The 114008-nt window shown below is 68.2% G+C and carries 100 protein-coding genes, 2 tRNA genes and 1 pseudogene (1 of these 103 running past the window's edge); 31 read left to right on the forward strand and 72 right to left on the reverse strand.

Features of this window, described 5'->3' with window-relative positions; all coding sequences use genetic code 11:
* The 5 genes from ACE3N6_RS00815 to ACE3N6_RS00835 form a co-directional block, all read left to right on the forward strand.
* Nucleotides 1–498 (forward strand): alpha/beta fold hydrolase (locus ACE3N6_RS00815; protein ID WP_374243261.1); only part of this gene is annotated, 498 nt, incomplete at its 5' end.
* A 52-nt stretch (nt 499–550) separates the two neighbouring features.
* A complete protein-coding gene (locus tag ACE3N6_RS00820; protein WP_374243262.1) occupies nt 551–1342 on the forward strand; it encodes a DUF2189 domain-containing protein in 792 nt (263 codons plus the stop codon).
* Between the two features lie 146 nt (nt 1343–1488).
* A complete protein-coding gene (locus ACE3N6_RS00825; protein WP_374243263.1) occupies nt 1489–2196 on the forward strand; it encodes an SIMPL domain-containing protein in 708 nt (235 codons plus the stop codon).
* Nucleotides 2193–2630 (forward strand): D-aminoacyl-tRNA deacylase, encoded by a 438-nt coding sequence (gene dtd / locus ACE3N6_RS00830; RefSeq protein WP_374243264.1) that lies wholly within the window; start codon nt 2193–2195, stop codon nt 2628–2630. Before ACE3N6_RS00825 ends, dtd begins: the two co-directional genes overlap by 4 nt.
* Nucleotides 2599–3147 (forward strand): C40 family peptidase, encoded by a 549-nt coding sequence (locus ACE3N6_RS00835; RefSeq protein ID WP_374243265.1) that lies wholly within the window; start codon nt 2599–2601, stop codon nt 3145–3147. Before dtd ends, ACE3N6_RS00835 begins: the two co-directional genes overlap by 32 nt.
* 21 nt (nt 3148–3168) lie before the next feature.
* Here ACE3N6_RS00835 and hemB read toward each other — a convergent pair whose 3' ends face one another.
* The 23 genes from hemB to ACE3N6_RS00950 all read right to left on the reverse strand — a co-directional run bounded on the left by hemB (nt 3169) and on the right by ACE3N6_RS00950 (nt 32005).
* Nucleotides 3169–4179 (reverse strand): porphobilinogen synthase, encoded by a 1011-nt coding sequence (gene hemB / locus ACE3N6_RS00840; protein ID WP_374243266.1) that lies wholly within the window; start codon nt 4177–4179, stop codon nt 3169–3171.
* 180 nt (nt 4180–4359) lie between these two features.
* Nucleotides 4360–5793 (reverse strand): lipopolysaccharide biosynthesis protein, encoded by a 1434-nt coding sequence (locus ACE3N6_RS00845; RefSeq protein ID WP_374243267.1) that lies wholly within the window; start codon nt 5791–5793, stop codon nt 4360–4362.
* A 226-nt stretch (nt 5794–6019) separates the two neighbouring features.
* Nucleotides 6020–7195, reverse strand: a complete 1176-nt coding sequence (locus ACE3N6_RS00850) for a beta-L-arabinofuranosidase domain-containing protein (RefSeq protein ID WP_374243268.1) — start codon at nt 7193–7195, stop codon at nt 6020–6022.
* Nucleotides 7196–7230: 35 nt separating this feature from the next.
* On the reverse strand, nt 7231–8088 hold the full coding sequence (locus ACE3N6_RS00855; protein WP_374243269.1) for an AAC(3) family N-acetyltransferase: 858 nt from the start codon (nt 8086–8088) through the stop codon (nt 7231–7233).
* Complete coding sequence (locus tag ACE3N6_RS00860) at nt 8085–9506, reverse strand: glycosyltransferase (RefSeq protein ID WP_374243270.1); 1422 nt, start codon at nt 9504–9506, stop codon at nt 8085–8087. Before ACE3N6_RS00860 ends, ACE3N6_RS00855 begins: the two co-directional genes overlap by 4 nt.
* On the reverse strand, nt 9499–10749 hold the full coding sequence (locus tag ACE3N6_RS00865; RefSeq protein WP_374243271.1) for a glycosyltransferase family 4 protein: 1251 nt from the start codon (nt 10747–10749) through the stop codon (nt 9499–9501). The genes ACE3N6_RS00860 and ACE3N6_RS00865 overlap by 8 nt, the downstream gene beginning before the upstream one ends.
* A gap of 6 nt (nt 10750–10755) precedes the next feature.
* Nucleotides 10756–12294, reverse strand: a complete 1539-nt coding sequence (gene xrtA / locus ACE3N6_RS00870) for an exosortase A (RefSeq protein ID WP_374243272.1) — start codon at nt 12292–12294, stop codon at nt 10756–10758.
* Nucleotides 12295–12335: 41 nt separating this feature from the next.
* The gene (locus ACE3N6_RS00875; RefSeq protein WP_374243273.1) at nt 12336–13697 is read right to left on the reverse strand and encodes a putative O-glycosylation ligase, exosortase A system-associated; all 1362 of its coding nucleotides are present in this window, start codon (nt 13695–13697) and stop codon (nt 12336–12338) included.
* A gap of 49 nt (nt 13698–13746) precedes the next feature.
* Nucleotides 13747–15099 carry a phenylacetate--CoA ligase family protein gene (locus ACE3N6_RS00880; protein WP_374243274.1) on the reverse strand — a complete coding sequence of 451 codons (1353 nt, stop codon included), beginning with the start codon at nt 15097–15099 and terminating at the stop codon, nt 13747–13749.
* 8 nt (nt 15100–15107) lie between these two features.
* The gene (locus ACE3N6_RS00885; protein ID WP_374243275.1) at nt 15108–16208 is read right to left on the reverse strand and encodes a glycosyltransferase family 4 protein; all 1101 of its coding nucleotides are present in this window, start codon (nt 16206–16208) and stop codon (nt 15108–15110) included.
* Nucleotides 16205–17410, reverse strand: a complete 1206-nt coding sequence (locus tag ACE3N6_RS00890; protein ID WP_374243276.1) for a TIGR04063 family PEP-CTERM/XrtA system glycosyltransferase — start codon at nt 17408–17410, stop codon at nt 16205–16207. The genes ACE3N6_RS00885 and ACE3N6_RS00890 overlap by 4 nt, the downstream gene beginning before the upstream one ends.
* Nucleotides 17411–19339 carry an XrtA/PEP-CTERM system amidotransferase gene (locus tag ACE3N6_RS00895; RefSeq protein WP_374243277.1) on the reverse strand — a complete coding sequence of 643 codons (1929 nt, stop codon included), beginning with the start codon at nt 19337–19339 and terminating at the stop codon, nt 17411–17413.
* Between the two features lie 15 nt (nt 19340–19354).
* Complete coding sequence (locus tag ACE3N6_RS00900) at nt 19355–20545, reverse strand: TIGR03088 family PEP-CTERM/XrtA system glycosyltransferase (RefSeq protein ID WP_374243278.1); 1191 nt, start codon at nt 20543–20545, stop codon at nt 19355–19357.
* A 13-nt stretch (nt 20546–20558) separates the two neighbouring features.
* Nucleotides 20559–21800 carry a TIGR03087 family PEP-CTERM/XrtA system glycosyltransferase gene (locus ACE3N6_RS00905; protein ID WP_374243279.1) on the reverse strand — a complete coding sequence of 414 codons (1242 nt, stop codon included), beginning with the start codon at nt 21798–21800 and terminating at the stop codon, nt 20559–20561.
* A 6-nt stretch (nt 21801–21806) separates the two neighbouring features.
* Nucleotides 21807–22844, reverse strand: coding sequence for a FemAB family XrtA/PEP-CTERM system-associated protein (locus tag ACE3N6_RS00910; RefSeq protein ID WP_374243280.1), 1038 nt, complete (start codon nt 22842–22844; stop codon nt 21807–21809).
* A gap of 10 nt (nt 22845–22854) precedes the next feature.
* Nucleotides 22855–23727: an XrtA system polysaccharide deacetylase gene (locus tag ACE3N6_RS00915; RefSeq protein ID WP_374243281.1), complete on the reverse strand. Its 873-nt coding sequence runs from the start codon at nt 23725–23727 to the stop codon at nt 22855–22857.
* Entirely contained in the window at nt 23724–24809 is a 1086-nt protein-coding gene (locus tag ACE3N6_RS00920) for an XrtA/PEP-CTERM system-associated ATPase (protein WP_374243282.1), read from the reverse strand. Before ACE3N6_RS00920 ends, ACE3N6_RS00915 begins: the two co-directional genes overlap by 4 nt.
* Nucleotides 24810–24816: 7 nt before the next feature.
* On the reverse strand, nt 24817–26367 hold the full coding sequence (locus tag ACE3N6_RS00925; protein ID WP_374243283.1) for a TIGR03016 family PEP-CTERM system-associated outer membrane protein: 1551 nt from the start codon (nt 26365–26367) through the stop codon (nt 24817–24819).
* Entirely contained in the window at nt 26364–27398 is a 1035-nt protein-coding gene (locus ACE3N6_RS00930; RefSeq protein ID WP_374243284.1) for an XrtA-associated tyrosine autokinase, read from the reverse strand. Before ACE3N6_RS00930 ends, ACE3N6_RS00925 begins: the two co-directional genes overlap by 4 nt.
* A 9-nt stretch (nt 27399–27407) precedes the next feature.
* The gene (locus ACE3N6_RS00935; RefSeq protein WP_374243285.1) at nt 27408–28988 is read right to left on the reverse strand and encodes an XrtA system polysaccharide chain length determinant; all 1581 of its coding nucleotides are present in this window, start codon (nt 28986–28988) and stop codon (nt 27408–27410) included.
* A gap of 57 nt (nt 28989–29045) precedes the next feature.
* Nucleotides 29046–29651 carry an XrtA/PEP-CTERM system exopolysaccharide export protein gene (locus ACE3N6_RS00940; protein ID WP_374243286.1) on the reverse strand — a complete coding sequence of 202 codons (606 nt, stop codon included), beginning with the start codon at nt 29649–29651 and terminating at the stop codon, nt 29046–29048.
* A 201-nt stretch (nt 29652–29852) separates the two neighbouring features.
* The gene (locus ACE3N6_RS00945) at nt 29853–31154 is read right to left on the reverse strand and encodes a DUF1302 family protein (RefSeq protein ID WP_374243287.1); all 1302 of its coding nucleotides are present in this window, start codon (nt 31152–31154) and stop codon (nt 29853–29855) included.
* Nucleotides 31155–31231: 77 nt separating this feature from the next.
* A complete protein-coding gene (locus tag ACE3N6_RS00950) occupies nt 31232–32005 on the reverse strand; it encodes an ABC transporter ATP-binding protein (protein ID WP_374243288.1) in 774 nt (257 codons plus the stop codon).
* Between the two features lie 42 nt (nt 32006–32047).
* On the opposite strand from ACE3N6_RS00950, the gene ACE3N6_RS00955 reads away from it, so the two are divergent.
* Nucleotides 32048–32836, forward strand: coding sequence for an outer membrane lipoprotein-sorting protein (locus tag ACE3N6_RS00955; RefSeq protein WP_374243289.1), 789 nt, complete (start codon nt 32048–32050; stop codon nt 32834–32836).
* 2 nt (nt 32837–32838) lie between these two features.
* On the opposite strand, the gene ACE3N6_RS00960 is transcribed toward ACE3N6_RS00955, so the two are convergent.
* Genes ACE3N6_RS00960 through rnr form a run of 3 tightly spaced genes read right to left on the reverse strand, consistent with a single transcriptional unit; the run spans nt 32839 to nt 36807 of the window.
* Nucleotides 32839–33507, reverse strand: coding sequence for a HugZ family protein (locus ACE3N6_RS00960; protein WP_374243290.1), 669 nt, complete (start codon nt 33505–33507; stop codon nt 32839–32841).
* Complete coding sequence (gene rlmB / locus ACE3N6_RS00965) at nt 33504–34250, reverse strand: 23S rRNA (guanosine(2251)-2'-O)-methyltransferase RlmB (protein ID WP_374243291.1); 747 nt, start codon at nt 34248–34250, stop codon at nt 33504–33506. The genes ACE3N6_RS00960 and rlmB overlap by 4 nt, the downstream gene beginning before the upstream one ends.
* Complete coding sequence (gene rnr / locus ACE3N6_RS00970; RefSeq protein ID WP_374243292.1) at nt 34243–36807, reverse strand: ribonuclease R; 2565 nt, start codon at nt 36805–36807, stop codon at nt 34243–34245. The genes rlmB and rnr overlap by 8 nt, the downstream gene beginning before the upstream one ends.
* Before the next feature lie 33 nt (nt 36808–36840).
* Here rnr and ACE3N6_RS00975 point away from each other — a divergent pair.
* Together ACE3N6_RS00975 and ACE3N6_RS00980 are read left to right on the forward strand one after the other, a co-directional pair.
* Nucleotides 36841–36925 (forward strand) — tRNA-Leu (locus ACE3N6_RS00975).
* Between the two features lie 169 nt (nt 36926–37094).
* A tRNA-Leu gene (locus ACE3N6_RS00980) sits at nt 37095–37179 on the forward strand.
* A gap of 163 nt (nt 37180–37342) precedes the next feature.
* Here ACE3N6_RS00980 and ACE3N6_RS00985 read toward each other — a convergent pair.
* The 21 genes from ACE3N6_RS00985 to ACE3N6_RS01085 all read right to left on the reverse strand — a co-directional run bounded on the left by ACE3N6_RS00985 (nt 37343) and on the right by ACE3N6_RS01085 (nt 58995).
* Entirely contained in the window at nt 37343–38653 is a 1311-nt protein-coding gene (locus tag ACE3N6_RS00985) for an adenylosuccinate synthase (protein ID WP_374243293.1), read from the reverse strand.
* A gap of 3 nt (nt 38654–38656) precedes the next feature.
* Nucleotides 38657–39814: an ATP phosphoribosyltransferase regulatory subunit gene (locus ACE3N6_RS00990; RefSeq protein WP_374243294.1), complete on the reverse strand. Its 1158-nt coding sequence runs from the start codon at nt 39812–39814 to the stop codon at nt 38657–38659.
* Nucleotides 39815–39826: 12 nt separating this feature from the next.
* Nucleotides 39827–40012, reverse strand: coding sequence for a DUF2065 domain-containing protein (locus tag ACE3N6_RS00995; RefSeq protein ID WP_374243295.1), 186 nt, complete (start codon nt 40010–40012; stop codon nt 39827–39829).
* Nucleotides 40012–40929 (reverse strand): protease modulator HflC, encoded by a 918-nt coding sequence (gene hflC, locus ACE3N6_RS01000; protein ID WP_374243296.1) that lies wholly within the window; start codon nt 40927–40929, stop codon nt 40012–40014. Before hflC ends, ACE3N6_RS00995 begins: the two co-directional genes overlap by 1 nt.
* Nucleotides 40929–42200 (reverse strand): FtsH protease activity modulator HflK, encoded by a 1272-nt coding sequence (hflK, locus tag ACE3N6_RS01005; RefSeq protein ID WP_374243297.1) that lies wholly within the window; start codon nt 42198–42200, stop codon nt 40929–40931. The genes hflC and hflK overlap by 1 nt, the downstream gene beginning before the upstream one ends.
* A gap of 58 nt (nt 42201–42258) precedes the next feature.
* Entirely contained in the window at nt 42259–43392 is a 1134-nt protein-coding gene (gene hflX / locus ACE3N6_RS01010) for a GTPase HflX (protein WP_374243298.1), read from the reverse strand.
* Nucleotides 43393–43443: 51 nt separating this feature from the next.
* Nucleotides 43444–43686: an RNA chaperone Hfq gene (hfq, locus tag ACE3N6_RS01015; protein ID WP_079434940.1), complete on the reverse strand. Its 243-nt coding sequence runs from the start codon at nt 43684–43686 to the stop codon at nt 43444–43446.
* A 100-nt stretch (nt 43687–43786) separates the two neighbouring features.
* A complete protein-coding gene (gene der, locus ACE3N6_RS01020) occupies nt 43787–45115 on the reverse strand; it encodes a ribosome biogenesis GTPase Der (protein ID WP_374243299.1) in 1329 nt (442 codons plus the stop codon).
* 15 nt (nt 45116–45130) lie between these two features.
* Nucleotides 45131–46261: an outer membrane protein assembly factor BamB gene (gene bamB / locus ACE3N6_RS01025; RefSeq protein WP_374243300.1), complete on the reverse strand. Its 1131-nt coding sequence runs from the start codon at nt 46259–46261 to the stop codon at nt 45131–45133.
* Nucleotides 46258–46911 carry a YfgM family protein gene (locus tag ACE3N6_RS01030; RefSeq protein WP_374243301.1) on the reverse strand — a complete coding sequence of 218 codons (654 nt, stop codon included), beginning with the start codon at nt 46909–46911 and terminating at the stop codon, nt 46258–46260. The genes bamB and ACE3N6_RS01030 overlap by 4 nt, the downstream gene beginning before the upstream one ends.
* A complete protein-coding gene (gene hisS, locus ACE3N6_RS01035; protein ID WP_374243302.1) occupies nt 46898–48193 on the reverse strand; it encodes a histidine--tRNA ligase in 1296 nt (431 codons plus the stop codon). Before hisS ends, ACE3N6_RS01030 begins: the two co-directional genes overlap by 14 nt.
* Before the next feature lie 33 nt (nt 48194–48226).
* Nucleotides 48227–49477 carry a flavodoxin-dependent (E)-4-hydroxy-3-methylbut-2-enyl-diphosphate synthase gene (gene ispG / locus ACE3N6_RS01040; protein ID WP_374243303.1) on the reverse strand — a complete coding sequence of 417 codons (1251 nt, stop codon included), beginning with the start codon at nt 49475–49477 and terminating at the stop codon, nt 48227–48229.
* An 11-nt stretch (nt 49478–49488) separates the two neighbouring features.
* Complete coding sequence (locus tag ACE3N6_RS01045; RefSeq protein ID WP_374243304.1) at nt 49489–50364, reverse strand: helix-turn-helix domain-containing protein; 876 nt, start codon at nt 50362–50364, stop codon at nt 49489–49491.
* Complete coding sequence (pilW, locus tag ACE3N6_RS01050; protein WP_374243305.1) at nt 50361–51161, reverse strand: type IV pilus biogenesis/stability protein PilW; 801 nt, start codon at nt 51159–51161, stop codon at nt 50361–50363. Before pilW ends, ACE3N6_RS01045 begins: the two co-directional genes overlap by 4 nt.
* A gap of 5 nt (nt 51162–51166) precedes the next feature.
* Nucleotides 51167–52249, reverse strand: coding sequence for a 23S rRNA (adenine(2503)-C(2))-methyltransferase RlmN (gene rlmN / locus ACE3N6_RS01055; RefSeq protein ID WP_374243306.1), 1083 nt, complete (start codon nt 52247–52249; stop codon nt 51167–51169).
* Between the two features lie 57 nt (nt 52250–52306).
* On the reverse strand, nt 52307–52732 hold the full coding sequence (ndk, locus tag ACE3N6_RS01060; RefSeq protein WP_153160961.1) for a nucleoside-diphosphate kinase: 426 nt from the start codon (nt 52730–52732) through the stop codon (nt 52307–52309).
* A gap of 364 nt (nt 52733–53096) precedes the next feature.
* Nucleotides 53097–53285, reverse strand: coding sequence for a cbb3-type cytochrome oxidase assembly protein CcoS (gene ccoS, locus ACE3N6_RS01065; protein WP_374243307.1), 189 nt, complete (start codon nt 53283–53285; stop codon nt 53097–53099).
* Between the two features lie 9 nt (nt 53286–53294).
* Nucleotides 53295–55772, reverse strand: a complete 2478-nt coding sequence (locus ACE3N6_RS01070; RefSeq protein ID WP_374243308.1) for a heavy metal translocating P-type ATPase — start codon at nt 55770–55772, stop codon at nt 53295–53297.
* A 164-nt stretch (nt 55773–55936) separates the two neighbouring features.
* The gene (locus tag ACE3N6_RS01075; protein WP_374243309.1) at nt 55937–57220 is read right to left on the reverse strand and encodes a TRAP transporter large permease; all 1284 of its coding nucleotides are present in this window, start codon (nt 57218–57220) and stop codon (nt 55937–55939) included.
* A complete protein-coding gene (locus ACE3N6_RS01080) occupies nt 57217–57906 on the reverse strand; it encodes a TRAP transporter small permease (protein WP_374243366.1) in 690 nt (229 codons plus the stop codon). Before ACE3N6_RS01080 ends, ACE3N6_RS01075 begins: the two co-directional genes overlap by 4 nt.
* Before the next feature lie 75 nt (nt 57907–57981).
* Nucleotides 57982–58995, reverse strand: coding sequence for a TRAP transporter substrate-binding protein (locus tag ACE3N6_RS01085; protein ID WP_374243310.1), 1014 nt, complete (start codon nt 58993–58995; stop codon nt 57982–57984).
* Nucleotides 58996–59263: 268 nt separating this feature from the next.
* Between ACE3N6_RS01085 and ACE3N6_RS01090 the strand changes: the two genes are divergently transcribed.
* Together ACE3N6_RS01090 and ACE3N6_RS01095 are read left to right on the forward strand one after the other, a co-directional pair.
* A complete protein-coding gene (locus ACE3N6_RS01090) occupies nt 59264–61144 on the forward strand; it encodes a sensor histidine kinase (protein WP_374243367.1) in 1881 nt (626 codons plus the stop codon).
* Entirely contained in the window at nt 61141–61755 is a 615-nt protein-coding gene (locus ACE3N6_RS01095) for a response regulator transcription factor (RefSeq protein WP_374243311.1), read from the forward strand. Before ACE3N6_RS01090 ends, ACE3N6_RS01095 begins: the two co-directional genes overlap by 4 nt.
* Before the next feature lie 279 nt (nt 61756–62034).
* On the opposite strand, the gene tilS is transcribed toward ACE3N6_RS01095, so the two are convergent.
* The gene (tilS, locus tag ACE3N6_RS01100) at nt 62035–63393 is read right to left on the reverse strand and encodes a tRNA lysidine(34) synthetase TilS (protein ID WP_374243312.1); all 1359 of its coding nucleotides are present in this window, start codon (nt 63391–63393) and stop codon (nt 62035–62037) included.
* Complete coding sequence (locus ACE3N6_RS01105; RefSeq protein ID WP_374243313.1) at nt 63380–64348, reverse strand: acetyl-CoA carboxylase carboxyltransferase subunit alpha; 969 nt, start codon at nt 64346–64348, stop codon at nt 63380–63382. Before ACE3N6_RS01105 ends, tilS begins: the two co-directional genes overlap by 14 nt.
* Nucleotides 64349–64521: 173 nt before the next feature.
* Here ACE3N6_RS01105 and murJ point away from each other — a divergent pair, with 173 nt between their 5' ends.
* Both murJ and ACE3N6_RS01115 read left to right on the forward strand, forming a co-directional pair.
* Nucleotides 64522–66060, forward strand: coding sequence for a murein biosynthesis integral membrane protein MurJ (gene murJ, locus ACE3N6_RS01110; RefSeq protein WP_374243368.1), 1539 nt, complete (start codon nt 64522–64524; stop codon nt 66058–66060).
* A 44-nt stretch (nt 66061–66104) separates the two neighbouring features.
* On the forward strand, nt 66105–66734 hold the full coding sequence (locus ACE3N6_RS01115; RefSeq protein WP_374243314.1) for a YbhB/YbcL family Raf kinase inhibitor-like protein: 630 nt from the start codon (nt 66105–66107) through the stop codon (nt 66732–66734).
* A 9-nt stretch (nt 66735–66743) separates the two neighbouring features.
* Here ACE3N6_RS01115 and ACE3N6_RS01120 read toward each other — a convergent pair whose 3' ends face one another.
* From ACE3N6_RS01120 to ACE3N6_RS01155, 8 genes are all read right to left on the reverse strand, one after another.
* The gene (locus ACE3N6_RS01120; protein ID WP_374243315.1) at nt 66744–68447 is read right to left on the reverse strand and encodes a gamma-glutamyltransferase family protein; all 1704 of its coding nucleotides are present in this window, start codon (nt 68445–68447) and stop codon (nt 66744–66746) included.
* Nucleotides 68437–69702 (reverse strand): 6-phosphofructokinase, encoded by a 1266-nt coding sequence (locus tag ACE3N6_RS01125; RefSeq protein ID WP_374243316.1) that lies wholly within the window; start codon nt 69700–69702, stop codon nt 68437–68439. The genes ACE3N6_RS01120 and ACE3N6_RS01125 overlap by 11 nt, the downstream gene beginning before the upstream one ends.
* A gap of 90 nt (nt 69703–69792) precedes the next feature.
* Entirely contained in the window at nt 69793–70446 is a 654-nt protein-coding gene (adk, locus tag ACE3N6_RS01130; RefSeq protein ID WP_374243317.1) for an adenylate kinase, read from the reverse strand.
* A 58-nt stretch (nt 70447–70504) separates the two neighbouring features.
* Nucleotides 70505–71272, reverse strand: coding sequence for a 3-deoxy-manno-octulosonate cytidylyltransferase (kdsB, locus tag ACE3N6_RS01135; protein WP_374243318.1), 768 nt, complete (start codon nt 71270–71272; stop codon nt 70505–70507).
* Nucleotides 71269–71457 (reverse strand): Trm112 family protein, encoded by a 189-nt coding sequence (locus ACE3N6_RS01140; RefSeq protein WP_141348759.1) that lies wholly within the window; start codon nt 71455–71457, stop codon nt 71269–71271. Before ACE3N6_RS01140 ends, kdsB begins: the two co-directional genes overlap by 4 nt.
* Nucleotides 71438–72448 carry a tetraacyldisaccharide 4'-kinase gene (gene lpxK / locus ACE3N6_RS01145; protein WP_374243319.1) on the reverse strand — a complete coding sequence of 337 codons (1011 nt, stop codon included), beginning with the start codon at nt 72446–72448 and terminating at the stop codon, nt 71438–71440. The genes ACE3N6_RS01140 and lpxK overlap by 20 nt, the downstream gene beginning before the upstream one ends.
* A gap of 25 nt (nt 72449–72473) precedes the next feature.
* Nucleotides 72474–72896: an ExbD/TolR family protein gene (locus ACE3N6_RS01150; protein ID WP_374243320.1), complete on the reverse strand. Its 423-nt coding sequence runs from the start codon at nt 72894–72896 to the stop codon at nt 72474–72476.
* 10 nt (nt 72897–72906) lie between these two features.
* A complete protein-coding gene (locus ACE3N6_RS01155; protein WP_374243321.1) occupies nt 72907–73512 on the reverse strand; it encodes a MotA/TolQ/ExbB proton channel family protein in 606 nt (201 codons plus the stop codon).
* Between the two features lie 298 nt (nt 73513–73810).
* On the opposite strand from ACE3N6_RS01155, the gene xseA reads away from it, so the two are divergent.
* Together xseA and ACE3N6_RS01165 are read left to right on the forward strand one after the other, a co-directional pair.
* On the forward strand, nt 73811–75184 hold the full coding sequence (gene xseA, locus ACE3N6_RS01160; RefSeq protein WP_374243322.1) for an exodeoxyribonuclease VII large subunit: 1374 nt from the start codon (nt 73811–73813) through the stop codon (nt 75182–75184).
* A 115-nt stretch (nt 75185–75299) separates the two neighbouring features.
* The gene (locus ACE3N6_RS01165; protein WP_374243323.1) at nt 75300–75887 is read left to right on the forward strand and encodes a superoxide dismutase; all 588 of its coding nucleotides are present in this window, start codon (nt 75300–75302) and stop codon (nt 75885–75887) included.
* 172 nt (nt 75888–76059) lie between these two features.
* Here ACE3N6_RS01165 and ACE3N6_RS01170 read toward each other — a convergent pair whose 3' ends face one another.
* Nucleotides 76060–76458: a GNAT family N-acetyltransferase gene (locus ACE3N6_RS01170; protein ID WP_374243369.1), complete on the reverse strand. Its 399-nt coding sequence runs from the start codon at nt 76456–76458 to the stop codon at nt 76060–76062.
* Between the two features lie 653 nt (nt 76459–77111).
* On the opposite strand from ACE3N6_RS01170, the gene ACE3N6_RS01175 reads away from it, so the two are divergent.
* Nucleotides 77112–77486 (forward strand): hypothetical protein, encoded by a 375-nt coding sequence (locus ACE3N6_RS01175; RefSeq protein ID WP_374243324.1) that lies wholly within the window; start codon nt 77112–77114, stop codon nt 77484–77486.
* 110 nt (nt 77487–77596) lie between these two features.
* On the opposite strand, the gene arsB is transcribed toward ACE3N6_RS01175, so the two are convergent.
* The 9 genes from arsB to purM form a co-directional block, all read right to left on the reverse strand.
* Nucleotides 77597–78649 carry an ACR3 family arsenite efflux transporter gene (gene arsB, locus ACE3N6_RS01180; RefSeq protein WP_374243325.1) on the reverse strand — a complete coding sequence of 351 codons (1053 nt, stop codon included), beginning with the start codon at nt 78647–78649 and terminating at the stop codon, nt 77597–77599.
* Nucleotides 78646–79155: an arsenate reductase ArsC gene (locus ACE3N6_RS01185; protein ID WP_374243326.1), complete on the reverse strand. Its 510-nt coding sequence runs from the start codon at nt 79153–79155 to the stop codon at nt 78646–78648. Before ACE3N6_RS01185 ends, arsB begins: the two co-directional genes overlap by 4 nt.
* 1 nt (nt 79156) lies before the next feature.
* On the reverse strand, nt 79157–80932 hold the full coding sequence (gene arsA, locus ACE3N6_RS01190; RefSeq protein ID WP_374243327.1) for an arsenical pump-driving ATPase: 1776 nt from the start codon (nt 80930–80932) through the stop codon (nt 79157–79159).
* Nucleotides 80933–80946: 14 nt separating this feature from the next.
* Nucleotides 80947–81309: an arsenite efflux transporter metallochaperone ArsD gene (gene arsD, locus ACE3N6_RS01195; protein ID WP_374243328.1), complete on the reverse strand. Its 363-nt coding sequence runs from the start codon at nt 81307–81309 to the stop codon at nt 80947–80949.
* A gap of 31 nt (nt 81310–81340) precedes the next feature.
* Nucleotides 81341–81820 (reverse strand): arsenate reductase ArsC, encoded by a 480-nt coding sequence (locus ACE3N6_RS01200; protein WP_374243329.1) that lies wholly within the window; start codon nt 81818–81820, stop codon nt 81341–81343.
* A complete protein-coding gene (locus ACE3N6_RS01205) occupies nt 81817–82194 on the reverse strand; it encodes an ArsR/SmtB family transcription factor (RefSeq protein WP_374243330.1) in 378 nt (125 codons plus the stop codon). Before ACE3N6_RS01205 ends, ACE3N6_RS01200 begins: the two co-directional genes overlap by 4 nt.
* A gap of 63 nt (nt 82195–82257) precedes the next feature.
* Entirely contained in the window at nt 82258–82956 is a 699-nt protein-coding gene (locus ACE3N6_RS01210) for an RES family NAD+ phosphorylase (protein ID WP_374243331.1), read from the reverse strand.
* Nucleotides 82953–83345: an MbcA/ParS/Xre antitoxin family protein gene (locus ACE3N6_RS01215; RefSeq protein ID WP_374243332.1), complete on the reverse strand. Its 393-nt coding sequence runs from the start codon at nt 83343–83345 to the stop codon at nt 82953–82955. Before ACE3N6_RS01215 ends, ACE3N6_RS01210 begins: the two co-directional genes overlap by 4 nt.
* A 163-nt stretch (nt 83346–83508) precedes the next feature.
* On the reverse strand, nt 83509–84543 hold the full coding sequence (gene purM / locus ACE3N6_RS01220; RefSeq protein ID WP_374243333.1) for a phosphoribosylformylglycinamidine cyclo-ligase: 1035 nt from the start codon (nt 84541–84543) through the stop codon (nt 83509–83511).
* 187 nt (nt 84544–84730) lie between these two features.
* Here purM and hda point away from each other — a divergent pair, with 187 nt between their 5' ends.
* The 6 genes from hda (at nt 84731) to ACE3N6_RS01250 (ending at nt 93695) form a co-directional block, all read left to right on the forward strand.
* On the forward strand, nt 84731–85411 hold the full coding sequence (hda, locus tag ACE3N6_RS01225; RefSeq protein WP_374243334.1) for a DnaA regulatory inactivator Hda: 681 nt from the start codon (nt 84731–84733) through the stop codon (nt 85409–85411).
* 8 nt (nt 85412–85419) lie between these two features.
* Nucleotides 85420–86085, forward strand: a complete 666-nt coding sequence (locus ACE3N6_RS01230; RefSeq protein ID WP_374243335.1) for an HAD family hydrolase — start codon at nt 85420–85422, stop codon at nt 86083–86085.
* A gap of 135 nt (nt 86086–86220) precedes the next feature.
* Nucleotides 86221–88209 carry a TonB-dependent receptor plug domain-containing protein gene (locus tag ACE3N6_RS01235; RefSeq protein WP_374243336.1) on the forward strand — a complete coding sequence of 663 codons (1989 nt, stop codon included), beginning with the start codon at nt 86221–86223 and terminating at the stop codon, nt 88207–88209.
* The gene (locus ACE3N6_RS01240) at nt 88209–88787 is read left to right on the forward strand and encodes a YfiR family protein (protein WP_374243337.1); all 579 of its coding nucleotides are present in this window, start codon (nt 88209–88211) and stop codon (nt 88785–88787) included. The genes ACE3N6_RS01235 and ACE3N6_RS01240 overlap by 1 nt, the downstream gene beginning before the upstream one ends.
* Nucleotides 88787–91588 (forward strand): response regulator, encoded by a 2802-nt coding sequence (locus tag ACE3N6_RS01245; RefSeq protein ID WP_374243338.1) that lies wholly within the window; start codon nt 88787–88789, stop codon nt 91586–91588. Before ACE3N6_RS01240 ends, ACE3N6_RS01245 begins: the two co-directional genes overlap by 1 nt.
* Nucleotides 91575–93695, forward strand: a complete 2121-nt coding sequence (locus ACE3N6_RS01250) for a putative bifunctional diguanylate cyclase/phosphodiesterase (protein WP_374243339.1) — start codon at nt 91575–91577, stop codon at nt 93693–93695. The genes ACE3N6_RS01245 and ACE3N6_RS01250 overlap by 14 nt, the downstream gene beginning before the upstream one ends.
* A 6-nt stretch (nt 93696–93701) precedes the next feature.
* On the opposite strand, the gene ACE3N6_RS01255 is transcribed toward ACE3N6_RS01250, so the two are convergent.
* Nucleotides 93702–94577, reverse strand: a complete 876-nt coding sequence (locus ACE3N6_RS01255) for a dienelactone hydrolase family protein (protein WP_374243340.1) — start codon at nt 94575–94577, stop codon at nt 93702–93704.
* Between the two features lie 60 nt (nt 94578–94637).
* A complete protein-coding gene (locus tag ACE3N6_RS01260; RefSeq protein WP_374243341.1) occupies nt 94638–95429 on the reverse strand; it encodes a Crp/Fnr family transcriptional regulator in 792 nt (263 codons plus the stop codon).
* Nucleotides 95430–95784: 355 nt separating this feature from the next.
* On the opposite strand from ACE3N6_RS01260, the gene ACE3N6_RS01265 reads away from it, so the two are divergent.
* Together ACE3N6_RS01265 and narL are read left to right on the forward strand one after the other, a co-directional pair.
* The gene (locus ACE3N6_RS01265) at nt 95785–97719 is read left to right on the forward strand and encodes a histidine kinase (protein ID WP_374243342.1); all 1935 of its coding nucleotides are present in this window, start codon (nt 95785–95787) and stop codon (nt 97717–97719) included.
* A complete protein-coding gene (gene narL / locus ACE3N6_RS01270; protein ID WP_374243344.1) occupies nt 97716–98387 on the forward strand; it encodes a two-component system response regulator NarL in 672 nt (223 codons plus the stop codon). Before ACE3N6_RS01265 ends, narL begins: the two co-directional genes overlap by 4 nt.
* Nucleotides 98388–98396: 9 nt before the next feature.
* Here the strand turns inward: narL and ACE3N6_RS01275 are convergent, their stop codons facing one another.
* Genes ACE3N6_RS01275 through ACE3N6_RS01285 form a run of 3 tightly spaced genes read right to left on the reverse strand, consistent with a single transcriptional unit; the run spans nt 98397 to nt 103097 of the window.
* Nucleotides 98397–99344: a sensor histidine kinase gene (locus ACE3N6_RS01275; RefSeq protein WP_374243370.1), complete on the reverse strand. Its 948-nt coding sequence runs from the start codon at nt 99342–99344 to the stop codon at nt 98397–98399.
* A gap of 12 nt (nt 99345–99356) precedes the next feature.
* The gene (locus ACE3N6_RS01280) at nt 99357–100592 is read right to left on the reverse strand and encodes an ABC transporter substrate-binding protein (protein WP_374243346.1); all 1236 of its coding nucleotides are present in this window, start codon (nt 100590–100592) and stop codon (nt 99357–99359) included.
* A 24-nt stretch (nt 100593–100616) separates the two neighbouring features.
* Nucleotides 100617–103097 carry an EAL domain-containing protein gene (locus tag ACE3N6_RS01285; RefSeq protein ID WP_374243347.1) on the reverse strand — a complete coding sequence of 827 codons (2481 nt, stop codon included), beginning with the start codon at nt 103095–103097 and terminating at the stop codon, nt 100617–100619.
* A 206-nt stretch (nt 103098–103303) separates the two neighbouring features.
* Here ACE3N6_RS01285 and ACE3N6_RS01290 point away from each other — a divergent pair, with 206 nt between their 5' ends.
* The 8 genes and pseudogenes from ACE3N6_RS01290 to ACE3N6_RS01325 form a co-directional block, all read left to right on the forward strand.
* Entirely contained in the window at nt 103304–105436 is a 2133-nt protein-coding gene (locus tag ACE3N6_RS01290; RefSeq protein ID WP_374243348.1) for a carboxy terminal-processing peptidase, read from the forward strand.
* A gap of 1106 nt (nt 105437–106542) precedes the next feature.
* A complete protein-coding gene (locus ACE3N6_RS01295) occupies nt 106543–107223 on the forward strand; it encodes a hypothetical protein (protein ID WP_374243350.1) in 681 nt (226 codons plus the stop codon).
* 87 nt (nt 107224–107310) lie between these two features.
* A complete protein-coding gene (locus tag ACE3N6_RS01300) occupies nt 107311–107805 on the forward strand; it encodes a 3'-5' exoribonuclease domain-containing protein (protein WP_374243351.1) in 495 nt (164 codons plus the stop codon).
* Nucleotides 107796–108662, forward strand: coding sequence for a CRISPR system precrRNA processing endoribonuclease RAMP protein Cas6 (gene cas6 / locus ACE3N6_RS01305; RefSeq protein ID WP_374243352.1), 867 nt, complete (start codon nt 107796–107798; stop codon nt 108660–108662). Before ACE3N6_RS01300 ends, cas6 begins: the two co-directional genes overlap by 10 nt.
* The gene (locus ACE3N6_RS01310) at nt 108659–110329 is read left to right on the forward strand and encodes a hypothetical protein (RefSeq protein ID WP_374243353.1); all 1671 of its coding nucleotides are present in this window, start codon (nt 108659–108661) and stop codon (nt 110327–110329) included. The genes cas6 and ACE3N6_RS01310 overlap by 4 nt, the downstream gene beginning before the upstream one ends.
* A complete protein-coding gene (locus tag ACE3N6_RS01315) occupies nt 110326–111834 on the forward strand; it encodes a hypothetical protein (protein ID WP_374243354.1) in 1509 nt (502 codons plus the stop codon). Before ACE3N6_RS01310 ends, ACE3N6_RS01315 begins: the two co-directional genes overlap by 4 nt.
* A complete protein-coding gene (locus ACE3N6_RS01320; protein ID WP_374243355.1) occupies nt 111827–113635 on the forward strand; it encodes an RAMP superfamily CRISPR-associated protein in 1809 nt (602 codons plus the stop codon). The genes ACE3N6_RS01315 and ACE3N6_RS01320 overlap by 8 nt, the downstream gene beginning before the upstream one ends.
* 10 nt (nt 113636–113645) lie before the next feature.
* Nucleotides 113646–114008, forward strand: a pseudogene (locus tag ACE3N6_RS01325) (RAMP superfamily CRISPR-associated protein); its annotated part runs 210 nt beyond the window's last position; the annotation flags it as partial.

The raw sequence follows: 114008 nt of genomic DNA on the forward strand, positions 1-114008 counted from the left end.
CCCAACCGGATCGCCGGCCTCGCCCTGGTCGGCTCGGTCGCCCCCATGCCGGTCGCCCCGCCCCTCCTCGACGCCACCCTCTCCGCCCGCGACAAGGCCCACCGGATGATCAACCAGTGGTCCTACGCCCCGGCGTCGCAGCTGGGCGCCAGCAGCGTCCCCGGGCTCAACCTCACCGCCATCAACGAGCGCCTGATGCAGCGCGCGGCGCCCGGCGTGCTGCACGCCGACATGTCCGCCTGCAACGCCTACACCGGCGGCTTCGACACCGCCGCCCGGGTCGACTGCCCGGTACTCCTCCTCAGCGCCGCCCAGGACCGCATGACCCCGCCCAAGGCCGTCGGCCCGCTGGCCAGCGCCTTCACCGCGGCTCAAAAGGTCAACAAGCTTGTCCTTCCTGGCGCAGGTCACGCCATGATGGCCGAAGCCCCCGGCGCCGTCCTCGACGCCCTTTGGCAATTCGCCGACACCCACTGCCGCACGAAGGCCGCCCCATGACCTGAACCAAATCCGCAGGCCATTCATCAAACAACCAAAAACGGAGACAAAAATGGCTCAGCAAACACCCCCGACAGAAGAGCAGGCCGCGTCCCTGCCCTTCCCCACGATCCGCAGCATCGGCGTTGGCGCGCCCTTCCGCTGGATCGCCCGCGGCTTCTCAGACCTCAAGGCCTGCGCCATCGCCAGCCTGTTCTACGGCTTCTGTTTCACCGGCATGGGCCTGCTGGTCACCATCGTCTTCTCCCGCGCCTACCAGTACACCTCGGCCGTCACCACCGGCTTCCTGCTCGTCGCCCCCTTCTTCGCGATGGGGCTGTACGAGCTGTCGCGCCAACGTCAGCTGGGCGAACCCTGCGCCCTGCTCCCCACCCTCACCGTGTGGCGTCGCAACCTCAGCAACATCGCGGTATTCGCCGCCGTGCTCACGGTCATCTTCCTGATCTGGGCACGCGCCTCGCTGGTCGTCTTCGCCATGTTCTACACCCAGGATCTGCCCACCCTCAGCGGCTTCCTGAGTCAGGTGCTATCCCTCGAGAACCTCGAGTTCCTGCTGGTTTACTTCGGCGTCGGCGCCATCTTCGCCCTGCTGGTGTTCGCCGTGAGTGTGGTCTCCATCCCCCTGATGCTCGACCGCAACCAGGACGCCGTCACCTCGATGATCGCCAGCATCCGTGCCCTGCTCGAGAACCCGCTGCCGCTGCTGGTGTGGGCCTTCCTGATCGTGAGCCTCACCCTCGTCGGCTTCCTCAGCTTCCACCTCGGCCTGGCGGTGCTGATGCCGGTAATCGGCCACGCCACCTGGCACGCCTACCAGGATCTGGTCGCCCCGCTGCCCGACTGAAGCGCCCACGGCGCGGGCAGCCAATTGCATTTCGGCCACACCCGGGCGGTGCCCGGAGCCGTTATTTTCATCCGCCCTTTGCAATCTGCCCCGGGCTGTGGCGAAAATGCGGCGTGCAACCCGGCTCCACTCACCGAAAGGCTGTCATGAAACTCCGCCCGCTTCGCCCGCTGGCCCTTGCGCTGCCGCTCGCCTTCGTGGCCGCAGCCGCCAACGCGGCCGACGCACCGCCGCTGCCCACCGCCGACATCGCCGTCGAGAGCAGCCGCTCCGCCCCCAACGACCAGTTCCGCGCCCAGGTTTTTGCCGAAGCCACCGACAGCAGCCCGGCCGAACTCGCCCGCAAGGTGAACGCCACCGTCGCCCACGCCCTCCAGCTCGCCCGCGCCTACCCCGCCGTCAAGGTGCAGACCGCCGGCAACAGCACCTACCCCATCTACGCCAAGACCGGCCGCAGCATCGAGGCCTGGCGGATGCGCTCGACCCTCGCCCTCGAAAGCAAGGACGCCAGCCAGCTCTCCGAGCTGGTCGGCAAACTCCAGCAAAGCATGGCCATCGGCGGCCTCTCGGCTGCCCCGTCGCCCGAAACCTGGAAGAAGATCGAGGACGAGGCCATCGCCGACGCCCTCGCCGCCTTCGAAGCCCGCGCCCGGCTGGTGGCCGGCAGCCTCCACAAAAAATGGCGGATCAAGCACGTCTCGGTGAACACCGGCGGCTACCAACCCCGCCAGCCGGCGGCACCCATGGTCCGCAGCGCCATGGCGATGGCCGAAGCCGCCCCCCCTGCCCCCATCGAGGGCGGCGACAGCCCGGTGGCCGTGTCGGTGAACGGTCAGATCGAACTGCTCGAATGATTGCCCTGATCCAGCGCGTCCTCGAAGCCCGCGTCACCGTGGGTGGCCGCACCGTCGGCGAGATCGGGCCCGGCCTGCTCGCCCTGGTGGCGGTCGAGCGCGGCGACCAGCCCGCCAACGCCACCCGGATGGTCGAGCGCCTGCTCGGCTACCGGGTGTTCGCGGACGACGCCGGGCGGATGAACCGCGCCCTCGCCGACACCGGCGGCGGGCTGCTGCTGGTGTCCCAATTCACCCTCGCCGCCGATACCAGCAAAGGCACGCGGGCCAGCTTCACCCCGGCCGCCTCGCCCGACGAAGCCGAAATCCTGTTCAACCGGCTGGTCGCCATCGCCCGCAGCCGTCACCCGGTGGTGGAAACCGGCGTGTTCGGCGCCGAGATGTCGATCTCGCTCATCAACCATGGCCCGGTCACCTTCCGTCTCACCGCTTGAACGCCGGCTGGCCGCCGTGGCCCTGGCGACGATCCTGGCGGGCTGCAGCCAGAGCCCGCCGCGCCCGCCCGCCACGGCCCCGGCGCCCCAGGTCAGCGCGCCGGCGAGGAGCTGGTTTGCCCTGCCCCGGAACGACCACGCCCAGGAGATGGTGATCTTTGCCCTCGGGCTGCTCGACACCGGCTATCGCTTCGGCGGCAAGAACCCCGAAGCCGGGCTCGACTGCAGCGGCATGGTGAGCTACGTGGTCGAACAGGTGAGCGGCAAGCGCCTGCCCTACAACGCCGCGGGTATCGCCGAACGCACCCGGCCGATTCCGACGCGCGCCGTTCGCCCGGGCGATCTGGTGTTCTTCAACACCCTGGGCCGCTCGTATTCGCACATGGGGATCTACGTGGGCGACGGCAAGTTTGTGCACGCCCCCAACAGCCGCGGCAAGGTGCGGGTCGATCGCCTCGACAACCGCTACTACGCCGAACGGTTCGAGGGTGCCCGCACCCTGCTGCCGGACGGTTGATCCGGCAGCCTTCGCGGCCGCTCAGGCGTCTTCTTTAAGCCAGCGGGCGGCGTCCAGCGCGTAATAGGTGAGGATGCCGTCGGCGCCGGCGCGCTTGAACGCCACCAGCGCCTCCAGCGCGCAGGCCTTTTCGTTCAGCCAGCCGTTGGCTGCAGCGGCCTTCAGCATCGCGTACTCGCCGCTCACCTGATAGACGTAGGTGGGCACCTGCAGCTCGGTTTTCACCCGACGGACGATGTCGAGGTAGGGCATGCCGGGCTTGACCATGAACATGTCGGCACCTTCCGAGATGTCCAGCGCCACTTCACGCAGGGCTTCGTCCGAATTGGCCGGGTCCATCTGGTAGGTGTACTTGTTGCCCTTGCCCAGGTTGCCGGCCGACCCCACCGCGTCGCGGAAGGGGCCGTAGAAGCTCGACGCGTACTTGGCCGAGTAGGCCAGGATGCGGGTGTAGATCTGGCGGGCTGCGTCGAGTTCGGCGCGGATGCGGGCAACCCGGCCGTCCATCATGTCGGACGGCGCCACCACGTCGGCACCGGCCTGGGCGTGGCACAGCGCCTGCTTGGCCAGCACCTCGAGGGTCTCGTCGTTGAGCACGTAGCCGGTATCGTCGATCAGCCCATCCTGGCCGTGGCTGGTGTAGGGGTCGAGGGCCACGTCGGTGATGACCCCCAGTTCGGGGAAGCGTGCCTTCAGGGCCTGCACCACGCGGGGAACCAGGCCATCGGGATTGAACGCCTCTTCTGCCCCCAGTGACTTCTTGCCGTCCTCCACCACCGGGAACAGGGCCAGGGCCGGCACGCCCAGGGCTACCGCCTCTTCGGCCATGTGCAGCAGCCTGTCCAACGAGACGCGGCTCACCCCGGGCATCGAGGCCACGGGCTGGTTGATGCCCTCGCCTTCGAGCACGAAGACGGGGTAGATCAGATCGTCGGCAGACAGCCGATGCTCGCGCATCAGGCGGCGGGAGAAATCGTCGCGGCGCATGCGACGCATGCGGGTGTTCGGAAAGGCGGAATGAACTGGCTTCATGGCGGTCTCGCGGTACTTACATCTGGATACGAAATGTCGCAGGAACTAAGTTCCAGGGTGACAAGACTAACACGCAGATGGTGACGAACCGTCTCCCGCTATACCTCCCTGAGCGGGTGCCTTGAGCAAGCAAGGCAACTTTGGCCCCCGGCACCCCCTCGCCGGGGGTTTTTTATTTGCTCACCGCCCCGAGAGGCGACGCACCACGGCACCCACCTCGACGCCCACCGGGTGACGCGTGACCATCACCCCGACAACCCAGCCCACCGACGAGGCGAGGATGCAGCCCACCACACCGAAGAACGGGGACGCCTGGGCAAAGGCCAGCTTGAAAGCCAGACACGAGGCGGACGCGCTCAGGGCCACCAGCACCGACGGCCCGATCGCCGCCCCCACCTGGGTCAGCTCGATGCCGAACAGCCGGCGGAGCACCAGCAGGGTATAGACGGTCATCACCAGATCGCCGATGGCGATGCCCGCCGTCACGTGGTCGAGGGAATAGGCGCTGGCCAGCAGGATCAGCACCACCTTGATCGGCTGCCCTACCAGCTGGAAGCGCAGGGTGTACTTGGACTTGCCGGTTCCGCTCACCATGGCGGCGCCGGTCACCGCGATCGTGAGCGCCGCCGAGCCTACGCACAGGATGCGCGCCGGCTCGATGATCCGGGCCCACTGGTCACCATACAGCAGCAGCACGATGGAATCCATGGCCAGGGCCATGCAGGCAAACAGCGGGAAGGCCAGCGCGCTCAGGTAGCAGATGCTCTTCAGGAACTGATCGCCCACGCTCTCGCCATCCCGATGGGTGCGGGCGAAGGCGGGCATCAGCACCGGGGTTAGCCCCTCCATGATGGACCGGAAGGCCAGACCGACCACCCCCAGGGAGCGCGCCAGATAGCCCGCGGTCTCGATGCTCATCGCCTTGCCGACGATCATCTCGGGGGCCGACAGACCGAACTCCCACAGCAGCGACGAACCGCAGAAGCGGCCACCGGTGCGCAGGATGTGCCGCCACTCGGAGAACTCGATACGGATCGGCACGTCGTACTTGGTGAGCATCACGGTCATGATGACCGTGAGCGTGGTGCTGGCCACCGCGCCCCAGGCCAGGCCGATGAAGCCGACGCCGATCGAACACAGGCCGATCGACACCGCCGCCTGCAGCGCGCTGGACGCCAGGTTGATGCGCAGGATCTTGTCGAAGTTGAGGTTGCGCTTGAGGATCGCCATCGACACGGAGCCGAAGGGCAGCAGGAAAAAGTTGATCGACAGGACATGCATGACCTGCCCGATCCCCTCTTCCCGGTAGAACGCTGCGATCGGTGCCGCCACGACCCAGGTGACCACCGCCGCGGTCCAGCTGACGATCACCGCGATGGTGGCCGCCGTCTGGAGCCGCTTGGGGGTGAGATCGCGCTCCTGGATGAGGTAGCTGGTGATGCCCAGATCCCGGACCGCGTGGGACAAGGCGAGGATGAGGCTCCCGATGGAGAAGATGCCGATTTCTTCCGGGGAGAGCAGTCGCGCCAGCACCACCGACGAGACGAACTGAATGACGAACACGATGGCTTTCTCACCAACCGAGAGAAAGACCGCTTTTTTTACATTAGCCATGAAGTGTGGACACGTGTCGCCCCGGATACATCGACTCAGGCATCAGCGGCATCGGCGCAAGTGAGAATGAATGAGCGACACCCGCAGCAGCCGGACCGCGCGTTGAGTCGAGCCCGCAAGTGTACCTTACGAGCCCACAGCATCACACAGTTACCCTACATGCAACGACGATTCGTGGCGTGTCTGTGCAAACAATTGTTCCCTGTCGCGCCTGCTCCGTGCGATTTCAGACAGCCGGACCCTTCAGGCCGTACAGCCCGCCGGCCCGGTTGGCGGAGTCCATCATCAGGGCGTCGGCATAGAACTTGGTTGCCCAGTTGGGGAGCTGCCACGGATGATAGCCCCCGTTTATCGGGTGGGAGCCCTTGATGCCGCCGATCAATTCACGCTCGTCGCCGGCGAGGCGCTGGGTGCGCTTGACGAAGCCCAGCACACGGGTGGTGGCGTCCCGGTAGCGCGCGTCTCCGGTGATCTGGAACAGCCGGCCCCAGTTGATGCCCAGCTGACAATCGCCGGTCAGGCACGACCACTTCACCGTGGGACGCCAGTCGTGATCGAAGCGCCCCGGCAGGAAGCCGTCGGCGGGCAAGGCCGCCACCATCGCATCGCCGATCTGGCGGGCGGCCTGGATGAAGTCGTCCCGGCCGGCGTAGTCGCCGATCTCGAGCAGCCCGCGCATGGCGTAGGCGATGGTGTGGGTGAAGGGCTGGGCGTTGTCCTGCAGGCAGTTGGTGTCCAGCCAGCCGTTGGCGCGGGCCTGGGTGAGCGCCCACTCGCAGTTGCGCACCGCGGCGTCGAGAAAGCGGCGCTCGCCGGTAATCTCGTGGGCGCGGGCAAGGCTCCAGGCAGAGCGGGTGTTGTAGGTGTTCACCGACTTGCCGGTCATCGGCGAGCCGAACTTCCGCCAGCAGCCGTCCTCGTCCATGATGTCGCACAGCCAGTTGGAGGCGCGCACCGCGGCGTTCCGGTAGGCTTCGTTGCGCTCCTCCTCGAAGGCCCGCACCCAGCCGAAGATCACCTGCCCGGTGTTGAACACCGTCGGCTGGTCGGAGTCGCCCAGGGCCCCGGCCAGCACGCCGCCGTCGGGCAGCTGGATGTCGATCTCCCAGTCCGCCATCCGGCGGGCCCGGACGCGGCAGTCGTCGTCGCCGCTCAGGGCGGCGTAGCGATACAGCGTGGGGATGATGTAGCCGGTGGTCTCCGGGTAAGACGGCGCCCAGCGGCGCGAACGGACCAGATAGGTCTGGGCGACACCGCCGTTGCCGGTCACGTCATGGGCAAGCTTGAGCCAGGCGATGGCGGCGTCGAGGTGAATGCGGTTGTCGACCGGCGTCGTCATGCCGATGCCGAAGGTATCGCGTAGCACGAAGCCCTTCTGGCGGAGAGTTTCACTGAGGCTCATCGTTGAATTCCAGGGTTGAGGGGGCGCCGCGCCGGCTAGGGCCGGGCGGGCGCCTTTTCAGGCATGTCGAAGAAGTGGGCGCCGCCCGCCACGAAGCGGGCAGATTCGCGGCTGTGCTCGGCCGCCCGGATCCAGGTGAGGCGGGTGTTGCCGACGCGACCGTGGTGCAGTACCCCGACCTTGTCGAGGTGGGCCGCCAGCCGCGGCTCCCGACGCAGCTTGTTAGCCTGGGCGGCCAGCACCCGCACCGCGCAGGTGCGCCGCTCGCCGGCCCGGTCGATCACCACGCCGCTGTGCAGGGCCGGCTCGTAGAGGGGGAAGGGCAGCGTCGAGGCGAGTTGATCCTCGACGAAATGGGTATAGGTGAAGCTTGAGAACGGCGCGTCGAAGCCCAGGATCAGGGCATCGCGCGCGAGCAGGCGGGCAAAGGGGGATTCGCCACCGAAGGGCTTCTCGGCGGCCTCGTGCCCGGCGACGAAGGCCTCGGCGTCGCGCCCCCAGGCGAGCAGCGGGTGAGTCACGCTGAGGCTGCGCACCACGCCTTCGCTGCGCCGGAAAACCTCGGAGACGATGCCCATCATCGACGGACTGCGGGCCACGTTCATGGGCTTGCCGGTGGCGAGCCACTGGGCCGAACTCATGTTGTGGTAGGGCATCGACATCATGACCAGCAGGCCCTCCGGGCCCACGGCCTCCTTGAGGGTGCGCACCACGTCTGCCGGCTTGCCCTTGAAGCCGTTGAGGGGCAGCCAGGAGGAATGGACGACGAGCGTCGAGCCGGGCACCACGCCGATCCCGCGCAGGCGGGCGGCGAGTTCCTGCGGGCCGTAGGCCCAGATCGTGCGGGCGGCAGTTTCCTTGAGCTTTTGCTTGAGCGACGCGAGCACGCTCATTGCCCCGCCCTCCCCGGCCGCCCCTCGACCACCTCGTCCAGCAGGCGGGCGAAGCGCTCGGTGATGGCCTTGCGGTCGAACTGGGCGAGGTAGGCGTCGTCGGCCTGGACGGTCTCGGGCACCGGCCGGGCGAGCCAGTCGCGCAGCATGGCCTCGCAGGCATCGACGGACTCGGCCGGGACCGCCTTGCCCAGGCCCGCCCGCTCGATGATCTGCTGGGTGGCACCCGGGTCGCACAGGGCAAAGATGGGCCGGCGAACCGACACGTACTCGAAGAGCTTGCCCGGGATCACGCCGTCGGAGGTCTCGCCGGTATCCACGATGAGCAGCAGGTAGTCGCAGTTGACCTGGGCGTTCATCGCCTCGCCGTAGCTCACGTCGCCGACGAAATCGTAGAGGTGGCCGATGCCGTACTCGGCGATGATCTGGTCGTAGCGCCGCTGGATCGCCGGCTCGACCCCGCCGACGATGCGCACCCGCGCCCGGTTGGCGAGCGCCGGATCGGCGCGGTGAATGCGCCCGAGCGCTTCGGCGAAGGCGTAGCCCTTGCGGTTCTTGAACAGCCGGCCGGTGTAGACGAACTCGACGGTGTCGCCGGTGAACGGCCGGGTGCGCTGACGGCTACCGTACAGCTCGGTGTCGTAGCCGTTGGTGAGGGTTTCCCAGCGGGCCTTGAGGCCCGGGTGCAGCCGCTGCATGTAGGCGGTCTTGGGCTCCGACACGGTGACGATAACGTCCGCGCGGCGGAGCAGCCGGCGCTCCATCCGGAACTCCATCTTCTTGCGCCAGGCCGGCATCCACTCCCGCAGCACGTCGCCGTACCACAGGTCGCGGTAGTCGGCGATCCACGGCAGCCCGGTTTCCTTGCGCAGGGCGTAGCCGACGAACATGCTGGAGAACGGAGGCAGCGTGGTGTAGATGGCGTCGATGCGGCGCTCGGCGCACAGCGCGCGGCACACCCTGAGCGCATCCTTCGCCCACGGGCGGAAGTCGTCCGGGACGTTGACCAGGGTGCGCAGGACCCAGCGGATCGCGCCGTGGGCCCGATCCATCAGCCCGCCGCCACCCTGGGCAGCGGGCGCGCGCGCGGCAGCCGACGCGGGCCGGACAGCCGGGGCACCGGCAGAGACAGGCGCCGGCGACGCCGGCTTGCGACCGAGCAGCCGCTTCACGGTGTCGGCGATCTCTTCTTCGAGGTTGCGCAGCGGCAGGCGGACAATCTCGTCGCCGTCGATGATCTCGGCCATCAGCGCCTCGTCGTAGATGCCCTCCCGCCCCGAGGGCTGCAGGGTGACGACGATGCAGCGCCAGCCGAACCGGCGCAGGTGCTCGACGAACTTGACGGTGCGAATCCGGCCGATGGTCTTGAGGGGTGGAAACTCGCCGGCAATGACCAGCAGGGTGCGCTGTTCAGCCACGCTTGCCTCCTTCGCGCTGCAGCCGTTCGCACAAATCCTGGAAAAGCCGGGCGCTGCGCTCCCAGCTGTGGGCCTGGGCGTGGGCCAGGGCGCCGGCTTCGAGGCGGGCACGGAAGGCGTCGTCCCCCAGGATGGACAGGATCGCCGCGGCGATCTCGTCAACCCGCTCGCCATTCACCAGCAGGCCGCTCACGCCCTCCCGGACGGCCTCGACGGCACCGCCCGCCCGACCGCCCACCACCGCCCGGCCGCAGGCGTTGGCCTCAAGAAAGGTCAGCCCGAAGCCCTCGGTGTCGCCGTCGGGCATGGTGCGGTTGGGCATGGCGAACAGGGTGGCGCTACGGTAGGCGGCGAGCAGGTCGAAGTCGTCCAGGGCGCCGGCCAGAGTGATGCTGTGGGCAACCCCCGATGCCTTGATGAGCGCCTCCAGCTCGGCCCGCTGGGGGCCATCGCCGATGATGAGAAGGTGGCTGTCGGGGTGGGCGGCGAAGATCTGCGGCCATGCGCGGATGGTCTGGTCGAACCCCTTGCGGGCCACGAGCCGGCCTACAGTGACCACGATGCGCTTGCCGACGAGGCCGAAGCGACGCCGGAAGCGGATGTCGTCCGGCCCCGGGGTGAAGCGCTGGGTGTCGACCCCGTTCTCGATCAGGCTGACCCGCTCCGGGGGAAGTCCGATGTCGTCCACCAGCACGCGGCGGGTGAAGCGGCTCACCGCCACCACCGCATCGGCAGCCCGCAGGTGGAAGGCCCGCCGGTTGCCGAAGGAGCCGGCGTCGAACCGGGTGGTGACCTCTTCGCCGTGCACGTAGAGCACCATCCGCTTGCCGAAGAAGCGCTGGAAGAACTCACCCAGCCAGGCGGTGGACGCGAGCTCGCCGATGCAGATCACCTCCACCCCGTAGCGCCGCATGAGCTGCCAGACTTTCCAGACAACCCGCACCCGCAGGGGGATGTCGATGGTCAGGAAGCGCCAGGCGGAGATCAGCTTGTGGGCCGGCGGGGCGATCTGCGGTCGAAGCAGATCGAGCCGATACACCGGAAACCCGCAGCGCTCGTCGTGGGCCTGCCATCCGGCGATCTCGGAACCGTCGCTGTAGTCCCGCCGGGTCGCCAGGGCAACCATCCGCCCTTTCGGGGCGTAGCGGCACAGGTTTGCATAGACGGTCGCAGACCCGCCCTGAATCGGCGTGAAGATGCTGGCGACGATGAGACATGCGCCAACCGGCGCGTTACGGGTCATCGATCCTTATTTCCTGTCGGTGGTTGCAGTTTGCTCGAGGTCGGCCAGGATCCCCGCCAGGTGTTCGCTGGCAAAGGCGGCGGTCGTCACCCGCGCGGCCTCGACGCTCTCGCGACTATAGGCGGTGATTGCGACAGCTGCTGCATCGTCGCCCCGGCCGCGGAGCCGCGACGCGGCTTCGAGGATCTTGCTGGTGAAATCGCTGGTGGTGGTCATGCCATTCACCCAGTAGAAGTGATAGACGGCCGCGTGCAAGCCGCTCTTCACGAAGCCCTCCAGCCGCAGCGTGGGCAGGTTCGGCTTGTCCCCGGGCGGCTGGGTGGAGATCGACCAGCCCCAGTTCTTGGTGGGCTCCAGCTGGTTCTGGACGTTGACCAGCTCGGCGCCCTGAGTCTGGTTGCGGTAGTAGGCGATGAACACATCGACCGGCTGACCGTTGTAAAGATAAGTGACCTGATGCACCGCCCGAGCCCCCGGGAAGCGCGGACGGATCGCCTCGTCGGCCGGCGCAGCCTGGGGCAGCGCCGCGAGGGATTCAAGACGCAGCACCGGCGCATCGGCAGAGACCGGCGCATTGAGCATCTGGGCCACGGCGTGCCAGGAATAAGGAACCGCCGCGGCAAGGAGGGTTGCCCCCAGCACCGCCGGCGTGGCCACCCGCCCCGCTGCGCGAAACGGCTCGACTTCCGGCGTTTTGTCGCGCCAGCGGGCGCCGACCGCGAAGCTCAGGAAGATCGAAACGCCGAAGATCACCCAGCCGAGCGCGATGTGGCTCAGGCCCAGGCCCCACTCGTTGGCGGTCTTGTGGGCCACCATCACGATGACGTAGGCGCGGATCCAGTTGGCCACCAGCGGCATCAGGATGGCCCAGAGCATGAACAGCAGGCGCTTGTGCCACTTGGTGTAGGTGAGGTAGGCGAACACCGCACCGATGAAGACCGAGGTCAGCAGGTAGCGGATACCGCCGCAGGCTTCCACCACCGACCACTGGCCGCTGGGGATCACGAAGTTGCGACCTTCCTGGTACACCGGCACGCCGCTGTGGCGCAGCGCCACCACCGTCGCATCGGCCGTCCAGTTCATCAGGACCGGCAGGATCTCCTGGCCGAAAGGCACCGCGAAGAGCAGGAAGAACAGCGGCCCGAGCACGCGCCGGAACACGGCGTCGCCCGTCACCGCCCACACCGCGCCGATCATCATCAGCACGATCGCGAACTGGACCACCGCCGCCACCGCCACCAGCTCGCCGAGCATGGCGAGGAAGCCGGTGAAGACGAGCGCGGCAAAGCCCTTCAACGAGGGGCTGCAGAACGCGCCTTTCAAGGCCGGCAGCTTGGTCCAGAGCAGGTAGGCGACCACCACGAGCACCACATGGCCGTGCTCATGGCTGGGCAGCGTCTCCCAGGCTTCCAGCATCATCGCGACCTGGGCGCGGAAGCTGAAGAGGATCGCCGCCCAGGCGACCAGTACCATCGCCAGCGCGAGCACACCGCTGCTCCGGGGGGCGCTGGCGCGCAGTTCCCTGTCGATCGGATGGTCAGTCATGGCAGTCGATTCACGAACGGAAGAAGTCATCGATGTGTCAGTCAGTGCATGCTGGCGCGCAGCCGGTCGATCTCATCCGGCACCGCCGGCCCGCCTTGCGGCGCCGGCGTCGGCCTGGCGGCAGCCGGCTCCTCGCTCAGTTTTTTCCTGACGAGCTTCTCGGTCATCACCACAATGCCCATGAAGTAGAAAGGCATATCCCAGTTGGCCAGACTCAGGAAGGCGCCCCCAACCGCGAACCCGATCAGGCTGACCTTCACCATCGACCCCAGCAGCCCGGCCCATTCCAGGTCGGGGCGGCCGGCGGAGAGTTTCATCAGCCGGCCCGCGGTGCGGTAGGTAAGGCCCCAGAACAGCAGGTATAGGAACAGCCCGATGTAGCCATGCTGGCCCAGCACCTGGAAGTAGATGCTGTGCGCCACCAGGACGTTGTTCGGCTCCGGGGCGTACATCTGGAAGACCAGCGGCGTGGCCGTCAGGAAGCCCGCGCCGAGAATCCGGCTGTTGGCGATGTTGGTCGCCATCATCCAGGCGTTGATCCGGCCGAGCGCCGACTCATCCTGGTCGTAGGTCTTGATGGTTCCCATCCGCGAGGTCCACTCGTCGGGCATGAAGAAGAACAGCGCCGGGGCCAGCAGGATCAGCACCAGCCCGATGGTCACCTTCGACTTGCTGCGCCACCAGAACACCGAAGACATCGCCCCGATGGACAGCAGCGCCCCGCGAGAGTGGCTGCCGATGGCGGCCACCGCGCACAGGGCCATGACGACATAGATCGCGCGCCGGACCCAGGTCCTGCCGAAGGGCCGCAGCACGGGCAGCTCGACCACCTTGTCCACCTGCTGGGCCAGGAAGTACAGGAGCGGGATGGTGATGACGAGCGCCACCGCAAGCTCGTTGTTGCCTTCGACCACGCTGGCCGGCGGCCCCCACACCCGGAACGACCCACCGGTCATCAAGGTGAACAGCCCGCCCTTGGCACCGAAATAGGCAATCGACATTGCCGTCACGCCAACGAAACCGGTAATCTGTTCCCGCGTCTGCAGCGTGGAGGCGACCACCAGTACCATGATGAACACCTTCAACACGTCGTAGTAGACGGCCAGGCTGTCTGCCTGATGAATGGCGGTGACTGCCGTGATGCCCATCCAGATCATGTAAATGATGAGCACCGTCACCGGCGGCGCCATGGGTGAGCTGATGCGCTTGGAGTTGGTCGCAGCGCCAACCACGATGAGCACGGCGGAGATCATCGCCAGCGGCATCGAGTAGGCGATCCCCCAGCCCAGGCGGTGCGGGTTCATCAGACCGATCCACACCCACAGCAGCGCGCCGTTGTACGGCGCCCTCAAAGCCTTGAGGGCGCCGTACGAGAAGACCATCAGGATCAGTATGTCACGCACTGCCGTTGCCCCATTCGGTCGCTAAGACCGTCAAACCACTTCGGTACCTTCAAGCCGCAATGCGGCTGATTACGTAACGGAACTTGCCGGACGCCTCGGCCGGGATCGTATCCACCAGCCGGACATCGATGCTCACCGCGTCGCCGAGACGACGCTTCAGCCCGCTCTCGATGCGCCCCACGTCGGCCGGCTCGAAGGCCGCACCGGGGATGACGAAGACCGTCGTCAGCGCCTTGGTCTCCTGGACGATCTTGAACGATGCGACCCCGGGAATATCCCGCAGCACATAGATCAGCGACAGGCCGTGCATCACGGTTCCGTCGGCTGCAATCACGAAGTCGGTGCTGCGCCCCTGGATCTCGCTCAGAATGGGCAAACCCCGACCACACGGACACGCATGATCGCTCAGGACACCGACATCGCCCGTGCGGTAGCGCACGAATGGGTAATCTCTTGTTGCGAGGTGGGTGACCACGATCTCGCCCGATTGCCCCGGCGGCAGCACCTTGCCGTCGCTGTCGACGATCTCGACGACGATGTCCTCGGCGGTGATGTGCATCGAGCCCGACGGGCAGGCGTGGGCGATGAAACCCGCGTCGCGGCCGCCGTAGCCGTTGGCGACGGGCGCCTTGAACAGCCGGGCGATGAGGTCGCGCTGGTGGTCGTAGAGGCGCTCGGAGGTGACGAACACCACCTTGATGCCCAGGTCGTCCAGGCGGATGCCTTTCTTTTCGGCGTGGGCGGCGATGTGGCTGATCGCCGACGGGTAGCCGAAAAGCATCTTCGGACGCATCTCGCGGATGCGCGCGATGAAACCTTCCACCTTGGCGTCGGACATCTCGAAGGCGGGCAGCAGTTCGGTGCGCATCAGCTTGTCGCGGATCAGGCGCACACGGTCCTGGGTGCCCAGCTCGATGGGCGAGCCCCAGATGACGATCTCCGGATCGCCGATGTCCACGTCCCACCAGCGGGTGGCGCGCCACTTGGCGGCCACGTCGTGGGTGACCCGCTCGGTGCCGATGAAGAAGATCAGCGGCTCGCCGCTGGAGCCCCCGGTGTTGAAGCGCGCCAGCCCCTTCGCGTCGTCGGCGCGCAGGCCATCGCTCTTCTGCTTGATCGTCGCCTTGGTGAGAAAGGGCAGCTTCTGCAGGTCGGCCGGGCCGGTCACCGCCTTCGGGTCGAAGCCGGTACGGGCGAAGAGTTCGCGGTAGTACGGCGTGTGGGTGCCGATGTCGGCGAGGAAGGCCCTCAGCCGCTGGGCCTGCTTTTCGAGGATGCGCTCCCGGGGCCACCACTGGACGTCTTCCATCTCCTGGCGGATCGCGACGGTGTCGTGATGCTTCAGGCGCTCCTGGACGGGGAAGAGGACGTTGGCGACGAAGCGGGTGTAAAGGTCAGACATGTGGGCTCCTACGTCCGGCGGGCCGCGCCCGAGGCACGGCAGGCGTCGGAATAAGCGGCAAGCAATTCGTTCTTGACGGCCGACCAGGCGTAGCGCCGGACATCGTCCTGACCCGCAGCGCGGATTCGCGCCGCCAGGGCCGCATCGTTGAGAAAGCGCAGCACGGCATCGGCCATCGCCTGCGGGTCGTCGGCGGGCACCAGCAGCGCGGTGACTTCGTCTTCGACGATGAAGGGCACGCCGCCGACGTTGGTGCTCACCACCGGCACGCCGCTCGCCAGCGCCTCGAGCACCGAGTTGGGCATGTTATCCACCCGGCTCGGGTTGATGGTGAGGTCGGCGTCGCGGTACAGCGCGGCCATCTGGTCGCGGTCGAGGCGGCCGGTGAAGACCACCTTGTCGGCCACCCCGAGGCTCGCCGCGAGGGCCTGCAGCTCACCCCCCTGAGGGCCGCTGCCGGCCACCGACAGGCGGGCGTCGGGCCGGGCCGCGGCCACCCGCGCGAAGGCCTTCAGCGCGGTGTCGATGCCGTAGATGGGCTCCAGGTTGCGGGCCACCACGATGTGGGCGGCGGGCTCGCGGCCCGCATCGGCCGGGCGGAAGCGCGCCAGGTCGATGATGTTGGAGACGATCCGCCCCTCCATCCCGAAGCGGTCGAAGACCTCTTTCAGGAAACCGGACGGCAGCACCAGCAGCGCCGCGCGGCGCATGCTCGCGCGCACGGAATCGGCGGACCGGTTGAGGAAAGGCTCGGCCTCGCCGCCCCGGTAATTGACCACTACCGGCTTGCCGCGCAGGCTGCCGATCCAGATCGCCGGCGCCGCAAACAGATGCCACGACCAGCCCGAGTTGGCCATCACGTGGAGCAGATCCGCCTTGCCGGCGGCGCGCCACAGGTGCAGCAGATAGGGCACCAGCCGGAACAGCGCGCGGACGCCCTTGAGCTTTTCGGCCCAGGCCGGGCGATACGGCGCGTTCACCTGCACCACCTCGACCTCGGCGCCCTCCCCGCGCAGCAGCTCGCCCAGTTGCCGGGTCTGGTTGGCCATGCCGCCGGCGGGCGGCGGCAAGGGGCCGACCAGCGCAATCTTCAGATCAGCGAATTTCATGCCGCCAATCTCGGCGCCAGCCGACCGTACACCGCCTTGTAGTTGGCGACGCTGTTCTTCCAGTTGCGCACATCTTCCACAAAATGGCGGCCGGCGGTGCGCATGGCGGGCCAGCGATCGCGGTGGGCCAGCATGTCGTTGAGGGTGGCCACCAGCGCGGGTACCTGGCCGGCGGCGAACAGGCGGCCGGTCTCCCCGTCGCGGATGAGTTCCTTGTGGCCGCCCACATCCGAGGCCACGAAGATGCGGCCCTGGGCCATCGCTTCCAGCGGCTTGAGCGGCGTGACCAGTTCGGTCAGGCGCATCGAGTGGCGCGGGTAGGCCAGCAGGTCGATGAGGTCGTAGTAGCGGCTGACTTCGGAATGAGGCACGCGGCCGGTGAACACCACCTTGTCGGCGATGCCGAGGCGCTGGGCCTGGGCCTTGAGGTTGGCGTCCTGGGGGCCACCGCCCACCAGCAGCACGCGCAGGTCGGGCTGACCGGCGTGCATCGCGGCGAAGGCGTCGAGGAGCAGGTCGAGGCCTTCGTAGGCGTAGAACGAGCCGACGAAGCCCAGCACCGTCTTGCCCTGCAGGCCCAGCCTGGCCTTGAGGGCCTCGTCCGGCGCGCCGGAGAGCTGGAAGCCTTCCACATCCACCGCGTTGGGGATGACCGTGACCTTGGTTTCCGGAATGCCCCGGGCGACGATGTCGCGGCGCAGGCCTTCGCAGATGGTGAAGACGTGATCGACGCGCTTGATGGCCCAGGTTTCGAGGGCGCGGGTGGCGCGGTAACGCAGGCTGCCTTCGGAGGTGGTGCCGTGGTCCACCGCGGCGTCTTCCCAGAAGGCGCGGATCTCATAGACGACCGGAATGCCAAGCCGGCGGCCGACGCGGATCGCCGGGATGGCGTTGAGCACCGGCGAGTGGGCGTGGATGACGTCCGGCCGCAGCTCGCGGGCGAGTTGTTCGAGGCGCGCTTCGGTGGCGCGGATCAGGCGCCATTCGTTGATCCCGGCCGGGCCGGCGGGCGGCACTTCGGAGCGGTAGAAGCGCAGGCCATCCACGTCTTCCATCGCGGCGGCGGTCTTGCCCTGCTTGGGCGAGGTGAGGTGGAAGGTCTCCCAGCCCAGGGCGCGCTGTTCGCGCAGGATGGCCGCGGTGCGGAAGGTGTAGCCGCTGTGCAGCGGGATCGAGTGATCGAGAACGTGAAGAATGCGCATTTACTGACTCGTGACGACTGCGGCGGGCGCCTGGGCCGGGGCCTGGCTGTTGCGCAGGAAGGCTTCGAACATCATGGTGGTCCACAAGGGCGCGCTGTAGTCGCGGGCGCCGGACTGGTGGGCATCGACCAGATGCTGGAGGTAATCGCGGTTGAAGATGCCGGTCTCGGCGAGGGTGGGGCCCAGGATCGCCTCGCGCACGCGCGCCTTGAGCGGGCCGCGGAACCAGCGGGCCAGCGGCACGGCAAAACCCATCTTGGGGCGATACAGCACATCGCGGGGCAGCATCGGCTCCATCGCCTTCTTGAAGACGAACTTGCCTTCCTGGCCCTTGATCTTGAGGCCGGAGGGCAGCGTGGCCAGCCATTCGACCAGCTTGTGATCCATCAGCGGCTCGCGCACTTCGAGGGAGTGGGCCATGCTGGCGCGGTCGACCTTGGTGTTGATGTCGCCCACAAGATAGGTCTTGGTGTCGAGGTACTGGATGAGGGCCAGCGGGTCGTCGGTCTGGGCGGCGTTGCCGTGGCGACGGAAGACTTCGAGCGCGTTGTAGCCGGCAAGCTCGGCGCGGAACTTGCTGGAGAACAGGCTACGCCGCATGTCGTCGCGCAGGATGGACACGGAGTGGAAGTAGGCCTGGACGGAATCCCGGGCGAGCGACTGGAAGGTGGTCTTGGCGCGGAACATCCGCGGCGCCCAGTCGGCCTTGGGGTACATCCGGCCCAGCAGGCCGAACACCGGGCGACGGATGCTGGCGGGCATCGAGTCGCGCATCTTCTCTTCCATCAGGTGCATGCGGTAGCGCCGATAGCCGCCCATGGCCTCGTCGCCGCCGTCGCCCGAGAGGGCCACGGTGACGTGCTTGCGGGCGAGCTGGCAGACCCGGTAGGTGGGGATGGCGGAGCTGTCGGCGTAGGGTTCGTCGTAGAGCGCGGCCAGGGTGTCGATGAGGTCGAAGTCGTCGGACTTGACGGTCTCGACGAAGTGCCGGGTCTGGTAGCGGTCGGCCACCATCTTGGCGAACTCGGACTCGTTGAAGGCCGGGTCGTCGAAGGCGATCGAGCAGGTGTTGACCGGGTCGGCCGACAGGCCGGCCATGGTGGCCACCACGGCGCTGGAATCCACCCCGCCCGACAGGAAGGCGCCCAGCGGCACGTCGGCGATCATGCGCAGGCGCACGGATTCGCGCAGGCGCTCGGTGAGTTCGGCAGTGGCGTCGGCCAGCGACAGGGGGTTGTCGAGGGTGAAGCGCACGTCCCAGTAGGTCTTGGGCGCGGGGATCGGCTGGCCGCGGCGGATGCACAGGGTCTCGGCGGGCTGGAGCTTCTTCGCGCCCATGAAGATGGTGCGCGGCTCGGCCACGTAGCCAAGGGCGAAGTACTCTTCGACGGCGTGGGGGTCGATGCGGCGGTCGAGGCCCGGGTGCTGCATCAGCACCTTGAGTTCGGAGCCGAAGACCAGCGTGCCGTCGTCGAGGATGGCGTAGTAGAACGGCTTCACGCCCAGGCGGTCGCGGGCGATGAAGAAAGTCTGCTTGTTGCGGTCCCACAGGGCGAAGGCGAACATGCCGCGGAAGCGCTGCACGCAGTCCTCGCCCCAGGATTCCCAGGCGTGGACGATGACTTCGGTGTCGCTGCGGGTGTGGAAGCGGTGGCCCAGGGCTTCGAGCTCCGGCACCAGCTCCTGGAAGTTGTAGATCTCGCCGTTGAACACCACGGCCACGCTGCCGTCTTCGTTGAAGAGCGGCTGCTGCCCGGTGGACAGGTCGATGATCGACAGGCGACGATGGCCCAGGGCCACGCCGGGTTCAAAGTGGAGATCGCCCTCATCCGGCCCGCGGTGGAACTGGATGTCGTTCATCCGCTTCATCAGGTCGCGGTCGAAGTCGCGGTTTCCGCGGGTATCAAAAAGGCCAGCAATGCCGCACATGGAATCTGTCTTCTTTCAGTGAAGGGCGTTTCTGGATTGGATGGCAGCGCCGGCGCCGGGCTGGGTTGCCCGCAGGCGCGTTTCGTAGACCGAGAGGTAGCTGCCGACCATTGCATCGAGACTGAACTGGGCGCACACGCGCGCGCGCCCCGCCTGCCCGAAGGCCGCCGCCCGGGCGGGATCGGCGAGCAGCGCGGCCATGGCGTCGGCGAGCGCGGCGGGATTGGCCGACGGCACCAGCAGGCCGGTTTCGCCCTCGACGACCAGCTCGGGGTTGCCGCCGACCCGGGTGGCGATCACCGGCAGGCCCGAAGCCATCGCCTCGAGCAGGGTGTTGGAGATGCCCTCGGCCAGGGACGGCAGCACGAACACATCCAGGCCGCTGTTCATCAGCGGCACATCGGAGCGCTCGCCGGCCATCCAGACGTGGCCGGTCAGGCCCTCGGCCTGGATCAGCTCGGCCAGCCGGGCCTGCAGCGGCCCGCCGCCGACGAGGGTGAGCCGGGCGCGACGGGCGGCGTCCGGGTTGCCGCGCACCAGCAGGCCAAAGGCGCGGATGAGGTTGGCGTGATCCTTGACGTCCTGGAGGCGCCCCACCGCCCCGAAGACCACCAGCGCCGGGTCGTTGAACGGCGAGCCGGGAATCTCGGCGCGCTTGCCGGCGGGGGTGAAGCGGTCGGTATCGACGCCGTTGCAGATGCGCCGCACGCGATCGGCCCGCACCCCCACCTTGTCGGTGAGGTAGGACTCGATCCGCCGGGAGAGCGCCACGTAGGCCGACACGAAGGGCGAATACGCCTTGCGCAGCAGCTGGAACTTGCGGCTGACGCCTTCGAGATCGGACGCATCCCAGCCGTGTTCGCCGTGGATGCGCACCGGCACGCCGGCCGCCCAGGCCGGCACCACCATCTCGAGGGCGGCCAGGTTGCGGGTGTGGACGATGGCCGGGCGATGCTCGCGGAACAGCCGGTATAGCTGCGGGTACATGCGGATGCCGTGCCCTGCGCCCTTCTCGAGGGACACGAAGGTGACGTCGCTGCGCTGGATGCGCTCGCAGAAGCCCGGCACGCAGCGGGTGAGCGCGACGATCATGTGGCGGAAGCGCTCGGGCGGCATCCGGTTGATGAGGTTAACGATCCCGTTCTCCAGCCCGCCAACGTCGAAGCTGTAGACCACGTGAATCACCAGGGGACGGGGATCGTTCATGATACAAAAATAGTCACCGCGAGCCGCTCGCGGTATCGGAACAATGATTGGATGCACCCAGCAGCTTTTCGAGGGCGGCCAGATGCGCCGACCAGCTATAGGCGCGCAGCACCGCATCCCGCGCCGCCAGGCCCATGTTGCGGCGCAATGTTACATCACCAAGTAATGCGACAGTACGCGAAACGAATTCTTCGCTGCTGTGGGCAATCTCACAGTCATGCCCAGCGCGGGCCGCCAGACCGGTGGCGGGTGCCGAGGAAATCACGACCGGACGCGCCATGGCCATCGCTTCGAGCACCTTGTTCTGGATGCCGCGGGCGATGCGCAGCGGGGCGACGATCACGTCGGCGTGGGCGAGATAGGGGCGCACGTCGGGCACCGTGCCGGTGACGACCACCCCCTCCCCCGCCAGCGCCTGCACCGCCGGGGTCGGGTTCATCCCGACGATCCAGAAGCGGGCGTCGGGCACCTGCTCGCGCACCTTGGGCAGCAGCTCGGTGGCGAACCACACCACCGCGTCCACGTTGGGCCAGTAATCCATGGCGCCGGTGAAGACGATCACCGGGCCGCCCGCCGGGTAAGGGCTGACGCCGCCGTTGGCCGGCGAGAAGTAGTCGGCGTCGACGCCGTTCTGCATGGCGCTGACCCGCCCGGCCAGCTCGGGCGCGGCCTTGCGGAACAGGTCGGCCTCGGCCTCGGTGACGAAGATGCTGGCGTCGGCCCCGGCCGCCGCCGCGCGCTCGAAGGCCAGCAGGCAGCGCCCTTCGCGGCGGTACAGCCAGGACATGGGCCAGCGGTGATCGCCGGCGTATTGGGTCCACTTGGCGGAGTCGAGGTCGCAGAAATCGATGACTCGGTGCGACAAGCCCGGCGCGTCGAGGTATTGCGCCATCGGCCCGGAGAAGGCGACCGCTTCGTGGATGCCCTCCCGCGCCACCACCTGCTTCACCCAGTCGGCAAGCGCTGCGCTGCGGTAGTAGGGCACGCTGAGCGCCTCGCCGGTAAGCAGCCCCCGCAGGCTGGCGATCTTCGCGCGGCGCGGGTCGAGGCGGATCACCCGGCTCTCCTCGCACCACTCGGACAGCTTGTCGATGTGCTGGACGTCGTCCGGGTGGTCGACGAAGGTGCCCAGGAAGACCCGGTGGCGCGTGGCGAGCTGACGCAGGATGTTGAAGGAGCGGACCTTGTCGCCCTTGTTGGGCGGATAAGGAATGCGATGAACCAGATAGAGCAGCGGAGTGCGGACGTCGACCACCTGCAGTTACCCCAGGTTGCGGACGATGTGCGGCCCGATGGCATTCGCCACCCCCAGCGGCAGGCGTCGCCACATGGCGATGAAGGCACGGTACTTGGGGTTCATCGGGTTGTTCTGGGGGACGGCGTCGCGTTTGTAGAGGCGGTATTCGTAGGAAAGCGGGATGGGCTCGAAGCCCCAGTTCTTCTTGAAGCTGAAGGGGCCGGTGCCGGCCTTGCTGCGGCCGTAGTCGAAGAGCCGGTAACCCCGGGCGCAGGCGCGACGCATCAGCTCCCAGTATTTGAAATCGTTCGCGGCCAGATCGCGGGCAGCCAGATCGTCGCCGGCGTAGTACGGCAGGACCTCTTCCCGGAAGTAGAAGGTGAGGACGGTGGAGAGGGGCTTGCCTTCGGCCGATGAAACAGTCATGACCTCGCAATCCTGCCCGAAAACCTTCAGCAGCGTTTCAAAGAAATGTTTCGGCAGCGCCGGCGTGCCGTGGCGCAGCACGTTATCGGAATACAGCGCGAAGAAACGGTCGGCGTTGGGGTCGATCTCGGCCACCAGCCCGTTCTTGATGCCCTTGCGCACCATGGCCCGCTGCTTGCGGGGGATGGCCAGCATGTTGGCTTCTTCGTCCGGCAGGATCTCCTTGCGGAACGTGAAGTAGAGATCCTGGTGCGGCCAGTCGGCATGGCGCTGGCGCAGGTTGCGGTATTCCAGGTGCTGGACGCCGCACTGGCGGGCGAGCGCGTCGGCGGCGGCCTCGAGGGCGGCGACCGCCTCGTCGTCCGATCCGGCCACGCCGCCATACACGGCAAACGGCAGCGAGGTCATCGCGTGACCGAACAGGCGGCTCTTGACCTCCACCAGCGGCAGGACGGCGACGATCTGACCATCACGCTCGGCGAGGAGGTAATGGGTGCGGTGACGGAACACCGACTCCATGATGCCGCGCCATTCGATGCGGTGAAAAAACGTGGCGTCGGGACAGGCGAAGACGAATTCGTTCCAGCGCGCAGAATCCCCCGCCGCAAACGGGCGTGCTTTGACAACAGATACCATTCCCGGAACCTTAGACTGAGGTTTGAAGTGCGGGGAGGAAGACTTCGTCCATGCGTCCCCAGGAGAAATCCTGGAGCAGGCGGGCGAGACGTTCTTCGGTCCGTTCCAGATTGACGTAGTGCCGGAAACGGGTCTTGGCGCTCGCTTCCGCCACGACGGGCTGCTCCGGGTCGATCTCCCAGGGGTGGAAATAGAAGATCGCCGGGCGGCGGTCTTCCTGGTTCACCTTGCGGATGCCCCAGGCGGAGACCGGATACGGCAGCAGCCGGAAGTAACCGCCGCCACCCACCGGCCAGTTGCGGCCAAGGCGGCGTACGGTGGTGATGGGAATCTCGACCAGCGCCTTGCCCACCGGATACGGGAAGCGCGGCGCGTCCGGCACGCCGTAGTGGTCGTGCTTGACCGGATAGACGCTGGAGCTGTAGGTGTAGCCGGCCGCCTCGATGCAGCCGTGGGCCCACGGGTTGGACAGCCCCACCGAGAAACTCGGCGCCCGGTAACCCTTCACCTCGCAGTCGGCGATGTCTTCCAGCACCGCCTTGGCGAGCTGGATGTCGGCCAGAAAGGCTTCAGGCGTCTGCTCGCTGGCGCGCTGGTGACCGTAGCCGTGGCTGGCGATCTCGTGCCCCTCGACGGCGATCAGCCGGACCAGCTTGGGGTAGCGCTCGGCGATCCAGCCCAGGGTGAAGAAGGTGCCCTTGGCCTCGTGCCGGTGCATCAGCTCGAGGATGCGGTGGACGTTGCGCTCGACCCGACAGGGCGTGCTGTCCCAGCTCTCCTTCGGAAAATGCGGCGCCAGCGCGGAGACCTGGAAATAATCTTCCACGTCGATGGTGAGGGCGTTGACGATGGCCTTGCCGTCGCGGGTTACGGCGGCCGTCATTTGGCTGGCGCTCCGCCGTCGGCCCGGGGCTCGTCCTGCGCCGGCGCAGCCTTCAGCAGCTGGCTGAGGGTGTTCAGGGTGGTGGAGAGGGTCCGCTCCAGCAGGGAGAGGCGCTCGTCGAAGCGCGTCATGTCGAAGGCGGGGCCGGCGCCGGCGAGGAGCCGGGCTGCCTCGGGGTCGGCCAGCAGGCGCTGCAGGTCGAGCGCCACGCCGGCCGGCGACGCACCGGCAGCCGGCATGGCGGGCGATGGCGTGGCGGCGGTGGGCGTGACCTGCTCTTCACGCATCTCGGAGACGATCTGGTTGACCAGCTCGACCCCCACCCGACGCTGTTCGCCCAGGAAGGCGGCCAGCATGATGCGGTCGCACAGGGCGTTGATGCGGCGCGGGATGCCCTGGCTGACGTTGTAGATCTCGCGCATCGCCTCGGCGTCGAAGCTGGGGTTGCCCTTCCAGCCCACGCAGGCGAGGCGGTGCTCGACGTAGGCCTGGGTTTCCTGCAGATCGAGCGGCCCAAGGTGGTAAGAGGCGATGACCCGCTGACGCAGCTGGACCATCTCCGGGCTCTGCATGATGGCCCGGAACTCCGGCTGGCCGACCAGGAAGCTTTGCAGCAGGGCGTGGTCTTCGAGCTGGAAGTTGGAGAGCATCCGCAGCTCTTCGACGGCCTTCTGGGTGAGGTTCTGGGCTTCGTCGACGATCAGCAGCGCGCGCTTGCCGGCGGCGGTGGTGCTGACCAGGAAAGCCTCGATGGCCAGCAGCAGGTCGCTCTTGGAGAGATGCTTGCTGGGGATGCCGAAGGAGGCCGCCACCAGCCGCAGGATGTCGTCGGCGTCGATCTGGGTGCTCACCAGATTGGCGGCCACGATCTTCTTGGAGTCGAGCTTTTCGAGCAGGCTGCGTACCAGCAGGGTCTTGCCGGCCCCCACCTCACCGGTGATGACGATGAAGCCCTCGTTCTGGTGCAGGCCGTATTCGAGGTAGGCCATGGCGCGCCGGTGGCCGCGGCTGCCGTAGAAGAAGGATGGGTCCGGGTTGAGCTGGAAGGGCTTGCCCCGTAAACCGAAATAGGCTTCGTACATGGGAGGATCAGAACTGGAAAAGGAGCGAGCCGTACACGGCGTTCTCGGAGTATGACGCGAGGCCCCCACCCTGGCTGTTACGCAGATTCACCGCACCCGTGGTGTTGGGCGAGAGTCGCGTGGAGACGCCGGCGGTGACCATCCGGTTGCGGGCATCGGATGCGCTGCCGCCCAGGCTGGTGTTGTCGGTGTGGCTGCGCATCACGGTGTAGGTGGCGTTCGCCGTGGTGATCGGCGTCATCTTGTGCTGGAGCGAGACGGTGCCGCCGCTGGTGCGCAAGCTGGAGGTGGTGGTGATGTCTTCGGTGACCGCGAAATCGCGCTCGGTGATCGTGGTGCGGTTCGAGCGGAAAGCGATCACCGACACGCTGTTGCGCACACCGATGAAGGTGACGCCCAGTTGCAGCCGGCGATCCAGATAGAAGCCGTTGGCCAGACCGGACTGCAGCCCCACCAGCGCGCTGCCCACGTCGGTGCCGGTGCTCGTGGCGGTGAGCTTGCGGATGCAGGCGTCCCGCGTGGCGGCCGGCTCGGACGCACAGAACAGCTTGGCCAGATCGAGCAGCGTGACCGCACTGGTCATGTTCTGGCTGGTGGTGGTGATGTCCTTGGAGTAGGTGCCCTGGAACGCGATCTGCGGCCCCCGGTGCTCGCCGGTGAAGTGGTAGCCGGTGCCGAAGAAGCGGTCCTCGATGGTGCCGGACAGCTTGGTGAGCGGCGTCGGCGTCCAGTCTCCACCCAGACCGTAGATCGTGGTGGTCTTGTTATCCACCGACGAGTAGTTGTTGGTCTCGGTGCCGCCGATGAAGCGCAGCGAAACCTGGGGGTCGGCCAACCACAGCGCGGACGCGCGCAGCGAGCGGTGGTCCACGTCCCGGTTGTTGGTGCGCGAGGTGTGGCTGTCGCTCAGGCCGACCGACCAGCCGAGGTTGCCGAAGGCCCGCGGATCGGACGCGCTCACCGACCAGACGTTGCTCTGGAGCCGGTTGAGCACCGTGGTGCTGGAGTCGGACTGGTTGGCGGTGAGCCGGGCCTCGACGGTGCCGGTGTTCGAGAAGCGCCCCTTGAGGTAGGGGCTCGCGGAGAAGGTGCGCACCTCGGACCAGTTGCTCGCGCCGGTCACGGTGTCGCCGCCGATGGGACGGAAGGCGTAGGTGGGCTGGCGGGTGACGGTGGCCATCAGATCGAGGAAGCCGTGATTGTCCCACCAGGTGACCTTGCCGTTGCCGTTGAGCATCAGCTGGTTGCTGTCGTGCTGCGAGCCGTTGCCATAGAAGGACGAGTTGACGCCCACGTCCATGGTGCCCTTGACGCGGTAGCCCCGCGCGTCGAAGCGCAGCATCGGCCGGATCTGGGTGATCCAGTCGCGCTCGGCTTCGGACGACTTGGTGAGGCGAGCGTTGTCGGTGAGGGTCTCGGTGAGCAGCACCGACGGGATGACGGCGAATTCACGCTGCTGGGCATGGGCCGACGAGGCGCCCAGCCCCAGGGCGGCGCACAGCAGCGCCAGCCGGCGCAGCGGCACCGCCGGCATCGCACGGAAGGCGGGCGTCGTCACGCGTTCTCCTTCGGCGCATGGCCATAGCCGTAGCCATAGCCGTAACCGTAGCCATAGCCGTAAGAACCGGCGCCGGACTGGAGGGCCTTGTTGAGCAGCATCAGCTTGACCGGGCAGTTTTCGATGGTCGACAGCGCCTGCCGCACCGCCGCCTGGGTGGTCTTGTTCGACTCGACCACCATCACGATCTGCCCCATGTGGGTGGCCAGCACGCGGGATTCGGTGGTGACCAGCAGCGGGGGCGAATCGAACACGATGATCCGGTCGGAGTAGCGCTCGGCCAGCTCTTCGAGCAGGTTGTTCATCACGTCGCTGGCGAGCAGTTCGGTGGCCCGCGGGTGGGGCGTGCCAGCCGGCAGCAGGCTGAGCTTCTCGATGTTGGTCTTGAGCAGCACGTCGCTGAGCTGGGTGCCCGGGGTGGTGAGCACATCCATCAGGCCCTTCTTGGGGGGCAGACCGAGGATGTTGAGCACCGACGGCCGGGACACGTCGGCGTCGATCAGCAGCACCGTGTGGTCCAGCTCCATGGCCATGCTGATGGCCAGGTTGATGGAGCTGAAGCTCTTGCCCTCGCCGGGCAGGGAGCTGGTGATCATGATGAGGTTGGCGTTGTTGATCGCCGCGGCGCCCTTCCCCTGCACGTTACGCAGCAGCGGGCGCTTGATGATCCGGAACTCGTCGCCGATCAGCGAACGGGGTGCGTTGGGGGTGACGATCCCGATGGACTGCAGCCGCTCCAGGTCGATCTCGATGAACTTGGACGGGTTGCCGGCCGGGGCCGGCCTGGCCTTGGCCTGCACCGCCGGCGCGGGCTCGGGCTGAACGGGCGCGACGGGCTCCGGCGCGGCGATGACCGGCTCGACGCGGCCCGGTTGATCGGCAAAGGCCGAGGCGACCGGCGCCGGGGTGGCCGGCGCGGCCTGCGCGACCGGCTCGGCCTCGACCGCGGCCGGACGCTCGTTGTCGACCGGCACGGAGGTCGCCTTCTGCAGTTGCTCGAGCCGCTCGACGGCTTTTTCAATAATGCTCATGTTCGCCTCTCAACCAATCCGCGCCAGCAGCAGCCAGACGGTCATTGCGCCAAACAAACCAACCAGGGCACCAACGCCACCGAGGAAGAAGACCTTGCTCCGCCGCTGATTCTTCAGACGGTCGGCGTCACCGATCATGCTGACCGTACCCAGCACGGCGAGGCCGGTGACCTCGCGCAGCACCTGGATGTCGGAGAACACCGGACGGATCTGGCTCATCAGGAAGGACACCAGACCGCCGATCAGCAGCGCAGCGAGCCCCGCGGCCGGCATCAGCAGCAGGCGGTTGGGCGCGGACGGCTTGCTCGGCACGGTCGGCGGGTCGATCAGGCGGAAGTCGGCCACGCCGGACGTGGCGCCCATCTCCACCGCCATGGTGGCGGATTCGCGGCGGGACACGAGGGCGTCGTAGTTCTTCTTGTTGATGTCGTAGTCGCGGTTGAGCTGGGTGAATTCGGTTTCCAGCTGCGGCAGGGTGCGCGAGGCGGCGCTGAGGGACTGCAGCCGCGATTCGTATTCGGAGACCCGGGCGCGCAGGGAAGCCACGTTCGCCTCGGCTTCGGCCAGGGACAGACGCATCTGCTGGAACACCGGGTTCACGTTGCTCGCCGACCCCACCGACGAACCGGCCCCGGCGGTCGCCGCGGCGGCGGCCTTGCGACGGGCCTGGAGTTCGGCCGCCTTCTGGGATTCCAGCTCCTCGATCACCTTGCGGGCACCCACCACGTCGGGGTGCTTGTCGGTGTACTTGAGCAGCAGGCCGTCGAGGGACTTCTTCATCGACTCGATCCGGTCGTCCAGCTCGGGCACCGGCATCGAGGCCAGCGAGGCGCTGGACATCTTCTCGGGCAGGGCCACCGATTCTTCGCCGGAGAGCTGGCGCTTGAGCGCATCGCGGGAGTTTTCCGCCTCGCGCAGGGCCAGCTTGGCCTGATTGAGCTGCTCGTTCACCTCGCTCATCTTGCGGAAGTAATCCTGACCGCCGGCACCCATCGTGCCCATGTTGCGGACCTTGTACTCCTTCAGGCGGTTCTCGGCCTCGATCAGCTTCTGCTCGTAGGCCTTGATCTGCTCTTCGATGAAGCGGCGGGCGGTATCGGAATCCTTGCGCTTGTCGCCCAGGCCCGACTCGACGAAGATCGACACCATCGACTGCACGACGCGCTTGGCGCGCTCGGGGTCGGTGTCGGTGTAGGCGAGGGTGTACAGGTTGTCGCGACCGGCCTCGCGGATCTGCAGCGACTTGGTCACATTGGCGACCAGGGTCTCACGGTCTTCCTTGGTCTTCGCCGCCAGATCGAGATCGGCCATGCGGATCAGCTTCTCGACGTTGGGACGGCTGATGAGCGTGCGGCTGAGGATGCCGATCTGCTGGTCCACGTTGGGCTGGACGGCGAGACCGGACATCAGCGGCTTGAGAATCGACTGGGTATCCACATAGACGCGGGCGGACGATTCGTAGCGATCCGGCAGCAGATAGACAATCGCGGCGATGATGGGCCCCAAGATCCATGCGGCCGCCAAGCCCCACCAGCGATAAAGCCACATGCCGCGGAGAGTCACCGACAACTGTCTGAGTATGTCTTCCATTGGGAGATTCCGAATGCAACCCCCCGGGACATCCCGGGGGGCAAGTCACGAGAGGGGTCAGAACCAGCTCTGGGGAATGATGAGCACGTCGCCCGGGCGCATCTCGATGTTGGCCGAAACGTCGCCGCGCTTGACGAGATCCTTCAGGCGCACGGAGTACTGCTTGTTGCCTTCGCCGGTGCGCAGGAGGGTCGCACGGTTGCCGTCGGCAAAATCGGTCAGGCCATTGACCGCAATCATGACGTCCAGCAGGGACATCTTCTGGCGGTACGGCAGGGTCTGGGGCTTGGCCGCTTCACCCACCACGCGCACCTGCTGGGAGTAAGGGCCCACGAAAGTGGTCACGATCACGGTCACGACCGGATCGCGGATGTACTTGCCAAGGGCCTGCTCGATCTCGCGGGCAAGCGTGCTGGCGTCGCGGCCGGCGGCGGGCAGATCCTCAACCAGGGGCGTGGTGATCTTGCCATCGGGACGCACGGGAACCGTCATCGACAGCTCGGGGTTACGCCAGACGACGATGTTCACGTTGTCGCCGGGCCCGATCTGGTAGGCATAGTCGGAGGCCTCCGCAGAGACCGGCGCCGGCGGATAGCTGGTCGCGCACCCTGCCAGACCGACCACGGCGCAAGCCAGCAGGCCGTTCATCAAATAGCGTTTCATAAGGTACTTCCCCTGGATACGGCCTAAGTTCAGCCTTTGAATGATAACGAGCGGATATTACGGCAGCGCGCAATCCAGCCCGGAGAAAAACGTCACGACGCCCCAAAAAGGGGATTCCATGACTGTGCCATCAAGCTGGCTGAATAATTCCCCGAAGATTCGCCCGGCGCGGATGATACCGATTCCGGCCCGAAATTTCTGTCAGAAAGACCACCGCGCCTCGGTGTAAACCCTGTCACGGTCGGCGTAGCGGCCAAAGAGCCCGGTCGAGCTGCCCCCGAAGGCGTCAACCCCGAAGACGACCCGCAGGTTCTTGTCGGCCGACCAGATCAGCTTGGGGCGGAACATGTAGTCGTTCCGGTTCAGCATCGACACGTAGAGCGCCTCCGCCTGCCAGTTTCTGGCCAGCCGCGTTGCCAGCAGCACGCTGGCGCCGCCCTCGGTCCGCTCGAAGCCCGTCCGGGCATCGTAATCGAGCATCCGGCGGGCGAAGTATTGTAAGTTCACTCGACCGTCATTGAATGCGGGGATATCCACCCCGGCGACGTAATCAATTGTGTCCTGATCGACGAGGCCGTTCGGCGCATCCACCAGGTTCCGGGTATTGAACTTGCGACCGCGGGAATGCACGGCCTCTCCCTTGAGCACGAAATCGCCAAAATCCTTGGTCACGGTGCCACCCAGCTGGCTGATGCGCTCGTGGCGGGGCTGGAACTCGGGTTGGCCACCCGAGAGGCCCGTGAAGTAGAAGGTCTGGCTCACGTCCAGGCTGCGGTAGTAGAACCCGGACAGATCCCACCCCCCCACCATCCGGGACAGCCGCCCACCCCAGTTGGTGTTGCCGAGGGAGTTGTCGGGCTTCACCTCACCCAGGATCCGGGCCTCGCGGGGCATGGGGTAGAACTCGGCGCCGGGCTTGCCGATGCGGTCGTAGCTCGGCACCGGAATCCAGATCAGCTCCGCGTGGGTCTCGCCGAAGTAGTACTCGGCGCGGGTGGCCCACTGGGGAATCCGGAGTTGCTCGAAATCGGGCAGGTAGAAGGTGCGCAGGTCGCGCGCCGACACCACGTCGGCAAAGAACAGCCCGACCATCTCGCCCCACACGATGTGCTGGCGGCCGAAGCGGAAGTCCACCTCGCCCACCGAGAAATCGGCGTAGGTCTCGCGCAGGTCGAACTGATACTGCTGATCGCGCCGGACGGCGTCCGGGTAGAAGCCGGAGTCGATGCCGAACACCGCGTCGGCATCGGCCCGGCCCGACACCTTCCACTTCACACTGTCGCCGCCGGTGGCGGAAACCTCGGCGCGGGCGCGCGCCATCGACCAGTGATCCTTGCCGCCGTAGGTGCGCGCCAGATCGAACTGGACTACGCCGCCGGTCTTCACGCCGCCCTCGGCTGCCGCCTCGTCCAGCCCCGGCAGATCGTCGTCGGCCGCAGCGACGCCGCCGCAGCAGGCCATCATCGCAAGCGCGGCCACGCCGCAGCGGAGCTTTGGTTTCAAGCTGTCCATTTCCTACTATTCCCCTCGTGTAACGTGAATGGCCGGGGCGCCAGCGCGGCGCGCCCGCCGGCGGTATCTCATGCCCGGTACGGGACGAAGCGCCAGGTCCCGTTGAGTTTGAGCCCAAGCTTGGTGGGCTGACCGTCTTCCATCCGAACCTGCTGGACGGCGCGGCTCATCACCTGCTTGTCGTGGGTCGAGAATACAAAGGTTGTCTTGCAGTCTTCGTTGATGCGCTGCATCAGATCGAGGATGCTCTTGCCGGTGTTCTTGTCCAGGTTGGCCGTGGGCTCGTCGGCGAGCACCACCTTGGAGTGCGTCACCAACGCCCGGGCGATCGCCACCCGCTGCCGCTGGCCGCCGGAGAGCTGGTTGGGGCGATGATGGGCGTAGCGCCCGAGGCCCACCAGCTTCAGGTAATCATTGACCCGCGCACGCCGCTCCTCCTTGCTCACCTCAGGCATCTGAAGCAAGGGGTATTCCACATTCTCCTCGGCGGAGAGCACCGGCAGCAGGTTAAAGGTCTGAAAGATGAAGCCGATGGTTCTGGCACGGATGCTCGCAAGCTCGTCGGGGCTTTGACCGGAAACATCCTTTCCCTCGATGAAGACCCTGCCCTCGCTTGGCGTATCGATGCACCCCATGATATTAAGGAGCGTGGATTTGCCACTTCCCGACGTACCTGCAATCGCCATGAAGTAACCCTCCTTCACATCCAGGGTCACGTTCCTCAGCGCATTGACATCCTGATCGCCTAGACGATAAATCTTGCTTACGTTCTCGATCCTGATGATCGTCTTCGGGTCCGTCTTCGACGGTTCTCCCGCGCTGTCGTCGCGGATTGTTTGCATCGGCGCACCGGTCTATGTTGTTTGCTTTTAAAGGATAACACTATGAGCTTAAAATTTTGCCCTTCGCGCTGCCTGCCCCGGCTCCTTGGGGCGGCGCTGACGGCCGTAGCCCTCCTGGCAGGCACCCCGGCCATCGCCGACGACCCGACCGAGCTGGCCAAGGCCATCGTGGCGAAGGCCGACGAGATCCGCTTTCCGCGCGACGGCTTCCAGGTCATGATCGACATCTCGTCGGTGACGTCGGGCGAGCAGCCGGAAGATCGCAAGTACCGCATCCTCTCCAAGGGCAACGAGAACACCATCGTCCAGACCCTCGAACCAGCTGCCGACAAGGGCCAGGCGATGCTGATGCGCGGCCGTGACCTGTGGGTCTTCATGCCCAACGTGTCGCAGCCTGTCCGCCTCTCCCTGTCCCAGCGGCTCACCGGCCAGGTGGCCAACGGCGACCTCGCCCGCGCCAACTTCTCGGGTGACTACGAACCGAAGATCCTCCGCACCGACACCATCGACGGCGAGAAGATGCACGTACTCGAACTCACCGCCGTCGACCGCGGGGTGACTTACGCCAAGGTGCTCTACTGGGTGCGCCAGTCCAACAACTGGCCGTACAAGGCGGAGTTCTACTCCCTCTCCGATCGCCTGCTGAAGGTGTGCCGCTACGAGAAGTTCAAGGATCTCGGCGGCCGCGTGCGCCCCACCCAGCTGGTGATGGAGGACTCCCTGAAAAAAGGCGAGGTCTCGACCCTGCGCTACTCCCAGATGACCGCGAAGGATCTGCCCGACCGCGTGTTCACCAAGCAATACATGGACAAGCTCAACCGGGTCGATTGAGTTCAGGCAAGGCCATCGGCCGCGGGCGGCGCCTCGAGCCCCTGCAGCAGGATTCCGGCGGCGTCTTCCAGCGCCGGGGCTTCCCCGTCGCCGGGCAACGCGAGGCGACGCAGCACCCCGGCGATCCGCACGTCCAGCCCCTCGCGATCTACCCCCACCACGGCCACCCCGGCCGGCGCGAGGCGTGCCAGACGTTCGACGATCAGCGCCTCGGCGGCCGGGTCGAGCACCGCGGCAGGCGGCTCCGCATCGACCCACCCCATCCGCCCGAAGCCACCGATGAAGCGCGCCCTGACCGGCTCCATCCTGAAGAACCGGAAGTCGCCCAGCTCCAGATAGAGCGCCGACTCCGGGCTATAACGCACGAAGCGCTGCCGGGCCGCTTCGTCCAGGTCCACGGGGGATACTCGCCCGATCAGGGTGAGACGGGCCTGGGCCAGATCGACCCCCTCCCCGTCGGTGACCAGCAGGCTCGCCCGCGGGTCCGCCAGCAGGTTGCGCGTGTGCTCGGCAAGCCCGCTGAGCAGGAACGCCGGCCGGCCCAGCGCATCGGCAACAAACGGCACCGCGCTCACGAAGGGGAAGCCCGCCATCGCCACCGAATGGGTGCCGAGCGCCCCGCTGCGGCTCTGACGCAGCAAGGCGCGGACTTCCGCGTAGTCGATCCTCACTGCCGCTGACGGCGTGCCTCGAAGAGGCACAGGCCGCTCGCCACCGACACGTTGAGGCTCTCCACCGTGCCGTACATCGGAATGCTCACCAGCTCGTCGCAGGTGTCGCGGGTCAGGCGGCGCAGCCCGTCGCCTTCGGCGCCCAGCACCCAGGCAATCGGGCCTTTCTGGTCGACGGTGTAGATCGACTTGTCGGCCTCCCCCGCCGCGCCCAGCACCCACACGCCGGCGTCCTGCATCTCGCGCAGGGCGCGGGCCAGGTTGGTCACGGTGATGTACGGCACCGTATCGGCTGCGCCGCTAGCCACCTTCACGGCGGTGGCGTTGAGCCCGACCGCCTTGTCCTTGGGGGCGATCACCGCATGGGCACCGGCCGCGTCGGCCACCCGCAGGCAGGCGCCCAGGTTGTGGGGGTCCTGGATGCCGTCGAGCACCAGCAGCAACGCCGGTTCGGTCAGGCCGTCGAGCACATCGGCGAGCTTCAGCTCCTTGCGGCGCCCATCGATGCGGGCCACGACGCCCTGATGGCGACGCGTTCCGACCATCTTGTCGAGGCGTTCGCCCTCGGTGGGGATCAGGCGCGTGCCAAGCTGCTCCGCGTGGCGGACGAGGTCCCGCGCGCGCGGGTCGTTCCGCTTGGCGTCGGTGTAGATCTCGAAGATCGCTTCCGGATCATGGCGGAGCTTGGCGAGGATGGCGTGGAAGCCGTAGATGAGACGGGAACTTGCGGTGTTATCAGACACGTTTTGCTTTCTTCTTGGCGGCGCCCGTCGCAGATTTGCGGGGCTTGGCGGTCTTTGAGGCCGCCTTGGCAGGCTTGGCGCTCGGGCTTGCCTTCGGCTTGGCAGCCTTGGGTTTGACGGCAGGTTTCGTGGCCGGACGCTCAACGGGCTGCTCGACCGGCTGGGCTGGCGCCTTGCGGGCAGCAGGCTTGGCCTTGGCAGCCGGCACTTCGGTCGGCTCAAGGGCAGGCACGTCCGCGCGTTCGGCCTCGGTCTTGCCCCGGCGACGCCGCGCAGGGGTCTCGACAGCGGCCGGCGCCGATGCCCTTGCGGCCTGATCCTTGGCGGTCTTGCCGACCCGCTCGGTGGCGCGGGCCGGGCCGGTGACGATCCGGAAGTCGATCTTGCTGGCTTCCATGTTCACCCGCACCAGCTGCACCCGCACCCGATCCGACAGGCGATAGCGCTCGCCGGTCCGCTCGCCCACCAGGCTGTGGTGGGCGTCGTCGTAGTGGAAGTAATCGTTGCCCAGATCGGAGATGTGCACCAGGCCTTCGACAAAAACATCGTCCAGCGCCACGAAAAGCCCGAAAGGTACCACCGCCGAAACGCTGCCGTCGAATTCCTCGCCGATCCGGTCCTGCATGTAATAGCACTTGAGCCAGTTCTCCACATCCCGGTCGGCCTCGTCGGCGCGCCGCTCGGTCATCGAGCAGTGCATCCCGATGGCCTCCCAGTCGCCCGCGTCCTGCGCCGGCACGTAGCGCTCGCCGCTGAGCACCGCCTTGATCGCCCGGTGGACGAGCAGGTCGGGATAGCGGCGGATCGGCGAGGTGAAGTGGGTGTAGGCGTCGTACGCCAGACCGAAGTGGCCCACGTTCTCGGGGCTGTACACCGCCTGACGCAGGGAGCGCAGCATCACGGTCTGGAGCAGCTGCAGATCGGGGCGGCCCTGGATCTGTTCGAGCAGGCGCGCGTAATCGCCCGCCTTGGGCTCTTCGCCCCCCCCCAACTGGATGCCGAACTCGGCCAGGAAATCCCGCAGCTTGGCCAGCTTCTCGGGCGTCGGGCCTTCGTGCACGCGGTAGAGCGCCGGATGCTCGTTGGCTTGGAGGAAATCCGACGCGCAGACGTTGGCGGCCAGCATGCACTCTTCGATCAGGCGATGGGCGTCGTTGCGGGTCTCCGGCACGATCTGGGCGATCTTGCCGTTGTCGTCGAAGATCATCTTCGTTTCCTGCGTCTCGAAATCGATCGCGCCCCGCTTGGCACGGGCCTTCAGCAGCACGCGGAAGAGCTTGTCGAGGTTCTGCAGGTGCGGCAGCAGCTCGCCGATCACCTCGAGCGCAGCCGGATCGTTGTCGTACAACGCAGCGGCCACCTGGTTATAGGTGAGGCGCGCCTTGGAGAACATCACCGCCGGATAGAAGCGATACTGTTTGACCGCGCCGGTCTGGGAGATCGCCATGTCGCACACCATGCACAGGCGCTCCACCTGCGGGTTGAGCGAGCACAGGCCGTTGGAGAGCTTCTCGGGCAGCATCGGAATCACCCGCCGCGGGAAGTACACCGAGTTGCCCCGGTCGTACGCCTCGCCATCCAGCGCAGACCCGACGGTGACGTAGTGCGACACGTCGGCAATCGCCACCACCAGCCGGAACCCCCGGCCCTGGCGTTCGCAGAACACCGCGTCGTCAAAATCGCGGGCCGTCTCGCCATCGATGGTGACCAGCGGTAGCTGGGTGAGATCCTCCCTGCCCTTCCAGTCCATCTTGCGGACTTTCTCGGGCAGCTTGCGCGCCTGGGCCTTGGCCTCGCTGGAGAACTCGTAGGGCAGCTCATGCTTGCGCAGCGCAATCTCGATCTCCATCCCGGGGTCGGCATAGTTGCCCAGGGTTTCAACGATGCGCCCGACCGGCTGGGCGTAGCGAGTCGGCTGCTCCACCAGCTCGACCACCACCACCTGCCCAGCCACCGGTTTGGCCTTGCTCTTGCCCGGCGCCAGCAGAATCTCCTGGGAGATGCGACGATTCTCGGGCACCACCAGGGTCACCCCGTTCTCCACCAGCACGCGACCGACGATCCGGGTGTTGGCCCGCTCCAGCACCTCCACCAGCTTGCCCTCGGGGCGCCCACGGCGGTCCTGCCCGGCAATGCGGACCATCACCCGGTCGCCGTGGAGCACCTCGCGCATCTCATTGGGCCCGAGGAAGATGTCTGGATGCTCGTCGTCGGTCACGACGAAACCGTAGCCATCCGGGTGGCCCTGCACGGTTCCCCGAAGCAGGTCGGCCTTGGCCGGCAGCAGGTAGGCGCCGCGCCGGTTACGCATCACCTGCCCGTCGCGCTCCATGGCACGCATGCGGCGTTCGAAGAACTCAAGCTCTTCGGGCAGGATGTCGAGGGCCGCGGCGACGTCCGGAAACGGCATCGGCACGCCCTGCTCGGCGAGGATCTGGACGATGAACTCGCGGCTCGGGAGCGGGAAGTCGTACTTCTGGATCTCACGCTCGAAGAAGGGGTCGCTGCGACGCAGCTTGCTCAGTTTTTTGATGTTTTTGGACTTATAAGTTGACACGTGTTCTTTCTGATCTATAATGGCGCCTTCGTTGCCCAGATGGCGAAATTGGTAGACGCGCTAGTTTCAGGTACTAGTGCCGCGAGGCGTGGAGGTTCGAGTCCTCTTCTGGGCACCAGATTTCAGGAAAGCCGGTCGATTCTTCGATCGGCTTTTTGTTTTGTGCGCTAGCCTCGCGCGGCAAAGTCTCAGACGCACCCTCCCCTTTCCCGAACATCGGGGCCAGCAGGCAGTACGTGGGGAGGATTTGCATTCGCATTGGACTTGTCTATAATAGCGGCTTCGCTGCCCAGATGGCGAAATTGGTAGACGCGCTAGTTTCAGGTACTAGTGCCGCGAGGCGTGGAGGTTCGAGTCCTCTTCTGGGCACCAGATTTCAGGAAAGCCGGTCGATTCTTCGATCGGCTTTTTGTTTTTCCGGGATGGCGATTAGACATCCCGGACGCCACAAGCGTTCCCCGCGGATTGGCGCAAAACCCCACCGCCCTGCCCCGCAGCCCGGAGGGGCCGCAGGGCAAGGCGATGGCTGAAGCGATCAGGCGCCGAAAGGATGGCGCTTGAGGATGGTCTCATCCCGCTCAGGGCCGGTCGAGATCACATCGATCGACACCTCGCAGATCTCCTCGATGCGGTGCAGGTAGGCACGCGCCTCCGGCGGCAGCGCATCCCAGGTCTGGGCGCCGAACGTGGTCCCGCTCCAGCCCGGCATGGTTTCAAGGATGGGTTCGCAGCGGACGACTTCCTCCGAGCCCATCGGCAGCAGGTCGATGCGCTTGCCGTCGAGCATGTAGCCCACACAGAGCTTGAGCTCCTTCAGGCCATCGAGCACGTCCAGTTTGGTGATGCACAGGCCGGACACGCCGTTGATGATGATCGAGCGCTTGAGCGCAGCCAGATCGAGCCAGCCGCAGCGGCGCTTGCGCCCGGTCACGGTGCCGAACTCGCGGCCGACGGTGGACATCTGATAGCCCGGCGTGCCTTCGGTCTCGAAATCCAGCTCGGTCGGGAACGGGCCGCCGCCCACACGGGTGCAGTAGGCCTTGGTGATGCCCAGCACGTAGTGCAGACGCCCCGGACCGACGCCGGAACCCGCCGCCGCCTGCCCCGCCACACAGTTGCTGGAGGTGACGAAGGGATAGGTGCCGTGATCGATATCCAGCAGCGTGCCCTGGGCACCTTCGAACAGCAGGTTGCCGCCATTCTTGTTGATGGCGTAAAGATCGGCCGACACGTCGGTGACCATCGGCAGGATCTCCTGCGCGTCAGCCATCGCCTGATCGAACTCGGTCTGGAAATCGACCGGGTCGGCACCCAGATACTGAGTCAGCACGAAGTTGTGGTATTCCAGGTTCTCGGCCAGCTTTTCGGCAAAGCGCTTCGGGTCGAGCAGATCGTAGACGCGCAGCGCGCGGCGGGCCACCTTGTCTTCGTAGGTTGGGCCGATGCCCTTGCCGGTGGTGCCGATCTTGGCGCCGGCGCTCTTCTTGGCTTCACGGGCGCGATCGACGGCCGAGTGGTAACCGAGGATCAGCGGGCAGCCCGGGCTGATCTTGAGACGCTCGCGCACCTTGATGCCGCCCGCTTCCAGGCCGCGCACCTCGGCCAGCAGGTGGTGCACATCCAGCACCACGCCGTTACCGATGAAGCACTCGACGCCCTCGCGCACGATGCCCGACGGCACCAGGTTGAGCTTGTATTCCGTGGTCCCGACCACCAGCGTATGACCGGCATTGTGGCCACCCTGGAAGCGCACGACCCCCTGAGCCTGATCGGTGAGCCAGTCCACGATCTTGCCCTTGCCTTCGTCGCCCCACTGGGTGCCGACAACCACTACATTCTTTGCCATTTATTACTCTCCCTGAAGCGGTTCAACCTGCCAGGCACCGCCCCGCAGAACCAGACGCCGGTCACAGCCGGCCTCACGCCACGTGCCTTCATGGCCGGGCAATTCAATCGTCACACTTTCGCCGGCGGCGCGCAGACCTGCGACCGCATCGGCAAACCCCTGCTCAGCGCTGTCCCGGGCGAGGATCGAGCCCGGCAGCGCCGGGTCTGCCACCTGCAGCGCCAGCTCGCGCAGATCGAGGCTGAACCCCGTCGCTGGCCGACCACGACCGAAGGCCCGGCCAACGCTGTCGTAGCGCCCACCGAGCGCCAGCGCCACCGGCGAGTTGCCGCCGTAAGCCGCGAAGACCACGCCGCTGTGGTAGTGATAACCGCGCAGGTCGGCCAGATCGAAACTGATCGGCAAGCCGGCCAGACGGGTCGCCAGCGCCTCGAGATCGGCCAGCGCCGTCTGGATCTCCGGATCGGCCGGCATGATTTCGCGCGCCCTGGCCAACACCTCGACACCACCGTAAAGCGTGGGCAGCGCGAACAGCGCCGCACGGGACGCACCGGTCACGTCGCGGAGCAGATCCTGCAGGCCCGGCAGATCCTTCGCCTGCAGGCAATCGAACAGCGCCTCCTCCTGCTCGGGCAGCAGACCGGCCTTGGCGGCCAGCGCCTTGAACAGCCCGACGTGCCCCAGATCGATGCGGGAGGTGCCGACCCCCGCGATCTGCAGGGTCTCGGCGAGCAGGCGGATCACCTCCGCGTCGGCCTCGATGCCGGCATGGCCGTAGATCTCTGCGCCCAGTTGCAGCGGCTCGCGAGTGGCGGTCAGGCAGGACGGCACCGCGTGGGCGACGCTACCGCAGTAGCACAGCCGCGCCACGCCCTTCCGGTTGAGAAGGTGGGCGTCAATGCGCGCCACCTGCGGCGTGATGTCGGCCCGCACGCCCATCGTCCGGCCGGAGAGCTGATCGACCAGCTTGAGGGTCTTGAGATTCAGATCCTGGCCGGCCCCGGTGAGCAGCGACTCGAGGTATTCGAGCAGCGGCGGCGCCACCAGCTGGTAGCCGTTCAGGCGAAACGCATCGAGGAGACGACGGCGCAGATCTTCCAGCTTTGCTGCCTCTGCGGGCAGGGCATCCTGGATGTATTCGGGTAGAACCCAACGCAACATGGGTAAAGCGCCTCAGGTAAAGACAAACAAAATGACGAGGCCGAGAAGCATCGAACCAAGGCCGACGAAGCGGATCTGCCCGTCGGCCAGCCGGATCAGGCGGGCGAAGGTATCGCGCCAGGCGGCCGGAGCCACGAACGGGATGATACCTTCGAGCACCAACATCAGCGCGAAGGCGAGGATCAGGGTGCGCCCCATCACTTCCCGTTCTTGTTGCTCTTCGCGGCCTCGGGCGCAGCCGGCGCACGGCCGCCAGACGACTTGAGATACTTGAAGAAGTCGGAATTCGGCTCGATCACCAGCACGTCGGACTTGCTCTTGAAGGTGCTGCGGTAGGCCTCGAGGCTACGGTAGAAGGCGTAGAACTCGGGGCTCTGGCCGAAGGCCTGGGCGTAGATCGCCGACGCCTTCGCGTCGCCCTCGCCCTTGATCTTCTGGGCCTCACGGTAGGCTTCGGCGAGGATCACCTCCCGCTGCTTGTCGGCGTCGGCCTTGATCTTCTCGGCTTCGGCGCCGCCCTGGGAACGCAGCTCGTTGGCCACGCGCTTGCGCTCGGCCTCCATCCGGCGATAGACGGATTCGGAAACCTCGGCCGGCAGATCCACCCGCTTCAGGCGCACATCGACGATCTGCACGCCGATCTTCCGGGCATCCAGATCGGCCTTGCTGCGCATCTCGTCCATGATCTTGTCCCGCTCGCCGGACACCACTTCATGCACCGTGCGCTTGCCGAACTCCTCACGCAGGCCGGCATTGACGGTCTGCTCGAGACGGGTCTTGGCCCGGGTCTCGTCGCCGCCCACCGAGATGTAGTAGAGCTTGGGATCGACGATCCGCCACTTCACGAAGAGGTCGACCAGCACGTTCTTCTTCTCGGACGTGATGAAGCGCTCCGGCTCGGAGGTGTCCAGGGTGAGGATGCGCTTGTCGAAGTAGCGGACGTTCTGGATCAGCGGGATCTTGAAATGCAGACCGGGCTCGCTGATCTGACCCTTCACCTCACCCAGCTGGAAGACCAGCGCGTGCTGCCGCTGATCGACGGTGAACAGGCTCATCGACAGGATCGCGAAGACGAACAGGCCGATGCCTGCAAAGAATGGAAGTCGGTCACGCATCAGCGATCTCCCCGCTCACGGTTGCGGGTGGCTTCCCGGGTACGCGCCTCACCCGAGAGCGCATCGGGACGAGGCGGAGCGGCGCCTTCGACCCCGGTCGGCATCTGGGCCGGCCGTGCGACGGCCGCCACCGGGTCGCCTGCAGGCGAAGCCGGTGTCTGGGCTGCCGTCGCCTGGATGAGCTTGTCCAGCGGCAGACTGAGCAGGTTGTTACTGCCCTTGGTATCCACCAGCACCTTGGAGGAGTTGGTGAGCACCTGCTGCATGGTTTCGAGGTACATCCGCTGGCGAGTGACCTCGGGCGCCTTGGCGTACTCGGCGTAGATCTGGCGGAAGCGCGACGCATCGCCTTCGGCCTGAGCCACCACACGGTTCTTGTGGGCATCGGCCTCTTCGAGCAGCCGCGAGGCTGCACCGCGCGCCCGCGGGATGACGTCGTTGGCGTAGGCCTGGCCTTCGTTCTTCTGGCGCTCCCGATCCTGGCCCGCCTTCACGGCATCGTCGAAAGCCGACTGCACCTGCTCGGGCGGCTGGGCGTTCTGCATCGTCACCTTGCTGACCTGGATACCCGTCGCGTAGCGATCAAGGATGTCCTGGGTGAGCTTCTGGGCATTGGCGGCCACCTGCTCCCGCCCTTCGTAGAGCACGAAGTCCATCTTGCTCTTGCCGACGATCTCCCGCACGGCGGTCTCGGCCGCCTGGATCACCGAGTCGTCGGCGTTGCGGTTGTTGAACAGATATTGCTGCGGATCCTTGAGGATGTACTGGACGGCGAACTGGATGTTCACGATGTTCTCGTCGTCCGTCAGCATCAGGGCTTCCTTGAGCACCTTGTTGCGCTCAGAGCCACGGTAGCCGATCTCGACGGTGCGGACCCCGGTGAGGTTGACAAGCTCGTGAGTCTGGATGGGGTACGGCAGACGCCAGCGCAGACCGGGCTCGGTAGCCTCGATGAACCGCCCGAACTGCAGCACGATCCCGCGCTGGCTCGCATCGACGATGTAAAAGCCGCTGGCCAGCCAGATCACCCCCGCGAAGGCCGCGATCAGCCCGATGCCACCGCCGAATTGGCGGAAGTTCATCTCGGGCAGGCGATTTCCACCGTCGTCGCCCGACCCGCCGCCGCCCCGCCCGCCGCTACGCCCGAACATGCCGGACAGGCGGCGATTGAAGTCGCGCCACAGTTCTTCAAGGTCGGGCGGCCCCTGATTGTCGCCGCCGCGGTTGTCGCCGCCGCCGCGATTGCCCCATTTGGGATCGTTGAGAGACATGAGGATGCCTGAGATCACAGTGATTATCCGCTCCGGGAATGGTTGAAGCCCGGACGCTTCAGAAGGTATCCGGACTTTCCGATGCGGCGGCCAGGGCCGCCTTGTGTTCCAGCGCCACGTCGGTGAGAACCTGACGCAGCAACTCGAGCCCTTCGCCGGTGCGGGCGCTGAGCAAAACGCGCGTGATCTTACCACAAGCGTCCCGCTGGACCTCCGGACTCGCCAGCGTGGCATCGATCTTGTTCCAGACCTGGATCTGCGGCAGCGTGCCGGCCCCGATCTCCTCCAGCACCGCATTGACCGCGGCGATTTGCCCCTCCCGATCCTCGCTGGCCGAATCCACCACATGCAGCAGGAGGTCGGCGCAAACCGTCTCCTCGAGCGTGGCATGAAAGGCTGCGACCAGCGAATGCGGCAGGTCTCGGATGAATCCGACCGTGTCGGACAGCACGATGTTCCCGGCTTCGCCAAGGAAAAGCCGCCGGGAGGTGGTGTCCAGCGTGGCGAACAGCTGATCGGCCGCGTAGGCGCCGGCCTTGGTCAGCGCATTGAAGAGCGTGGACTTGCCGGCATTGGTGTAGCCGACCAGAGAAACCGAGAGCACATCCCGGCGCTCCCGGGCGCGTCGGCGCACCGAGCGCTGGCGCTCAAGCTTGGCGAGGCGATCCTTGAGCAGCTTGACCCGCTCGCCGAGCAGACGGCGGTCGGTCTCGAGCTGCTTTTCGCCCGGACCGCGCAGACCGATACCGCCCTTCTGGCGCTCAAGGTGGGTCCAGCCCCGCACGAGTCGGGTGGAAAGGTGCTGCAGCTGGGCAAGCTCGACCTGCAGCTTGCCTTCGTGACTCTTGGCGCGCAGTGCGAAGATGTCGAGGATCAACGCCGAGCGGTCGATCACCCGGCAGTTGAGCTTGCGCTCCAGATTGCGCTGCTGCGCGGCGGTGATGTCGTGGTTGAAGATGACGATGTCGGCCGCATTCATCTGGGCGACCAGGCCGATTTCCTCGGCCTTGCCCTTTCCGACGTAGTGCGCCGGGTCGGGCGCCTGACGCCGACCTTGAACGACGCCGACGATGGTCGCCCCGGCGCTCTGCGCCAGCAGCGACACTTCCGAGAGGCGCTCTTCGATACCGCCCAGGCCAAAATCGACCTGGACGACGATCGCCCGTGTCCCCGAGGCCGGCCGTTCAAACATGCCAGCCCCCGGGGCCAGATTGGCCGCTCGCCGGCCGCATCATCGGCCGGTTCAGCTTGCTGCCTCGTTCTGTTCCTGCTGAATGTTGACGGGGCGGGCCGGCACCACGGTGGAGATGGCGTGCTTGTAAACCATCTGGGTGACGGTGTTCTTCAGGAGGACGACGTACTGGTCGAAAGACTCGACCTGCCCCTGCAGCTTGATGCCGTTGACGAGGTAGATCGAAACCGGCACGTGCTCGCGTCGCAGGGCGTTGAGGAATGGGTCTTGAAGGAGTTGCCCCTTGTTGCTCATGGTAGAACCTCTATGGTTGTAGTTTTGAATAATTATAGAGCGATTTGCTGCGGCGCCGCATTTGCGCCGAGGGTCGCCCGGTGGTGTGGAAATCGGTTCGTCAATCCCTGGTGGCGTAGGGGTTGTGGGAAGACCTGAATTGTATCCTCAGCGGCGTTCCCTGCAATTTGAACGCCTCCTGGAAGGTGCGTTCAAGATAGCGCGTATATGAAGCCGGCACATGATCGAGGGCGCTGCCGTGCACCACGATCACCGGCGGATTCATCCCGCCCTGGTGAGCGTAGCGCATCTTGGGCCGGAAGCCGCCGTGGCGCGGAGGCTGCTGCTTGACCACGGCGTCGAGCAACAGGCGGGTGAGCTTGGGGGTGGCGAGCTTGGTCATGGCCGCCGCGTAGGCGCCATCGACGGCCTTCAGCATCGGCACGATGCCCTGCCCCTTGAGCGCTGAGACATACAGGAAGCGCGCGAACCCCAGGAAGGGCAGCTTGCGGTCGATGTCTTCCTTGATGCGCTGGCGGCGGTAATCGTCCACCGAATCCCATTTATTCACCGCCACCACCAGCGCCCGGCCCGCCTCGACGACGAAACCGCCGATGTGGGCGTCCTGATCGGAGATCTCCTGACTGGCGTCGAGCACCAGCACCACCACGTTGGCCTGCTCGACCGCCTGGAGGGTCTTGATGACCGAGAACTTCTCGACCGCCTCGAAGACCTTGCCGCGCTTGCGCAGGCCGGCGGTGTCGATCAGGGTGTAGTGCTGGCCGTTGCGCTCGAAGGGCACCTCGATGGCGTCGCGGGTGGTGCCGGGCATGTCGAAGGCGATCACCCGCTCTTCGCCGATCAGCGTGTTGACCAGCGTGGACTTACCCACATTGGGGCGCCCGACGATGGCGACGCGCGGGCCCTTGCCTGCAGGCTCGTCGTCTTCGGGGTCCTGGGGGAAGCTCTCGAGGATCAGCTCCATCAGCGCATTGACGTTATCGCCATGGGCCGACGAGATGCACAGGGGCTCGCCCAGCCCGAGTTGGTGGAACTCGGCGGAGATCATCGACCGGTTCATGCCTTCGGCCTTGTTCACGACCAGAAAGGTCGGGCGGCCGGCGCGGCGCAGACGGCTAGCGATCTGCTCGTCGTGGGGCGTCAGGCCGTTGCGGGCATCCACCATGAACAGCAGCGCATCGGCTTCGGCGATGGCCTGCTCGGCCTGCTTGGCCATCTCATGGACGATGCCTTCCTTGGCCACCGGGTCGAAACCAGCGGTATCGACGACGAGGAATTCCCGCTCTGCTGCGCGACCCAGGCCGTAGCGCCGATCGCGGGTGAGCCCGGGGAAATCGGCCACGAGGGCGTCCCGGGTCTTGGTGAGTCGGTTGAAGAGGGTGGACTTGCCCACATTGGGGCGTCCGACGAGGACGAGGGTTGGTTTCACGCGCAGGCGACTCCGTTATTGAACGCCGACCGCCGCGACGTTGCCGTCGCGCGTCTGGACGACGATGCTGCTGCCTGCTCGTTGCGGGTCGGCGACGATGGGGCTGGACGCGGGTCGCTGACGCCCGACCAGTCTGCCGTCGTCCTTGCGCAGCAGATGGACGTAGCCTTCGGCGTCGCCGACGACCACGTAATCGTTGATGACCCGGGGGCGACCGGTGCCGCGCCCGGCAAGCTGATCCTGCTTCCAGACACTGGCGCCGCTACCGAGGTCGAGGGCCAGCACGGCCCCCTTCTCATCGGTCACGAACACCTGGCTGTCGTCCATGTCCAGCCCCTTCGAGCTGGACAGATCGCGGGTCCACAGGGTTGAGCCGTTGCTCATGTCGAAGCACGCGATGCGCCCCTGATAGGCCACCGCACAGGTGGCGCGGCTGCCAAGCACGGGCAGGCTGGTGATGTCGGACATGCGCTCAAGTTCGGTGGCGCCGCGGGGGATCGCCACGGTACCTTCCCACATCAGGCTGCCGTTCTGGGGGCTGACCGCGGCCAGCTTGCCGCCGGGGAAGCCTGCCAGGATGGCGTTGCTTTCGAGCACCACGCCGGCCGAATTGCGCAGCGACAGCGGCGGGGTTGCGCGCTGATACACCCAGCGCTGCCGCCCGTCCGCCGGGTCGAGGCCGAACAGACGGCTGTCGGCGCTGCGCACAACGATCACGCCGCTGCTCACCGCCGGCGCGGCGAGCACTTCGGCATTCACCTGGACGCGCCATTTGATCTGACCGCTGTCGGCGTCGAGGGCGATCACCTCACCCTTCGGCGTGCCGACCGCGACGAGGCTCCCGTCGCTACCGACGCCACCGGAGACCGTCGCCTTGACGGGCGTCTTCCAGCGCACCCGGCCGCCGTCGATGCGCACCACGTTGCCGTCGCCGGCCGCGAACACGGCATCGCCGACGATGGCCGGCTGGAGCACGAACACGCCGGCCTCGCCGACGCGCACCCGCCACGCTTCGCTCGTTGCCACCGGACTGGCGATGGGCGCGAGGGCTGCCTGCTTGCCGCTGCCCGAGAACGGGTTGAGCGAGCTGCAGGCGGCCAGCGCCAGCGTCCCGGCAACGATCAAAGCCCGATCGCGGGTTTTCATTGGGCACCCCCGACCGCGTCGAGCTTGGCCTGGGCGATCTCGCGCAGGGTCACCGCCTCGGCCTTGGTGGCCTTCTCGAGGCTCGTCACGACCGTCTTGTAGGCGGCGCGCGCGTCTTCCTTCTTGCCCTGGGCGACCAGGATGTCGCCTTTCAGGTCGGCAAAACGGGCGGTAAGGCTTTCATCCGGAGCCGCCTGCAGCTGGGCCAGCGCCTCGTCGTAAGCCTTGTCGTCCAGCATCACGCTGGCCAGACGCAGGCGGGCGAGATCCCGCAGCGCAGGATCGCTCGCGTTGCCGGCGGCCCACGCCAGCGGCACCCGGGCGTTCTTCAGATCGCCGGCCTCGGCCTGGATCTTGGCCGACAGCAGGGCCGCCAGATCGGCGTAGGCCGTGCCGCTGTACTTTTCGAGCAAGGAGCCGGCGATCTCGCGGACTTTGGGCGCGTTGCGCTCGGCGGCCGCGCTCTGGAGCTGATCGTAGAGCACCGAGGCCTCGGCGGCCTGCTTGCCCTTGTGCCAGTTCCAGCCCTGCCAGCCGACGGAGGCCAGCGCAGCCACCACCGCCAGCGTGGTCACCAGCTTGCCGTACTGTTCCCACCAGCCCTTGATCTGGGAAATCTGTTCCTGCTCTTCGAGGTCAAATGCTGCCATCGTCTTCTTCCGAATCTAGTAGGCGGTCGGCCAGGGTTTCGGGGAGCGTGTCCATGGGCACGCGGATCTGTTCGCCCCCGTCGCGCAGGGGCTTGAGGCTCACTTCGCCCGCCGCCGCCTCGTCGTCGCCAATCACCACGGCAAACGGCGCACCGGAGGCATCGGCGCGTTTCATCTGGGACTTGAAGCTGCCCCCCCCGCAGTGCTGGGTGACCGCGAAACCGCAGCCCCGAAGCGCCTCGGAGACGCGGAAGGCGGCACGCTGCGCGGCCTCGCCGGCGTGAACGAGATAGACGTCCGGCACCGCCCGTGGGGCTTCGCCGCCGGATTCCTGCCACAAGGCGAGGAGGCGCTCGACGCCCATCGCGAACCCCGCCGCAGGCGCCGGCTTGCCACCCAGCTGCGCAACCAGCCCGTCGTAACGGCCGCCGGCGCAGATGGTGCCCTGGGCACCGAGGCGCGTGGTGACCCACTCGAACACGGTGCGGTTGTAGTAATCCAGCCCACGCACCAGGCGGTGGTTGATGCGATAAGGCAGCCCGGCGTCCTTCAGCACGGTCTGCACGCCGTCAAAGTGCTTGAGCGATTCCTCGCCCAGGAACTCGGCGAGCTTGGGCGCGGCTTCGACAATGGCCTGGAGATCGGGGTTCTTGGTGTCGAGGATGCGCAGCGGGTTGGTGTAGAGGCGGCGCTTGCCGTCCTCGTCGAGGCGGTCCTGGTGCTGCTCGAGGTAGGCGATCAGGGCCGCCCGGTGCGCCGCGCGCTCCTCGCTGCTGCCAAGGGAATTGATCTCGAGCTTCACATCCTCGAGGCCCAGGTCGTCCCACAGCCGGGCGCACATCAGGATGTGCTCGGCGTCGATGTCCGGGCCGTCGAAGCCCAGGGCCTCGACACCCACCTGATGGAACTGGCGGTAGCGGCCCTTCTGGGGGCGCTCGTGGCGGAACATCGGGCCGTGGTAGTAGAGCCGGCGCGGCTGGCCGAACAGCAGGTTGTGCTGGATCGCCGCGCGCACGCACGAGGCGGTGCCTTCCGGGCGCAGGGTGAGGTGTTCGCCGTTGAGGGCGTCTTCGAAGGAGTACATCTCCTTCTCGACGATGTCGGTCACCTCGCCGATGGCGCGCTTGAACAGCGGCGTCGGCTCGACGATGGGCATGCGGATGGGACGGTAACCGTAGCTGTGCAGCCAGTCGCGGACGATGTCCTCGAAGTGCTCCCAGGTTTCGGCCTCGTCGGGCAGGATGTCGTTCATCCCGCGGACGGCCTGGAGGGTCTTGCTCATGATTCCTTTTGTTCTTCTGTTGACTGCGGCCTGTCAGACAGCCGCGCCCTTGCGGGGATAGGTGCGGGCCACGTAACGCTCGATGATGGCCTTGAATTCGTTGGTGATGTTGTCGCCGCGCAGGGTCTGGGTCTTGACGCCGTCCTCGAACACCGGCGCCGCGGGCGATTCTCCGGTGCCCGGCAGCGAGATGCCGATGTTGGCGTGCTTGCTCTCGCCCGGACCATTGACGATGCAGCCCATCACCGCGAGGGTCATGTTCTCGACGCCGTCGAACCGGTCGCGCCACACGGGCATGTTGTCGCGCACGAAGTTCTGGACGTCGGACGCCATCTCCTGGAACAGGGTGCTGGTGGTGCGGCCGCAGCCGGGGCAGGCGGTGACCATCGGCGTGAAGGCCCGCAGGCCCATGGTCTGGAGGATTTCCTGGGCAACGATGACTTCCTGGGTGCGGCTGCCGTTGGGCTCCGGCGTCAGCGATACGCGGATGGTGTCGCCGATCCCTTCCTGGAGCAGCACGGCCAGCGCCGCGGTTGAGCCGACGATGCCCTTCGAACCCATGCCGGCTTCGGTGAGGCCCAAATGCAGCGGGTAGTCGCAGCGGGCGGCCAGATCGCGATACACGGCGATGAGATCCTGCACGCTGCTGACCTTGGCGGACAGGATGATCTTGTTGCCGGCGAGGCCATATTCCTCGGCCTTGGCGGCGGATTCGAGCGCGGAGGTGACCAGCGCCTCGCGCATCACCGCGCCGGCATCGCGGGGAATCGCGCGCCTGGCGTTCTCGTCCATGATCCGCGCCATCACCGACTGATCGAGGCTGCCCCAGTTCACGCCGATACGCACCGGCTTGTCGTACTTGCAGGCGATCTCGACGATGGAGGCGAACTGGGTGTCGCGCTTGGCGCCCTGCCCCACGTTGCCCGGGTTGATGCGCAGCTTGTCGAGGGCCTCGGCGCAGGCCGGGTTGTCGGCGAGCAGCTTGTGGCCGTTGTAGTGGAAATCGCCCACCAGCGGCACGTCGAGGTTCATCGCGAGCAGCTTCTCGCGGATCTTCGGTACGGCCTTGGCGGCCTCGTCGGTGTTGACGGTGACGCGCACCATCTCGGAACCCGCGCGGGCCAGCTGGGCCACCTGCATCACGGTGGCGAAATCGTCGGCGGTGTCGGTGTTGGTCATCGACTGGACGACGACCGGCCCATCGGAACCGACCAGCACGCGGCCAACCTTGACCTGCCGGGTGAGCCGGCGGGCTGCGGCGCGCCCGGAGAGAAGTAGATCCATCTTGCTTCCTGTTACTCGAACTTGAGGCGGGCGATCGTCGTCTTGCCGGTGAGACCGAAGTCCACCTGCTGCCCGTTGCGCTCCAGCTTCACCGAGCGCGCGTTGCCAATGACGACGGAGACGGGGGGAGCGACTTCGAGTTCCGCCTTCGACCCGGCCTTGCCGAGCTTGGTGAACACGGCCTTGCCGCTCTTGTCCTTCACCTCGACCCAGGCATCCTGGGAGAAATCGAACACCAGCCTATCCTTGCCGCTGGGCGCGGCGGCCGGAACGGGTTCGTCCAGCCGCGGCGGCACCGGCGACGGCACGGCCTGGGGCGCGGGGTCGACCGCGGCGGGCACGGCCTTGGCCGCGTCGGCCTCCGGCGCCTGGGGGGCGGGTGCGGGCGGCGCGGCGGGGGTCTCGACGGCCGGCGTCGGGGGGCTGGCGATCAGCTCGTCGGCCACCTTCTTGCGCTGGGTGTCGTAGTACCAGCCGGCCACGACGATGCCGAACAGGGCCAGCGCCGCCAGCGCACCGGGGATCACCGAACGGCGGAACCGGCCGCGCCCCACCTGGGGCATGTCGCCGTGGGCGTTGGAGGCCGGCGACAGCTCGACGGTTTCGGAGCTGACCGGCGCTTGGACGCTCGCCAGCAACGGCTCCGGGTCGATCCGCAGGAGGCGAGCGTAATTGCGCAGAAAGCCCCGGGTGAAGGCGACGCCCGGCAGCTGGTTGAACCGGCCGGACTCGAGCGCCTCGATCTGGCGGGGGTTGAGCTTGAGCGAGTTCGCCACTTCGACGATGCTGAGCCCCAGCGATTCGCGCTGGCGTCGCAGGGTTTCGCCGACGGAGGAATCGGCGGGTGCAGCCGCCCCGGCGGGAGGCAAAGCGTGAGGATCGGTCACTGGTACTGCCCTTGCAAGAAAGCCTGATATTCGGGAGAGCCCGGGAAGCGGCGGCGCAGCTGCTGGACGAGCGAGGCTTCGGCCGTCCGGTCGCCCAGCTTGCGCTCGACCCGGACCGCCAGCCAGAGGCTCTCGGCCGACGCGTCGCCGCCCTTGTGCAGCGCAGCGAGGTAGCGTCTGGACGCCTCGTAGGCGCCGCGCCGGTAGGCGATGGCGGCCAGGTGATAGATGGCCGCCTGATTGGCGTTGTCGGCATCGACAGCGCGCAGGAACAGCCCCTCTGCCGCCGCATCGTTCTTGAGCCGCAGCTGGCACATGCCGGCGTTGGCCAGCGCACGGGTGGGCGACTGGTAATAGGGGTTGCGGGCGGCGGCGGTGAGCATTTCGATCCCGGACTGCTCCTTGCCCGTCGAGCACAGGAACCAGCCGTAGCTGTTCATGATCTCGGGATCGCCCGGCGCGAGCTGCAACGCGCGCTCGAAATTGGCGGCGGCGACGGTGTTCTCTTCGAGATACATGTGCACCAGCCCCATCAGCTGGTAGGCCGGGGCGTAGCTGGAATCGTAGTAGGCCGCGGCCTTGGCTTCATCCAGTGCGACGCCGTAGCGGCCGACCTGCAGATAGGCCTGCCCCAGCTCGACATGCACCCGGGCCTTGCGCTGGGCGTCGGTGACGGTGGGCTTCTCGGAGGCCGGCCGTTCGATCGACGCAACCGGCACGCCAAGCTGGCCACCGGCGCAACCGACGAGCGCAGACACGGCGAGCGCAAGAGCGACGACAGGCAGGAAGCGTCTCATCGGGTTCAGGCTCCGGCGATGGGCACGACGCGGGTCGTGCGGCGGGTTTTGTCCTTCACCTGTCCGGCGAGCTGGCCGCAGGCGGCGTCGACGTCGTCGCCACGGGTCTTGCGGGTGGTCGTGACGATGCCGGCGGCGATCAGGATCTCGGCGAAGCGCTTGATGCGCGGTGCCGGCGAACGCTCGAAGCCGGAATTCGGGAAGGGATTGAACGGGATCAGGTTGAACTTGCAGGGCACATCGCGGGTAAGCGCGACGAGTTCGCGGGCGTGGGCATCGGAATCGTTCACCCCGTCGAGCATGACGTACTCGAAGGTGATGAAATCCCGCGGGGCGCGCTCGAGGTAACGCTGGCAGGCGGCCATCAGCTCGCGCAGCGGGTACTTCTGGTTGATCGGCACCAGCCGGTCGCGCAGGGCGTCGTTGGAGGCGTGCAGCGACACCGCCAGCGCAGTGGGACAGGCCTCGCGCAGACGATCCATGGCCGGAACGACGCCGGAGGTGGACACCGTGACGCGCCGTCGGGACAGGCCGTAGGCGTTGTCGTCGAGCATCAGGTTGAGCGCCGACACCACGTTGTCGAAGTTGGCCAGGGGCTCGCCCATGCCCATCATCACGACGTTGCTGATGACACGTTCGCCGTCGCCGTTGGCGCCGAGCAGGCGGTTGGCAAGCCACAGCTGGCCGATGATCTCGGCGGCACTGAGGTTGCGGTTGAAACCCTGCTTGCCCGTGGAGCAGAAGGCGCAATCCAGCGCACAGCCCGCCTGGGACGAGATGCACAGGGTGCCGCGATTGGTCTCGGGGATGAACACCGTCTCGACCGCGTTGGCGTTGCCCACGTCGAGCAGCCACTTGCGGGTGCCGTCCGTCGAGATGCTGTCGCGCACCGGAACAGGCGGCGTGATGCAGGCCGTCGCCGCGAGCTTGGCCCGCAGCGACTTGGCCACGTCGGTCATCTGCTCGAAATCGGTCACGCCGAAGCGATGCACCCAGCGGAGCACCTGCTTGGCACGAAAGGGTTTCTCACCTTGCTGGAGGAACCAGTCGGTGAGTGCTGCCGCATCGAAATCGAGAAGATTGACCACGTGTATTTCCGTCCAGACCGGCGGGAGGAAGAAGTTTCATCCCGCCGGTAGAGATCATCAACGGCTGTAAACGTTCATGCCGGGGAAGAAGAAGGCCACTTCCACGGCAGCGGTTTCCGGCGCGTCGGAGCCATGCACGGCGTTGGCGTCGATGGACTCGGCGAAGTCGGCGCGGATGGTGCCCTTGTCGGCCTTCTTCGGGTCGGTGGCGCCCATCAGCTCGCGGTTCTTGGCGATGGCGTTCTCGCCTTCCAGGCACTGGATCATCACCGGGCCGGAGGTCATGAAGGAGACCAGATCCTTGAAGAAGGGGCGCTCTTTGTGCACGGCGTAGAACTCACCGGCTTCGCGCTCGGAGAGATGAGCCATCTTGGCGGCGATGACCTTCAGGCCGGCGCCTTCGAAACGGGCGTAGATCTGGCCGATCACGTTCTTGGCGACGGCATCGGGCTTGATGATGGAGAGGGTGCGTTCAATAGCCATGAGACTGGACTCCGTGAGACAAAGGATGGTCGAAAAACCGAAAGCTTGGAATTTTAGCAGGTTGATGCGTCGGATCGGCGTTTTTCGGCATCGGGCCGACGACGAGCGGCGGCCGGCACACGACCGGGGTCGCATCCGAACCGGGGAGACAGGAGGAAGATGGGGCGCGAAGGCAAAAAAAAGGGTGCGCATCGCGCACCCCCAACCCCAACAGAGAGACTTAAGCCACAGGCGCTTGCGCCTGGAAAACGCTAGTTGTTGCTCGTACTTGCGTCTTCAACCTGTGACGGAGTATGCAGCAGCCCCCGGGGGTGGGAATTGATTTGGGTCAAAAACCCTTCAGATAGCGTGGAATTGAAAAGACTCAATCGGCGGCGCCGGATTTGGCCTTGCCCGGCGGCGCTGCGGGCGGGTCGTCGTTATCGGTGACGACCCGATAACCCGGGCCTTCCAGGTCGTCGAACTGGCCGCTACGCACCGACCACCAGAAGACCCAGCCGATCAGGAACACCAGGACGATGGACAAGGGGATGAGCAGGTACAGACTTTCCATGATCCGATCTCAGCGTTGGCGCCCGCGCTGCAGGCGCAGGGCGTTGAGCACGACGAGGAGCGAACTCGCCGACATGCCGATCCCGGCCATCCAGGGCGTGACGAGCCCGGACATGGCCAGCGGGACGGCGGTGAAATTGTAGGCGAAGGACCACCACAGGTTCTGGCGGATGATCGTCAGGGCGCGGCGGGAGAGCTGGAGCCCGTCGGCCAGGGACGCCAGCCGGCCGGACAGCAGCACAATGTCGGCCTGGTTGCGGGCGAGGTCGGTGCCGCCGCCCATGGCGATGGAGACCTGGGCCTGGGCCAGCACCGGAGCGTCGTTCACCCCGTCGCCGACCATCGCGACGATGGATTTTCCGGTTTGCAGCCCGCGCAGGGCGGCGTGCTTGCCCTCGGGCGTCATGCCACCGCGGGCGTCGCTCACGCCCAGCTCCCGGGCGAGGGCTTCGACGGTGGCGGGGGTGTCGCCGCTCAGGATCGACAGGGCGATGCCCCGCTCGCGCAGCGCGGCGAGGGCGGCCGGGCAGTCATCCCGGAGCCCGTCGGAGAGGGCGAAGCCGGCGATCCAGCCGGCGCTGGAGCCCAGTGCGATGACCGTGCGGCCGGAGCGCTCGTCGGCGAGCAGGACGTCCGGCTCGGGAGCGCCCGTGAGTTCGGCGACGAAGGACGGGCGGCCGATGCGATAGGCGACGCCATCGAGCACGCCGGCCACGCCCTGCCCCGTCGTTGCGGCGACGGCACCAAAGGCCGGCATCGCCAAATCGCCACCGCGCCTGCGCAAGGCCTCGGCGATGGCGTGCTCGGAGCCCTGCTCCAGCCCGGCTGCCAGACGCAGGGCGTCGATCTCGTCGCCGGGGCCCAGCAGGCGGATCTGCTCGACGCGCATCTCGCCGTAGGTGAGCGTGCCCGTCTTGTCGAAGACGAAACGATCGGCGCGGGCCAGGGCCTCGACGGCGTGGCCGCGGGTGACCAGCACGCCCATCCGCGCCAGGGCGTCGGTGGCTACCGTGAGCGCCACCGGCGTGGCCAGCGAGAGCGCGCAGGGGCAGCTCACCACCAGCACCGAGACGAACACCCACAGGGCGCGGTCGGGGTCGTGCCACCACCACCAGCCGGCGGTGACCACCGCCAGCACCAGCAGGGCGACGATGAAGTAGGCGGCCACCCGGTCGGCCTGCTGGACGACGCGGGGCTTCTCGGCCGACGCGCGCTCCATGAGCTGGCGGATCGCCGCCAGCCGGGTGTGCTCGCCGGTACGGGTGACGCGCACGCACAGGGGGCTGCCGATGTTCACGCTGCCACCCGTCACCGGGGCGCCGGGCTGCTTGGGCACGGGGCGGCTCTCGCCGGTGAGGAGCGCCTCGTTGGCCTCGCTCTCGCCTTCGGCCACCACGCCGTCGGCCGGCACGGTCTCGCCCGGCTTCACGCGGATCATGTCGCCCGCCTGCAGTTGCGAGACGGGCACCCGCTCGCCTTGGGGGTCAGGCCAGTGGGCGAGGCGTTCGGCGAAGGCCGGCAGGGCCTTGCCCAGTTCTTCCACGCCACGCACGGCCTTCTGGCGGGCCAGCATCTCCACGTAGCGGCCGCACAGCAGGAAGAAGACGAACATCGTCACCGAATCGAAGTACACCTCGCCCTGGCCGGTGAAGGTGGCCCAGCAACTGGCCACGAACGCGGCACCGACGCCCAGCGCGACGGGCACGTCCATGCCCAGCCGGCGCAGCCTGATGTCGCGCCAGGCGTGACTGAAGAAGGGTTCGGCGGAGTACAGCACCACCGGCGCGGTGAGGATGAGGCTCGCCCAGCGCATCATCGCTTCGACTTCGGCGGTCATGTCGCCGTCGGCGATGTAGACCGGGAAGGCGTACATCATCACCTGCATCATCCCGAAGCCGGCGACGAACAGGCGCCACAGCGCCGAGCGACGCTCGCGCTGGGAGATCTGCTCGGAGCGGGCGGCGTCGTAGGGGTAGGCCCGGTAGCCGATGGCCTGGACCGCCGCGAGGATGTCGGAGAGCTTGATCTTGCGCTCGTCCCAACGCACCCGGGCGCGGCGGGTGGCGTAGTTGATGTCCACCGCCGTCACGCCGGGCTGGTGGGCCACGTGCTGCTCGTTGAGCCAGATGCAGGCGGCGCAGGTGATGCCTTCGAGGATCAGCGCGGCCTCGCGCTCGTGCTCGCCGATGGGCTTGACGAAGCCCTGCTGGAAATCCGGGTGATCGAAGAGGCCCAGATCCTTCAGCTCGTCGGGCATCGCCTCACGGGCGCGCTCGGGCATCGCGTCGCGACGCCGGTAGTAATCGACCAGACCGCTGCTGACGATGGACTGGGCTACCGCCTGGCAACCGGTGCAGCAGGTGTGGCGGACCACGCCGTCCACCTCGACCGGCAGATCCACGTCGGCGGGGATCGGCAGGCCGCAGTGGTAGCAGTCGTGCTCGCGAGGGGGCGTTTCGGACGGAGACGGTGAAGACGGCTGGGACAACGAGAGCCTCTCGGAGGAATGACGGGATGCCCGGACAGGCCACGGGAAACACGCCCTTTTATCACAACTGGCCGGCCCGACCAAACCGGGCGCCCTCCTCCACCAAAAGGAAACGCACCCCGAGGGGTGCGTTTCCGGTGCGCGCTGGATGGCCGGCAGGCGGGTTACATCATGCCAAGCATCCGCGGGAACCACAGGGACAGGCCCGGCCAGTAGGTGACGACCCCCAGGAAGACCAGCATCGACAGCAGCCACGGCCACACCGCCACGGTAAGCTCGGTGATGCCCATCTTGGTGATGCCCGAGGCCACGTACAAGTTGAGCCCCACCGGCGGGTGGCACATGCCGACTTCCATGTTCACCACCATGATGATGCCGAAGTGCACCGGGTCGATGCCCAGCTTCATCGCCACCGGGAACAGGATCGGGGCGAAGATCAGCACGATGGACGACGGCTCCATGAAGTTGCCGGCCAAGAGCAGCAGCACGTTCACCGCCAGCAGGAAGGCGATCACCCCCAGCCCATTGCCAAGCATCCAGTCGGCCAGGGCCTGCGGGATGTTCTCGTTGGTCATGATGAAGGAGAACAGCACCGCGTTGGTGATGATGTAGAGCAGCATCGCCGACATGTTGGCCGAGTTGAGCAGCACCTTCGGCACGTCGGAGAGCGGCATGTCCTTGTAGACGAACACCGCCACGATGAAGGCGTACATGGCGCTCATGGCCGCGGCTTCGGTGGGGGTGAAGATGCCGGTGTAGATCCCGCCCATCACCACCACGATCAGCAGCAGGCCCCACACCGACTCGCGGAAGGCCTTCATCCGCTCGGCGAAGCTCGCCTTGGGCTGACGCGGGTAGTCGAACTTGCGGGCGCGATACCAGGTGACGCCGCCCAGGGTGGCCGCCAGGGCCAGGCCCGGCACCACGCCGGCCATGAACAGCGCGCCGACCGAGGTGTTGGTGGCCACCGAGTACATCACCATCACGATGGACGGCGGGATCAGGATGCCCAGCGCCCCGGCGGTGGTGATGATCCCGGCGCCGAAGCGGTTCGGGAAGCCCGCCCGCACCATCGCCGGCAGCAGGATCGAGCCGATCGCCACCACCGTGGCCGGCGACGAACCGGACACCGCCGCGAACAGCGCACAGGCCAGCACGCCGGCAAGGCCCAGGCCGCCATACCAGTGCCCGACCATCGCCGTGGCGAAGTTGATCATCCGCTTGGCCACCCCCCCGTGGGTGAGGAAGTTGCCGGCCAGGATGAAGAACGGGATCGCCATGATCTCGAACTTCTCGATGCCGGTGAACAGCTTGAGCGCCACCGATTCGAGGGGCACCTCGGTCATGGTGAACAGGAAGGTGAGCACCGTGAGGCCGAGGGAGATCGAGATGGGCATCCCGGTCAGCATCAGCACCAGCAGGATGCCGAAAATGATTGCGGCGTTCATTGCTGGCCTCCTTTCTTGTCGCCGACCTGACGATGCTTGAGGTCGTGCATGTGCAGGTTATCGTCCATGCCGTAGACGTCCACGTCCACCGGCAGCGCCTCATCCAGCCCGTCCACATGGCCGTGGTCGTGGTGGGGCAGTTCGCCGGTGCGCAGGAAGCTCCAGGCCACCTGCAGGAAGCGGAAGCACATCAGGCTGGAGCCGAGCGGGATCGCGCTGTAGACGATCCAGGTGGGCCACTCCAGGTCGGGCGTGGTGGGGCCTTCGGGCACGTCGCCAAACTCGGCGCCGGTCAGACTGAGGAAGGCGTAGTGGGCGCCGTTCTCCCACACGAAGTGGGCACCGAGCGTTGCCACCACCGCGGTGAAGAGCGCACCGGCCAGCAGCCCGAAGAGGATGAACTTGGCCCGGCTCCCGTCCGACAGGCGGTTGATGAGCACGTCGACGCCCACGTGGATGCCGGTGCGCACGCCATAGGCCGCGCCGAACTTGGCCATCCACACGAACATGATGATGCACAGCTCCTGGGTCCAGCTCACGTTGAGGGACAGCAGCCAGTCCTGCAGGCCGGGAATGCTCAGGCCGGCCAGATAACGGTGAACGACGGCGAAAAAGATGATCGCAGTCGCTCCCCCCATGAGGAGCGTGATGATCCACTCCTCGAGGCGATCGAGAATCTTCATGATTTGACCTCGCTGAAGAACGCAGCGGGAAAGGGATTGACCCCGGGCCGGGCGCCGCCAGCCCGGGGCGGTCGGCAGTTACAGCTTCGCGGGATCGAAGCCGGTTTCCTTGTAGATGGACTGGATCAGCTCCTTGCCGATCCGGCCTTCCATCTTCTGATGGACGGGCACCAGCGCCTTCTTGAAGGCCAGCTTCTCGTCCTTGGTGGGCACATAGACCTGGGTCTTGCCGCTCTTCTTGATCGCCTCCAGCGACTTGTCGTTCTCTTCCTGGGCGATCTTGTTGGCGTAGGCCGTGGATTCCTTCATCGCCTGCTCAAGCTGGCCGCGCACGTCGGCCGGCAGGCCATCCCAGAACTTCTTGTTGGCGATCACCGCGTAACCCAGGTAGCCGTGGTCGGTCACGGTCAGGTGCTTCTGCACTTCGTGCATCTTCTGGGTGTACATGTTGGAGTGGGGGTTCTCGGTGCCATCCACCACGCCGGTCTGGAGCGCCTGGTACACCTCGGAGAAGGCCATCACCTGGGGCAGGCCGCCCACGGCGCGGATCTCCTCTTCCAGCACCTTCGACGACTGGATGCGCAGTTTCTTGCCCTTCAGGTCGGCCGGGGTGCGGATCGGGGTGTTGGCCGAAAACGACTTGAAGCCGTTATCCCAGAAGGCCAGGCCGACGATGCCCTTCGGCTCCAGCTTCTTCAGGATGCCGGCGCCCACCGGGCCCTGGGTGATGCGGTGCAGTTCGGTGTAGTCGTCGAAGATGTAGGGCAGGTCGAAAGCCTCGAACTCCTTTACCCCCAGCGGGCCAAACTTGGCCAGCGACGGCGCCAGCATCTGCACGGCGCCCAGCTGCAGGGCCTCGAGTTCTTCCTTGTCCTTGTAAAGTGCGCTGTTGGCGAAGACTTCAACCTTCACCTTGCCCTTGGTCAGCTCTTCGGCGCGCTTCTTGAAGAATTCCGACGCCTTGCCCTTGGGGGTGTCGGCAGCCACCACGTGGCTGAACTTGATGACGATCGGCGCCTGGGCGGCGGCCAGGCCCGAGAACGTGGCAAGGCCAAGGGCGGCGAGACTGAATAGGGCGGTGCGACGTTTCATCATTGTCTCCAATAAAAGTTTTTTAATCTTGCACAAGCTGCCGTTATGGCATGCCATACCCGCGAGTGTCGGGCTGGCGAGCCCCCCCCTCAATTGTGGAAATCCGCAGTGTGGAAAATGCGGATGCCCGCCGCCGCCGCAAGCGGTCATAACCACGGCTGCGCCAACACCATGATCGACAACCCCTTGCCAACCCCCCCCGCCGCCCCCCCCCCCCCGGGTTTACTGGAGCCTGCCCTACGCCGCCGTGGTGCTGTTCGTCGCCACCATGGCCGCGCTGCTGTGGCTCACCCACCGCCAGGACGCCGAAGAGCAGCGCGCCACCCTCATCAACGACGTGCTGTGGATGGAGCAGAACCTCTCCTTCCAGTTCGAGCGCAACAACGCCCAGCTCACCCAGCTCGGGCCCGAGCTGCTCGCCGGCCGCCCCCTCGGCACCGCCACCGACGCCCGCATCAAGCGCGCCCTCGACCCCGAGAGCGGGCTGATCCGCATCCTGTGGCTCAACGCCGGCGGCGCGCTGCAGGGGGCCACCCCGCCGTGGACCGACAGCCATCTGGTGGGCGAGGCCTCCGGCAGCTTCCCGTCCGACTCCACCTTCCGCCTCGCCCGCTCCCTCGGCCGCCCCACCTACAGCGACGCCTACTCGGTGATCGACAACCAGACCCACTTCGAAGTCCATGTGCCCATCTTCGAGGGCGGACGCCACCTGGGCACGGTGGTCGGCGTCTATTCCCTCAACGACCTGCTCGCCCGGCAGGTGCCCTGGTGGTTCTCCGAGCGCTACCGGGTGGCGGTGGTGAACAACCTGGGCACCGAGATCGCCGCCAAATCCAAGGTCTCGCCCCTGTCCTCGCTAGCCTACGAGATCCCCTTCGAGCCGCCCGGCCACGGGCTGGATCTGCAGATCACCGCCTACAAGTCGGAGGTGCGCTGGATCTCCCTGCTGCTGATGGGCTCGCTGGGCGTGCTCGCCGCGGCCATCGTCTGGAGCCTGTGGCAGCTGCGGCGCCACATGGTGCGCCGCCAGGCCGCCGAGCAGGCGCTGCGCAGCGAGCACGCCTTCCGCAAGGCGATGGAAGATTCCCTCAACACCGGCATGCGCGCCCGCGACCTGCAGGGCCGCATCACCTACGTGAACCCGGCCTTCTGCCGGATGGTCGGCTGGAGCGCCGAAGAACTCGTCGGCCTGATGCCCCCGATGCCCTACTGGGCGCCGGAGAGCCTGGAGCGCACCTATGAAGTCCACCAGATGATCCTGGGCGGCAACGCCCCGCCCCAGGGCGTCGAGATCCGCCTGATGCGCCGGAGCGGCGAACGCTTCGACGCGCTGCTCATCGAGGCCCCGCTCATCGACGCCGACGGCCGCCAGATCGGCTGGATGGGCTCGATGGTGGACGTCACCGAGCAGAAGAACGCCCAGGAACTGGCCCGCCAGCAACAGGAACGCCTGCAGGCCACCGCCCGGCTGGTGACGATGGGCGAGATGGCCTCCACCCTCGCCCACGAACTCAACCAGCCGCTCGCCGCCATCTCCAGCTACAACACCGGCTGCCTCAACATGATCGAGCACGGCGCGCTCTCCCAAGGCGAGCTGACCGGCATCCTCCAGAAGATCGGCAAGCAGGCCCAGCGCGCCGGCCAGATCATCCGCCGGGTGCACGCCTTCGTGCGGCGCAGCGAACCCAAGCTTGAACCGGCCGACCTCAACGCCATCATCCGCGAAGCCGTCGGCCTGGTGGAGCCCGACGCCATCCGCCGCGGCGTGGACATCGCCGTCGACCTCGACGAACACCTGCCCGAAGTGCTCGCCGACCCGGTGATGATCGAGCAGGTGGCGGTCAACCTGATCCGCAACGGCATGGACGCCATGGCCGACACCCCGCGCCCCCGGCGCTGCCTGCAGCTCACCACCCACGAAACCGACGGCCTGCTGGTGTTCAGCGTGGCCGACCGGGGCAAGGGCATCCCGCCCGACATCGCCGAAAAACTCTTCGCCCCCTTCTTCACCACCAAGGAAGAAGGCATGGGCATGGGCCTCAACATCTGCCGTTCCATCGCCGAACTCCACCGCGGCCGCCTCAGCTTCGAGGCCCATCCGGGCGGTGGTACGATTTTCAACTTCTCGCTCCCGGTGCATACCCCATGAGCCATCCCGCCACGCACCCCCTCGCCCACCTCGTCGACGACGACGAGGCCATCCGCGACGCCCTCGGCTGGCTTTTCCGCACCCGCAACGTGGCCGCCCGCGCCTGGGCCTCGGCCGAAGACTTCCTGGCCGCCTGGCAGCCCGACTGGCAGGGCTGCATCGTGCTCGACATCCGGATGCACGAGATGAGCGGCCTGGAGTGCTTCGACGCCCTGCTGGCGCGCGGCAACACCCTGCCGGTGATCTTCCTCACCGGCCACGGCGACGTGCCGATGGCGGTGGGTGCCCTCAAGAAAGGCGCCTTCGACTTCCTCGAAAAGCCGGTGGACGACAACGCGCTGGTGGACGTGGTGATCCGCGCCCTGGCCACCAACGCCCGCCACCAGGCCAACCAGGAAACCCAGGCCACCGTCGCCACCCGCCTCGCCCAGCTCACCCCACGGGAGCAGGAAGTGATGCAGCGGGTGCTGGCCGGCAAGTTCAACAAAGTGATCGCCGACGAACTGAACATCTCGATGCGCACCGTCGAAGTGCACCGCTCCCGGGTGTTCGAAAAGATGGGCGTGCGCTCGGCGGTCGAGCTGGCCCAACTGCTCTCGCCGCGGGACTGAGCCGCCCCCGCGGGCGGCACTTCAAGCCCGGGTTTGAACCCGTTGATCTTCGACTTGAACGTGTTCAAGTAATCCCTGGGCGCGTTCAGGTTTTTGCTGAACAACTTCAAATCAGACTTGAACCCGTTCAACTAATACCAGGGTTCGTTCAGCTTTTTGTTGAACCGGCGCAGCTTGAACTTGAATGAATTCAACCCTGGCCTGAACCACTTCAAGTCCGACTCGAAAACACCGACCAAAAACCTGAAGCAGTTCAAGTCTGGGGTGAAGGGGGTCAAGTCAGGCTTGAACCCCTTGAAGTTCACGCCCGCCCCGCCAGCGCGACCAGACCGGCAGCCAGCCTTTCTCGCCCGGCGGGCACGCAAACTGCGCCGCCACGCCCACTCCCGCGATCCACGCCAGTCGATCCCCCACCCACAGCAGCGGTAGCTCATCCCGCAGCCAGCCCGGCACACCCGCCTCCTGCAGCAGGTTCTTCAACGACCGGGACGGCCCGGCCGGATGCAGGCGCAGCCGCTCCCCGCCCGCCCGCCGACGCAGCGCGCAGGGCTGGCCGGCCAGCGCCGCCGCCCACACCCCCTGCCCCGTCGCAGGCCGGAAGCAGACCTCGCCGCCGGCCCAGCCCAGCGTCGCCTCCCCCGCCCAGCCAATGGCATCGGGCACCGGCGCGCTCGCGCGCGCCTCCAGCCACCACGCATCGCGGTAGATGCACAGCGCCGACGCCCCCACCGGCAGGCGCAGCCCGGCGGGCGCGGCATCGGCGCGGAACTGGCGTTCGAGTTCATGGAGACGATCCTCGTCGGGCATCGCCTCGCCCGCCACCGCCAGCACCCGGCGCAGCAGGTTGCGCAGCCGGGGCGAGGTGAGCCCGAGCGCGCCGGCGCGCCGGTAATGGGTCGAACCCGGCAGCGCCAGGGCGGCCAGATCAGCGTCGGCCAGCGCGTCGAGCAGGTCCGACGCCTCGGCGGCGAGCCGGCCAAGGCGCGCGAGCCCCGCCGCTGCGCCGGGAAAGCGGGCATTCACGGAAGGCAGGATGTCGTTGCGCAGGAAATTCCGCGAGAAGCGGGCGTCGGCGTTGCTCGGGTCGTCGACCCAGCTCAAGTCATGGGCGCTGGCGTAAGCCAGGAGCGCCGACCGGGGCACATCCAGCAGCGGTCGCCACAGCCCGGGCTGCCCCCGACCCGGCCGGATCGCCCGCATCCCCGCCACGCCGCGCACCCCGGCACCGCGGATGGCGCGAAAGAGCACCGTCTCGGCCTGATCGTCCCGGTGGTGGGCGAGCGCCAGCCAGTCGGCGCCGTCTTCCAGCAGCACCGCGCGGCGGGCATCGCGGGCGGCGGCTTCGAGGCCGCCGGGATGGGCGCGATCCACCGTCACGTCGTGCACGGCAAAAGGCACGTCCAGCCGCTCGCATAGCGCACGGCAGACATCGCCCCACGCCGCCGAACCCGGCACGAGGCCGTGGCGCACGTGGGTCGCGCTCAGGTCGAAATGAAACTGCCCGCGCAGGCCCGCGAGCAGATGAAGGAGCACCGTGGAATCGAGCCCGCCGGAGAGGCCGACCCGGACACGCCCCGCGGGTGCCGGCAGGTGCTGCCAGCTCGCCGCGACGCGGTGTGGCAGATCAGTCGACGGCAATTTCCTTGAACTTGCCGTAGCTCATCAGCCGCTCGAAACGCCGTTCGAGGAGTTCGGACGGGGACAGGTCGGACACCTGGCGCAAGGCGTCCTGCAGCGCCCGCTTGAGGCTCTGGGCCATCGCCCGGTGATCCCGGTGGGCGCCGCCCACGGGCTCGTTCACCACCTTGTCGATCAGCCCCAGCGACTTGAGCCGCCCGGCGGTGATGCCCATCGTCTCGGCAGCATCCGGCGCCCGGTCGGCGCTCTTCCAGAGGATGGAGGCGCAGCCTTCGGGCGAGATCACCGAGTAGGTGGAGTACTGCAACATCATCAGCTGGTCGCCCACGGCGATCGCCAGCGCGCCGCCGGAGCCGCCTTCACCGATGATCGTGCAGATGATGGGCACCTTGAGATTGGTCATCTCGTAGAGGTTGTGGCCGATGGCCTCGGACTGGCCGCGCTCCTCGGCGTCGATGCCGGGATAGGCGCCCGGGGTGTCGACGAAGGTGAAGATCGGAAGCCCGAACTTCTCGGCCAGACGCATCAGGCGCAGGGCCTTGCGGTAGCCCTCGGGCCGCGGCATGCCGAAGTTGCGGAAGATCTTCTCCTTGGTGTCGCGGCCCTTCTGGTGGCCGATGACCATGCACGGCTGGCCGTTGAAGCGGGCCAGACCGCCGACGATGGCCTTGTCGTCGGCAAAGCTGCGGTCGCCGTGGAGTTCTTCGAAGTCGGTGAAGATGTGCTCGACGTAGTCCAGCGTGTAGGGCCGCTGGGGGTGGCGGGCGACGAGGGCACACTGCCAGGGCGTGAGCTTGGCGTAGATGTCCTTGGTGAGACCAAAGTTCTTTTGTTCCAGCCGGGCGATCTCTTCGGAGATGTCCACGGCCGAATCGTCCTGCACGAAGCGCAGTTCTTCGATCTTCGCCTCGAGCTCGGCAATCGGCTGCTCGAAATCCAGGAAGGTCGTTTTCATTGGGGGCAGGCTCAGAAAAATTTCCGGCATTTTACCCCATCGCCCAGAAAGAAACCCAACGGGCGGGCAAGCTCCACGCCGGACACGCGAATCGCATTGCTGCACAGCGCAACAAGCCGCTAACATCCCGTCCTTTGCCCGCGGCCGCGGCCCCCACCTCTTTCATGGCTTCGATGAACCTCCTGCGCGCCCTCGCCACCGTCAGCGGCATGACGCTGCTGTCCCGCATCCTCGGCTTCGTGCGCGATTTCGTGGTCGCCCGGGCGTTCGGCGCCGGCGTCGAGACCGACGCCTTCTTCGTGGCCTTCCGCCTGCCCAACCTGCTGCGGCGGATGTTCGCCGAAGGCGCCTTCTCCCAGGCCTTCGTGCCCATCCTGGCCGAATACAAGAACAAGCGCGGCGAGGCCGAAACCCACCGCCTCGTGAATCACGTGGCCAGCGCCCTCGGGCTGGTGGTGCTGCTCGTCTCCATCGTCGGCGCCCTCTGCGCCCCGCTCATCATCTTCGCCACCGCACCGGGCTTCTCCAACGACGCCACCAAGTTCGACCTCACCGTCCAGCTCACCCGCATCACCTTCCCGTACATCTTCTTCATGTCGCTGGTGGCGCTGGCCGGCGGCGTGCTCAACACCTGGAGCCGCTTCGCGATCCCGGCCTTCACGCCGGTGCTGCTCAACCTGTCCTTCATCGGGATGGCGCTGTTTGCCGCACCCTACTTCGATCCGCCGGTGCTGGCCCTGGGCTGGGCGGTGTTCATCGGCGGGCTCGCGCAGCTGGTGCTGCAGCTCAAGCCCCTGGCACAGATCGGCATGCTGCCGCGCTTCTCGCTGGATTTCTCCGATCCGGGCGTGCGGCGCATCCTCAAGCTGATGGCGCCGGCCATCCTGGGTGTGTCGGTCAGCCAGATCTCGCTGCTCATCAACACTGTGTTCGCTTCCTTCCTGCCCAGCGGCAGCGTGTCGTGGCTGTACTACGCCGACCGCCTGATGGAGTTCCCCGCCGGCATGCTGGGCGTGGCGCTCGGCACCATCCTGCTGCCCAGCCTCTCCAAGATGCACGCCGACAAGAACCCCACCGAGTTCTCGGCGCTCCTCGACTGGGGCCTGCGCCTCACCCTGATGCTCACCCTGCCCGCTGCGCTGGGCCTGGCCCTGCTGGCGGTGCCGCTCATCACCACCCTGTTCTACCACGGCGCCTTCGGTGCGTCGGACGTGCTCCAGACCCGCACCGCGCTGGTGGCCTACAGCGCCGGGCTGGCCGGGCTGATCCTCGTCAAGGTGCTGGCGCCCGCCTTCTACGCCCGCCAGGATGTGCGCACGCCGGTCAAGTTCGGCCTCATCACGCTGGCAGTCACCCAGCTCATGAACCTCGTCTTCATCGGCCCGCTGCAGCACGCCGGGCTGGCGCTGTCGATCGGCCTCGCCTCGTGCATCAACGCCGGCATGCTCTACCGGGGCCTGCGCCAGCGGGGCGTCTACGTACCCCAGCCGGGCTGGGGGAAGTTTGCCGCCAGGCTGGGGGTGGCGCTGGTGGTGCTGGGGCTGTCGGTGTGGTTCGCGGTGGGCGCCGATGCGGTGTGGCTCACCTATCCCGGCACCGAGCGGACGCTGCGCCTGCTGGCGCTGGTGATCGGCGGGATCCTGGTGTACTTCGCCACCCTCTTCGCCCTGGGGTTCCGGGTCAAAGACTTCCGCCGCCGCGGCGCGAGCTGAAATAAAATCCGGGTATCCGAGCAAGAACAACCTGGAGACACCGCATGCAACTGACCAGCCAAAGCCTCTCCGACGGTCACCCGATCGCCGGCGAGTTCGCGTTCTGCGTGCCGGCTGCCGAAGGCCATGTCGCCCTCAGCAGCAACCGCAATCCGCACCTGTCCTGGCGCGACGCCCCTGCCGGCACCCGCTCCTTCGCCGTGATCTGCCACGACCCCGACGTGCCCAGCCGCGGCGACGACGTGAACCGGGAAGGCCGCAGCGTGCCCGCCGATCTGCCGCGGGTCGACTTCTTCCACTGGGTGCTGGTGGATCTGCCCGCCGACACCGCCGCCATCGAGGCCGGCGCCCATTCGAGCAGCGTCACCCCCAACGGCAAGCCGGGCCCGGCCGCCCCCGGCGGCGGCCGCCACGGCATCAACGATTACACCGGCTGGTTTGCCGGCGACGCGCAGATGCAGGGCAACTACTTCGGCTACGACGGCCCCTGCCCGCCGTGGAACGACTCCATCCGCCACCGCTACGTGTTCACCGTGTTCGCCCTGGACATCGCCCGCGTGCCGGTCGAGGGCACCTTCACCGGCCAGCAGGTGCGCGACGCCATCGCCGGCCACATCCTGGCCCAGGCCAGCCTCACGGTAAGCTACAGCCTCAACCCCGCCGTGCCGGCCTGAGCGCCTGCGCTAACCGCCGCCGGCCCGCCCCTCCCGGCGCGGGTCGGCCACCCCGATCCAGCCCCTCCCCCGCCGCACCACCAGCGCGATGCCGCTGGTCATGTCGGCCTCCCGCAGCGTGTGTCCGCGCGCCCGCAGGCCCTCCGCCAGCGCCGGTGACGTGCGCGCCCGCTCCAGCTCGACCGGGCCGTTGCGGCTGCCCAGGCGAGGCTGGCTCACCACCTCCGCCGGGCTCAACCCGCCCTCCAGCAGGCCCAGCAGCGCCTGGGCCACGTAGTTGGGAATCTGACTCCCGCCAGGCGAACCGAGCACCGCAAACACGCGGCCGCGCCGGTCGAACACCAGGGTTGGCGCCATCGCGCTGCGTGGCCGCTTGCCCGGCGCCAGGCGGTTGGCCCCGTCCGTCGAAAAATCGGTGAGCTGGTTGTTGAGCGGAAAGCCGCCGGCCATCCGCCGGTTGCCGAAGGCGTCCTCGATGGACGACGTGAGGGCCACCGCGTTGCCCGCGGCATCGACGATGGAGAGGTGCGTGGTGGACGGCCGCTCACCCTCCTCGCCCGGCGCCGCGCAGTCGAGGCCGGCGGGCCTGGGCGACGGGCCGGCCCGCGCCCCCACCAGCGCCGCCCGACGGACAAGGTAAGCCGCATCCAGCAACGCCTCCACCGGCACCGGCCGGAACGCCGGATCGCCCACGCAGCTCGCCCGGTCGGCGTAAGCCAGCCGCCCCAGCTCGGCAAAGCGATGGGCAAACGCGACGCCGCCCGGCGCCGGCGACCCCGGCAGCGCCCGCCACATGCCCAGCATCGCCAGCACCGTGGTGGCGCCGGCGCTGGGCGGCGGAAAGCCGCACACGGTATGGGCGCGAAACGGCCGGCACAGGGCCGACCGGCGGATCGGCGCATATGCCAGCAGATCCCGCTGGCTCAGCAGGCCCTGCGCGTCGGCGACGTCGGCGGGCAGACGGCCGCGCACCGCGTCGCCGATGGCCTCGGCCAGCGCACCGCGGCGCAGCGCCGCCGGCCCTTCGGCGGCGATCCGGCGCAGGCTGTCGGCGAGGGCGGGGTTGCGCAGGCGGTGGCCTACCGGCCAGGCTTGCCCGTCGGCGTCGAAGAAGTGCGCCTGCATCGCCGGGTCGTCGAAGCGCCCCTCGTGGGCCAGCAGCCGGTGCAGCCGCGGCGACACCGGAAAACCCGCTTCAGCCAGGCGGATCGCCGGCTCGAACAGCCGCGCCCACGGCAGCCGGCCGGATTCGGCGTGGGCGGCGGCGAGCATCGCCACCAGGCCCGGCGCGCCCACCGCCCGCGGATCCCGCGCTGCCAGACGAAACCCCAGCGGCGCCCCGGCCCCATCGACGAAGGGAAAGGCGGACGCCGCCAGGGGCGCGGTCTCCCGCCCATCCCAGGCGTCGACCCGACGCCGCCGGGCATCGAAGTGCAGCAGCAGCCCACCGCCGCCCACGCCCGACGACTGGGGCTCGACGACGCCCAGCACCATCTGGGCGGCAATCGCCGCATCCACCGCCGAACCACCCTGCCGCAGCACGGCGACGGCGGCTTCGGTGGCGTGGGGGTTGGCAGTGACCGCCATGAAGCGCGCCCCGATGGCTGGCGGCGAGGGCTCGAAGCCGGCGGCGATCTCCGGCGCCGGGGGCAGCCCGGCCCGCGCGCCGGCAGCGGCCAGCCCGAGCGCCAGCCACGCCCCGCTAAGGCGCATAGGGCGGCAGGCGGCTTGCCAGCAGGGGCAGCTGCAGCCGCAGGTAATCCGGTAGCCCATCCACAAAACGCGGCCAGTCCTCGCCCTCGATCAGCGGGCGGCACCAGCGGCGAAAGGCATCGGTGACGCCAAAACCATCCGCCGCGATGAAATCGGCCGGCAGCCGGCGCTCCAGGTTGCCCACCGCCTCGAAGGGCGACAGGTTGGTGCGCCAGCGGTAAGGCGAATCGGCGAGCCGCTCGATGCCGACCGCGCCCCGCTGACCCGCCAGCGCCCGCCGCACCGCCGCCTTGCCCACGGCCGCGGCCTGGGCCGTGTCGGTCTTCGCGGCCAGATGGCGGGCCGAACGCTGCAGGTAATCCGCCAGCGCGTAGTGCACCTTGTAGCCCAGGCAGGCATGGATGCGCTCGGCCACCACCTCGCCGGCGCCGCCCAGCTGGATGTAGCCCTTCTGATTGCGCCCCTGCATCGCCAGCACCTTGCCGTCCGGCCCGCGGATTCCCTCGGCCACCACCACCGCGCAGGCCCCCACCCGCTCGACCACCGCCTTCACCCGGGCCAGGAAGGCCGCCTCGTCGAAGGGCACCTCGGGCAGCAGGATGAGGTGCGGCGCGGCGTCGGCGTCCTCGGCGGCCAGCGCGCAGGCCGCCGCCAGCCAGCCGGCGTTGCGCCCCATCACCTCCAGCACGAAGGCGCGGCCGTCGTCGGTGGTCATCGCGGCCAGATCCAGCCCCACCTCGCGGACGGACGTGGCCAGATACTTGGCGGCCGAACCGAAACCCGGGCAGCAGTCGGTGCCGACGATGTCGTTATCCACCGTCTTGGGCACGCCCACCACGGTGAGCGGATAGCCCCGGGCGTCGGCCGCGGCCTGGATCTGCCGGCAGGTCTCCATCGACCCGTTGCCGCCGTTGTACAAAAAGTAGCGCACCGCGTGGGCCGCCAGCACGCCGAACAGGCGGTCGTACTGGGCCGGGTTGCGCTCGAGGGGGTCGAGATCGAAGCGGCAGGAGCCGAAGGCGCCTCCCGGCGTGGCGCGCAGCCGGACCAGCTCCGCGTCGCCGATGGCGGCGGTGTCCACCAGGGTCTCGCGCAGCACGCCAAGCACGCCGTTACGGGCGGCCAGCACCCGGCCGATGCGCTGCGGATGGAGCCGGGCCTCGTGGATCGCGCCGGCCGCCGACGCGTTGATGACGGCGGTCACACCACCCGACTGGGCGTACAGGAGATTTCCGTGAAGCGGGTTTGCGGTCATGGCATCCACCCGGCGACAGACCGGCGTCTGCCGCCCAAAAAGAAAAAGGGCCGGCTGCGCAAGCCGGCCCTGATACCGCGCGCGGGGCGCTTACTTCAGCGCATCGAAGGCACGGTCGCGGATTTCCTCGACCTTGCCCAGGCCAGCGATCTTGCGATACTGGGGCGCGTTGGCCTCGCCCTTGGCAGCCCAGTCGGAATAGTAGGCCACCAGCGGCTTGGTCTGGGAGTGGTAAACATCCAGACGCTTCTTGACGGTTTCTTCCTTGTCGTCGTCGCGCTGGATCAGCGGCTCGCCGGTCTCGTCGTCCTTGCCTTCAACCTTGGGCGGGTTGAACTTGACGTGGTAGGTGCGACCCGACGCCACGTGCACGCGGCGACCGGACATGCGGCCGATGATTTCCTCGTCGGGCACGTCGATCTCGAGCACGACATCGATGGGCACGCCGGCATCCTTCATGGCCTGGGCTTGCGGAATGGTGCGCGGGAAGCCGTCGAACATGTAGCCGGACTGGCAGTCGGCTTCCTTCAGGCGGTCCTTCACCAGACCGATGATGATGTCGTCGGACACGAGGCCGCCGGCGTCCATCACCTTCTTGGCTTCGATGCCGAGCGGGGTGCCGGCCTTGACGGCGGCACGCAGCATGTCGCCGGTGGAAATCTGCGGAATACCGAACTTTTCCTTGATGTAATTGGCTTGAGTGCCCTTGCCGGCTCCCGGCGGTCCCAACAGGATCAGACGCATGCTTACCCTCCTCTGGTTATTGTCGCAGCGACGTTGAACAACGAACTTAACTTGAATCTTACGTAAGGTCAAACACGCGGCGGACCCGCTCGAGATCCTCGGCGGTATCGACGCCGGCCGGTGGCGCGTGATCGAGCACCATGACCTGGATCGGGAAGCCGTGGGCCATCGCCCGCAGCTGCTCGAGGGCTTCCCACTGCTCCAGCGGCGACGGCGCGAGGGAGGCATAGCGCTTGAGGAAGCCCGCCCGGTAGGCGTACAGCCCGATGTGCCGGAAAGCCGGCAGCCCGGCGGGCAGCGTGGCGCGGTCGGCGGCGAAGGCGTCCCGCGCCCACGGGATCGGGGCCCGGGAGAAATACAGCGCGCGGCCGTCGGCGCCCATCACCACCTTGACGACGTTCGGGTTGAAGAACTCGTCGGCGGATTCCAGCGGATGGCAGGCGGTGGCGATGGCTGCGGCGGGGTCGGCGGCCAGCGCGGCGGCGGCATCGGCGATGAGCTGCGGCGGGATCAGCGGCTCGTCGCCCTGGACATTGACCACCAGGGTGTCATCGGCCCAGCCCAGTCGAGTGGCCACTTCGGCGAGGCGGTCGGTGCCGGAGGGGTGGTCGGGCGCGGTGAGGACAAGCTTGCCGCCGGCCGCTTCGACGACGCGGGCGATACCCTCGTGATCGGTGGCCACCCACACCTCGTCGGCCCCCGCCAGCGCGGCGCGCTCGAGCACCCGCAGGATCATCGGCTTGCCGGCGATGTCCAGCAGCGGCTTGCCCGGCAGCCGGCTCGACGCATGGCGGGCCGGGATGACGATCTTGAACGGCACGCTCATCGGGCCTGGGCGAGTTCTTCTTCGGTAAGCGGGCGGGCTTCTTCTTCGAGCATCACCGGGATGCCGTCGCGGATCGGATAGGCCAGCCGGGCGCTGACGCTCCACAGCTCCTGCTTGTCCTTGTGGAAGTCGAGCGGGCCCTTGGTGATGGGGCAAACCAGGATTTCAAGCAGTCGGGGATCCATCGATCTTCTCCACAATCAGTTCTGCCGCGCCCGGCGCAAGCTGCGCCCGGACCGGCCACACCCAGCTGTCGGCCGGGGCGAAAGGCGCGCATTTTACCGCATCCTTCTCGGTCATCAGAAGCACATCGCCATCCGGCACCGCCACATCGGCGGCGGTGAAGGCGTGATGATCGGCAAAGGGCCGGCGTTCGATAGCCAGCCCCATGGCTTCGAGCTGGGTGAAGAAGCGCTCCGGCCGCCCGATGCCGGCCATGGCGTGGATGCGCCGCCCTTTCAGATCGGCCGGCAGACAGCGCTCCGCCCGGTTGCCGACCCGCTCGAAGGCCTTGCCGGCCAGATGGAAATCGAAACGCGGCGTCGGGCTCGCCGCGGCGGCGAGGGCTGGCGACAGCCCCCCGTGGGCGAGCACCACGCTGGCTTCGGCGAGGCGCCCCACGCCTTCCCGCAGCGGCCCGGCGGGCAGGCGCAGGCGGTTGCCCAGGGTTGCCTCGTCCACCACCACCACCTCCACATCCCGGGCCAGCCGGTAATGCTGCAGGCCGTCGTCGGCGATCAGCACGTCCACGTCCGGATGGGCCGCGAGCAGCGCCCGACCGGCTGCCGGGCGATCGCGCCCGACGAACACCGGGCACGCGGCGGCGGCGGCCATCAGCACCGGCTCGTCGCCGAAACGGGCGGGATCGCCGCCCACCGGCACCTCGGCCACGCCCTCGACCGTCCCGCCATAACCGCGGCTCACGATGCCCGGCTGCCTGCCGCGGGCACGCAGTTCGGCCACCAGCCACAGGGCGATGGGCGTCTTGCCGCTACCGCCGACCGCGATGTTGCCCACCACCACCACCGGCACCGGCAGCCGCTCGGCCTTCTTCAGCCCGAGCGCAAACAGCCGGCGACGCACGCCGGCGACGAAGCCGAACAGGAGGGACAAGGGGTACAGGCTCCACGCCACCGCCCCGCGGTGCTGCCAGAAGCCGGGGGCGCTGCGTGGCATGAAGAAGACGGGACGCGGGCGGTGACTAGCGCTGGGCCGCCTGGGTGGCGAAGGAGATGTGCACCAGGCCGGCCTGCTGGGCGGCCTGCATCACGTCGATCACGCGCTGGTGGGCCGCCTTGGCGTCGGCGTTGATGATGACCACCGGGTCCTTGGCGCCGGCCGGCACCACGGCCTGCATCGCCGCCGCAATGGCCGGGATGCCCGAGCCATTCACCGCGCGCTTGTTGATGACGACCTCGCCGGTGGCGGTGACCGCCACATTCACCTCGACCGTCTTCTCGTTGCTGGCCTGGGCATCGGCCGTGGGCAGATTGATCTCCAGCCCGGCAAAGCGCGAATAGGTGGTGGTGAGCATCAGGAAGATGATGATGACCAGCAGCACGTCGATCATCGGGATCAGGTTGATCTCCGGCTCCTCGCGGGAGCGGCCACGACCGAAATTCATGGGGCCGGCCTCAGCGACGTTCGCCGTGAACCAGCTCGACGAGACGGATCGCCTGCTGCTCCATCTCGACCACGAAGCCGTCGACGGTGGCGCGGAAATGGCGCCAGAAGATCATGCTCGGCATCGCGATGACCAGACCGAAGCCGGTGTTGTACAGCGCGATGGAGATGCCGTGGGCCAGCTGCTGGGGGTTGGAGCCGCCCGGCGCCTGGGAGCCGAAGATCTCGATCATCCCGACCACCGTGCCGAACAGGCCCATCAGCGGGCTGATCGAGGCGATGGTGCCGAGGGTGGTGAGGAAGCGTTCGAGGTCGTGGGTGACGGCGCGGCCGGATTCCTCGATGGACTCCTTCATCACCTCGCGGGAGCTGCGCATGTTGCGCAGGCCAGCGGCGAACACGCGGCCCAGGGGCGAGCTGAGGGCAACCCGGTTGATCATCTCGGGGGTGGCGCCGGTCTGGCGCAGTTCGCCGACCACCTTTTCGAGAAGCCCGTCGGGAAGGATCTTGCTGCGGCGCAGCGTCAGCAGCCGCTCGATGATCAGCGCCACGGCAACGATGGAAGCGAACAACAAGGGCCAGATTGGCCAGCCGGCAGCCTGAATGATGGCGAACACGCGAGGACTCCTGCGAATCGTACGAAGCCCGAGAATGTAACCTGCCCTCCCCGGGAGAGCAACACGGTGCGACGCTCCGACAATCCACAAAATCTGTGGATAACTTTGTGGATTGATGCCCGGCGAGCGCCCTAAACCCGCAGCGGGTAAGGCTTTTTTCTACTCGGGTCAAAAATTAAGCGGAGGTCAGTTTTATTTAAAATCAAGCACTTACAACTTTTTACCCAAGTCAAGCCCGGCGGCCGGTTTTTTTGGGGCGGATCGGGCGGAGATGTGGATTCCGGTAGAATCCGCCCCCATGAATCCCCTCCGAATTTCTGCAGAAGTCAAGCCCGGCGAGGTCGTTTCGGTCTCGTGGCTCAACCGCGCTGCCCGCGAGGCACTGGAGGGCAGCATTCCCCTTTTGTGGGTCGGCGGCGAAGTCTCCACCCTTACCCGGGCCGCGTCGGGCCATGTGTACTTCACCCTCAAGGACGCCGACGCCCAGGTGCGCTGCACCATGTGGCGCAACCGGGCGCAGATGCTCCCGTTCAAGCTTGAGCACGGGATGCGGGTGGAGGTGCGCGCCCTCGTCACCCTTTTTGAGCCCCGTGGCGACTACCAGCTCAATGTCGAGTCGGTGCGCCGGGCCGGCGTGGGCAACCTCTACGAAGCCTTCCTGCGCCTCAAAGCGCGGCTGGAGGCCGAAGGCTTGTTCGATCCGGCGCAGAAGCGCCCCCTGCCCCGCTTGCCCCGGGGCGTCGCGGTGGTCACCTCGCCCCAGGCCGCGGCCTGGCAGGACGTGATCGCGGCCTTCGCCCGACGCGCGCCGCACCTCCCCCTGTGCCTGTACCCCACCCTCGTCCAGGGCGAGGGCGCGCCGGCCCGCATCGCCGCGGCGATCCGCCGGGCCGGCGCCCGGGCTGCCGACGACGGCAACGATGTGCTGCTGCTGGTGCGCGGGGGCGGCAGCCTGGAAGACCTCGCCGCCTTCAACGACGAGGCCGTGGCCCGGGCGATCCGCGCCTGCCCGCTGCCGGTGGTGGTGGGCGTCGGCCACGAGACCGACGTGAGCATCGCCGACTTTGCCGCCGACCTGCGCGCCGCCACCCCCACCGCCGCCGCGGAGATCGCCAGCGCGGGCTTCGCAGACCTGCGGGATCGTCTGGAACGCCTGTCGATGCGCCTGTCCCGCGGCATCCAGCGGCGCTTCGAGACCGCCGCCCAGCGCCTCGACCGGGCCGCCGCGCGGCTCACCCACCCGCGCCAGCGCATCGAGCAGGCCCGCCTGCGCCTGGGCAACCTCGAACAGCGCCTGCAGGCCCGCATCCAGCGCCAGCTTGCCGCCAGCCAGACCCGCGCCGCCGCGCTGGGGCTGCGCCTGGCTGCCCGCCGGCCGGATGTGGACGCCCGTCGGCGCACCCTCGACGCCCTCGCCAGCCGGCTGGCGCGCGCCGGGGACAGCCTGATCCGCCAGCATCGGCACCGCCTCGATGCCCTCGGCCAGCACCTCGCCCACCTCGATCCGAAAGGCGTGCTGGCGCGCGGCTACAGCATCACCCGCAAGGCCGACGGCGAGATCGTGCGGGATGCGGCGAGCCTTGAACCCGGTTCGCGTATCCGGGTCGAGTTCCACGTCGGCGAAGTCGATGCCACGGTGAGCGGCAAAACGGCCGATCCCGGTGCAAAATAGCAAGTGGTGCGGCGGTAGCCGGATGAGGTCTGGCCGCGTCCGATTGTGCAGTGAATCAAATCCCGACTAGAATAGTCGGGCAATCAAAACCCCAACCAACACCCGGAGAATATCGATGGCTCACACCCTGCCCGAACTACCCTACGCCAAGAACGCCCTGGCCCCGCACCTTTCCGAAGAAACCTTCGATTACCACTACGCCAAGCACCACAACGCCTACGTGGTCAATCTGAACAACCTCATCGCCGGCACCGAATACGAGAACCTGTCCGTCGAAGAGACCTTCCTGAAGGCCCCGGCCGGCGGCATCTACAACAACGCCGCCCAGGTCTGGAACCACACCTTCTTCTGGAGCTGCATGAAGCCGAACGGCGGCGGCGCACCCACCGGCGCCCTGGCCGACGCCATCGACGCCAAGTGGGGCTCCTTCGACGAGTTCAAGAAGGCCTTCCAGGCTTCCGCCGTGGGCAACTTCGGTTCCGGCTGGACCTGGCTGGTCAAGAAGGCCGACGGCAGCGTCGACATCGTCAACACCGGCGCCGCGGGCAACCCGCTCAAGACCGGCGAAGGCAAGCCGCTGCTGACCATCGACGTGTGGGAACACGCCTACTACATCGACTACCGCAACCTGCGTCCGAAGTTCGTCGAAACCTTCCTGGCCAGCCTGGCCAACTGGGATTTCGCCTCCGCGAACTTCGCCTGATCGCCCCCGCGGCATCGGCGCAATAAAGCCCCTGGAAGGTTCGCCTTCCAGGGGCTTTTTCATTCCGGATCGCGCCGCCCCCGGTCAGCCCAATGCATCGGACGCAGCGGCCTGCCGAAGCGGCGCCCCCACGACCGGAGGATGAGCCCCTGGCAAACGCCCCTGCTCGCCGTCAGGCACCGACCCGCACGCTCATGTACTGGGCGCCCTCCCCGTAAGTGGCCATACACCCGGCCCCGCCGGCCACCGGCGCCGACCGAAAACCGTGACGCGCCCAGAACGCGCACGACCGATTCACCGCAGTCAGGCAGCCAAACCGGGCCTTCGACTGCGCGAGCGCCCCGAAGTACGCTGCCACCAGCGCAGCGGCCGCGCCTCCCCCGCGCGCCGTGGGGCGCACGGCCAGATCGTGCAGGTACAGCGCGTTGGCCGCCCGCGGCACCGCGTAGATTGGATCGTTCAGGGGCGGCGGGCGCCCCTCCTCCGCCGGCACCGCCACAAGATAGCCCACTGGCACCCCGCCAACCCCGGCGACGAAGCAGGTAGCCGGCGCGGCCTCCAGCTTGGCCAGAAAGGACTCGCGCTACTCCAGCTTTGCGACGTCATAGCAGCAGGATTGAATCTCAAGCACCGCCGCAAGGTCTTCGGCGCCCATTGCGCGTATCACCACCGTATCTCCCATCTTGCTTCCCTATCCCTATCCCCATCCCGATGCCCCGGCCCGATGCCTAATCTGCATCTACGACTGGCAGCCATGACAACCGTGTGCGCGGGCACCTCCAAACGATTGCCATAGCCTTTTACCTTAAAGACATGGCTGCCAATTCGATTTAAAACTATCGCAATCGTGTTGTGTGCCACCACCACTCGATCTACATGCCAACCTATCGCGTTGTGACGGACCGCAACAGCATGGCGAGGCGTGCACACACGATCTGCAGGCATCGCAAAGACATGGGCACCCGCACCCACGAATGTGCCTGCGCCACCAGAGCGATCGGCCTTGCCTCCATAGGCCACGCGCGCATGACGCGCAGCAACGCACCCACCATCGAAGCGTGCTCGCGCGGCCCCCGGCTTTGCACGCGCCGACAGCCCGGCCAGTGCTGTCCGGCTACGCCATCGCGCTAAGATTATTTATAGTGGCTATTGCGCGGAATGTACGCCAAGGTGTATTGTTTATCATAACCAGAACGCCTAAACCGATCCATCGCTGGAGAAACCATGTCCAACAACCCCAAGCGTCGCCTGTCTGCCGACATCCTGCAAACCGATCTCGACTGCATCACCGCGCTCAAGGCCATCGACGGCTACGCGCCCAGCAACCCTGCCGATACGCTCGCCGCCATCGCCGAACTTCAGACCCGCGTATCCGCCGCCGAAGAGCGCGAACTCCACGCTGCCAACGCCTACGCCGCTGCCCGCAACGACGCCATCCTGCTTCAGAAAGAACGCCACGAACGCGTCAAGAGCATCAAGAACCAAGTCCGCGCCCAGTTCGGCAACGATTCCAATGAAGTTGCCGCCATCGGCCTCAAGAAGTCTTCCGAACGCAAGGCCCCCAAACGGCGCAGCCAGGCAGAGGGAAACGGCGTGTGATCGCCAAGCATGTCTGGCCCCGCTGAACGCTTGGCGGGCCAGTTTGGAAGAAAGAAGCCCCGGGAGGCCGAGCCTGCCGGGGCTTTCTCATGTCTGCGACCGGGCCGTCGTCAGCCCGCCGTGGCGCCAAACCAGCGTCGCTGCAGCCACAGCGACACATTGACCAGCCCGATCATCACCGGCACCTCCACCAGCGGGCCGATCACCGCCGCGAAGGCCGCGCCCGAGTCGATGCCATACACCGCCACCGCCACCGCAATCGCCAGCTCGAAGTTGTTGCTGGCCGCGGTGAAGGACAGCGTCGTGCACTTGCCGTAGCCCGCCCCGGCCTTGCGGCTCATGGCAAACGACGCGAAGAACATCACCACGAAGTAGATCAAGAGCGGAATCGCGATGCGCACCACGTCCATCGGGATGGTGACGATCATCCGGCCTTTCAAGGCAAACATCACCACGATGGTGAACAGCAGCGCCACCAGGGTGATCGGCCCGATCTTCGGCACGAAGCGGGTGTGATACCAGTCCTTCGACACGAAGCGCAGCATCGCCACCCGGGTGAGCACCCCGGCCACGCAGGGGATGCCCAGGTAGATCAGCACGCTCTCGGCGATCTGGCCGATGGAGATGTCCACCACCGCCCCACTCAACCCGAACATCGGCGGCAGCACCGTCACGAAGAACCACGCGTACACGCTGTAGAACAGCACCTGGAAGATCGAGTTGAAGGCCACCAGCCCGGCGGCGTATTCGGTCGAACCCTTGGCGATCTCGTTCCACACGATCACCATCGCGATGCAGCGGGCCAGCCCGATCAGGATCAGCCCGACCATGTACTCCGGCTTGTCGGGCAGGAAGATCACCGCCAGCGCAAACATCAGCACCGGCCCGATCACCCAGTTCTGCACCAGCGACAGGCCCAGCACCTTGCGGTCGCAGAAGACGTCGGGCAGTTCCTCGTAGCGCACCTTGGCAAAGGGCGGGTACATCATCAGGATCAGCCCGATGGCGATGGGGATGTTGGTAGTGCCCACCTGAAAGCGGTTGATCGCCCCTTCGATGCCCGGCACCAGATTGCCCAGGGCCACCCCCAGCGCCATGGCGGCAAAGATCCAGACCGTCAGGTAGCGGTCGAGGAAAGACAGTTTGCGGCTTACTTCACTCACGATTCACCTCGATGACCACGGCCAATCTCGTCAAGCTCGTGCTTGAGCGCCATGCCGTCCAGCTTGGCAATGGGCAGGCTGGCGAACAGCGAGATGCGCCGGTGGAGGATCAGCAATGCCTGGGAGAAGGCGTGCTGCCTGGCTTCGACCGAGCCCTCGACAGCCGCTGGGTCTTCCAGGCCCCAATGGGCGGTCATCGGCTGACCGGGCCACACCGGGCACACCTCGCCGGCGGCGTTGTCGCACACGGTGAACACGAAATCGAGATGCGTCGAATCGGGGCCGGCGAACTCGTCCCAGCTCTTGCTGCGCAGCCCCTCGGTAGGCATGTGGTTGCGCTTCAGAAGTTCGATGGCCAGCGGATTGACCTGTCCCGCGGGGTGGCTGCCGGCGCTGAAGGCCCGGAAGCGCCCCTCGCCCACCTTGTTGAGGATGGCTTCGGCGAGGATGCTCCGGGCCGAATTGCCGGTACACAAGAAAAGCACGTTATAGATCTTGTCCGACATGTCAGGCTCCTTGGTTGGCTTGGGTCCGGCGGACCAGTTGGCAAAGACGGTCGACGCCCACCGGCTCGTCGCGCAGCAGCGGCACCAGGGCGTAGCGGGCGGCGTGGCGGGCAGCCACGTTCTCGATCTCGGCCAGTTCGTTGCGGGCGCGGCGACGCAGCAGCGCCGACCTCGGCCCGGCCGCCGCCACGCTGTTGTTGATGACCCACGCCCACGGCTCGATGCCGGCGCGGCGCAGGTCGGCCTGCAGGTTGGCGGCTTCGAGCACCGGCGTGGTCTCGGCCAGGGTGACGATCAGCACCTTGGTCCGCTGCGGGTCCTGGAGCTGCATCATCGGCGTGGTGAAGTGGGCGTTGCCGCTGCCCATCTGGCGCACGATCTCCCGGTGATAGGCGCCGGTGGCGTCGAGCAGCAGCAGGGTGTGGCCGGTGGGCGCGGTGTCCATCACCACAAACTTGCGCCCCGCCTCGCGGATGATCCGGGAGAAGGCCTGGAAGACGGCGATCTCCTCGGTGCAGGGCGAGCGCAGGTCTTCTTCCAGCAGCGCCCGGCCCTGGGCGTCGAGCTTGGCGCCCTGGGTATCGAGCACATGCTGGCGGTAGCGCGCCGTCTCGGCGGCCGGGTCGATGCGGCTGACGGTGAGTTGATCGAGCGAGCCTTCCAGCGTCTCGGCCAGGTGGGCGGCCGGGTCGGAGGTGGTGAGATGCACCGGCAGGCCGCGCCGGGCAAGCTCCACCGCCACCGCCGCGGCAAGGGTCGTCTTGCCCACGCCGCCCTTGCCCATCAGCATCACCAGCCCGTGGCCGTCGTCGGCGATGCCGTCCACCAGCCCGGCGATGTCCGGCAAGGCGGGCGGCGAGACGGGCGCCACGTCGTCGGTCGGGCCGACGTCTGCCGGCACGAAGAGCTGGCGCAGCGCGTCCAGCCCCACCAGGTTGAAGGGCTTGAGGGCGATCCGGTCGGTAGGCAGGCTGGCCAGCCCGGCGGGCATCGCGGCGAGGGCCGCCTGCTCGCGGGCGAAGATCGCTGCGGCGAGCGGGTCGCCCTCCGCCTCGCCCGCCGGCAAGAGGCCGTTGATGACCAGAAACTGCCGGTCGATGCCGATGGCGGCCAGCTCGTCGTGGGTGCGCGCCACTTCGCGCAGGGTGGCCTGCTGGGCGCGGGCCACCAGCACCAGTCGGGTGCGCGCGCCGTCGGCCAGCGCTTCCACCGCCGCCTTGTACTGGCTGCGCTGCTTTTCCAGCCCGGCCAGCGGGCCCAGGCAGGACGCGTCGCCCTTCCCCGCCTCGAGAAAGCCGCTCCACGCGCCGGGCAGCTGCAGCAGGCGGATGGTGTGGCCGGTGGGCGCGGTGTCGAAGACGATGTGCTGGTAGTCGTGGGTCAGGCTGGAATCCACCAGCAGCCCGGTGAATTCGTCGAAGGCGGCGATCTCGGTGGTGCAGGCGCCGGAGAGCTGCTCCTCGATGCCCTTCACCACGCTGTCGGGCAGGCGCCCGCGCACCGGCCCGACGATGCGGTCGCGGTAAGCCTGGGCGGCGGCCTGCGGGTCGATCTCGAGGGCGGAGAGATGGGGCACCGCGGGGATCGGCGTGACCCGGTTGCCGATCTCCACGCCAAACACCTGCCCCACGTTGGAGGCCGGGTCGGTGCTCACCAGCAGCACGCGCCGGCCGCGGGCGGCAAGGTCGATGGCGGTGGCGCAGGCAATGGAGGTCTTGCCCACCCCGCCCTTGCCGGTGAAGAACACAAAGCGCGGCAGCGCCTCGATGAATTGCATGGCGGCCTCCGGGCTCAACAGCACTTGCTGCCGCTGCAGCAGGGCTTGGGCGCGTCCGGCGCGGCGTCGCCGTCGGCCACGCCCAGCCAGCGGGCGACCTCGGCCCGGGCCGGGTAGCGGCCGGCCAGCGCCACCTCGCCATCCAGCAGCACCAGGGGCAGCGCCTCGGCGCCGGAGCGCTCCAGGAAGCCCTTGACCACCGGGTTGCCGGCAAAGGCCAGGGGTTCCTGGGCGAGGTTGAAGCGTTCGACGCGGGCGCCCTGCTGGCGCGCCCACTCCACATCGGCGGCAAACTGGACGAGGGCCCGATCCACATCCACGCCGCACACGCCGGTGCTGCAACACAGGGCCGGATCGAAAATCTGGAGGGTTTTCATTTTGACTCTCTTAACAATATTGAAATATGGCTTACGACAAAAGCTGGCCGATGCGATCGAGTTCCGCCTTCAGCGCGGCGCGGTCGTGCTGGAGGGTTTCCAGCGGCAGGGCCAGGAAGGCTTCGATGCGGGCGCGCAGGATGCGGTAGGCGGTGTCGAAGGCCGCGTCGATCTCGGCGTCGGTGCCGGTGGCGTGGGCCGGGTCTTCCACGCCCCAGTGGGTGCGCAGCACGGGGCCCAGGTAAACCGGGCAGGTCTCGCCGGCGGCGCTGGCGCACACGGTGACCACCACGTCCGGTGTCACCGGCAGCGCGTCCCACGACTTGCTGTGGTAGCCGTCGGTGGCGATGCCTTCCCGCGCCAGCAGGGCGAGCGACCGGGGATGCACGTAGCCGGCGGGCTTGCTGCCGGCGCTGAGGGCTCGCCAGCCGGCCGGCGCCAGGTGGTTGAAGGTGGCCTCGGCGAGGATCGACCGGCAGGAATTGCCGGTGCACAGAAACAGCACGTTCATGGTTTGGGGGCTCCGTCGGTGGCGGTAATGGGCGGCAGCACGGCCTCGGGGCAGCACGAGGCGGCCCGCAGGTCGGCGCATTTTTCGGGCTGGCCGGAGCAGCACTCTTCGGTGAGATAGGCGATCAGGTCGAGCATCAGCGGGATGTTGGCCCGGTAGCGCTGGAAGCGCCCCTCCTGCGCCACCGACACCAGCCCGGCGTGGGCCAGCGCCTTGAGGTGGAAGGACAGGCTCGACGGCGAGATGTCGAGCGCACTGGCGATGTCGCCCGCCACCATGCCCTCCGGCCCCTGACGGACGAGCAGCCGGAAGGCTTCCAGCCGCCAGCCGGACGAGAGGGATTCGAAGATCGCGGTTGCTGTTCTGGTTTCCATGCCGCAACTCTACAATACTTCAACAACTATTGAAATGAAGATTCCGTGAAACCCCGCCGGGGGTCACAGCTGCAGCCACACGCTGCCCGGCTCGCGCTCCACGGCAACGCCGGTGGCGGTGGTCGTGTAGGTGAGGAAGCACATCTGGCGCGGGTCGGACAGCACCGTCGGGTTCAGCACCGCGTACACCTCGCCGTCGCAGCGGGCCGAGGCGGTGACGAGGCCGGGGTGGCCTTCCCGGTGCAGCCGCGCGCCCACCTGGTGGGTGAGGCCGTAATCCTGCGGGTCGACCAGGGCCGGGAAGGCCCGCGCCGCGGGGCGCAGATCCACCAGCGCGGCGTCGCAGCGCACCCGGTAGCACTTGCGGTCGATGCGCACGCCGGGCTGGGTGAAGCCGGCGTCCGCCAGCAGGCCCTGGCGCCAATGATACAAAGTTTCGTGAACACTGGTCTCGACTGTATCGGATCCGTACCACACGCCAAAGCTGCCGTCGGCGTAGCGGCTCTTCATCCAGTGCCGGAAGGGGTAGTGGATGGCGTCGTTCCAGCGGGCTTCCTCGAAGGGCCGGTCGATGGTCGGCACCGGCGAGACGAACATCCGCGGCTTGGTGGCCAGCTCGAGCCTGATCGCCGTCTGCCAGTCGGCCGGGTTGTCGGAGAGGTCGTCGAACAGATCCTGCGAGACGCGGATCGACACGATGTTGCGCACCAGATCGCCGTGGGTGTCGGCGAGGCGCGCCTGGGCGAAGATGGCGTCGATCACTGGCCGCGCGCCCGGTCGAGGTAGGCCAGCACCATCAGCAGGCCGGCAAAGCCGAACTCGCGGATCACCTCGATGGGCGAACGGTGCTCGAAGGCCAGGTTGCGGGTCTTCATCCAGGCGTAGGCCAGCTCGCGGTTGTGGGGAAAGAGCAGGCGCAGGTTTTTATGGATGCCCAGCAGATGGCCGGCCCGCTCCAGGGTGTCGCGGCTGGCGGAGAGGGCCTCGCCCCGCCGGTAGCGCGCCAGCACGGCCCGGTTGGAGGTGGCAAAGCCGAGGGCGTCGAGCTGCTCTTCGGTGCTGAGTTTCCAGTGGTCGAAGAGCTGCATCAGCATGCCCGCCACGGCCTTGCGGTCGATGGCGTCGTTGGCGGCGGCTTCAGGGGCGGTCATGATGGGGCTCCGGGGTGGTTTGTTTCGATTGTAACCCTTGAAGTTTCAAAAGCAACAATGAAGCCGTGAGGAGTGAGGAGAGATGAGCGAGGAGCTGCAGCAATGAAAAACGGGCCGCTCGGGCCCGTTCTTCATTGCCTTGCGCGGGCACGCCCGCTGGCGCTTACACCACCACGGTCTGGGCCTGGCCTTCGGCGCGGGCTTCGATGGTGCCGAGGGTGTACACCGTCTCGCCGGTGGAACGCAGCTGGGCGGCGGCCATTTCGGCGTCTTCGGCGGCAACGATCACCACCATGCCGACGCCGCAGTTGAACACCCGGTACATCTCCTGGGCATCCACGTTGCCGGCGTGCTGCAGCCACTGGAACAGGTAGGGCATTTCCCACGCGTCTTTCTTCAGCACGGCGGTGAGGTTGTCGGCCAGCACGCGGGGCACGTTCTCGAGCAGGCCGCCGCCGGTGATGTGAGCCATGCCCTTCACCAGGCCGGCGCGCTTTTCCATCAGCGCGAGCAGCGACTTCACGTAGATGCGGGTCGGCTCCATGATGACATCCTTCAGCTTGCGGCCGTGGAAGTCGCCTTCGAGGTTGGGCTTGGCGATCTCGATGACCTTGCGGATCAGGGAGTAGCCGTTGGAATGGGCGCCGCTGGAGGCGAGGCCCAGCACCACGTCACCCGGGCGGATGGTGGAGCCGTCGATGAGGTTGCACTTGTCCACCGCGCCCACCGCGAAGCCGGCGAGGTCGTATTCGCCGTCGGGGTACATGCTGGGCATCTCGGCGGTCTCCCCGCCGATCAGCGCGCAGCCGGACAGCTCGCAGCCCTGGGCGATGCCCTGGACGACGGTGGCGGCGGTGTCCACGTCCAGCTTGCCGCAGGCGAAGTAGTCGAGGAAGAACAGCGGCTCGGCGCCCTGCACCAGAATGTCGTTGACGCTCATCGCCACCAGATCCTGGCCGACGGTGTCGTGCTTGTTGAGCTGGAAGGCCAGCTTGAGCTTGGTGCCCACGCCGTCGGTGCCGGAGACGAGCACCGGCTCCTTGAACTTCTTGGAGATCTCGAACAGGGCGCCGAAACCGCCGATGCCGCCCAGCACCTCGGGGCGCATGGTGCGCTTGGCGAAGGGCTTGATGCGGTCGACCAGGGCATCGCCGGCATCGATGTCCACGCCGGCGTCACGATAAGTAAGGGAACTCATGGGTTCTGTGATCTCTTCTGAAGCGTCCGGCCGTCGCCGGAAACGCTCATCGGGTTGAGCGCCCCGCCGGGACCGGCTACATTAACGGGCCTTGCGCCGGGGTTTTGCCCCTGCCGCGCAAACAAACCTCAATTTTAGCCGAAATGTCGCCGGCCCGCCCTGCCGGGTGCGCCCGCGCAATTGCCGCGTGAAGCAACTCACCCTCGACCTGCACGCCGACTCTCCGCCGCTGCTGGAAAATTTCGTCGCCGCCGCCAACGCCGACCTGCTCGCCGCCCTCTACGAAGCCGTGCCGGTGGCCGACGTGCCCCAGCACCTCTTCCTGTGGGGCGACGCCGGCAGCGGCCGCAGCCACCTGCTCAAGAGCGTCGTCACCGCCGCCGCCCAGGCCGGTCGGCCGGCGTGCTACCTGCAGGCCGCCGACGTGGCCGCCACCCTGCCCGAAGCCCCCGGCCTGCTGCTGGCGGTCGATGACGTGGAGGCCCTCGGCCCCGACGCCCAGATCGCCCTGTTCCGCGCCTTCAACGCCGCCCGCGGCCAGAAGATGACCCTCGTCACCAGCGGCGCCGCGGCCCCCCTGCAGCTGGCGCTGCGCGAGGATCTGCGCACTCGCATCGGCCAGTGCCTGATCTTCGAGGTCAAGGCCCTCACCGACGACGACCGCCACGCCATCCTCCAGGCCCAGGCCGCCACCCGCGGGCTGCGCCTCGAACCCGAGCTGGTGCACTACCTGCTGCGCCACGGCCGGCGCGATCTCACCAGCCTGCTGCGCACCCTCGACGCCCTCGACGCCGCCTCGCTCGAACGCAAGCGCGCCGTCACCCTCCCCCTGCTGCGGGAAGTCCTGCAGCGCGACCCGACCCTGTGAAGCCCAAAATGGAACTCGTACTCTTCGACCTGGACAACACCCTGCTCGCCGGCGACTCGGATTTCGAGTGGGCCCAGTTCCTGATCTCCAAGGGCGTGCTCGACCGTGAAGTCTACGAAGCCCGCAACCAGCAGTTCTACGACCAGTACAAGGCCGGCACGCTGGACATCTTCGAGTTCCTCGACTTCCAGCTCAAACCCCTCGCCCGCCACAGCCGCGCCCAGCTCGACGCCTGGCACCGGGAGTTCATGGACACCCGCGTCCGCCCGATGATGACGCCCAAGGCCCAGGCCCTGGTGAAGCAGCATCTCGATTCCGGCGCGGTGGTGGCCATCGTCACCGCCACCAACAGCTTCGTCACCGGCCCCATCGCCCGCGCCTTCGGCATCCCGCATCTGGTCGCCACCGTGCCGGCCCAGGAAGGCGGCGCCTTCACCGGCAAGCCCCGCGGCACCCCGGCCTTCAAGGCCGGCAAGATCGAGCGCGTCGAAGCCTGGCTCGAGAGCCTCGGCCTGTGCTGGGAGAGCTTCGCCGGGAGCAGTTTCTACAGCGACTCCCACAACGACCTGCCGCTCATGAACCAGGTCGGCAACCCGGTAGCCGTCGACCCGGACGACACCCTGCGCGCCCACGCCACCGCCCACGGCTGGCCGGTCATCTCCCTGCGCGGCTAGCCCCTCCACGGCCGGCCGGGCTGGCCGGCTCAAGTTCGCGGGCGTGGCGCCGTTAGGATTGCGTCATCCAACCCTGCGCCTCACCGAGCCCCGGAGCCACGTCGTTTCCGGGCGGTGGGCCATCGCCCACGACCGATGAACGACACCGCCGTCCGCCGCGCCGGCCGGGCCAGCCTCACCCTGGCCCTCACGCTTGGCACCGCGTGCGCCCAAGGCGCCGACGACCTGACCGACCTGCCGCTCGAACAGCTGCTCGACGTGCCGGTGGTCAGCGCCTCCCGCTTCGAGCAGAAGGCCTCCGAGACCACCGCCACCGTCAGCGTGGTCAGCCGCGACGACATCCGCCAGTACGGCTGGCGCACCCTCGCCGAAGTGCTGCGCAGCCTGCACGGCTTCTACACCCAGAGCGACCGGGGCTACGACTACGTCGGCACCCGCGGCTTCGCCCGCCCCCAGGACTACAACACCCGCGTGCTGCTGCTGGTCGATGGCCAGCGCGTCAATGACGCCATCTACGACCAGGCCTACATCGGCACCGACGGCATCGTCGATCTCGACCTGGTGGACCGCATCGAGGTCATCCGCGGGCCGGGCTCCTCCATCTACGGCGGCAACGCCCTGTTCGGCGTCATCAACCTCGTCACCCGCAGCGGCGCCCAGCTCGGCGGCGGCGAGGCCAGCGCGCGCCTCGCCAGCTTCGGCAGCGTGGACGGTCGCGCCAGCGTGGGCACCCGGCTCGACAACGGCGCCGACCTGCTCGCCTCGGTGTCGGGGATGAACAGCACCGGCCCTGCGCTCTACTTCCCCGAGTTCGACAGCCCGGCCACCCACAACGGCCACACCGCCCACACCGACTACACCCGCCAGGGCAGCGTCTTCGCCCGCCTCGGGCTGGACGGCCTGCGCATCACCGCCGCCGCCAGCCGGCGCACCAAGGGCGTGCCCACCGGCATCCACGGCGCCGCCTTCAACGACCGGGGCACCGCCTTCGTCGACACCCAGGGCTACCTCTCCGCCGACTACACCCGCAGCCTCGACGCCGCCACCGAGCTGTCGGGCCGCGCCTACCTGTCCGACTACACCTACTTCGCCCCGGCCACCCGCGGCACGCCCCCGGCGCGCAACGAGGACGAAGCCCACGGCAGCTGGTACGGCGTCGAACTCAAGCTGGTCAGCCGCCTCTCCGCCCGCCACACCCTCGTCGGCGGGGTCGAGCACCAGCGCAACCGCATCCAGAACCAGCACAACCAGGACGTGTCGCCCTACGTCCTCAACGCCCGCGACAGCCGCCAGAGCGAACGCAGCGGCCTGTTCCTCCAGGACGACTTCCAGTGGACCCCCGAGCTGCGGCTCGCCGCCGGCGGGCGCATCGATCAGGTCACCGGCCAGGGCGGCCAGTTCAGCCCGCGCCTGGGCGCGGTGTACCGCCTGTCGGCCCGCTCGGTCTGGAAGCTCCAGTACGGCACCGCCTTCCGGGCGCCCAATGTCTACGAGCGCCACTACAGCTACCCCGGCGCCGCCGTCGCCAACCCCCAGCTCGGCGCCGAAAAGATCACCACCTGGGAAACCGCCATCGAGCACTACCTCGACAGCCAGACCCGCCTGCTCGGCACCGCCTACGTCTACCGCCTCGGCAACCTCATCGACCAGACCACCGAAGCCCGCAGCGGCCTGCTGCAGTACATCAACGCCGGGCGCAGCTCCGCCCGCGGGCTCGAGCTGGAGCTGGAGCGGCTGTGGACCAACGGCGCCCGCCTGCGCACCAGCGTCGAATTCCAGCACGCCCACGACGCCCAGGGCGGCAGCCTCACCAACTCGCCCCGGCTCATCGGCAAGCTCAACCTCTCGCTACCCCTGCCCTGGCACGGCCTGCGCCTGGGCACCGAAGCCCAGTGGCTCGCCGCCCGCAGCACCCACGCCGGCCGCGTGCCCGCCTACGGCCTGGCCAACCTCACCCTGCTGCGGCCCATGGCCGGCGACCGCTGGGAATGGTCCGCCTCCCTCTACAACCTGTTCGACAACCGCTACGACGACGCCACCGCCTACGACCCCGCCTTGCCCGCCCGCGACCGCCTGCAGCAAGACGGACGCACCTTTCGCCTGAAGGCCGTGTACCGCTTCTGATGGCCACCCCCGCCCCCACCGCCGCGCCTCGCCGCCGCGCCCGCTGGCTGGCCATCGGGGTCGCCCTCGCCCTGGCCGGCCCGGCCGCCCGGGCCGCCCCGGAGATCGCCGAAGAGAACGCGCTCAAGGCCGCCTTCATCTACAACTTCGCCAAGTTCTCCGAATGGCCGGACGAACACTGGAACCGCTCGCCCCGGCTGCGGGTCTGCGTCACCGGCGGCGACAGCGACCTGATCCAGGCCGTGGCCGCCCTCGAGACCAAACCGCCGGTGCGCGGCAAGCCCCTCGAAGTGCGCCTGCTCGCCCGGGTGGACGAAGGGCGCGAGTGCCACATCCTGGTCATCGCCGGCCGCAGCGGCGCCCAGCCCCTGCTCCAGCCCATCGGCAGCGCGCCGGTGCTCACGGTGGGCGAAGCCGACGGCTTTGCCGGCGCCGGCGGCATCATCGGGCTCTACATGGACGGCGACCGGCTGCGCTTCGAGGCCAACCCCGACGCCGCCCAGCGGGCCGGGCTGCGCCTCAGCTCCCAGATCCTCCGGCTCGCCCGGCTCGTCCGCGACGGCAAGGGAGGCCGCTGATGCCCGCCCCCGCCCGCCCCCCCTCGCTCCTCGAACGCCTGCTCCGGGGCGGCTCCCTGCGCACCAAGCTGCGCCGGATCAACCTCCTCACCACCGGCAGCGCCTTCCTCATCGCGGTGGTGCTGCTGTCCATCCACGACTACCTCGAACTGCGCTCCACCTTCATCGAAGAGGCCCACACCAAGACCGAATTCGTCGGCCGCAACAGCGCCTCGGCGGTGGTGTTCGACGACCCGGTGGCCACCGAAAGCTTTCTGCGCTCCCTGGCCGACGACCCCCAGGTACGCGGCGCCACCGTCTGGAACGCCGCCGGCCGCACCCTCGCCAGCTACACCCCGGCGGGCAGCGCCGACGCGCCGCTCGCCACCGGGCTGCCCCCACCCGCCGGCCACACCCTGACCCTCACCGCCCTGTCGGTGACCCACCCCATCCGGGTGGACGGCGCCGACACCGGCGCGGTGCAGCTGCACTTCAGCCTCGGGCGGCTTTACCGCCACCTGGGCTGGCACATCGCCGCCTTCGTCACCGTCATCCTCGTCGCCCTGGCCATCGCCCACAGCCTGCTGACGCGCCTCAACCAAGCCATCACCGACCCCATGACCCGCCTCGTCGCGGTGATGGACCGGGTCACCGCCGGCGCCGACTACGGCATCCGCGCCCCGGTCGACTCCGGCGACGAGATCGGCGAACTGGCCCGCGGCTTCAACGCCATGCTCGAACAGATCCAGGAGCGCGACCGCAGCCTCGCCGGCCACCGGGACGAGCTTGAACACAAGATCGAGGTGCGCACCCTCGAGCTGCGCAAGGCCAAGGAGCTGGCCGAAGCCGCCAACCGCGCCAAGAGCGAGTTCCTGGCCACCATGAGCCACGAGATCCGCACGCCCATGAACGCCATCCTGGGCATGACCGAGCTGCTCCGCGGCACCCCGCTCAACGCCCAGCAGGCCCGCTTCTCCGACGCCGTCTACCAGTCGGGCGAGCACCTGCTCAACATCATCAACGACATCCTCGACTTCTCGAAGGTCGAGGCCGGCAAGCTCGAACTCGAGACCATCGACTTCCACCTGCGCCAGCTCATCGAAGACGTGGGCTACATGTTCGCCCGCGCCGCCGAAGCCAAGGGCGTCGAACTCGTCTGCGCGGTGCCCCACGACAGCCCGCTGGCCCTGCGCGGCGACCCCGTCCGGCTGCGCCAGATCCTCACCAACCTGATGAGCAACGCGGTCAAGTTCACCCACCGGGGCGAGATCGTCATCCGCGCCCGGCTGCTCGACGCCAGCGACACCCGGGCCCGCTACCGCATCGAAGTGAAGGACAGCGGGATCGGCATCGCCCCCGACGCCCACGACCGCATCTTCAGCGCCTTCTCCCAGGCCGACAGCTCCACCACCCGGCGCTACGGCGGCACCGGCCTCGGGCTGGCCATCACCCGCCGGCTGGTGGAGCTGATGGGCGGCCGCATCGGGCTGGACAGCACCCCCGACGAAGGCACCTGCTTCTGGATCGAACTGCCCTTCGACCGCCAGCCCCCCGACGCCGTGCGCCGCGTCGACCCCGCCGGCCAGCTCGCCGGGCGCCGCGTGCTGCTGGCCGTGGACAACGCCAGCCAGCGCCAGGCCATCGGGCAGATCGTCCAGGGCTGGGCCATGCAGCCCGCCGGCGTCACCGACGGCCGCAACGCCCTGCGCGCCCTCGACCGGGCCACCGGCCGCAACGAAAGCTACGACCTGGTCATCCTCGACCTGCACGGCCCCGAGATGGACAGCGCCGCCCTGGCGGACGCCATCCGGCGCCAGCCCCGCCATGCCCGCCTGCCCCTGCTCGCGGTCGCCCCGGTGGGCAGCGCTGGCAAAGCCACCGGCACCCCCGGAGCCGACGCCGTGCTCACCAAGCCGGTGCGCCAGTCCGACCTCTACGACGCCATCGCCACCGCGCTCTTCCAGGCCCCCCGGCTGGCCGACGCCGGCACCGCGCCCGCCCCGGCCGCCACCCGCCTCGCCGGCCACGTGCTGGTGGCCGAGGACAACCCCGTCAACCAGCAGCTTGCCCAGGCCATGCTCCACTCCTTCGGCCTCGCCTGCACCCTCGCCGGCAACGGCCTGGACGCCGTGGAGAAAGCCCGCGCCGGCCACTTCGACCTGGTGCTGATGGACTGCCAGATGCCCGAGATGGACGGCCTCGAAGCCACCGCCCGCATCCGCGCCCTCCAGGACGAAGGCCACATCCGCCGCCCCCTGCCGGTCATTGCCCTCACCGCCAACGCCGTCTCCGGCGACCGCGAGCGCTGCCTCGCCGCCGGCATGGACGCCTACCTCAGCAAACCCTTCACCCGCGAACAGCTCTCCGGGATGCTCGCCGTCTGGCTGCCCGCCGGGCGCGGCGCCGGCGCGCCGGCCGCCCCGGCCAGCCCCGCCGCCCTGCCCGCCGACGACGCCCCCCTCAACCCCGCGGCCCTCGACGCCATCCGCCGCATCCCCGGCGCCAACGGCCCGGCCCTGGTGGAGCGGGTGATCCGCACCTATCTGGCCGACACCCCGACGCGCCTCGACGAACTCGGCCGGCAGCTGCAGGCCGGCGACCCGAGCGCCGTCGCCGCCGCCGCCCACTACCTGCGCTCCAGCGCCGCCCACGTGGGTGCCGAAACCTTCGCCGCCCGCTTCAGGGCCCTGGAGACCGCCGCCCACACCGCCGACCCGGACGCCGCCCCGCGCCTCCTGGCCGCCATCGACGAAGAGTGGTCCCGGGTGCGCGATGCCCTGCAGGACACCCTCGAAAGACTCCCGCACCATGTCGCACCCTGACCCCCTGCCCCCGCCCCGCGTCCTCATCGTGGACGACGACTACACCGCCCGCCTGCTCGAACGGGCGGCCCTGGAACACGCCGGCTTCATCGTGGACGAAGCCGGCGACGGCGCCGAAGCCCTCGCCGCCGTGCATCGCCAGCCGCCCGATCTGGTGCTCCTCGACGTGGGCATGCCCGGCATCGACGGCTTCGAGGTGTGCCGCCGCATCCGCCTGCGCTGGTCGGCCAGCGACATCCCCATCGTGATGGTGACCGGCATGGACGACCTGGCCTCCATCAACCTGGCCTACGAGATCGGCGCCAACGACTTCATGGCCAAGCCCATCAACTGGCCGATCCTCGGTCACCGCGCCCGCTACGTGCTGCGCGCCGCCGAGAGCGTGCGCGTCCAGAAAGCCCTCGAAGCCCGTCAGGCCGCCATCGTGCGCGCCATCCCCGACATGCTGTTCACCCTGCGCGGCGACGGCACCGTCCTCGACGCCAAGGCCGGCGCCGGCCAGCGCGACGCCATCCAGCCCCGCCTGTTCATCGGCCGGCGGCTGACCGATCTGCTGCCCGACGCCCTGGCCGCCCAGGTCGCCGAAAACCTCCGCCGCGCCCTCGACCAAGGCACGCTCCAGGCCCTCGTCTTCCCCCTGCCCCAGCACGGGCAGGAGCGTCACTACGAAGCCCGCCTCGCCCGCAGCGGCGACGATCAGGTGGTGGCGGTGGTGCGCGACATCACCCGCGAGAAACAGAACGAAGAGAAGATCCGCCGGCTCGCTTACTACGACCCGCTCACCGGCATGCCCAACCGCCAGCACTTCAACGAGCGGCTTGAGCAGGAACTCCAGCGCACCGCCCGCGAACAGCGCAAGCTCGCCCTGCTGTTCCTCGACCTGGACGGCTTCAAGCGCATCAACGACACCCTCGGCCACGACACCGGCGACATGCTGCTGCGGGCGGTGGCCCAGCGCCTGCGGGAGAAGCTGCGGGTCAGCGACATCGTCTCCCGGCCCGGCGCCGAAGCGCCGCCTGCCAACCCGCCCCTGCACCTGGCCCGGCTGGGCGGCGACGAGTTCGTGATCGCCCTGCCCTCCCTCGACGACGCCCACGCCGCCATCCAGATCGCCCAGCGGGTGCACAGCGCCCTCACCCGCCCCTTCCAGGTGGCCGACACCGAGGTGACCATCGGCGCCAGCATCGGCATCGCCCTCTACCCCGAGGACGGCACCGACGCCGCCACCCTGCTCAAGCACGCCGACACCGCCATGTACCACGCCAAGGAGCTGGGCCGGAACAACTGGCAGCTCTACGACCACGCCCTCACCGATCAGGCGGTCGAGCGCCTGCGGCTGGAAGGCGAACTGCGCAAGGGGCTGGAGCGGGGCGAGTTCGTGCTGCACTACCAGCCCATCGTGGAAACCGCCACCGCGCGCATCGTCGGCGTCGAGGCGCTGCTGCGCTGGCAGCACCCGGCGCGCGGCCTGCTCGAACCGCCGGCCTTCCTCGCCGCCGCCGAAGACAGCGGGCTCATCGTCGCCCTGGGCCGCTGGGTGCTCGACACCGCCTGCGCCCAGGGCGGCGCCTGGCAGCGGGCCGGCATCGCCCCGGCGCGGATCGCGGTAAACCTGTCTGGCCGGCAGCTACGCGCCGCCACCTTCGCCGCCGACGTGCTGGCCCTCGTCGCCCAGCACGGGCTCGACCCCCGGCGGCTGGTGCTGGAGCTGACCGAAGGGCTGGCGATGGACGACGACCCCACCCTGGCCGCCGGGCTCACCCGGCTGCGCGCCGCCGGCGTGCACTTCGCACTGGACGACTTCGGCATCGGCTACTCCTCCATCGCCCACCTCAAGCGCCTGCCCATCGGCAGCCTGAAGATCGACCGCAGCTTCATCCACGGCCTGTTCGACAACCCCGGCGACGCCGGCATCACCAGCGCCATCCTGGCGATGGCCCACCACCTGGGGCTGGACGTGGTGGCCGAAGGCGTCGAGACCCCCGCCGAACGGGATTTCCTGCAGCGCGCCGGATGCACCCAGATGCAGGGCTACCTGTTCTCGCCGCCGCTGCCGGCCCCCGCCCTGGAAAGCCTGCTGCAGGCCCGCCTCGCGCAGCCCGCCTGACCCCGCTCAGACCCCGTTGGCCTTGAACCAGGCCAGCAGCCGGGCCCAGCCATCCGCCGCCTCGGCCGCCCGGTAGCTGGGCCGGTAATCCGCGTGAAAGGCATGACCGGCCTCCGGGTAGATCACGAACTCCGCCCGCTTGCCGGCCGCGGCCAGATCGGCCTTCATGTCCTCCACGTCCGACACCGGGATGCCCTGATCCTTGGCCCCGTACAGGCCCAGCACCGGCGCCCCGATCTTCGCCACCGCATCGATGGGGTGAGTCGGAGTCATCCCGCTGGCCACCCCGGCAAGGCGCCCGTACCAGGCCACCCCCGCCCTGAGCCGCGGGTTGTGGGCGGCGTACAGCCAGACGATGCGCCCGCCCCAGCAGAAGCCGGTAATGCCCAGCCGGGCCGGGTCGCCGCCGGCCCCCGCGGCCCACGCCGCGCAGGCATCCAGGTCGGCCATCACCTGGGCGTCCGGCACCTTGCCGACCACCTTCGCCAGAATCTCCGCCACGCTCTCGATGCCCGCCGGGTTGCCCTGGCGCTGGAAAAGATCGGGCGCGATGGCCTGATAGCCCTGACGGGCCAGCCGCCGGCACACATCGCGGATGTACTCGTGAACCCCGAAGATCTCCTGCACCACCAGCACCGTGGGGAACGGCCCGCGGCCCGCCGGCTGGGCGCGGTACGCCTTCAGGGCGACGCCGTCCGGCGCGGGCACCGCCACCTCGCCGGCCACCAGCCCGTCGGCCGGGGTGAGCACCACGCTCTGCCCCAGCGCCGGGCGCACGGCCAGCGCAAACCCCGCCGCCAGCGCACCGCCGACGAAGGTCCGGCGGCTCAGGGGCAGCCCGGGAACGAGACTGTCGAAATCGGAATCGTGAACGTTTGCCATCGGACGCTCCTCGCGCTTGGGAAGAGCGTCAGCATACCGCGTCGGCGGCGGTGGCTACCGTCAGTTGAAGGCCGCGTGGGCGCGGGAGCCCACCCCGGCGCGGTCGAACCACACGCCACCCCGGGCCGCCGGGCGCCGCTCGGCCGCGGCCTGGCCGCCGTCGCAGGCGTACTGGCGGGTGAACTTCTCGGTGAGGGTGACGTGTTTGCCCAGCACCTGGATCAGGCCCGAATCCGACAGCTCCCGGAAGATCCGCGACAGGGTCTCCGGGGTGAAGCCCATGCGCGCCGCCAGCACGTTCTTGGGGATCGCCAGCTCCAGCTCGATCCGCGCCCCCGGCGCCGCCTCCGCCGCCGCCAGCCGGCGCAGGTACTCCACCACCTTCGCCGATCCCGACTGCAGGCAATCGGCGGCAATGTCCCGCTCGATGGACGACTGGCGCTGGGCCACCGCGGCGAGCATCCGGCGCATCAGGCGCGGCTCCCCGTCCATCGCCCGGAAGATGCCGTCGCGCCCCACCGACAGCAGCACCACCGGCGACACCGTCTCCACCGACGACACGTAGGGGGCGTCGCCGAACAGCTCGGCCACCCCGAAGAGCTGGCGCGGCGACAGGATCTCGATCACCTTCTCGCTCCCCTCCGGCGACGACACGCTCACCTTCAGGTGGCCCGACATCACATGGTGGAGCGCCTTGGGCCGCTCGCCCGACGCGTAGATCGTCGCCCCCTTGGGCAGGCTCACCACATGGGCCGCGCGGGCCACCTCGGCAATCGCCGCCGCGGGCAGATCGCGGAACAGGGCCAGCTCACCCAACACCAGGGACAGATCATCAAGACTCGTGCGCATCATTCACCTCGCCGGAACAAAAGGGGCCCGCGGAACAACTGCCTTAAACCCCGGAACATGGCGCGCAGTCTAGGAGCCCGATCCGGGCCGAAAGTTGACCTGGATCAGAGCCCTTGGGTGCTCAAAAATGAGGCAAATACCCCAAAAGAGGTATTTTTAAAACGCCCTCCCGCGCGGCACAAACCCTTGTTTTTTCTCGCCTTGCCCAAGCCGGGCCGCCGCCCCGCCCAGCTCGGGCAGGGCCGCCGCGGGGGCTTTCGCCTATCCCCATTTTCCCGGCGGGATAGCCCCTCGGGCGTGACCCCGGGGGCGACTCGGGGCCAAAATGGCGGCCTGCCGAACAACCCAGGCCCGCGCCGTGAACGCCCACACCTCCACCCAAGGCCCGCCCCCCGCCGCGCCCACCCCGCCCCGGCTCCGCCGCCCGTCGGTGGTGCTGCGCCTGGGCGCCTGGATCGCCGCCATCGCCAGCCTCGCCGCGGTCTCCATCTTCGCCTCCATCACCGTGGCCGAGCTGTCCTCCGGCGAGGCCCGGGCGATCAACATCGCCGGCTCGCTGCGGATGCAGTCCTACGCCATCGGCGCCGCCCTGGCCCAGGACGACGCGCCCGGCACCGGGCTGGCCATTGCCGCCTTCGAGCAACGCTACGCCAGCCCCGACCTGCTCCGGGCCCTCCCCCAGCACCCCGACGACGCCACGCGCCGCGCCTACGACACGGTCGGCAGCCTGTGGGCCGAGCGCTTCCGGCCCGCCGCGCGGGCGGCCGAGGCCGCGCTCGCCGCCGGTCGCCCCGCCGGCCCGCCGCCCACCGCCGAGATCACCCGCATCGTCGAGGCCATCGACCGGCTGGTGGTGCTCATCGAGGTGGGGCTGGAGGACAAGCTGCAACTGCTGCGGCTGGTGCAGGGCATCTCGCTGGTGCTGCTGGCCATCGTGGGCGCCGCGGCGGTGTTTCAACTGAAACGGAAGGTGCTGCTCCCGCTGCAGGACCTCCTCACCTCCGCCGACCGGGTGCGCCGGAGCGATTTTGCGGTGCGGGTGCCGATCCGCGAAGCCGACGAACTCGGGCGGCTCGGGGAAGCCTTCAACTTCATGGTCGAAGACCTCTCCCGCAGCTACGCCCAGCTCGAGAACCGGGTGCGCGAGAAGACCGAGGAGCTGGCCCGCAGCAACCAGTCCCTCAACCTGCTCTACCGCACCACCCGCGCGCTCTCCGAGCGGGCGGTGACCCGCGCCACCCTGCAGCAGGTGCTCGACGACATGGAACAGGTGGTCGGGGTGACGAGCGGCGCGATCTGCCTGAGCCGCGCCGACGAGCCGGAGACCGTGTGCCGCACCGGCGCCGACGGCATCGCCATCGACGCCCTGTGCCGCACCACCTGCCACGGCTGCGAGAGCGGCGGCCGGGCCATCGTGGCCCACCCCAAGCCGGCCGGCGGCGGCCAGACGATCGCCGCCCCGCTGTTCGACGGCAGCCGCAGCCACGGCGCGCTGCTCCTCAGCCTGCCGGCGGGGCAGGCCCTCGCCCCCTGGCAGCTCGATCTGCTCGAGACCGTTGGCCGCCACGTGGGCGCCGCCCTGGCGGCCACCCAGCGCAACGAGGAACGCCACCGCCTGGCGCTGCTGGACGAGCGCTCGGTGATCGCCCGGGAGCTGCACGACTCCCTCGCCCAGTCGCTGTCCTACCTCAAGATCCAGGTCACCCGGCTGCAAACCCTGCTGCGCAAGAGCCCCACCCCCGAGCCGGTCACCGAGATCGTCGGCGAGCTGCGCGACGGGCTCAACGAAGCCTACCGCCAGCTGCGCGAGCTGCTCACCACCTTCCGGCTGCGCATCGACGGCCGCGGCCTGAACGCCGCCATCGACGACACGGTGCAGGAGTTCCGCCGCCGCACCGGACTGGAGATCGTCCTCGACAACCGCCTCGCCGGCGTCGAGCTGGCCCCCAGCCGCGAAATCCACGTCCTGCAGATCATCCGCGAGGCCCTCACCAACATCGAACGCCACGCCCGCGCCGGGCGGGTCACGGTGACCCTCGCCCGCCACGACGCCGACCGCCTGCGGGTGATGGTGGACGACGACGGCGTGGGCTTCGACGAAGCCGACCGGCCGCTCCACCGCTACGGTATCGTCATCATGCGCGACCGGGCCCAGAGCCTGGCCGGCGAGCTTGGCGTGCACCCCCGCGAGGGCGGCGGCACCCGGGTCGCGCTGGATTTCCCGGCCGAGGCGCCCGCGCCCGACGCGCCCCTCTCCGACTCCCCCTCCTCCGCTCAAGGAAGCGTGTCATGACCACCCCCGCGACCACCTCGGTCATCATCATCGACGACCACCCGCTGTTCCGCAAAGGCGTCTCCCAGCTCATCGCCCTGTCCGACCAACTCCACCTGATCGGCGAGGCCAGCAGCGGCGAGGAAGGGCTGATGCTGGCCCGCGCCCTGGAGCCCGACCTCATCCTGCTCGACCTGAACATGCGCGGGATGGGCGGCATCGAGACCCTGCGCGCCCTGCGCGAGGCCGACCTGGCCGCGCGCATCCTGATCCTCACCGTGTCCGACGCCGCCGACGATCTGGTCGCGGCGATCCGCGCCGGCGCCGACGGCTACCTGCTCAAGGACATGGAGCCCGAGGAGCTGCTGGCGCGCATCGTCGAGGCGCTCTCCGGGCGCATCGTCATCACCGAGAGCCTCAACGGCCTCCTGGCCCGCTCCCTGCGCGACGAAGCCCAGGCCGCCGAACGCAGCCTCGCCCCCCTCACCGACCGCGAGCGGGACATTCTCGGCTGCCTCGCCAGCGGGCTGTCGAACAAGCTCATCGCCCGCGACCTCAACATCGCCGAAGGCACGGTGAAGGTGCACATCAAGAACCTGCTCAAGAAACTCAAGTTCCGCTCCCGCCTGGAAGCGGCCGTGTGGGCCATCGACCAGAACCTCCGCCCGGCCGGCCCGGGCCCGCGCTGAGGGCTGCGCTCAGGCGGGCGAAACCTCGCGCAGGGGCAGCGCGTCGGCGTAGCGCCGGCTCTCCGGCGCCTCCACCGGAAAGTGAATCGCGATGCGGGTGCCGCCGCGGATGCGGCTGCTCTGCCCAGGCTCGATGGCCATCCGCCCGCCGATCTGATTCACCAGCCCCACCACCAGTCGCCAGCCCAGGCTGCGGCTGGCCGACGGCGAGAAACCCGGCGGCACGCCCACCCCATCGTCCTCCACCCACAACTGGGCGCCCGCCTCGCCTGCGGCCTGCAGCCCCACCTGGATGCACCCCCCGCTGCCGTGGGGGAAGGCGTGCTTGACCGCGTTGGCCACCAGCTCATTGACGATCAGCGCGCAGGGAATCGCCGTCTCGATGCCCAGCACCACGTCGTCCAGGATCGACTCGATGCGCACCCCCTGGCGCCCGTGCTGGGAGCCCAGGCGCTCCACCAGCTGCCCCAGGTAGCGCTTGAAATCGATGCTCGCCAGATCGTGGGAGCGGTAGAGCTGCTCGTGCACCTCCGACATGGCCATCACCCGCGCCGCGCTGTCGTCGAACAGCGCCCGCACCGCCGGGTCGTCCACGCTGTGCCCCTGCATGGTCAGCAGGCTCGCCACCACCTGCAGGTTGTTCTTCACCCGGTGGTAGATCTCCTTGAGCAGCGCCTCCTTCTCGTGGAGCGCCGCGGCGATCCGCTGCTCGGCGGCCTTGGCCTCGGTGATGTCGGTGTGCGAGCCGGCCACCCGTAGCGCCTGCCCGTCGGCCTCCCGGGCCACCACCGCCCCCCGGGAGAGGATCCAGCGCCACTCGCCGCCCTTGGCGCGCATCCGGAACTCACCCCGGAAGCAGCCCTCGGCCCCGGCCAGAAATGCCTGGAAGCGCCCCTCCGTCTCCGGCAGGTCGTCCGGATGCACATGCTCGCGCCAGGTGCTGTAGCTCAGGGGCAGCTCGCCGGGCGCTTAACCGAGCATCGACAGATAGCGCTTGCTCACCACGATGGCACCGGATTTCAGGTTCCAGTCCCACAGCCCGTCGGTGGCGCCCTCCACGGCCAGACGCAGGTGCTCCTCCCGCCGCTCCAGCTCCGCCTCGGCCCGATTCAGGCGCTTGATATAGACCACCAGCGCCACGATCACCCCCAGCAGCGCCACCAGCGCCGCCGCCATCGCCCACAGGGCGGCGTCGGCCTCCTCCAGCAGCCCGGCCGGCTTACCCACCACCTCGGCCCCCTCGGGCAGCCGGCTCTCGGGCAGGCCGTAGCGTTGCATCACCCCGTGATTGAAGAGCAGCCGCAGGGTGGGCTCGGCCACCGGAATGCTGCGGGCCGGCGTGCCGCCCAGCACCCGCAGGCCAAGCTGCGCCGCCATCCGCCCCTGGCTCACCCCGTCCTCCACGCTGCCGCCCACGGTGATGCCCTCGCGCACCCGATGGCTGGTGATGTCGAACACCGGCACCGGCGAAACCCGGGCGATCCGTGCGATGACCTCGGCGTAGTCCAGCCGACGCCCCCGCTCGTCCACCGCGGTGGCCAGCGGCAGCACGATGTCGCTGGGGGTGAGTCGCGCCACGATGGCGAGGATCTCGTTCATGCCCAGATCGAAGTACTGCTCCACCGGCACCGAGCTGCCCATCTTGAGCAGCGCCTCGTGGGCGTGGGCGAAGCCGGTGCCCGTGCCGCCCAGGTTACCGAACACCACCACCCGGCGGGCATCCGGCAGCAGCTTGCGGGCCGCGCTGAGGGTGCCCACCACATCCACCCGCTCCCGCACGCCGGTGATCGGCAGGTCGGCCGGCACCCGCGCCGGGTCGAAGTTGCGCGCATCCGAGAAGACCAGCGCGGCGGTCGGGAACAGCGCGTCCCGGTGGCGCAGGGCAAACTCCAGGGCCGGGTCGTCGGTGGCGATCACCAGATGCACCCGCCGCGACCCCGTGCGCTGGCGCAGGTGGGCCAGGTTGTCGGCCTCGTCGCCGCGGGGCTGGCGCAGGCTGTCCAGGTCGTGGACGAAGATGTCCGGCGGCGTCTCGCTGTCCCGCAAGCCCTGCAGGATTCCGCTCACCTGGGCGTCGGTCCACACAAACCCCCAGTGATAGGAATTGATGACCAGCACGGTCTGGCGCTCGGCCGACGGCCCCGCCACCGCGGCGGCCTGCGGGCTGAAGCACCACGCCGCCAGCGCGGCCAGAAACACAAGCACTCGCAACACGATCTCCTCACCGACTCACTGTGCGGGCACCGTGGCGTCCGTGCCGGCCCGCGGCGTCAGCCCGAGCAGGCGCTCGATGGCCGTCGCCGGCGCCGGTCGCTCGAACAGGAAACCCTGCAGCAGATCGCACCCCAGATCGTTCAGGAAGCGGGCCTGGGCGCTGTTCTCCACCCCCTCGCCCACCACCGTCAGGCCCAGCGCCCGGGACATGGTGACGATGGCCGACACGATGGCGCTGCTCTCCCGGCTCTCCGGCAGATCGGTCATGAAGGTGCGGTCGATCTTGAGGGCGTGGATCGGGAAGCGCTTGAGGTAGCTGAGGCTGGAGTGGCCGGTGCCAAAATCGTCCACCGAGATGCACAGGCCGTTGCGGCGCAGCTCGTCGAGGATCGCGCTGGCCCGCTCGGGCTGCTGCATGATGCTCGACTCGGTCAGCTCCAGGGTCAGGCAGTCGGGCGCCAGGCCGTGCTCGGCCAGGGCCCCCATCACCAGCGCCACCAGCGCCGGATCGCGGAACTGGCGCGCCGACAGATTCACCGCCACCTTCACGCCGGTGGCGCCGGCGTCGTGCCAGGCGCGGATCTGGGCGCACACGGTGCGCAGCACCCAGGCGCCGATGGGCACGATCAGCCCCGAGCGCTCCGCCGTCTGCATGAACACGTCCGGCGTCAGCAGCCCCTGCTCGGGGTGCCGCCAGCGCAGCAGCGCCTCCAGGGAATGCACCCCGCCCGTGGCGTCGTGGATCGGCTGGTAGAACAGCTCGAAGCTGGATTCCGCCAGCGCCCGGCGCAGGTCCGCCTCCAGCACCATGCGCTGGTTGATCTGCCGGCCCAGATCGCTCGAATAGAAGGTGAAGCCGTTCTTGCCCAGCTCCTTGGCCCGGTACATGGCGTCGTCGGCGGCCACGATGAGCCGGTCGGCGGTCACCGCATCCGCCGGGAACCGGCTGATGCCGATGCTGCAGGAGGTCTGGATGCGCTGCTGCCCGAAGCTGCAGGGCCCCTCCATCGCGGCGATCAGCTTGGCACTCACCCCGGCCACCGCCTTGTCGTCGTCCACCCCCGGCAGGATCACCACGAACTCGTCGCTGCCGAAGCGCCCCACGATGTCGGTCTCCCGCACCACGCCCTTCAGGCGCCGCGCCACCTCGCACAGCAGGGCGTCGCCGGCCTTGTGGCCCAGGGCGTCGTTCACCAGCTTGAAGTTGTCCAGGTCGATGAACATCACCGCCAGCTGCTCGCCCCGCCGCCGGCAGAAGGCGATGGACTGCTCCAGCTGGCGATTGATCTGGGTGCGGTTCGAGAGGCCGGTGAGGGCGTCGTAATAGGCCACATACACCAGCCGCTCCTCGGCCGTGCGGCGCGCCGTCACGTCCTGCATCTGCACGATGTAATAGCAGGCTGCGCCGCCGTCGTCGCGCACCGCGGAGACCGACAGCAAGGTCCACAGCACCCGCCCGTCCGGCGTCACCAGCCGCAACTCGATCTGGAAGGTGGGCAGGCTGTTGGCCTGGAGCCGGTTCAGGTACTCGTCGAGCATCGGGCGGTCGCCCTGGTGGCACAGCTGGCGGAAGGACAGCCCACCGATGCCATCCACCGCCACCCCCAGCATCGTCGCCGCCACGTCGTTGGCCTGCAGGAAGCAGCCATCGGTGGCCACCAGCGCCATGCCGATGGCCGCGTGGGCGAAGGCCGCGTGGAAGCGCCGCTCGCTGTCGGCCAGCGCCCGCTCCATCCCTCGCCGCCAGGCGATGTCCCGCAGCACCAGCACGCTGCCCATGGCCGCGCCGTCGTGGGCCACGATGGGCGCCGCGGCGTACTCCACCGGTGTCACCGCGCCGCCGCGGCCGGTCAGCAGGGCCGGCCGGGGGGCGCCGGCACCGGCCTCGTCGGTCGCCAGCGGATCGCCCACCGGGCCGCCGCGCCGCTCGTCGGCCAGATCGACCACCGCCGCCACCGGCTGCCCCACCGCCTCGGCCGCAGCCAGCCCCAGCAGGGCCTCGGCCACCGGGTTGGCGGTGCGCACCTGCCCCTCGGTGTCGGTGGTCAGCACACCGTCGCCGATGGCGCACAGGGTGCGCGCGAACCACGCCTCGCTGCGGCGCAGCCGGGCCTCCATCGCGTGCCGGACCAGCGCCACCTCGATGGACGCCCGGATCTCGTCGGGCCGGAAGGGCTTCAGCAGGTAACCGTGGGGGTTGGTCTCGCGCGCCCGGCGCAGCGTCTCGTCGTCGCTGAAGGCGGTGAGGTAGATCACCGGCACATCGCGCCGCGCCCGCAGCAGCGTGGCCGTGGCCACCCCGTCGCGCCCCCCGCGGATGACGATATCCATCATCACCAGGTCGGGCCCGGTCGCGTCGAACAGTTCGATGGCCTGGTCACTGCTGGCCGCAATGCCGGTCACCGCATACCCATAATTCTCGAGGCGCTGGGCCAGGTCCATGGCGATGATCGCCTCGTCCTCGACGATCAGAACCCGGGTCGGCTTGTCGCTCATGCTCGCTCCCACCCGACCGGAATCGGGCGCTATCCTTGTTTTCAAACCGTTCGGAATATGACTTAACGGACCGGAGGCGTATGTCTTTAGTCATAAAACCGGAAACTCTTTTCAAAACGGCGAACATTTCCCGGCGCGGGCTGTCGACCTCAAGGCCGGAAAAATGTACCGTCCAACCCGGCTCAAACTTTGCGGTGGAGAAACCCTTGAACAAGCGAATCGTCTGGACCCTGCTCACGGTCCTCAGCGCCGGTCAGACGGCGGCCCAGGAGCTGTCGGCCCCGCCCCGTCTGGCGCCCACCGCCGACCAGGCCCAGACCGCCTACCTGAGCGCCCAGATCCTCAGCCGCTACCACTACAAGACCGTTCCCCTCGACGACGCCATGTCGGAGAAGATCTTCGACCGCTACCTCAAGGCCCTCGACCCGGAACACCTGTTCTTCACCCAGGCCGACATCGACGGCTTCGCCGACGCCCGCACCCGGCTCGACGACGCCATCCTGCGCGGCAACCTGGCCGCCCCCTTCGCCATGTTTCAGCGCTACGAGCAGCGCGTGACCGAGCGCCTCGGCTACGCCCGCGAGCTGCTCGACCAGAGCTTCGACTTCACCGTGAAGGAGGGCTACCCCTACGCCCGCGACAAGGCCCCCTGGCCGGCCGACGAGACCGAAGTGCGCGACCTCTGGAAGAAGCGCGTCAAGAACGACTGGCTGCGCCTCAAACTCGCCGGCAAGGACGACAAGGCCATCCGCGAGACCCTCGCCAAGCGCTACGACAACTACGTTCACCGCGCCACCCGCAACAAGAGCGAGGACGTGTTCCAGGTGTTCATGAACGCCTACGCCATGTCCATCGAGCCCCACACCAACTACCTGGGCCGCAGCGCCTCGGCCGATTTCGACATCTCCATGCGCCTGTCGCTGGTGGGCATCGGCGCGGTGCTCCAGGAGCGCGACGAGTACATCACCATCCGCGAGCTGGTGCCCGGCGGCCCCGCGGCGCGCTCCGGCAAGCTCGCCGTGGGCGACCGCATCGTGGGCGTGGGCCAGGGCGACGAGGCCGTGGCCGACGTGGTCGGCTCGCGGGTCGACGAGGTCGTCAAACTCATCCGCGGCGAGAAGAACACCCGCGTGGTGCTCGACGTGCTGCCCGCCGACGCCGGCCCCGACGCCAAGCACAAGCAGGTCGCCCTCACCCGCGACAAGATCAAGCTCGAAGAGCAGGCCGCCAAGAAATCCATCGTCAAGACCGGCGAAGGCGCCACCGCCCGCAAGATCGGCGTCATCGCCCTGCCCGCCTTCTACGAAGACTTCGAGGGCCGCCGCAAGGGCGACAAGGACTACCGCAGCGCCAGCCGCGACGTGGCCCGCCTGATCGACGAGCTGAAGAAAGAGAAGGTCGATGGCCTCCTGATCGACCTGCGCAACAACGGCGGCGGCTCGCTCCGAGAGGCGGTCGAACTCACCGGCCTGTTCATCGACAAAGGCCCGGTGGTGCAGCAGCGCCGCCCCGACGGCCAGATCGGCGTCGAGAAGGACGAGCACGCCGGCACCGCCTGGGACGGCCCGATGGCCGTGCTCATCAACCGCGGCTCCGCCTCCGCCTCCGAGATCTTCGCCGCCGCCCTGCAAGACTACGGCCGCGCGCCCATCGTCGGCGAACCCAGCTTCGGCAAGGGCACCGTGCAGACCATGATCAGCCTCGACCAGATCGCCCGCAACGAACCGCCCAAGTTCGGCGACCTGAAGATGACCGTCGCCCAGTTCTTCCGCATCAACGGCGGCACCACCCAGCTGCGCGGCGTGGTGCCCGACATCCGCTTCCCCTCGGTATCCGACCCCGACAGCTTCGGCGAATCCAGCTACGACAACGCCCTCCCGTGGATCCAGGTCAAGGCCGCCGACTTCCGCCCGGTCGACGAAGTCGCCCCGCGGCTGGCCGACCTGCAACGCCGCCACGAAGCCCGCGTAGCCAAGGACAAGGATTTCGCCCAGCTCCTGCAGGACGTGGCCGAGTTCAAGCGCCTGCGCGAAACCAAGCTGCTATCTCTCAACGAAGCCGAGCGCCGCCAGGAGAAAGACCGCCAGGAAGCCCGCCTCAAATCCCGCGACAAGGGCAAGGACAAGCTCGCCGCCCTGCGGGACGACGGCCTGCAGGCCGGCGAACGCAGCCTCGCCGCCGACCTCGCCGCCGAAAAGGCCCGCAAGGACAGCAAGGACGTGCTCCTCACCGAAGCCGCCCGCATCGTGGGCGACGAAGCCGAACTCCTTGCCACCCGCACCCAGCTCGCCCTGCGCGAACGCAACGCTGCCGCCGGCAAGGCCACCACCCTGCGCTGAACGCAAACCCGCCCGGGGCATCGCGCCCCGGCGACCGGCGCACCCCCGCCCCCACCGCCTCGACAACTCACCCGCCCGCCGGCCACCCCGCCGGCCGGGCCGGCTGCCTTCCCCCGCCGCCCAGGCACCCGGCCCAGGCCGGCGGATGAACCGCCCACCTTCCCGACCGCCCGGCAAGCCACCCTCGCCCCCGCTGCGCATCTCTCCCCCGTCGGGCCGGGCAGCGGCGACCGCCCCAGGCACCCGCCGGACTTCCCTCACCCCATTCGGAGCGTCGCGCCCATCCCCCCAAGGCCCGGCCCCCCCTGCCCGACGCCAGGCAGTACATGCCCGACACCGGACAGCGCATGTCCAACATCGGGCACGGCATGCCCGCCTCCAGGCAATCCAAGCGAGACATCACGCGCAGTTTGCCCAGTTCCCGGCAATGAGTGCCCGACACCGAACAGCGTGTGGCAGACATCGGGCACGGCGTACCCAACCCTGGGCAATGCGGGCAAGACATCGGGCACGACTTGCCCGACATCGAGGCAACACCGCCCGACACCCTGCATGTGCTGCCAGACATCGCGGCCCGGTAGATGGGTGTCGGGCGATGTTGCCCTGACGACGTTTCATCCTTTCCCGGTGTCACATCAAGCCAACATGTGCTCATGCAAGACATGCATGGCATCGATTCAAGCAATCATGGCATCTGTTTAATCAAAAGTGACGTCAATTCATACTGCATTGATTTGATTTCAACTCAACACGACGAAAGTTCAATTCAAAACTGCGCCCATTCATATTGAAAAGGCGCCACACCAATCTGAAAACACGCCATGACATATAAAATACACCCCCATTCAACACACCACGACGTCATGCCATAATGGCGCGGTATCCCATCGCCCTGCCATGACATCCGTGCAGCTCGCCATCGCACCCCACGCCCCCGCCACGACCTCTCCAACGGCGTGCCCGGCGTCCTGCCCTCCTCCATTCACATCCGGCAGCCCCCGCAGGCATGGCCGGCAGGGCAGCCGCGCATCCTGCGGCCCTTGGCCCACCTCCGGCGCTACCGCCGGCCCCTCCACCCAACCCAGCGCCACACCGCACACGCAACCATGACCCGCAATTACTACCTGCCCCAGGACGAATCCGGCCGGGCCCAGCTGCTGGAACATCTCGCCCACCACCTGCCGGCCTACATCGACACCCTCGAACTGAGCGACACCGACCTGGAAGAACTCCGCGCCGACGCGGCCGCCTACCGCTACATCCTGGCCCAGGCCGCCGCCGCCCAGAGCCACGCCCGGCAGTGGACAGCCTTTAAGAAACAACAGTTTGGCGGCCGCGGGCTCACCCAGGCCTACCCCGACGACAGCGCCATCCCGACACCGCCGGCGGTTGTCCCGCCGGGCATCGTCCCGCGCCTCATCCGTCTGGTCGCCCGCATCAAGACCGCCCGCAACTACGACCTGGGAATCGGCCGCGAGCTTGGCATCGTCGGCACCGAGCACACCATCGACGTCATCGCCGCCACACCTCGCCTCACCGTCACCCTCAACGCCGGCCATCCGGTCATCCGCTGGACCAAGGGCCTCGCCGACGACCTGGAAATCCTCGCCGACCGGGGCGACGGCCGAGGCTTCGTCCTCCTCACCATCGCCCGCACCACCCGCGTCCCCGACCCCAGCCCCCTGCCCCACACCCCCACCGTCTGGAAGTACAAGGCCATCTACCGGCTCAAGGACGAACGGATCGGCCAGTGGAGCGCCGAAGTCTCCCACTCGGTTGGCGGGTAAGCCGCCATTGGCGGGGCATCCATCGCATCGGCTGCGAAGCGGGCTCCGCTAGAATTGCGCAATCGGCATGACCAATCGGAGAAATGAATGTCATCCATCGCACCCATGCGTTACTGGTTCGACACCGAGTTCGACGAACGCGGGCCGGACATCCAGCTCATCAGCATCGGCATCGTCGCCGAAGACGGGCGCACCTACCACGCGGCCAGCGCCGATTACGACGACAGCGGCGCCAACGACTGGCTGCGTGCCCATGTGCTGCCGCCCCTCGCTACGCTTGAGCGCAAACCCCGCGCCAGAATCCGTCAGGAGGTGCTGGCCTTCCTCGACCCAGCCCCCTCCGAGATCTGGGCCTACTTCGGCGAGTACGACTGGATCGTGCTGCGACAACTGATCGGCCACATGCTCGACTGGCCCGCCGGCTGGCCCCTCTCCCACATGAACCTCGAACAACTCCGCCTGCATCTGGGCGGCCCGGCCCTGCCGCCCCATGGCGGCACCGTGCACAACGCCCTCGACGACGCCCTCTGGTGCCGCGAGGCATGGCAGCACCTGACGCGCAGCGGCATCGCATGCTCCTGATCGGCGTCCGGCTCGCGCTCGCCCCGGAAGGCCCCAGGTCGGCGCTACATCTTGCCGATTTTCTGGGCGGCGTCGTGCATGGGGGGGTGGAGCACCTCGTCCGACGCCACGCCCCCGCCATCGCCGCCGACCTCGGCATGGGCATACCCAACCGCATCAAGCCCTACGCAATCCTGCCGCCCCCTTTCGGCTGGCGCCCCCAGCCGGACGACATCGCGCCGCACCTGCCCTTCGGGCTCGCCCTTCATGGCAATGCCGTCCGCCATGCCGAAGCGCTGGCCCACGCCCTCTCCGGCTGGCGCGAGGTTCGCCATGCCGGCCTTGTGGATCGGGTGCGGGGCATTGAACTCAGCGTCGGCCAGCCCGCCGGCGCGCAGGCCGGATGGTCGCCGGGGCAGCCCTTCCCGGCCCTCTCCGCCCCCCCTGCGCTCGCTCGCTTTCCGGCGCAAGCCATGCTCTCCATCCGCTTCCTCACCCCGCTCCGCCTCACCGACGCCAGCCGCCCGCCGGGCCTGCTCAAACTCGTGCGGGCGCTGCGCCGCCGGGTTGAGCAGACCAGCCCGACCCTTTTTGCCCAACTGGCCGGCACCGACTGGGTTTGCCACGAAGAGGCAATCCGCCGCCTCGAAGCCGACAGCCCCGACTGGCGCCCGGTCGAGTGGCGCTACGGGTCGCGTACCAAAGACGCACCAATCGAATTTCGCGGTCATCTGGGCACCCTCCGCTACCGCGCTCCCACCGCCCACCCCATCCCCGGCCCGATCCACACCCTGCTCCGGTGGGGCACCTGGTTTGGCATCGGCGAGCGCACCGCCCTCGGTCAAGGCATGTACCTCCTCCAGGAAGGCACCCCATGAGCAACACCCCCACCCTGACGCTCGAAACCCACCTCATCCTGCCCTTCCAGCTCGAATGGCAGGGTCGCAAACCCGCCGCCACGGGCAGCCGGGCCGCCGAACTCCAGCGGCTCGGCTGGGCGCCCGTCACCCACCGCGACTTCGCCCCCATCGCCGCTGCCCCCGGCTCGACCCACCTCTCCGACACCCAAGGCGCCCGCATCCGGTATCAGGCCTACAACTACTTCCACCCCTTCGTCCGCGCCTTCTGGTTCAACGACACCATCGTCAAGCGCTTCCGCCATCCGCAGCTTCACACCCTCGAAGCAGTGCTTGGCACCGGGGAGCGCGTCACGTTTCGCGCCAGCTGCGATCTCATCCTGTTCCAGCCCGACATTGCCGTGCTGGTGCTGCATCTCAAAAGCGACGCCCCGCTCCCCCTGCCCACCGTCGAGTACTGCCTCGACCAGCTGCGGCGCATCTATCCGCCCTACATCGCCGGCAACGACCGCAAGCGCTGCGGCGGCCACTACCCCCGCAGCCTTCGTCTGTTCGACCCCCACCGCCACCCCATTGGCGAGTACGACGAAGCCAAGCATCTGGACGACCTGCGGCAACAGGCAGAAACCCTCATGGGTGGCCCAGCCGACGATCGCCCCCGCCACCTCTGGGCACCCCACTGGCGGGCCCTCCTGCAAGGCATCGCCACCCAGCCGGGCGACACCTGCGCACTGCAGGCCCTCCAGCTCGGCGACGACCGCGCCGCGGTGGCCAGCCTGCTGTCCGTCCAGCGGCCCGCCGGTAAACACCTCGCAGACCTCATCGACCCCGGCCACATGGTCCGCCTGTGCTTTGCCGACCCCGCCGGCAGAGACCGGCTGCCCTACAGCCAGACCTTTCTCGCCGATTTCGAAGCCCGCCACTGCTACGACCGCTTCTGGTACCGCAGCGGCGAATCCGACGACGCCCCCTCCCGCATCCTCAACGCCGGCTACGCCTTCGCCTGGCTGGGCGACGCTGGCGATCAAGGCTTCTTCGCCAACGAAGACGACGGCGCCCCGGTGATCTACCGGCACATCTACGTGCCGATGGCCATCATGGCCCACTTCCAGAAGGCCGCCTTGCTGGTCACCGCCCGCAAGCTCGCCGACCTCACCCCCTACCGGGCCGACGGCAGCCTCGACCCGCTCAAGCCCGGCAAGTTCGACACCCTCAAACGCCACTTCATGGCCTTCACCCAGACCTACTGGTTCGACGAAATCACCCCCCAGGAGCAGGGCATCGAGCTGTACGACCTATACCGGCGCCACCTGCGCCTGCAGGCCCACTACGACGCAAACCGGCAGGCGATCCAGGACATCGTGGAATACATCGACACACAAGAAGCTGGCCGACTCGCACAGGAAGGTGGCCGACTTGCCACAGCCGCACATCACTTCAACTGGATTGCAATGATTTTCGCGTTTGCAAGTACCGTGCTGGCCATTCTGGGCCTCGCCGCCAGTGTGCTGGGGATGAACACATTCGAGCTTACCGAGAAACCCCCCGTTGCCATTCCATCGGAGGTACTCCAGTGGATCAATGCCAACCTGGTCTCCAACATCCGCCCACTGACGTTCGCCGGGATCGGGGTCTCCATGCTGATCTTCATTGTTGGTGCGTGCCTCATCTACCGGAAACAATCATGACCGCCCTCCTCCGCCTCGAAGCCGTCAACCTCGCCCACACCATCGACGACACCGAAGACCTCGCCACCCGGCGCGGCGGCGGCTACATGCTGCTGCGCGCGGTGCACAAGGTCGCCGAACGGTTTAATGGCGACCTCGCCCCCATCGGCACCGGCGCCTCCATCGGCCTGTTCGCCATCCTCCACGGCCACGACGCCCAGGCACTGCGCGACAAGGTCGCCCACTACCTGAGCGAGGTTTCCCCCTTCCGCCACGCCACCTTCGTCGTCGCCATCGCCGACGACCCCGACTTCCCCCGCGGCGTCGAACGCTGCGTGGCCGGCAACCGCTGGCAGCAGATGCAAAGCCTCGGCTTCGCCACCCGCTGGGGCACCGCAACCCAGGTCTGCGCCACCGACGAGATCCGCCCCGCCGCCTCGCCCCATCGCCACGCCGGCCAAGCCGCCAGCCTCAGCGTGGCGGCCCGGGCCAGAGGCCGCGCCGGGGGGCGCAACCTCCGCCAGTCCTTCTACGCCACCGAGCTGAAGCTCGCGCCGGACACCGCCGCCCGCTACCGCTTCACCGACGACTTCGAAACCCTCGCCGCCTTCCCCCCCGACCACCCCGACTACGCCGGGCTCTCGCCCAACCTCGACGCCAAGATCGCCGTGTTCTACGCCGACGGCAACAGCTTCGGCGCCATCCAGCACACCTGCGCCACGCCGCAAGCCCTCCACGCCTGGGATACCGAGATCAAACAGCGCCGGCGCCAGCTCCTGCAGGGGCTGCTCGACTGGCTCGCCGCCACCCCCCAGGCCCGCACCGCCGACGGCGCCCTGCGCCTCGAAACCCTGCTGTGGGGCGGCGACGAACTGCTCTTCGTGCTCCCCGCCTGGCTGGGCCTCGAATTCGCCCGCCGCTTCTTCGCCCTCAACGCCGGCTGGGCCCACGGCGGGCACGCCCTCACCCACGCCACCGGCCTCGTCTTCGCCCACCGCGGCGCCCCCATCCGCCACCTCCAACACCTCGCCAAGGATCTCGCCCAGCGCGCCAAAGACGACGGCGACAAGCACCGCAACACCCTCGCCTGGCTCGTGCTCGAATCCTTCGACACCACCGGCGACGAACTCGACACCCACTGGCAAAAGTGCGGCATTGCCGGCGACGGCTGGCGCACCCTGCGCCTCGACGAACCCCGCCTCGACATCCTCGCCGAGATCGAAGCCCTCAAGCCCCTGCTCCCCCGCTCCGCCCTCATCCGCAGCCTGCGCAGCCTCGCCGCCGGCCGCGGCGGTGACGAACTCACGCTCCTCCAAAACGCCTACGCCTCCACCCACGAAGCCCTAGACGCCACCGGGCGCGACACCCTCGCCGCGTTCTGGCAAGCCTTCGATGCCACCTGGCAGGCCCAGCCCGACGAGCCCCCCACCGCCGACGCCGCCCCGCTCACCGCCCTGCTCACCCTGTGGGACTACCTCCTGCCCCCCGCCCCCATGACCCTCACCGCCGAGGCCCCGCATGCCTGACCGCACCCTCTACACCTTCCGCCTCGAAATCCACCTGCGCAGCCCCTGGCTGGTGCACGGCAACGCCCCCGCGCAATTCGGCCTCTCCGCCACCCAGATGCGCGACCATCGCGGCAACCTCATCCTGCCGGGCAACCTCCTCGTCGGCCGCCTGCGCGACGCCTGGCACGCCATGACCGCCTTCGGCCTCGCCACCGAAAACCCCGACCACTGGTTCGGCCAGGCCGGGCCCGAACCCGACCGCCGCGCCCGCCTCTGGATTGCCGACCTCTCCCTCGCCACGCCGCCCGCCAACGCCCCCCAGGCCCGGCCCCGCGTCGCGCTGGGCGAAACCAGCGGCGCCGCCGAAGACGCCCAGCTGCTGCTGGTCGAACAAAACCACCAAGCCGGTCAAGCGCTCGTCTTCACCGGCCAATGGCGTGCCGTGGTCACCGCCGACGAAGCCACCCGCCTGCAACGCGCCCTGCAAGCCGGCCTGCTGTGGCACAGCCAGCTTGGCGCCCAACGCACCGTCGGCTTCGGCGTCGTGCTGCGCGCCGCCGCCACCTGCGCCCGGTCAGACCCGCCCATCTCCCCGCGCCAGGTGCCCCACGGCCACCGGGCCCGCCTCGTGCTCCACATCGCCGACCCCCTGTGCGTCGCCACCCGCAGCCTGCGCGGCAACGTCTTCGCGTCCGGCGACACCCTCAGCGGCGGCACCCTCAAAGGCGCCCTCGCCACCCAACTGCGCGCCCGCTTCGGCAAGCCGGTGGACACCCTCGCACCCCACAACGCCCTCGCCCGCCACTTCGACGCCCTGCGCATCGGCCACGCCCACCCGGCCCAGGACGAAGCCCGCCCCGCCGCCCTGCCCCAATCCCTCGTCGCCCACGGCGACGAACTCTTCGACGTCGCCGCCCTCGCCACGCCACACCTCATCGACGGCCAGGCGCCCGCCTTTCACCACGACTGGAAACGCCCCACCGCCGACGCCGCCCGCGCCCGCCAAGGCTGGGGCGCCACCGCCAGCCACCTGCGGGTGCGCACCGCCGTCTACGGCCCCCATCAAGCGCTGGACGACACCCCCTTCGACCCCACCCTCGCCGGCCAGGCCTGGGACGACCACCTCTTCGCCTACGACTGCCGGGTTGCCCGCGACGACACCCGCTGGCTCGCCGACATCCACCTCGCCGACGACCTCCCCGACACCGAAGCCGCCGCCGTCTGGCAAGCCCTCGCCGACCTCATCGCCCCCGGCCTCGGCCCCCTCGGCAAGACCGACGCCTTCGCCCAGGCCCGGCTCACGACCGAGCAGCCCCACCGCTGGCCCCAGCGCAACCCCGCCGCCGTCGCCAGCGGCGAACAGCTCACCCTCCAGCTCAACACCCCGGCCCTGCTGTTCGCCTCGTCCCAGGTCGCCGACCAGGCGGCCCCCGATCTCCTCGCCCTCTACCGCGACGCCTTCCACCAGCTCTCCGGCGGCGCCCTCCGCCTCAGCCACTTCTTCGCCAGTCAGCGCATGGCCGGCGGCACCTACCTGCACCGGCGCCACCTCGCCCAGCGCCAGCACGCCTACCGGCCCCTCGTGCTCACCGAGCCCGGCAGCGTCTTCGTGCTGACGGTTGTCGATGCCGACACCGCCCGCCCCCTGCTCGCCCGCTGGCAGCGCCACGGCCTGCCCCTGCCCACTGCCGTCGTTGCCGAACACGGCGGTCGCTGGCAAGACCACCCCTACCTGCCCCAGAACGGCTACGGCGAAATCGCCATCGACCTCCAGCACGGCTTTCCGCCGCCCCCCGCCCACCGCCTCACCGCCTGCTGACCCGCCCGCCATGACCACGCCCACCGCCCCCCAAAGCAGCCTCCCGGCCCTCCACTGGCTCATCCGTGCCGAGCTTGAAGTGCTCACCCCGCTCCACCTGGGCACCGGCACCGACCGACGCATCACCCCCGTTGCCCCCGACGCCGACCCCTACTGGCAAGCCGACATCGCCCTCGACGCCGACAACAAGCCCTACCTCCCCGGCGCCAGCCTCAAAGGCGCCCTCAAAGCCCTCGCCCGCCGCAGCGGGCTCGACGCCCCCTGCCTGCCCCTGTTTGGCGACCTCCACCGCGGCACCGCCCCCCACCCCGCCGGCATTCCCCCGCGGCGCACCCGCGCCGGCCTTGCCGAATTCCGCGACGCCCTGCTAAGC

Source organism: Zoogloea sp. (assembly GCF_041904905.1).
GTDB lineage: Bacteria > Pseudomonadota > Gammaproteobacteria > Burkholderiales > Rhodocyclaceae > Zoogloea.

Excerpts from the sequence above, each read along its gene's own strand:
- ACE3N6_RS00820 (WP_374243262.1), top strand. The coding sequence starts at position 551 with ATGGCTCAGCAAACACCCCCGACAGAAGAGCAGGCCGCGTCCCTGCCC.
- ACE3N6_RS00825 (WP_374243263.1), top strand. The coding sequence starts at position 1,489 with ATGAAACTCCGCCCGCTTCGCCCGCTGGCCCTTGCGCTGCCGCTCGCC.
- dtd (WP_374243264.1), top strand. The coding sequence starts at position 2,193 with ATGATTGCCCTGATCCAGCGCGTCCTCGAAGCCCGCGTCACCGTGGGT.
- ACE3N6_RS00835 (WP_374243265.1), top strand. The coding sequence starts at position 2,599 with ATGGCCCGGTCACCTTCCGTCTCACCGCTTGAACGCCGGCTGGCCGCC.
- hemB (WP_374243266.1), bottom strand. The coding sequence starts at position 4,179 with ATGAAGCCAGTTCATTCCGCCTTTCCGAACACCCGCATGCGTCGCATG.
- ACE3N6_RS00845 (WP_374243267.1), bottom strand. The coding sequence starts at position 5,793 with ATGGCTAATGTAAAAAAAGCGGTCTTTCTCTCGGTTGGTGAGAAAGCC.
- ACE3N6_RS00850 (WP_374243268.1), bottom strand. The coding sequence starts at position 7,195 with ATGAGCCTCAGTGAAACTCTCCGCCAGAAGGGCTTCGTGCTACGCGAT.
- ACE3N6_RS00855 (WP_374243269.1), bottom strand. The coding sequence starts at position 8,088 with ATGAGCGTGCTCGCGTCGCTCAAGCAAAAGCTCAAGGAAACTGCCGCC.
- ACE3N6_RS00865 (WP_374243271.1), bottom strand. The coding sequence starts at position 10,749 with ATGACCCGTAACGCGCCGGTTGGCGCATGTCTCATCGTCGCCAGCATC.
- xrtA (WP_374243272.1), bottom strand. The coding sequence starts at position 12,294 with ATGACTGACCATCCGATCGACAGGGAACTGCGCGCCAGCGCCCCCCGG.
- ACE3N6_RS00880 (WP_374243274.1), bottom strand. The coding sequence starts at position 15,099 with ATGTCTGACCTTTACACCCGCTTCGTCGCCAACGTCCTCTTCCCCGTC.
- ACE3N6_RS00885 (WP_374243275.1), bottom strand. The coding sequence starts at position 16,208 with ATGAAATTCGCTGATCTGAAGATTGCGCTGGTCGGCCCCTTGCCGCCG.
- ACE3N6_RS00890 (WP_374243276.1), bottom strand. The coding sequence starts at position 17,410 with ATGCGCATTCTTCACGTTCTCGATCACTCGATCCCGCTGCACAGCGGC.
- ACE3N6_RS00895 (WP_374243277.1), bottom strand. The coding sequence starts at position 19,339 with ATGTGCGGCATTGCTGGCCTTTTTGATACCCGCGGAAACCGCGACTTC.
- ACE3N6_RS00900 (WP_374243278.1), bottom strand. The coding sequence starts at position 20,545 with ATGAACGATCCCCGTCCCCTGGTGATTCACGTGGTCTACAGCTTCGAC.
- ACE3N6_RS00910 (WP_374243280.1), bottom strand. The coding sequence starts at position 22,844 with ATGGTATCTGTTGTCAAAGCACGCCCGTTTGCGGCGGGGGATTCTGCG.
- ACE3N6_RS00915 (WP_374243281.1), bottom strand. The coding sequence starts at position 23,727 with ATGACGGCCGCCGTAACCCGCGACGGCAAGGCCATCGTCAACGCCCTC.
- ACE3N6_RS00920 (WP_374243282.1), bottom strand. The coding sequence starts at position 24,809 with ATGTACGAAGCCTATTTCGGTTTACGGGGCAAGCCCTTCCAGCTCAAC.
- ACE3N6_RS00930 (WP_374243284.1), bottom strand. The coding sequence starts at position 27,398 with ATGAGCATTATTGAAAAAGCCGTCGAGCGGCTCGAGCAACTGCAGAAG.
- ACE3N6_RS00935 (WP_374243285.1), bottom strand. The coding sequence starts at position 28,988 with ATGGAAGACATACTCAGACAGTTGTCGGTGACTCTCCGCGGCATGTGG.
- ACE3N6_RS00940 (WP_374243286.1), bottom strand. The coding sequence starts at position 29,651 with ATGAAACGCTATTTGATGAACGGCCTGCTGGCTTGCGCCGTGGTCGGT.
- ACE3N6_RS00950 (WP_374243288.1), bottom strand. The coding sequence starts at position 32,005 with ATGCAAACAATCCGCGACGACAGCGCGGGAGAACCGTCGAAGACGGAC.
- ACE3N6_RS00955 (WP_374243289.1), top strand. The coding sequence starts at position 32,048 with ATGAGCTTAAAATTTTGCCCTTCGCGCTGCCTGCCCCGGCTCCTTGGG.
- ACE3N6_RS00985 (WP_374243293.1), bottom strand. The coding sequence starts at position 38,653 with ATGGCAAAGAATGTAGTGGTTGTCGGCACCCAGTGGGGCGACGAAGGC.
- ACE3N6_RS00990 (WP_374243294.1), bottom strand. The coding sequence starts at position 39,814 with ATGTTGCGTTGGGTTCTACCCGAATACATCCAGGATGCCCTGCCCGCA.
- ACE3N6_RS00995 (WP_374243295.1), bottom strand. The coding sequence starts at position 40,012 with ATGGGGCGCACCCTGATCCTCGCCTTCGCGCTGATGTTGGTGCTCGAA.
- hflC (WP_374243296.1), bottom strand. The coding sequence starts at position 40,929 with ATGCGTGACCGACTTCCATTCTTTGCAGGCATCGGCCTGTTCGTCTTC.
- hflK (WP_374243297.1), bottom strand. The coding sequence starts at position 42,200 with ATGTCTCTCAACGATCCCAAATGGGGCAATCGCGGCGGCGGCGACAAC.
- hflX (WP_374243298.1), bottom strand. The coding sequence starts at position 43,392 with ATGTTTGAACGGCCGGCCTCGGGGACACGGGCGATCGTCGTCCAGGTC.
- hfq (WP_079434940.1), bottom strand. The coding sequence starts at position 43,686 with ATGAGCAACAAGGGGCAACTCCTTCAAGACCCATTCCTCAACGCCCTG.
- bamB (WP_374243300.1), bottom strand. The coding sequence starts at position 46,261 with ATGAAAACCCGCGATCGGGCTTTGATCGTTGCCGGGACGCTGGCGCTG.
- ACE3N6_RS01030 (WP_374243301.1), bottom strand. The coding sequence starts at position 46,911 with ATGGCAGCATTTGACCTCGAAGAGCAGGAACAGATTTCCCAGATCAAG.
- hisS (WP_374243302.1), bottom strand. The coding sequence starts at position 48,193 with ATGAGCAAGACCCTCCAGGCCGTCCGCGGGATGAACGACATCCTGCCC.
- ispG (WP_374243303.1), bottom strand. The coding sequence starts at position 49,477 with ATGGATCTACTTCTCTCCGGGCGCGCCGCAGCCCGCCGGCTCACCCGG.
- pilW (WP_374243305.1), bottom strand. The coding sequence starts at position 51,161 with ATGAGACGCTTCCTGCCTGTCGTCGCTCTTGCGCTCGCCGTGTCTGCG.
- ndk (WP_153160961.1), bottom strand. The coding sequence starts at position 52,732 with ATGGCTATTGAACGCACCCTCTCCATCATCAAGCCCGATGCCGTCGCC.
- ccoS (WP_374243307.1), bottom strand. The coding sequence starts at position 53,285 with ATGGAAAGTCTGTACCTGCTCATCCCCTTGTCCATCGTCCTGGTGTTC.
- ACE3N6_RS01075 (WP_374243309.1), bottom strand. The coding sequence starts at position 57,220 with ATGAACGCCGCAATCATTTTCGGCATCCTGCTGGTGCTGATGCTGACC.
- ACE3N6_RS01085 (WP_374243310.1), bottom strand. The coding sequence starts at position 58,995 with ATGAAACGTCGCACCGCCCTATTCAGTCTCGCCGCCCTTGGCCTTGCC.
- ACE3N6_RS01090 (WP_374243367.1), top strand. The coding sequence starts at position 59,264 with ATGGCCGCGCTGCTGTGGCTCACCCACCGCCAGGACGCCGAAGAGCAG.
- ACE3N6_RS01095 (WP_374243311.1), top strand. The coding sequence starts at position 61,141 with ATGAGCCATCCCGCCACGCACCCCCTCGCCCACCTCGTCGACGACGAC.
- ACE3N6_RS01105 (WP_374243313.1), bottom strand. The coding sequence starts at position 64,348 with ATGAAAACGACCTTCCTGGATTTCGAGCAGCCGATTGCCGAGCTCGAG.
- murJ (WP_374243368.1), top strand. The coding sequence starts at position 64,522 with ATGAACCTCCTGCGCGCCCTCGCCACCGTCAGCGGCATGACGCTGCTG.
- ACE3N6_RS01115 (WP_374243314.1), top strand. The coding sequence starts at position 66,105 with ATGCAACTGACCAGCCAAAGCCTCTCCGACGGTCACCCGATCGCCGGC.
- ACE3N6_RS01120 (WP_374243315.1), bottom strand. The coding sequence starts at position 68,447 with ATGCGCCTTAGCGGGGCGTGGCTGGCGCTCGGGCTGGCCGCTGCCGGC.
- ACE3N6_RS01125 (WP_374243316.1), bottom strand. The coding sequence starts at position 69,702 with ATGACCGCAAACCCGCTTCACGGAAATCTCCTGTACGCCCAGTCGGGT.
- adk (WP_374243317.1), bottom strand. The coding sequence starts at position 70,446 with ATGCGTCTGATCCTGTTGGGACCGCCGGGAGCCGGCAAGGGCACTCAA.
- kdsB (WP_374243318.1), bottom strand. The coding sequence starts at position 71,272 with ATGAGCGTGCCGTTCAAGATCGTCATCCCGGCCCGCCATGCGTCGAGC.
- ACE3N6_RS01140 (WP_141348759.1), bottom strand. The coding sequence starts at position 71,457 with ATGGATCCCCGACTGCTTGAAATCCTGGTTTGCCCCATCACCAAGGGC.
- lpxK (WP_374243319.1), bottom strand. The coding sequence starts at position 72,448 with ATGCCACGCAGCGCCCCCGGCTTCTGGCAGCACCGCGGGGCGGTGGCG.
- ACE3N6_RS01150 (WP_374243320.1), bottom strand. The coding sequence starts at position 72,896 with ATGAATTTCGGTCGTGGCCGCTCCCGCGAGGAGCCGGAGATCAACCTG.
- xseA (WP_374243322.1), top strand. The coding sequence starts at position 73,811 with ATGAATCCCCTCCGAATTTCTGCAGAAGTCAAGCCCGGCGAGGTCGTT.
- ACE3N6_RS01165 (WP_374243323.1), top strand. The coding sequence starts at position 75,300 with ATGGCTCACACCCTGCCCGAACTACCCTACGCCAAGAACGCCCTGGCC.
- ACE3N6_RS01175 (WP_374243324.1), top strand. The coding sequence starts at position 77,112 with ATGTCCAACAACCCCAAGCGTCGCCTGTCTGCCGACATCCTGCAAACC.
- ACE3N6_RS01185 (WP_374243326.1), bottom strand. The coding sequence starts at position 79,155 with ATGTCGGACAAGATCTATAACGTGCTTTTCTTGTGTACCGGCAATTCG.
- arsA (WP_374243327.1), bottom strand. The coding sequence starts at position 80,932 with ATGCAATTCATCGAGGCGCTGCCGCGCTTTGTGTTCTTCACCGGCAAG.
- arsD (WP_374243328.1), bottom strand. The coding sequence starts at position 81,309 with ATGAAAACCCTCCAGATTTTCGATCCGGCCCTGTGTTGCAGCACCGGC.
- ACE3N6_RS01200 (WP_374243329.1), bottom strand. The coding sequence starts at position 81,820 with ATGAACGTGCTGTTTCTGTGCACCGGCAATTCCTGCCGGTCGATCCTC.
- ACE3N6_RS01205 (WP_374243330.1), bottom strand. The coding sequence starts at position 82,194 with ATGGAAACCAGAACAGCAACCGCGATCTTCGAATCCCTCTCGTCCGGC.
- ACE3N6_RS01215 (WP_374243332.1), bottom strand. The coding sequence starts at position 83,345 with ATGACCGCCCCTGAAGCCGCCGCCAACGACGCCATCGACCGCAAGGCC.
- purM (WP_374243333.1), bottom strand. The coding sequence starts at position 84,543 with ATGAGTTCCCTTACTTATCGTGACGCCGGCGTGGACATCGATGCCGGC.
- ACE3N6_RS01230 (WP_374243335.1), top strand. The coding sequence starts at position 85,420 with ATGGAACTCGTACTCTTCGACCTGGACAACACCCTGCTCGCCGGCGAC.
- ACE3N6_RS01235 (WP_374243336.1), top strand. The coding sequence starts at position 86,221 with ATGAACGACACCGCCGTCCGCCGCGCCGGCCGGGCCAGCCTCACCCTG.
- ACE3N6_RS01240 (WP_374243337.1), top strand. The coding sequence starts at position 88,209 with ATGGCCACCCCCGCCCCCACCGCCGCGCCTCGCCGCCGCGCCCGCTGG.
- ACE3N6_RS01245 (WP_374243338.1), top strand. The coding sequence starts at position 88,787 with ATGCCCGCCCCCGCCCGCCCCCCCTCGCTCCTCGAACGCCTGCTCCGG.
- ACE3N6_RS01250 (WP_374243339.1), top strand. The coding sequence starts at position 91,575 with ATGTCGCACCCTGACCCCCTGCCCCCGCCCCGCGTCCTCATCGTGGAC.
- ACE3N6_RS01255 (WP_374243340.1), bottom strand. The coding sequence starts at position 94,577 with ATGGCAAACGTTCACGATTCCGATTTCGACAGTCTCGTTCCCGGGCTG.
- ACE3N6_RS01260 (WP_374243341.1), bottom strand. The coding sequence starts at position 95,429 with ATGATGCGCACGAGTCTTGATGATCTGTCCCTGGTGTTGGGTGAGCTG.
- narL (WP_374243344.1), top strand. The coding sequence starts at position 97,716 with ATGACCACCCCCGCGACCACCTCGGTCATCATCATCGACGACCACCCG.
- ACE3N6_RS01285 (WP_374243347.1), bottom strand. The coding sequence starts at position 103,097 with ATGAGCGACAAGCCGACCCGGGTTCTGATCGTCGAGGACGAGGCGATC.
- ACE3N6_RS01295 (WP_374243350.1), top strand. The coding sequence starts at position 106,543 with ATGACCCGCAATTACTACCTGCCCCAGGACGAATCCGGCCGGGCCCAG.
- ACE3N6_RS01300 (WP_374243351.1), top strand. The coding sequence starts at position 107,311 with ATGTCATCCATCGCACCCATGCGTTACTGGTTCGACACCGAGTTCGAC.
- cas6 (WP_374243352.1), top strand. The coding sequence starts at position 107,796 with ATGCTCCTGATCGGCGTCCGGCTCGCGCTCGCCCCGGAAGGCCCCAGG.
- ACE3N6_RS01310 (WP_374243353.1), top strand. The coding sequence starts at position 108,659 with ATGAGCAACACCCCCACCCTGACGCTCGAAACCCACCTCATCCTGCCC.
- ACE3N6_RS01315 (WP_374243354.1), top strand. The coding sequence starts at position 110,326 with ATGACCGCCCTCCTCCGCCTCGAAGCCGTCAACCTCGCCCACACCATC.
- ACE3N6_RS01320 (WP_374243355.1), top strand. The coding sequence starts at position 111,827 with ATGCCTGACCGCACCCTCTACACCTTCCGCCTCGAAATCCACCTGCGC.